96 protein-coding genes and 1 tRNA gene (2 of these 97 only partly in view) are annotated in these 115,343 nt (G+C 32.5%); 39 read left to right on the top strand and 58 right to left on the bottom strand.

Translation table 11 applies throughout. The features are described from left to right. Positions 1-432, top strand: partial view of a hypothetical protein gene (locus IPK88_12555; GenBank protein ID MBK8244250.1) — the 3' end only. It extends 1,149 nt beyond the left edge of the window; only the last 432 of its 1,581 coding nucleotides appear in the window; its start codon lies beyond the left edge, outside the window; the stop codon is at positions 430-432. Positions 433-489: 57 nt separating this feature from the next. On the opposite strand, the gene IPK88_12550 is transcribed toward IPK88_12555, so the two are convergent. The 7 genes from IPK88_12550 to IPK88_12520 form a co-directional block, all read right to left on the bottom strand. Beyond that, positions 490-1,509 (bottom strand): hypothetical protein, encoded by a 1,020-nt coding sequence (locus IPK88_12550; GenBank protein MBK8244249.1) that lies wholly within the window; start codon positions 1,507-1,509, stop codon positions 490-492. Positions 1,510-1,624: 115 nt separating this feature from the next. Further along, positions 1,625-1,918 carry a DUF805 domain-containing protein gene (locus IPK88_12545; protein ID MBK8244248.1) on the bottom strand — a complete coding sequence of 98 codons (294 nt, stop codon included), beginning with the start codon at positions 1,916-1,918 and terminating at the stop codon, positions 1,625-1,627. Between the two features lie 148 nt (positions 1,919-2,066). Then, on the bottom strand, positions 2,067-2,396 hold the full coding sequence (locus IPK88_12540; protein ID MBK8244247.1) for a hypothetical protein: 330 nt from the start codon (positions 2,394-2,396) through the stop codon (positions 2,067-2,069). Positions 2,397-2,487: 91 nt separating this feature from the next. Beyond that, a complete protein-coding gene (locus IPK88_12535) occupies positions 2,488-3,444 on the bottom strand; it encodes a C1 family peptidase (protein MBK8244246.1) in 957 nt (318 codons plus the stop codon). Continuing rightward, positions 3,445-6,600 carry a CHAT domain-containing protein gene (locus IPK88_12530; protein MBK8244245.1) on the bottom strand — a complete coding sequence of 1,052 codons (3,156 nt, stop codon included), beginning with the start codon at positions 6,598-6,600 and terminating at the stop codon, positions 3,445-3,447. Then, positions 6,572-7,285, bottom strand: coding sequence for a hypothetical protein (locus tag IPK88_12525; protein ID MBK8244244.1), 714 nt, complete (start codon positions 7,283-7,285; stop codon positions 6,572-6,574). Before IPK88_12525 ends, IPK88_12530 begins: the two co-directional genes overlap by 29 nt. Then, positions 7,278-7,853, bottom strand: coding sequence for a sigma-70 family RNA polymerase sigma factor (locus IPK88_12520; GenBank protein MBK8244243.1), 576 nt, complete (start codon positions 7,851-7,853; stop codon positions 7,278-7,280). Before IPK88_12520 ends, IPK88_12525 begins: the two co-directional genes overlap by 8 nt. Positions 7,854-8,263: 410 nt before the next feature. Between IPK88_12520 and IPK88_12515 the strand changes: the two genes are divergently transcribed. Continuing rightward, complete coding sequence (locus IPK88_12515) at positions 8,264-8,854, top strand: hypothetical protein (protein MBK8244242.1); 591 nt, start codon at positions 8,264-8,266, stop codon at positions 8,852-8,854. A gap of 95 nt (positions 8,855-8,949) precedes the next feature. Here IPK88_12515 and IPK88_12510 read toward each other — a convergent pair whose 3' ends face one another. Next, the gene (locus IPK88_12510) at positions 8,950-9,243 is read right to left on the bottom strand and encodes a hypothetical protein (GenBank protein MBK8244241.1); all 294 of its coding nucleotides are present in this window, start codon (positions 9,241-9,243) and stop codon (positions 8,950-8,952) included. Positions 9,244-9,970: 727 nt separating this feature from the next. Here IPK88_12510 and IPK88_12505 point away from each other — a divergent pair. The 7 genes from IPK88_12505 (at position 9,971) to IPK88_12475 (ending at position 16,752) form a co-directional block, all read left to right on the top strand. Further along, the gene (locus IPK88_12505) at positions 9,971-10,234 is read left to right on the top strand and encodes a hypothetical protein (GenBank protein ID MBK8244240.1); all 264 of its coding nucleotides are present in this window, start codon (positions 9,971-9,973) and stop codon (positions 10,232-10,234) included. A 62-nt stretch (positions 10,235-10,296) separates the two neighbouring features. Then, positions 10,297-12,435: a hypothetical protein gene (locus IPK88_12500; protein ID MBK8244239.1), complete on the top strand. Its 2,139-nt coding sequence runs from the start codon at positions 10,297-10,299 to the stop codon at positions 12,433-12,435. Positions 12,436-12,437: 2 nt separating this feature from the next. Next, positions 12,438-13,199: a hypothetical protein gene (locus IPK88_12495; GenBank protein MBK8244238.1), complete on the top strand. Its 762-nt coding sequence runs from the start codon at positions 12,438-12,440 to the stop codon at positions 13,197-13,199. A 138-nt stretch (positions 13,200-13,337) separates the two neighbouring features. Further along, positions 13,338-14,180, top strand: a complete 843-nt coding sequence (locus IPK88_12490; protein ID MBK8244237.1) for a trypsin-like peptidase domain-containing protein — start codon at positions 13,338-13,340, stop codon at positions 14,178-14,180. Between the two features lie 13 nt (positions 14,181-14,193). After that, positions 14,194-15,045: a hypothetical protein gene (locus tag IPK88_12485; GenBank protein ID MBK8244236.1), complete on the top strand. Its 852-nt coding sequence runs from the start codon at positions 14,194-14,196 to the stop codon at positions 15,043-15,045. 31 nt (positions 15,046-15,076) lie between these two features. Next, positions 15,077-15,730: a hypothetical protein gene (locus IPK88_12480; protein ID MBK8244235.1), complete on the top strand. Its 654-nt coding sequence runs from the start codon at positions 15,077-15,079 to the stop codon at positions 15,728-15,730. Then, positions 15,727-16,752, top strand: coding sequence for a hypothetical protein (locus IPK88_12475; protein MBK8244234.1), 1,026 nt, complete (start codon positions 15,727-15,729; stop codon positions 16,750-16,752). Before IPK88_12480 ends, IPK88_12475 begins: the two co-directional genes overlap by 4 nt. A 136-nt stretch (positions 16,753-16,888) precedes the next feature. On the opposite strand, the gene IPK88_12470 is transcribed toward IPK88_12475, so the two are convergent. From IPK88_12470 to IPK88_12435, 8 genes are all read right to left on the bottom strand, one after another. Then, positions 16,889-17,119 (bottom strand): hypothetical protein, encoded by a 231-nt coding sequence (locus tag IPK88_12470; protein ID MBK8244233.1) that lies wholly within the window; start codon positions 17,117-17,119, stop codon positions 16,889-16,891. Further along, the gene (locus IPK88_12465) at positions 17,116-17,460 is read right to left on the bottom strand and encodes a hypothetical protein (protein ID MBK8244232.1); all 345 of its coding nucleotides are present in this window, start codon (positions 17,458-17,460) and stop codon (positions 17,116-17,118) included. Before IPK88_12465 ends, IPK88_12470 begins: the two co-directional genes overlap by 4 nt. Before the next feature lie 20 nt (positions 17,461-17,480). After that, on the bottom strand, positions 17,481-17,999 hold the full coding sequence (locus IPK88_12460) for a hypothetical protein (protein ID MBK8244231.1): 519 nt from the start codon (positions 17,997-17,999) through the stop codon (positions 17,481-17,483). A gap of 92 nt (positions 18,000-18,091) precedes the next feature. After that, complete coding sequence (locus IPK88_12455) at positions 18,092-18,553, bottom strand: hypothetical protein (protein ID MBK8244230.1); 462 nt, start codon at positions 18,551-18,553, stop codon at positions 18,092-18,094. Between the two features lie 65 nt (positions 18,554-18,618). Further along, a complete protein-coding gene (locus IPK88_12450; protein MBK8244229.1) occupies positions 18,619-19,209 on the bottom strand; it encodes a hypothetical protein in 591 nt (196 codons plus the stop codon). 23 nt (positions 19,210-19,232) lie between these two features. Continuing rightward, positions 19,233-19,523 (bottom strand): hypothetical protein, encoded by a 291-nt coding sequence (locus tag IPK88_12445; GenBank protein MBK8244228.1) that lies wholly within the window; start codon positions 19,521-19,523, stop codon positions 19,233-19,235. Beyond that, a complete protein-coding gene (locus IPK88_12440; GenBank protein MBK8244227.1) occupies positions 19,523-19,846 on the bottom strand; it encodes a YegP family protein in 324 nt (107 codons plus the stop codon). The genes IPK88_12445 and IPK88_12440 overlap by 1 nt, the downstream gene beginning before the upstream one ends. Before the next feature lie 85 nt (positions 19,847-19,931). Further along, on the bottom strand, positions 19,932-21,920 hold the full coding sequence (locus tag IPK88_12435; GenBank protein ID MBK8244226.1) for a hypothetical protein: 1,989 nt from the start codon (positions 21,918-21,920) through the stop codon (positions 19,932-19,934). A 1,686-nt stretch (positions 21,921-23,606) separates the two neighbouring features. Between IPK88_12435 and IPK88_12430 the strand changes: the two genes are divergently transcribed. After that, a complete protein-coding gene (locus IPK88_12430; protein ID MBK8244225.1) occupies positions 23,607-24,182 on the top strand; it encodes a hypothetical protein in 576 nt (191 codons plus the stop codon). Between the two features lie 17 nt (positions 24,183-24,199). Continuing rightward, positions 24,200-25,240, top strand: coding sequence for a toll/interleukin-1 receptor domain-containing protein (locus tag IPK88_12425; GenBank protein ID MBK8244224.1), 1,041 nt, complete (start codon positions 24,200-24,202; stop codon positions 25,238-25,240). A gap of 247 nt (positions 25,241-25,487) precedes the next feature. On the opposite strand, the gene IPK88_12420 is transcribed toward IPK88_12425, so the two are convergent. After that, positions 25,488-26,174, bottom strand: coding sequence for a fibrobacter succinogenes major paralogous domain-containing protein (locus tag IPK88_12420; protein MBK8244223.1), 687 nt, complete (start codon positions 26,172-26,174; stop codon positions 25,488-25,490). 440 nt (positions 26,175-26,614) lie between these two features. On the opposite strand from IPK88_12420, the gene IPK88_12415 reads away from it, so the two are divergent. The 3 genes from IPK88_12415 to IPK88_12405 all read left to right on the top strand — a co-directional run bounded on the left by IPK88_12415 (position 26,615) and on the right by IPK88_12405 (position 31,554). Then, complete coding sequence (locus IPK88_12415; protein ID MBK8244222.1) at positions 26,615-29,644, top strand: N-6 DNA methylase; 3,030 nt, start codon at positions 26,615-26,617, stop codon at positions 29,642-29,644. Between the two features lie 32 nt (positions 29,645-29,676). After that, the gene (locus IPK88_12410; protein ID MBK8244221.1) at positions 29,677-30,645 is read left to right on the top strand and encodes a hypothetical protein; all 969 of its coding nucleotides are present in this window, start codon (positions 29,677-29,679) and stop codon (positions 30,643-30,645) included. Positions 30,646-30,801: 156 nt separating this feature from the next. Next, a complete protein-coding gene (locus IPK88_12405) occupies positions 30,802-31,554 on the top strand; it encodes a hypothetical protein (GenBank protein ID MBK8244220.1) in 753 nt (250 codons plus the stop codon). 146 nt (positions 31,555-31,700) lie between these two features. On the opposite strand, the gene IPK88_12400 is transcribed toward IPK88_12405, so the two are convergent. From IPK88_12400 to IPK88_12385, 4 genes are all read right to left on the bottom strand, one after another. Beyond that, positions 31,701-32,114 (bottom strand): hypothetical protein, encoded by a 414-nt coding sequence (locus tag IPK88_12400; protein MBK8244219.1) that lies wholly within the window; start codon positions 32,112-32,114, stop codon positions 31,701-31,703. 904 nt (positions 32,115-33,018) lie between these two features. Next, positions 33,019-33,399 (bottom strand): hypothetical protein, encoded by a 381-nt coding sequence (locus IPK88_12395; GenBank protein ID MBK8244218.1) that lies wholly within the window; start codon positions 33,397-33,399, stop codon positions 33,019-33,021. A 296-nt stretch (positions 33,400-33,695) separates the two neighbouring features. Next, positions 33,696-33,768, bottom strand: a tRNA-Lys gene (locus tag IPK88_12390). A 154-nt stretch (positions 33,769-33,922) separates the two neighbouring features. After that, positions 33,923-35,095: a saccharopine dehydrogenase NADP-binding domain-containing protein gene (locus IPK88_12385; GenBank protein ID MBK8244217.1), complete on the bottom strand. Its 1,173-nt coding sequence runs from the start codon at positions 35,093-35,095 to the stop codon at positions 33,923-33,925. 260 nt (positions 35,096-35,355) lie between these two features. Between IPK88_12385 and IPK88_12380 the strand changes: the two genes are divergently transcribed. Both IPK88_12380 and IPK88_12375 read left to right on the top strand, forming a co-directional pair. Further along, complete coding sequence (locus IPK88_12380; protein MBK8244216.1) at positions 35,356-37,815, top strand: DNA translocase FtsK; 2,460 nt, start codon at positions 35,356-35,358, stop codon at positions 37,813-37,815. 127 nt (positions 37,816-37,942) lie between these two features. Then, positions 37,943-39,217 (top strand): replication-associated recombination protein A, encoded by a 1,275-nt coding sequence (locus IPK88_12375; GenBank protein ID MBK8244215.1) that lies wholly within the window; start codon positions 37,943-37,945, stop codon positions 39,215-39,217. A gap of 313 nt (positions 39,218-39,530) precedes the next feature. Here IPK88_12375 and IPK88_12370 read toward each other — a convergent pair whose 3' ends face one another. Genes IPK88_12370 through IPK88_12355 form a run of 4 tightly spaced genes read right to left on the bottom strand, consistent with a single transcriptional unit; the run spans position 39,531 to position 46,588 of the window. Continuing rightward, positions 39,531-41,855, bottom strand: a complete 2,325-nt coding sequence (locus IPK88_12370) for an alpha-amylase (protein ID MBK8244214.1) — start codon at positions 41,853-41,855, stop codon at positions 39,531-39,533. After that, entirely contained in the window at positions 41,848-44,157 is a 2,310-nt protein-coding gene (locus tag IPK88_12365) for a glycoside hydrolase family 65 protein (protein MBK8244213.1), read from the bottom strand. Before IPK88_12365 ends, IPK88_12370 begins: the two co-directional genes overlap by 8 nt. An 8-nt stretch (positions 44,158-44,165) precedes the next feature. After that, positions 44,166-44,855, bottom strand: a complete 690-nt coding sequence (gene pgmB / locus IPK88_12360) for a beta-phosphoglucomutase (protein ID MBK8244212.1) — start codon at positions 44,853-44,855, stop codon at positions 44,166-44,168. 26 nt (positions 44,856-44,881) lie between these two features. Next, the gene (locus tag IPK88_12355) at positions 44,882-46,588 is read right to left on the bottom strand and encodes an amidohydrolase (protein ID MBK8244211.1); all 1,707 of its coding nucleotides are present in this window, start codon (positions 46,586-46,588) and stop codon (positions 44,882-44,884) included. Between the two features lie 9 nt (positions 46,589-46,597). Here IPK88_12355 and IPK88_12350 point away from each other — a divergent pair, with 9 nt between their 5' ends. Both IPK88_12350 and IPK88_12345 read left to right on the top strand, forming a co-directional pair. Then, complete coding sequence (locus IPK88_12350) at positions 46,598-47,587, top strand: polyprenyl synthetase family protein (protein MBK8244210.1); 990 nt, start codon at positions 46,598-46,600, stop codon at positions 47,585-47,587. A gap of 19 nt (positions 47,588-47,606) precedes the next feature. Beyond that, positions 47,607-48,080 carry a hypothetical protein gene (locus IPK88_12345; protein ID MBK8244209.1) on the top strand — a complete coding sequence of 158 codons (474 nt, stop codon included), beginning with the start codon at positions 47,607-47,609 and terminating at the stop codon, positions 48,078-48,080. A gap of 295 nt (positions 48,081-48,375) precedes the next feature. Here IPK88_12345 and IPK88_12340 read toward each other — a convergent pair whose 3' ends face one another. From IPK88_12340 to recR, 5 genes are all read right to left on the bottom strand, one after another. Next, positions 48,376-49,071, bottom strand: coding sequence for a TIGR00730 family Rossman fold protein (locus IPK88_12340; GenBank protein MBK8244208.1), 696 nt, complete (start codon positions 49,069-49,071; stop codon positions 48,376-48,378). Positions 49,072-49,138: 67 nt separating this feature from the next. Next, a complete protein-coding gene (locus IPK88_12335) occupies positions 49,139-50,407 on the bottom strand; it encodes a sigma-54-dependent Fis family transcriptional regulator (protein ID MBK8244207.1) in 1,269 nt (422 codons plus the stop codon). A 91-nt stretch (positions 50,408-50,498) separates the two neighbouring features. After that, positions 50,499-51,689, bottom strand: coding sequence for an amidohydrolase (locus tag IPK88_12330; protein MBK8244206.1), 1,191 nt, complete (start codon positions 51,687-51,689; stop codon positions 50,499-50,501). Further along, on the bottom strand, positions 51,686-53,641 hold the full coding sequence (locus IPK88_12325; GenBank protein ID MBK8244205.1) for a glycosyltransferase: 1,956 nt from the start codon (positions 53,639-53,641) through the stop codon (positions 51,686-51,688). The genes IPK88_12330 and IPK88_12325 overlap by 4 nt, the downstream gene beginning before the upstream one ends. After that, complete coding sequence (gene recR / locus IPK88_12320; GenBank protein MBK8244204.1) at positions 53,638-54,261, bottom strand: recombination protein RecR; 624 nt, start codon at positions 54,259-54,261, stop codon at positions 53,638-53,640. The genes IPK88_12325 and recR overlap by 4 nt, the downstream gene beginning before the upstream one ends. Before the next feature lie 170 nt (positions 54,262-54,431). On the opposite strand from recR, the gene IPK88_12315 reads away from it, so the two are divergent. Continuing rightward, on the top strand, positions 54,432-55,652 hold the full coding sequence (locus IPK88_12315) for a 2-oxo acid dehydrogenase subunit E2 (protein ID MBK8244203.1): 1,221 nt from the start codon (positions 54,432-54,434) through the stop codon (positions 55,650-55,652). 113 nt (positions 55,653-55,765) lie between these two features. Continuing rightward, the gene (locus IPK88_12310) at positions 55,766-56,494 is read left to right on the top strand and encodes a hypothetical protein (protein ID MBK8244202.1); all 729 of its coding nucleotides are present in this window, start codon (positions 55,766-55,768) and stop codon (positions 56,492-56,494) included. 149 nt (positions 56,495-56,643) lie between these two features. Here IPK88_12310 and IPK88_12305 read toward each other — a convergent pair whose 3' ends face one another. The 4 genes from IPK88_12305 to pyrR form a co-directional block, all read right to left on the bottom strand. Continuing rightward, complete coding sequence (locus IPK88_12305; protein MBK8244201.1) at positions 56,644-57,990, bottom strand: hypothetical protein; 1,347 nt, start codon at positions 57,988-57,990, stop codon at positions 56,644-56,646. Between the two features lie 98 nt (positions 57,991-58,088). Beyond that, positions 58,089-59,507, bottom strand: a complete 1,419-nt coding sequence (locus IPK88_12300) for a redoxin family protein (protein ID MBK8244200.1) — start codon at positions 59,505-59,507, stop codon at positions 58,089-58,091. 112 nt (positions 59,508-59,619) lie between these two features. After that, positions 59,620-60,561 carry an aspartate carbamoyltransferase catalytic subunit gene (locus IPK88_12295; protein ID MBK8244199.1) on the bottom strand — a complete coding sequence of 314 codons (942 nt, stop codon included), beginning with the start codon at positions 60,559-60,561 and terminating at the stop codon, positions 59,620-59,622. Then, positions 60,558-61,118 carry a bifunctional pyr operon transcriptional regulator/uracil phosphoribosyltransferase PyrR gene (pyrR, locus tag IPK88_12290; GenBank protein MBK8244198.1) on the bottom strand — a complete coding sequence of 187 codons (561 nt, stop codon included), beginning with the start codon at positions 61,116-61,118 and terminating at the stop codon, positions 60,558-60,560. The genes IPK88_12295 and pyrR overlap by 4 nt, the downstream gene beginning before the upstream one ends. Before the next feature lie 357 nt (positions 61,119-61,475). On the opposite strand from pyrR, the gene IPK88_12285 reads away from it, so the two are divergent. After that, on the top strand, positions 61,476-63,794 hold the full coding sequence (locus IPK88_12285; GenBank protein ID MBK8244197.1) for a lamin tail domain-containing protein: 2,319 nt from the start codon (positions 61,476-61,478) through the stop codon (positions 63,792-63,794). Between the two features lie 4 nt (positions 63,795-63,798). After that, on the top strand, positions 63,799-64,542 hold the full coding sequence (locus IPK88_12280; protein ID MBK8244196.1) for a patatin-like phospholipase family protein: 744 nt from the start codon (positions 63,799-63,801) through the stop codon (positions 64,540-64,542). A 7-nt stretch (positions 64,543-64,549) separates the two neighbouring features. Here IPK88_12280 and IPK88_12275 read toward each other — a convergent pair whose 3' ends face one another. Then, positions 64,550-65,044 carry a phosphoribosyltransferase gene (locus IPK88_12275; GenBank protein MBK8244195.1) on the bottom strand — a complete coding sequence of 165 codons (495 nt, stop codon included), beginning with the start codon at positions 65,042-65,044 and terminating at the stop codon, positions 64,550-64,552. A 78-nt stretch (positions 65,045-65,122) separates the two neighbouring features. Between IPK88_12275 and IPK88_12270 the strand changes: the two genes are divergently transcribed. The 5 genes from IPK88_12270 (at position 65,123) to IPK88_12250 (ending at position 70,640) form a co-directional block, all read left to right on the top strand. Then, complete coding sequence (locus IPK88_12270) at positions 65,123-66,436, top strand: (Fe-S)-binding protein (protein MBK8244194.1); 1,314 nt, start codon at positions 65,123-65,125, stop codon at positions 66,434-66,436. Between the two features lie 185 nt (positions 66,437-66,621). Then, complete coding sequence (locus IPK88_12265; GenBank protein ID MBK8244193.1) at positions 66,622-67,014, top strand: BlaI/MecI/CopY family transcriptional regulator; 393 nt, start codon at positions 66,622-66,624, stop codon at positions 67,012-67,014. A gap of 1 nt (position 67,015) precedes the next feature. Further along, complete coding sequence (locus IPK88_12260) at positions 67,016-68,305, top strand: energy transducer TonB (protein ID MBK8244192.1); 1,290 nt, start codon at positions 67,016-67,018, stop codon at positions 68,303-68,305. A 113-nt stretch (positions 68,306-68,418) separates the two neighbouring features. After that, a complete protein-coding gene (locus IPK88_12255) occupies positions 68,419-69,960 on the top strand; it encodes an acyl-CoA carboxylase subunit beta (GenBank protein MBK8244191.1) in 1,542 nt (513 codons plus the stop codon). Between the two features lie 239 nt (positions 69,961-70,199). Next, positions 70,200-70,640 (top strand): hypothetical protein, encoded by a 441-nt coding sequence (locus IPK88_12250; GenBank protein MBK8244190.1) that lies wholly within the window; start codon positions 70,200-70,202, stop codon positions 70,638-70,640. Positions 70,641-70,842: 202 nt separating this feature from the next. On the opposite strand, the gene IPK88_12245 is transcribed toward IPK88_12250, so the two are convergent. The 7 genes from IPK88_12245 to IPK88_12215 form a co-directional block, all read right to left on the bottom strand. After that, positions 70,843-73,098: a TonB-dependent receptor gene (locus IPK88_12245; GenBank protein ID MBK8244189.1), complete on the bottom strand. Its 2,256-nt coding sequence runs from the start codon at positions 73,096-73,098 to the stop codon at positions 70,843-70,845. 96 nt (positions 73,099-73,194) lie between these two features. After that, positions 73,195-75,264, bottom strand: a complete 2,070-nt coding sequence (locus IPK88_12240; protein MBK8244188.1) for a DUF4331 family protein — start codon at positions 75,262-75,264, stop codon at positions 73,195-73,197. A 33-nt stretch (positions 75,265-75,297) separates the two neighbouring features. Then, positions 75,298-76,992 carry a DUF4331 domain-containing protein gene (locus IPK88_12235; GenBank protein ID MBK8244187.1) on the bottom strand — a complete coding sequence of 565 codons (1,695 nt, stop codon included), beginning with the start codon at positions 76,990-76,992 and terminating at the stop codon, positions 75,298-75,300. 344 nt (positions 76,993-77,336) lie between these two features. Then, positions 77,337-78,104 (bottom strand): anti-sigma factor, encoded by a 768-nt coding sequence (locus tag IPK88_12230; protein ID MBK8244186.1) that lies wholly within the window; start codon positions 78,102-78,104, stop codon positions 77,337-77,339. Beyond that, on the bottom strand, positions 78,104-78,652 hold the full coding sequence (locus IPK88_12225; protein ID MBK8244185.1) for a sigma-70 family RNA polymerase sigma factor: 549 nt from the start codon (positions 78,650-78,652) through the stop codon (positions 78,104-78,106). The genes IPK88_12230 and IPK88_12225 overlap by 1 nt, the downstream gene beginning before the upstream one ends. Before the next feature lie 43 nt (positions 78,653-78,695). After that, positions 78,696-78,956, bottom strand: coding sequence for a hypothetical protein (locus tag IPK88_12220; GenBank protein ID MBK8244184.1), 261 nt, complete (start codon positions 78,954-78,956; stop codon positions 78,696-78,698). A gap of 114 nt (positions 78,957-79,070) precedes the next feature. Continuing rightward, positions 79,071-79,559 carry a hypothetical protein gene (locus IPK88_12215; GenBank protein MBK8244183.1) on the bottom strand — a complete coding sequence of 163 codons (489 nt, stop codon included), beginning with the start codon at positions 79,557-79,559 and terminating at the stop codon, positions 79,071-79,073. A gap of 104 nt (positions 79,560-79,663) precedes the next feature. Here IPK88_12215 and IPK88_12210 point away from each other — a divergent pair, with 104 nt between their 5' ends. The 11 genes from IPK88_12210 to IPK88_12160 all read left to right on the top strand — a co-directional run bounded on the left by IPK88_12210 (position 79,664) and on the right by IPK88_12160 (position 92,500). Next, positions 79,664-80,329 carry a ribulose-phosphate 3-epimerase gene (locus IPK88_12210; GenBank protein ID MBK8244182.1) on the top strand — a complete coding sequence of 222 codons (666 nt, stop codon included), beginning with the start codon at positions 79,664-79,666 and terminating at the stop codon, positions 80,327-80,329. Positions 80,330-80,354: 25 nt separating this feature from the next. After that, a complete protein-coding gene (locus tag IPK88_12205) occupies positions 80,355-82,865 on the top strand; it encodes a TonB-dependent receptor (GenBank protein ID MBK8244181.1) in 2,511 nt (836 codons plus the stop codon). Between the two features lie 89 nt (positions 82,866-82,954). Beyond that, positions 82,955-83,485 (top strand): 30S ribosomal protein S16, encoded by a 531-nt coding sequence (gene rpsP, locus IPK88_12200; GenBank protein MBK8244180.1) that lies wholly within the window; start codon positions 82,955-82,957, stop codon positions 83,483-83,485. A 162-nt stretch (positions 83,486-83,647) separates the two neighbouring features. After that, positions 83,648-85,033 carry a hypothetical protein gene (locus tag IPK88_12195; protein MBK8244179.1) on the top strand — a complete coding sequence of 462 codons (1,386 nt, stop codon included), beginning with the start codon at positions 83,648-83,650 and terminating at the stop codon, positions 85,031-85,033. A 169-nt stretch (positions 85,034-85,202) separates the two neighbouring features. Further along, on the top strand, positions 85,203-86,240 hold the full coding sequence (locus IPK88_12190; GenBank protein ID MBK8244178.1) for a hypothetical protein: 1,038 nt from the start codon (positions 85,203-85,205) through the stop codon (positions 86,238-86,240). Positions 86,241-86,242: 2 nt separating this feature from the next. Continuing rightward, positions 86,243-87,049 (top strand): 3-deoxy-8-phosphooctulonate synthase, encoded by an 807-nt coding sequence (gene kdsA / locus IPK88_12185; protein MBK8244177.1) that lies wholly within the window; start codon positions 86,243-86,245, stop codon positions 87,047-87,049. Continuing rightward, complete coding sequence (locus IPK88_12180) at positions 87,049-88,605, top strand: FAD-binding protein (GenBank protein ID MBK8244176.1); 1,557 nt, start codon at positions 87,049-87,051, stop codon at positions 88,603-88,605. Before kdsA ends, IPK88_12180 begins: the two co-directional genes overlap by 1 nt. Positions 88,606-88,842: 237 nt before the next feature. Next, positions 88,843-89,727, top strand: a complete 885-nt coding sequence (locus IPK88_12175) for a hypothetical protein (GenBank protein MBK8244175.1) — start codon at positions 88,843-88,845, stop codon at positions 89,725-89,727. A gap of 21 nt (positions 89,728-89,748) precedes the next feature. Further along, on the top strand, positions 89,749-90,348 hold the full coding sequence (locus IPK88_12170; protein MBK8244174.1) for a hypothetical protein: 600 nt from the start codon (positions 89,749-89,751) through the stop codon (positions 90,346-90,348). Between the two features lie 339 nt (positions 90,349-90,687). Further along, entirely contained in the window at positions 90,688-92,088 is a 1,401-nt protein-coding gene (locus IPK88_12165) for an MATE family efflux transporter (protein ID MBK8244173.1), read from the top strand. A 16-nt stretch (positions 92,089-92,104) separates the two neighbouring features. Beyond that, positions 92,105-92,500, top strand: a complete 396-nt coding sequence (locus tag IPK88_12160) for a DUF1801 domain-containing protein (protein ID MBK8244172.1) — start codon at positions 92,105-92,107, stop codon at positions 92,498-92,500. A 39-nt stretch (positions 92,501-92,539) separates the two neighbouring features. Here IPK88_12160 and IPK88_12155 read toward each other — a convergent pair whose 3' ends face one another. From IPK88_12155 to IPK88_12115, 9 genes are all read right to left on the bottom strand, one after another. After that, positions 92,540-93,193 carry a HupE/UreJ family protein gene (locus IPK88_12155; GenBank protein ID MBK8244171.1) on the bottom strand — a complete coding sequence of 218 codons (654 nt, stop codon included), beginning with the start codon at positions 93,191-93,193 and terminating at the stop codon, positions 92,540-92,542. Then, positions 93,190-94,518: a tetratricopeptide repeat protein gene (locus tag IPK88_12150; GenBank protein ID MBK8244170.1), complete on the bottom strand. Its 1,329-nt coding sequence runs from the start codon at positions 94,516-94,518 to the stop codon at positions 93,190-93,192. Before IPK88_12150 ends, IPK88_12155 begins: the two co-directional genes overlap by 4 nt. A gap of 195 nt (positions 94,519-94,713) precedes the next feature. Further along, a complete protein-coding gene (locus tag IPK88_12145) occupies positions 94,714-96,504 on the bottom strand; it encodes a CHRD domain-containing protein (protein ID MBK8244169.1) in 1,791 nt (596 codons plus the stop codon). A gap of 152 nt (positions 96,505-96,656) precedes the next feature. Further along, positions 96,657-98,399, bottom strand: coding sequence for a hypothetical protein (locus IPK88_12140; protein MBK8244168.1), 1,743 nt, complete (start codon positions 98,397-98,399; stop codon positions 96,657-96,659). Then, the gene (locus tag IPK88_12135; GenBank protein MBK8244167.1) at positions 98,383-98,943 is read right to left on the bottom strand and encodes a sigma-70 family RNA polymerase sigma factor; all 561 of its coding nucleotides are present in this window, start codon (positions 98,941-98,943) and stop codon (positions 98,383-98,385) included. Before IPK88_12135 ends, IPK88_12140 begins: the two co-directional genes overlap by 17 nt. A gap of 20 nt (positions 98,944-98,963) precedes the next feature. Then, complete coding sequence (locus IPK88_12130; GenBank protein ID MBK8244166.1) at positions 98,964-100,727, bottom strand: hypothetical protein; 1,764 nt, start codon at positions 100,725-100,727, stop codon at positions 98,964-98,966. Between the two features lie 282 nt (positions 100,728-101,009). Continuing rightward, entirely contained in the window at positions 101,010-102,239 is a 1,230-nt protein-coding gene (locus tag IPK88_12125) for an MFS transporter (GenBank protein MBK8244165.1), read from the bottom strand. 130 nt (positions 102,240-102,369) lie between these two features. Then, positions 102,370-103,605: an MFS transporter gene (locus IPK88_12120; GenBank protein ID MBK8244164.1), complete on the bottom strand. Its 1,236-nt coding sequence runs from the start codon at positions 103,603-103,605 to the stop codon at positions 102,370-102,372. A gap of 213 nt (positions 103,606-103,818) precedes the next feature. Then, the gene (locus tag IPK88_12115; GenBank protein ID MBK8244163.1) at positions 103,819-107,112 is read right to left on the bottom strand and encodes a glycosyl hydrolase; all 3,294 of its coding nucleotides are present in this window, start codon (positions 107,110-107,112) and stop codon (positions 103,819-103,821) included. Between the two features lie 482 nt (positions 107,113-107,594). Between IPK88_12115 and IPK88_12110 the strand changes: the two genes are divergently transcribed. Continuing rightward, complete coding sequence (locus IPK88_12110) at positions 107,595-109,031, top strand: hypothetical protein (protein ID MBK8244162.1); 1,437 nt, start codon at positions 107,595-107,597, stop codon at positions 109,029-109,031. Between the two features lie 48 nt (positions 109,032-109,079). Here the strand turns inward: IPK88_12110 and IPK88_12105 are convergent, their stop codons facing one another. The 7 genes from IPK88_12105 to IPK88_12075 form a co-directional block, all read right to left on the bottom strand. Next, on the bottom strand, positions 109,080-110,216 hold the full coding sequence (locus IPK88_12105; GenBank protein MBK8244161.1) for an NAD(P)/FAD-dependent oxidoreductase: 1,137 nt from the start codon (positions 110,214-110,216) through the stop codon (positions 109,080-109,082). 57 nt (positions 110,217-110,273) lie between these two features. After that, the gene (locus tag IPK88_12100) at positions 110,274-110,993 is read right to left on the bottom strand and encodes a methyltransferase domain-containing protein (GenBank protein MBK8244160.1); all 720 of its coding nucleotides are present in this window, start codon (positions 110,991-110,993) and stop codon (positions 110,274-110,276) included. Continuing rightward, the gene (locus IPK88_12095) at positions 110,986-112,086 is read right to left on the bottom strand and encodes a type III polyketide synthase (protein ID MBK8244159.1); all 1,101 of its coding nucleotides are present in this window, start codon (positions 112,084-112,086) and stop codon (positions 110,986-110,988) included. The genes IPK88_12100 and IPK88_12095 overlap by 8 nt, the downstream gene beginning before the upstream one ends. Continuing rightward, positions 112,083-112,970: a UbiA prenyltransferase family protein gene (locus tag IPK88_12090; GenBank protein ID MBK8244158.1), complete on the bottom strand. Its 888-nt coding sequence runs from the start codon at positions 112,968-112,970 to the stop codon at positions 112,083-112,085. Before IPK88_12090 ends, IPK88_12095 begins: the two co-directional genes overlap by 4 nt. 72 nt (positions 112,971-113,042) lie before the next feature. After that, positions 113,043-113,570 (bottom strand): YceI family protein, encoded by a 528-nt coding sequence (locus IPK88_12085; protein MBK8244157.1) that lies wholly within the window; start codon positions 113,568-113,570, stop codon positions 113,043-113,045. 171 nt (positions 113,571-113,741) lie between these two features. Beyond that, a complete protein-coding gene (phaC, locus tag IPK88_12080) occupies positions 113,742-114,797 on the bottom strand; it encodes a class III poly(R)-hydroxyalkanoic acid synthase subunit PhaC (GenBank protein ID MBK8244156.1) in 1,056 nt (351 codons plus the stop codon). 69 nt (positions 114,798-114,866) lie between these two features. Beyond that, positions 114,867-115,343: the final stretch of a hypothetical protein gene (locus IPK88_12075; GenBank protein MBK8244155.1), read on the bottom strand. The gene runs 852 nt beyond the window's last position; the window shows 477 of its 1,329 coding nt (coding positions 853-1,329); the start codon falls outside the window, past its right edge; its stop codon occupies positions 114,867-114,869.

Here is a 115,343-nt window from a genome sequence, read left to right as displayed (position 1 = left end):
GGTAAAACATGGAGTAGAGAAGAAGCAAAAAGGGAAGTATTTAAAGTGTTTTTCAATCCACCTAGATATAAAAATCAACTAGGAAGACAAATTATGGAACTGCACTTTCCTGAAGTAGTAAAATTCTTCTCAATGATAAACTATGGTTTTAAGAAAACTAAAGGTCAGACTAAAAACCTTAACAATTATCAAGGAAATTGTCTTGCTAGAATACTCCAAAAAATGGAGAGCCAAGCTGTTTTAGACTTGATCTGTAAGGACTTAAAGAAGAATAATCCAAACATACCATTAATAACTTTGCATGATGGAATAGCAACTACTCTAGGAAATGAAGAAACTGTTAAAGAGGCAATGGAACGTATACTTGAACAAGAAGTTGGAATCAAGGGAATAGTTGAGATTGAATATGAAAAATGGGGAATTGGAAGATAACCAAATTAGAATAAGGGGCATAAAAGCCCCTTTTCTTTTTAATCAAAAATAAATCATTTAAAACTCCACCCCACCCTTAATCAATTGCAATCTTAGTGATCCATTGAATTCAGATTCTTCATCACTAAGAATTCGTACATCATCTATATAATAAGGTAGATCATTTGGATTATCATACTCAACATAATACATATTTTTCATTTTATGTATATGTTCTTGGAAAGCAAAATGGAAATTAATACAATTTCTAAAATTTTCAACAGCAATATTGATCTCACCCTTTTTCAAGCCATCAATTTCATCATTTCCATTTTTTGAAATGTTAAAAACATCAAATTGGTGAAACTCAGCTCCCAATTTTTCATGATCAACTAACCAACGCAAAATAGATTTTTCATTATCTAGATCAAGCAATAAATATTGCTCATAAGCTAATTTAGCTTCGAGGTTTCTCTTGTAGCTATTAGCCAAAAATCTAAGTCGAATGTAAATACTTTTAAAAGAATCAAATGTATTGAGCAAGATACTGACATTTGAAAGTGAATCAAAAAATTCGCTATACCTATTAACCCAAGTCGCAAGCACATAAAAGGGCATTGCAGTATCATTATATTGATTCAATTCCTCCATAGCAACTATATAAACTTTCTTCTTCTCTTGAAAATCAGAATTCAATAAAAAATAATCTTGGTATTCAGCATCAATTCTATAAGAAATACGTTCTCCTTTTTCTACTTCAGGGTTGTCCAATTCCAGACCAAAGCATTGAAAAATGTCATCAACTTCATTTCTGCTTTCATTAAATATTAGTTCAAAATACTTATTGGAAACATTACCAACAAATCTATATCCAGAACAAAATCTATTATTACAATCATTACTTTTACAGATACCTGGATAGGAGTTTAGCATGGTATCACCACCCTCAATTAATTCATTAAAAACGTCATTAATCTTATTGACAAAAACTGATTTTCTGACATATTGATATGTCTTACCAACATTGAGCAACATTTCAAATAGCTCAGAATCCATTTGCTCTATAGATCTGACAATATTAATTTTTTCTGAATTCATAAGTTAAAAAATTACAAGATAAAATATAAATATGTTACAATAAAATAAAAATATTCAATTAAATAAAAAGAAACAAATATATTCAAATAAATCATAAATAAAATTTCTTGAAATTTTACTTAAAAGATTGAGGATCCTTGCCTTTCCAAAATATCAATGCAAAACAAAAGAATGGAATTAATATACACCAACCACTTAATCCCACATCATGACATCTTTTAGCTCCTTTTGCCAATACAATCCACAATAGTGGAAAATACAATAATATTATTACAATATCAAATAATTCGTCGCCCTGATGTTTAATTACTGCATTAAAAAGAGCAAAATAAAAACAAAACAAAATAAAAAAAAAGGCATAATCCAATCTACCAATTCTACCGTTAAAAGAAAAAAGTTGCTTGATCATAAATTAAATATTTAAAAGTTAAAAAAATTAAAATACACATTTGTAAAAAATCAATAATAAACAAAATATCAGATATAACAAAGCATTAAATGCGTGGTCTAAAAAAATAGAAGAAATAAATTTTTCAGTTAATTTTCAAAAGATTATATCACCTTTTAGGCACATAAAATTTATTTCCTTTGGAGTTTATATAGTATCGACCACCTTTAGGACCAATATAAATTGTTTGATTTTGACTAGTATTATAAGTACCAATGCTATAATCTCTTAACCCAGTTCCAGAAGCACCATTATAAGGATTAATATTGCCTTGTGTTGAATAATTATCCCAATTGGAATTATTAGGTGTAGTTCTATAATAGCCTTCAACATAAGTACCGTTAGCTTTATAATAGCCATTTACATAGGTACTGCCACTTTGACCAATGCAAAATGTAACAAAAAATGAAATTACTAATAAAAATACTAAGTTTTTCATGACTAAAATTTAAGTTTTATAAAATTAATAACACTTATAAATACTTAAATTGACAAAATGTCGCCACAAAAATTAAAAAATCACAATATATTTATTTGACTGAAGGTTCAAAGTCCTTTAAATGCTTAGAATACAAGCTCTTGCTTTTTAGATCAATTGATTTTGAAAGCTTAAGATCTTTAGAATAAGAAGTATCTTTTGCAATAATATGATTACTCCCCAAACTAAACTGTTCAAAAAAACCATATGCCCCTAATGTAAACTTTAAGAAGTCAGAATATTTAATTCTAATAAAACCATGATCCCCCCAGTTAACACCCCAGGAGTTCATTATCTCAACAGATCCTCCATAAGCATTATCATCATAACCCACAATTACCATAGAATGACCAAATGAATTTTCAAGATTATCATTAGCAGTAGGTATCCAAAGCTTACTATTGGATTTAGTAAAAGAATCTGGAATCAACATACCAACTACAATAGGCATCCCCTTGGATAATGCAAGTTTAATTCCATCTAAATCATTTATTCTGTAAACTTCATCAATTTTATACTTTAAAGCTTCATTAGTATCATTATTATAAGAATCTGGATAATAATTACATAAAACAGTTTTCGTAAAAGGATAATATTCCTTATATTCAACCGATACAAGCCTTGGTATACCATGTACAATCAGATCATTTATAGCATTTTCTAAATTTAAGCCTTTAGAACAATTATCATCACCCAATTGCTTATTTCTAAAATAAACCCAATGTGGTGAAAAAACATTAGCAGAAACCACTTTAATATCTGTAAGTTTTCTATTATAAGCAAAAGCAATAGTTCTAGCAACAGCAATAGCGTGTGCAACGCAGGTAGAATTTTGTTGTGCAAAAACATAAGGAGCATATGCCTTTAATGAAAATGATTTTGGATATTTATCAGACCTATCCCTTTTTAATAATATGCGTTTTTGATATAAATCATTATCAAAAACCAAACCTTGACTATAAATATTAGTTGTAACCAGAACAAATAAAATCAAAAATAATAATCTCATCTATTTAAAGTTTTGGATTACGATAAAAGAACCCCAATCTTTTGGAGATTTATACAAAAAACGCATTTCAACTAAAGTACTTTTCATAGCATCTGTTGGATTACTAGTAACAGAATAATAACTATAGAATTTATTCATAAAATTTGAAGTAGCAAAATCATCAACTTTAGAGGTTGAGTAAATAACATTACTAGCACCAGCCTGAATAAATGCATCACAAATGCTAGTAAAAGGTTTAATATTAATTAATCCAGCATCACACAAACTTAAAGTAACTATATTTGTATTTGCAAAATCCATATTAACAATATCACTATAATAAACATAACCATCATTATAAGAATCTTGAGATTCAAAATTAGCATTAGCTAATACCAAACCATTCTCACCGTATTTATCTTTAGAAACAAAGCCGTGTGTTGCAATATGCACAATTCTAGCACCATTAAGTTTTCTAAAATTTTGTTCTGAAGCATCTTGTTCTGAAAAAATATTTACAATTTCTTTATTAAAAATTTTCAAAATAGGCTTAGTTTCATTCATAGTAAAAGGTAGCAGAGGCCAATTATAATCAGAACCAGTCCTAGATGAAAGAAATTTACTAGCAAGAAATTCATTTGATTTAATATTTCCAAATGCAGGATTCACAAATGCAAAAACACCTTTATTGATATCCAAAATTGGATTAACAGATAAAGAGTAAATTGAATTCAAATAAGTTATATAGCCAAAATGGTCTATGACAAAATTTTTACCATCTTTAAAAGGAAGTGAATTAACATTAATTTCTCTATAAATGCCCAATGGAATTAAAAAAACTTTTTTATTAATTAGTTTATTAGCAACTTTACTTAATAAAGTATTATACAATAAATATCCAATGTCAACATTATTGCTTGATAAATAATCCAGATAATTTTTTCTAATTTCACTTTCATTTAAAATACCAATTTTAATTATATCCATCTTCTCAAGTTGGTTATTTAAAACTAATGCAAAATATTCGTTTAGAACTTTAGTGATTACCATTACAACTTCATCATCATAAAGGTTATATGAAATAAATTTGTCTAAGTCATTCCATACTACATAATTTAAATTCAAAATATCTTTATTCAAATAGGTATAATCATGTAAAGTATCTTTTCTATTGAGAAGGTTCTTTGTTAAATTTACAAACTTTTTTTCCTCTTTAGTTTTGCTATCCTTAGAAATTAAATATTCAAATATTAATTTATTATCAGAAATACCCATAGAGCTGTTATTAGTTAAATAAATATTGATAAATTTTTCTAAAGATTCACTATAAAAAGAACTTAGCATGTCTGTTTTATATAGAAGTGAAATATGATTAGTTATTGCATTAACAAACGCATCAGTAAAGATTTGTTTATTCCCCTCTAGTAAATTGTATAACCATAAAGATTCCAATGAACTTATAAGAGCAATATTATTTAAACTTGATTCAATATCTTTATAACAGTAGCTAAATCTAGCATTAGCAACATTACACCCTTTTAAGTAAAATCCCAAAATATTAATACTACCTTTGGTGCCATTATTAAAGCACTCGTCACCCAATTTAATTCTATAATTTTCTAAACTATTAAATAAGTGAAGTGCCAATGATTTTTGGCCTAACATGCAATAAGCAATAATAGCATACAATTGATTCTGCAGATCTCTTGAAAGATCTGAACAGTTCAAGATTTGAATTTCTCTACTTTTAAAAGTGCTTATTACGGAATCCAATTGATTACTATGCATGAAAAAATTTAATTTGGCAGATGCATATTGATATTTAAACTTAGAATCTCCAACATATGATCTAGATTGATTTGAAATTGTATCTAATACAATTTTTGCATTATTCAAATCTCCAGATTTCACGTAAATATTAACTAATTCTAAATAATTGTCAATACATACTAAGTTAAACATTAATTTCAATTTAATTTCCCTTAACTTAAGCTCAGCAGACCTACTGTAATTATGATTCCAATATGCAATATAAGAATCAGCAGAATAAACATCAGACAAACTGTATACACTACTTATATCATCTATTTTGAATTTCAAATTTCTACTAATTTTAATATTAAAATAATTAGCAGAATCCAATTCAATATTATCTAATTTAGTTTCTCTTTTAAGAATATCATTATTAACTCTATTTGTATTGTCACGTAAAAAATCAAGATTAGACTTATAACCAACATCAGATAATCTATTTAATATATGCCACTTCTCCATTAATTTTTCAAGAAAAACTAATTTGCTGCCATTATAAAACCTAATATAATGATACAATAACGTTTGAAGAATAATGGCGTACTTAAACTTAACACTATTGAATTCCAATTTATCAAATAGTTGAACACTATCAGAATAATTTAAAATTTGCACATCATTTAAACGTTCTATTGTGTCATTTAAAAACTTTTCCAAATAAGCAATTTCCAAATTTATAGATAAGCCTTGTAGATTATTTAACATGTATTTGTAAGCAATTAAAATATCATTTTCATTTTGATTCTTAATTGTCCATTTATCAATTTTATCACGAGCCTCAGTGAACTTACCAAGTGCAATTAACTCGTTTATAGAAATGATATCATCTTTATTTTTTAAAATTAATCTAGTACTATCAACCATGTCATATGAAATCCCTAATTTAGAATAAATTAATCTTAAGTCAAAAGTAAGATTCTCTTTCAGACCAAAAGAATCAATAGGTTCCAAATTATAACTTGTATATAAAAATATAGCACTATCCAATAATACTTTAGCTTCAATAAGTTTATTTTCATTAGATTTAAAATTAGCTAAATTTTGTAACCAAAAAACATAATCAAAATTTAATCCAAAATACTTAGACACAGACAACCCTTCATTGATTGTAAGTATCAAATTTTCAAAATTATTTAACTTATTAAACTCAACAAAGATATTTGCAAGCCCACTTGAAATATTAAGAGCATTATTCTGGTTTACGATAATATCTTTACAAGATTGATAGTTTAAATTAAATCTCAATGAATTAGAGTCTATACTAAAAATTCTGCAAAATTCTTCAGAACATTTATACTCTTGTGAATAAGAGGAAATTGAATTAAGTAAAAGAATATTAACGATAAATATGGTATATTTTTTCATTAGTGTAAATTATTAAGCTATCAGATTTTGTTTTTACTATTTTATTAACATTGTTAACATTTTTATTATTGAGGTAAATACACAAGGTATCGTCTATAACTTTATAAAAAGACTTAGCATTATAAAACACCTTTACAAATGAAGTAGAATGTGTATAATCAGATTCAAGGAATCTGTTTCCAATTGTATCAAGAGTGTTACCATTATTTTTAAATGTTTTTATTCTATTAGGCTCTGAATTAATCTTAGAACTAATTGAATCTACGTAATCTACTTGTGAATTAAGTAAAGAATCAGAATTTAGAGATTTAGAAAACAGTATTGTGTTTAACTTCCTAATGTTATAATCAATGTATACAACATTATCACTAAATAACAATTTGTTGTCTAGTTTGCTAACGTTTAGAAAATAAATAGTTATAACTATAGCAAACATTGCAGCTATAGACAATACTTTAATAAAATAAATTCTGTGTGAATTTTGTTTTTTAGCATTTTCCATTTTTAACACCAGATTCCTTCTATTAAACAGAATAACGCTGTTTTTAATAGAAACCTCCATTTCAAATTCAGCTTTATAAGTAGCATTATTATTTATAGCATTAAAAAATTCCTCCAATTCCTCATTCTGGATTGTATTGTCAAAGTACTTATTCAATAATTCATTAAATCTTAAGCTATCCATAAACCATTATTTTTTGGTTGTACAATTCCTTAAGCTTTTGAATACATTTATATTTTCTTTTGCGTAGGTTCTCTTCAGTAATAGTAGCTATTTCCAAAGCTATTTCTCTCATGGCCTTTTCTTCATAATAATACTTTGTAAGTATAGATTGGCAATCATTGTTTAATAATTCCAAACAATCAATAATAGTTGTTTCTTTAGGCCCTTCAGGAATAAAAAGATTTTCAATATCAACATCTATCTGTCCTTTATCAACAAATTTATCAAAATTTTCAGTAGGTAGTTTGCCCTTTAAATCTAACTTTTTAAGCCAAATATTTTTAGCAACAGCAAACAAATATGAACTCAATTTGACCCCTTCATTTAGCTCAAATTTGCCTTGTATGAGCTTTTCATATAAATGTATAATAACTGATTGCTCAACATCTTTAGCATCCTCAGCGTCACCTGAATTAGCTAAAACAAGCTTGTGTACAAATACAGTATGATATAGGTATAGCTGAGCAAATGCATTATTGTTTTGCTCCTTTAACAAGATTAAAAGGTCTTTATCTGATAATTTAGCCATTAATATATAATATCAACCTGAAGCTCAAAATACTCAATAAACTGAATATAAAGTAAAAATACAAAAAAAAGTCAATAGACATTATAAATTTTAAAATCAAGACAATTTAAGTATGTTAAACTACATCTATATATTAAATATGAACCTAAAGCACTCAAAATCAATTAAAAAGGAAATACGGAGTGAGAGGTCAAAGAATATAGAAATGAACTAAAAAGAGATAAAACAAAGAAAATAAGTAAAAACTAGCGACATTTTAGCATCTAAGGTATTAATTGATGTAAACAATATTCAATCACTTAAACCAAAACATATGAATTATATTTGGATATATGTATCAGACAGCTAGATAACAAACAAATAACATTGGAATAGCCCTATAATATTAATAAAAATAAAAAGAAAAAAAAATGAATTTCAGAAATTTTAAAACAATTTCCCCAATTTCAGGATCTATGAGTACTTCATTAAATAAATACATAGAAGATGTCAAAAATGGCACAAATAAAGTGCTTGTAAAATCCATAAGAAAAGCCAATAAGGCAAAAGATTTAAACCAAATGAAAATGGAAATGGATAAATTACCATTGTTTGGAAAAAATTATGATTTAATGTCTACTAGGTTTTATTTTAATTGGCGTGATGAGCATATAATTCAAATTGAAATATTAGATAGTGATTGTGGGCCAAACTCAGGCATGCAAATGGATAGACATACTATGATACAACATAGAAATGTACTTGATAATGGCTATATTTTATGGTTCTACTACACAGGTCCTAAAAATACTTATATAGCACATAATGAAGCTATAGACACATTGGTTCAATACATAGAAGATGAGACAGAGATTAAAATAGATTCAGAAAAATACAAAGATTCTGAATATCTATTTGAAATAGGTTATGATCCAAATATCTATACTAATATACATGCTGAAGCCTTCAACTTTAAATATTGGAAAAAAAAGTATGAATCCAGAAAGCAGAAAGTAGCTTAAGTCAAAGTGGCAATAATTAGAATAAAGGGGTTCTTAAAGCCCCTTTATTTTTTTAATTACTTATATAACATTGAAATTAAAACTACTGAAACCACCTAATAATCACTTGGATAAAGCACTGTAGTAATGCTTCTATCCCATTCAGTAATGATCCAGATCTTAGGTTCAGAGTCTTCATGAGCAGCTGGATTTTTATACACAGATAAGATTCTGCCTCCAGACTCAAAAGAAAGATCATTCTGATGAGAATCTTCAGGGTCACAATCTCCCCAATTACAAGTTTTATGTTTCTCAATACTTTGACATACAAAAGCAGAGAAATCTTTGGAATTACTAACAGCATCAGCTATAGCAGCAGTAAATAGAATTTTACCTAGTTCTAGGTTCATAATAATAAGGTTTAGGTTTAAAAAATAATCCTTAAGCAACAATACCATGGGAGGGGAAATCTCCAAGGTGGATCGTTATTATATTTAAGGGGTGAGCTTGCTTAGAAGCTCATAGGGTGCTTAAGGGTGGAGATAAGAGAACTGTTGACACATATATAATAATGCTTGTGAAGGTACTGGGAGGCAGACCTTGGAGATTTATGGAAGGGGTAACTTTGCTTTGGGATTATTTGGGTATCCTGGAAAGGAAAGTTAACGTAAATACTGAGAAATAATGCTAAATGTAAAATTCAAGATTAAAAAAAAGCCTTAAAATGCTTTTATAATTAGAGAATAGATTAAGGAGAACCAATTAAGTAAGAAGCTCAGTTCTGATACCAATATGTTAGTAGAATTATGAAGTAGCCCATATTTTCAATCTTGTATACCAAAAAGATCCTGCGTTTAAGGTCTTAAAAGGCATCATAGCTAGTTTTCATAAATTGAACTAATAGAACAACTTAAAGGCAAATGAAGGGTGTTTTTCACATAATATGAAGGAGTGATTTAGAGATTCTTGACTTTGATTAAGAGCCAATACTTAGCTAGCTGCATACTTAATTAATGGATTATCAAGAACCTAATCTTCAAAATTGGCATTAGAATGGAATATTTAGAGAATTCTATAAAAAAAGAACTTCATTTGGCTTAAATTAATTAAATTCGTGGATTCAAATCAAGTTTAGGTATGATCCAATTGAGAACTATAGGTATTTTATTGGTTTTATTAACCTCCTACCTTATTGTCAATGCTGATAAGCGTCAGGTTCAACAGTCAAATTTTAACTTAATCTGCAATGGAAAGTATTCAAAATCCTATCATAAGGATTATGGATCTACTAGTCAATATTGCAGCGGATTAAAAGCCTGTAAAGCAGATAAATTAAGATTGCCACATAATGAAGCATTGGCACATAGAAGTGATCCTTGTGATTTTTGTTATGGTCAATAAAGCATTAGATATTATGGATTTACGAGAATTTTTTATTAGAGTATTTCAAAGCTAGAATTATTATGAGGTATTTACCAGTCTTTGAATTTCTTTTTTTACTAGTTGTTATAACTTCATGTACAAAGGAGAAATTTCCAAGGATTTCAAAATGTAAAATAGAGATTAATGCAATAAACAATTGTAAAGTAGATTTTACAATTGTTGACTTAAGTGATAAAAATCAAACTGAATATGGAATATTATTTGATACTTTTGCGAATTCCAATTCAAGCTCTAATTCTAAGAACAAATTACTTGGTATAAAGAAAATTTCAAAAGGCAATATTGAAAGCATTAATTTGAATGCTTTAGATTGTACAAAAAAGTATTTTTTAATACCATATATTAAAGAAGAAAACATTGATATTTTTGGAGACAAAATAGAATTTCAAAAATCTAATTCGAATACAATTGCAGTTAATATAACATCTTCTGCGCAGAAAGGAGATTCAATACTAATATGTTATACTGTACCGATTCAAGATTGTATATCTTTAGACGCAATATCATTGTGTTATTTATTTAATAATAATAAAGAACCAGCAATAACCGATCATCCTATTAATTTAAAGAAGTCCTATGGCAAAAGTATGTATGCATTTCCAATCCCTAATAATGGCAATGGTACTTATAGATTTAAAATATTTACTACTTATTGCAATAAGCTATCCGGATCAAACGTATTTCCACAACCATACGTTAAAATTAATCCACCAAAAGATTGTATTGTTCAGTTTAATCCAATAATTTTTCAACAAAAAAGTAAAAATAAATTTTACATTAAGAGTAGTATTGTCACAAATGATGTTTTAGATGATTATGGGTTTATAGTTAATGGCAATCAAGTACTTCCTGCAATAGGCCAACCATTAAATGATTTAGAAATTATTTATACTGGAACAATTGGCTCCTCTTATGGCATTAAATCATATTATAAGTGTAATAATACTTTAGGCCTTGGAAATGAAATAAATTTTACGTTACCATTAAGAGAAATTTTAATATACAAGCCCACTTTTTTAAATAATTATATTCAGGCAACAGGAACATTTTCTTCATCACCTACTGAATTCAAAAGTATGGAGTATGGAATGGTCTACAGCATTTCTGAAAAGAAGCCAACAATTAATGATTCAAAAACAAATTTAAAAACCTCAGTTGTAACTAATCCATTAACTGCTACAATACTATCTCCTCTTCAAGGGAATAGATATTATATGAGGTTTTATATTACAGATTGTGATGAAACATTTTATAGTGATTCAACATCAATATATATTCCAATTGCTTCTAGCGGAACATGTAACTTTAAGAATGAGGTTTTGCCAAATAATAATATTTCTGGTTATATAAACCCTGCAACTTTTGTCTTAAACGGAACTATTTATGTAGGTGGAGGAAACACTGGTACATTGACAATTGATATATTGTCTTATTTAGATAAATCTACTAATAAATGGCAAAATACAGTAAATAGAATACCAATTAGTAGTGGCTCTTCAGGAGGTGTTGCTGCATCTTTTGCAATTGGTAATATTGGTTATATTCTTGAAAGAGGCGCTACTTATTTATATCCATACGATGCAACTAATGATCAATGGCTTACAAGGGTCAGCTATCCAGGTAGTAAAATTGAATATGCAATTGGTGAAAGTGTAAATAACAAAGGTTATATTATTGGAGGCCAGAATCATGGAGGCACAAAACCTCCAAGTCATGATGCATTTGAATTTGACCCTGCAACAAATAAATTTAAAGCAATAAACTATGATTCTCAATTAGGCGATAGAATTAGTGCTAATTCCTTTGTTATTAATGGATTAATTTATGTTTTTGGTGGAGACAAAAATGTAAATAATGATTTATGGGTTTATAATCCAATAAATAATCAGTGGTCGACAACACAAAATATTAATTTTCCAAAAGACTTAATTGGCTCTAAAAATTGCATCACATCTGTATTAAATGGAAAAGCATATGTTATTAATGTTGAGAGTAACTTTCAAATTTCTTGGGAGTATGATCCTGCAAAAAGTATTTGGACACAATGCAGTTCAGGTCTAAGTAAAAATGGGACATATGGATTTGGAGCATATTCATTGAGTAATTCATACATAGGCTATTATAATTCAAATAAAATTGAATTATATAAAATTTATTAGCAATGAAACTAGAGTTCTTATACATTTTACTAATACTATTATTTAATAGTGAAATTGGAGCTTGTCAAAAGGTAGGGTTTTCAGTGACTAAGATCAACAGTATTGGCAAAGATCGAAAAATTGAAATAAGTTATGACTTAATTCTACCTCAAAATATAAAGTTTGTTGATGTTAATGTAATTGCTGATATTTCTGGTACTCAGTATAATTTGAATGATTTATCTGGAGAAACTATTAATGGTGATATTGGCATACAGAAAGCTTCTAATGCTGTAAAGAATATTACCATTAAGACAAGTCAGTTAATTTCCGAAGACACTAGGACTTTATTGCTTAAATTGAATGCAATACCCTATGAAAGATTCTCTACTAAAAGCTATTATTTAAAATCATTCCTAGTTCCTGGTTGGGGAACTGGTGATCTAAGAAAAGGAGAAATGAATAAATTTATTGCTATAGGATCTTACCTATTACTAGGTGCAGGTTTAGGTTTTTATCTTAAAGCTAAATCAGATTACAATTCTTATTTGCCAGAAAAAAATTTACACGAAAGTGACCAAAAGTATTCAAAAGCCTTAAATGAACTAAATATTGCTAATTATTTATTTGCAGGTTTTGGCGTTGCTTGGACAGCAGATCTTATAAGATTAACAATAAATCTTAATCAAAAGAAAAAGACTTTAGAGCACATAGATAATAATTATTATTATTTGAAAGATAAAAAGGACGGAGTTACAGCAGGATGCAAAGTATGGTTAAATTAAAAAATACATGTTTTATATATTATTTTATTGAGAATCACTATATTTGACGCGAGACTAAAATCAAATTTAATATTTTCAGAATCAACTTAATCCAGCATGAATATCTATTTCAAATTTAACCATTTACACAAGGTTGTGATGGCAATTTTTAGCTTTCTACTTGTAAATATTGTAATCGCTCAATCAGGGAATTCTCTCGAATTAAGATATCTCAGAAATAGTGTATATTTCATTAGAATAACCAATGTTCAAGTATACTTTCAACAAACTCAGGAGATTATAGATATTTCTAAATATGGCATATCTTGGTCAGGAACTGGATTTTTACTTAATAATGGAGATTTTATTACTGCAAGACATGTTATACAGCCTTGGAGGTTTATAGATGAATGCAGTTCCTGGAATCTGGACAATGAAAAAGGTGAGGCAATTCTTGCATACGTAAATAATGCTGAGATTGCAGGAGGTAGTGTTGAAATTATATATGAAGCCCGTTCAGCAGATGGAGATCTATTTACATTTAGCAATAAAGACTTAGTTTTTGATCAATCCGGAGACAAACTATTTGATTGTGATAAAGAAGGATCAAACAAACAGCTTAAAATTTGTCCTATAACTAATAATGCCTCAGATTGGGCCAAACTTACTCTTAATAATAAAAAAGGTTTATTAAAATTGAACCGTGATATTTCTAGGTCCTTGAGCCAGGAGACACCTATATATGGGTATGGCTACTCTTATGGACAGTTCTTACAAGCTTTTAATCAGGATAGAATAGCTCCAATTCTTATTAAAGGAGAACTTGTACAAGACCGTACGATGAATGGTATGATAAATATCACCGCGAATGCTTTAGCACCTGGATCATCTGGTGGACCTATGATGATCAAAAATGCTAATGGAGAATATGAGGTTATTGGTATAATAAGTCGTGGATTTATCCAAGTTCAACAATTAGTTCCTGCTTACGAAATAAGGTAATAAATAAATCTATATGAAGCGATATTCCCATTTAATTCTAATACTATTATTTTATCAGATTTCTGATGCACAAGACACAATTAGAATTGAAGATATTCTCAAAAAACACACTAAAGAAAAACAATCTAATAAGCCATCTAAACAAGCTAAACAGTCTAGTGATGAAAAAGAAGTGTCGTTAAATGTCTTTAGGCAAGCAGTACAATCAAGTATTTATATGATTGAGGTGCAGTATCATCTGCTTAAAGATAAAAAGGTTTTTGGAAAAGGTGATGATGATTTCTTTGGATCTACAAAAGCTGTTGCAATTAGTAATGGGAAGCAATTACTTATTGATCCTACTTCTCTTGAACCATGGAATTTAGATCCTGATTTTAAGGACTACAAAAATGAATACACACCTGAATTGTATAAAATTAAAGTCAGTGAGTTTGAAAAAGCCACCAATGTTGAATACTCACCCAATCAATTTACCTATAAAGTCCAAAATGGAATTGGCTCATTAGATTTTAATATCAAATCTTTTAAAGGTTTAGATGCAACAACCATTGAAGATCAGCCTGGATTTGTTATTCTTTACTATGAAGCCAAGAAAGGTAATGACCCTGATGTATTAATTAATTTTCATGATGGAATCCAGAATAATAATTCATACGATCAGGAATCTTTATTAGGTGGTTTTTATATTCAAATAATACCTTCTCATGGATTAGTGGAATGTAAACTTTCTGGAATTGTTGTAAGGACCAATAAAGGAAATGCTGAACTCAAACATCTTAATACTGTTAATAAATCCTCTTCCACCAAGGAAACTAAATCATCAAAGGCAAAATCACCTTTAAAAGAGGTAAAACAAAAGAAATGAATTCTTAAACCATCCTATAATCAAAAGAATTATGATTAATAAATTAGATAATTGGATCATCATAAATCCTAAACTATATAAGATAATTGTATTGAAAACTTGCTTTTTGCTAACAACTTTTAATGGTAATACTCAAAATCTTCCTGAACTTGGTTCAAAAATATATGAAAATACTAGAATACTTGAAAATCTAATCAGAACAATTGCAGATAAAAATGTTGACAAAAAAATTCGTCAAAATGCAAAAGATCAAGTATTAGAATTATTTATTTCTGATCAATGTAAAATTCAGGTAATGTCCAAAAGAATGAAGAAACCAGAGACTTATTCAATAAGGGATTACTTAACTAGAATTTACACATATGGATATACAGATGTAAATATTGAGTGGAAATATATTAATATTATTGAGGACGTTAAGCAAAAGGATGATGGGTTTTATTATGGAAAATTAAGGATCTATCAATTGTTTGAAGGAACAGGAAGCAGGCCTTATAAAGATATTACAGAAAAAGATATTGAGATTAAATTGGAGAAAAAATATATTGAAAGTGGAAAAAAAATAAATGACAGTTATTTTGAAGTAAGGTTTGGTGATATTTCTGTTCATAGATTATTGGATGATAAAGAAATTAAAGAAATACCCAAACCCAAAAATAATGATATGAAGTTGGTTAAACCATGAAAAGGTTCAGCTTAAGTATATTATTTTTAACTCTAGCCTTTACAGCTAATACTCAAAACATCAAACAATATTTACATAAAGCAGATGAATTTATTAAAGACTTTGTTTCCCAAATAAATCTGATTTTAGATCCCAAAATAACTTATGATGAAAGAGTTCTGGCGAAGAACACAGTCTTGGATGATATGATTAATTCCAGGGAATTAACTATGCTTTATGATAATATTTCTGATAAAGAGGTTATAAGCAATAGTTTAACAGCACAGAATTATCTGGATAGACTTTTTACTCAATTTAATAATCAGATGCCTTTAAAAAATCCAAATGGAAATTATATTAAATTTCAATTTGGCAATTTTCAATCTGATACCTTTTACATTTCTGAAAATAAAGTAGATAAGATTTGTATTATTAACAGAATTATTAATCTAGACAGCATTCCCATTGGTAAGCAATACAGAAGTGATACAATTTCTTTTGTAGTTGCATTTAAAAAAGGTGATTTAGATGACAGGAGGATATTGTCATCTTTTAAGTACGTTCCTCATAACATAATTGAACCAACGCAAGGATCTGATGGCAAACTGGTAGAGACTATACTGGATACGCAACAAAATATTGGAGAGGCGTATAAAAAAAAACTTGATGAAAAACAAATTAAATTGGTTGAGAAAGTTGATGAGCCAAAATCAACTATAGAACTATCAGTAGATTTTAATTTACACGAGCTTCAAGCAATGGAAGCTAAATCATTTGAATTGAGTTATTCTAACATGAAATTTCCTTCAAATCCTGAGTTGGTTAATTTAGAAACCATTGTATTTCAAGTTAATTTTAATCCTTCTAAGGCAGCAGTCGTTACTCTTAAGAAATTTATTTTTAAGGATGAGACAAAAATTAATTTAGTAGATCTTAAAAAGGAACTTGTAATTGATGAAAGAGTAGAAATTATCACAAAATATATAATTAGGCTAAGTGAACAAAATGAATTACAATCCTATCTTCAACCTAATGGCAAATGATTATATGAAGATTGGCCAACTCAATGTATCCTTACAACCAAATTAAAAGTCATACAAAATAATGTAACTGTCAGATGAAGGAATGTATGTTTAATATAATTGAATTCAATAAAATAATAACAAAAATTAAAAAAATCTAAAACTTAATTTTTCTATAATTCAGATCATATGCTTTTTCATTACCCCAGGTTTTATCTAAATAGGCTTTATCAGCAATTATAATTGCATCAAGTTTAAGCTTACTTGAAATATTGTCTTTTGGAACATGTTCCTTTATAGGCATTTTAGTTATAGTTACAAGTACTTCATTATTATTAGAATCAAATTCAAAACAATTAAACTCAATCAAATCAGTATCTGTTGTCAAAGTTCCTTACTTCTATATGTAAAGCCATTAGTAGAAAATTTATTTCTAATATCTTTTAAAGTTGTTTGTCCAAAATAAAAGTCAGAAAACAAAGGCTTGTTACTTTTAATATCTTGCAACCAATCATTCTCCATATAAACAACTTTACCTTTATCAAAAGTAATTGAAAAATCATTTCCATTGTCTGTTTTATACATTGCCATATTATTCTCATTAGCAACAAGCTTAAGTTTCAAATTACTAAGTGAAGTTTTGGAGTCATTAATTTTGATGCCAGCCATAGAAATATCACCATTAGGAATAAAAAATATAAAAAATAAAAAGAAAGTCAATAATTTCATATGATAAATTTATGATCAAATTAAAAATGTTTCAAAGAATTTGTAACTCTAAAAATATAAGGCAAATAATTTGTTTTCAATTTTAATTCACAAGTATAGGTTAAGTTAAGATTGATGCCATTTTTCCATTGAGTAATTGAATGATGATATAATACCCCATCAGTAAAATAAATAAAATACGAATAAATATTATTGATAGTAATAAAACCTCTTTTTATGATAGAAATATTTTCCAACCCAGAAGCTGCATACTGGTCAATTAATAGTTGATCAGAAACATCACTGAAAGCATTAATAGAATTTTCTGAAAGACCATCAGGTAATTTTTTTACAACAGTAATAATTGAAGCACCTTCAGGATTAACAAATTTCAAATCAATATTAGCTCCAATACTTTCTTTTAAATAATAATTCGGAGGTATATCCAAAGTATAATTACCTTTATTTCCACTTACTGAATGAAATTTAATCTGTGCTGTCACACAATCATGCAGCAAAATAATACATGAAAAATAAAATATAAAAATCATTGACTTCATAAAAAAAATAGAATTTAGTATACTAACATACAAATAAAAGTACAAAAATAATTATTACAATATAAATAAAATTAAAAATATTATGGTCAAAACTATTTACATACTTTACTAATAATTCTTTTAGCGTAACCACTAGAATATGAATACAACCAATCATCTTGACCTGCAATACTTTTATCAGTAATAGGATCAATTATAAAGGCAATTTTAACTTTATTATTATTGCAATCACATAAAATTCCAATTTGAGAGATATCAACAGGTTCAATTTTTTCGTTGTCTTTTAGCATTCTCCAATGGTACAAATTTAATTCATACAACTTACCAATTAAAGAAATACTGGATTTATCAAAAAGCATAACAATAGTAACTCCTTTATTATCAGAAATGCCAAGATATTCAAAGTTAGCTGGATAGTCAGCCATAAGTAAATCTATAAATTCTTGATTTTGATCCCAATATTTATCCCATCCATCTTCATTATTTTGAGCAGAAATACCGAATAAAATAGTAAAGTAAAAAAAGTTAATAATCCAAATTGTAGTATATTTCATAAAAAATAAAAATTTAAAAAAAGGATTAAAAAAAACAGATTATTTACGATACTTTAATAAATAAGTTATTTTGGACAATATTTTTCAAGTGTCTTAAACTGGTCAACATAACCCAATTGTTTAGCTTTAAATAAATATTTACATCCTTCATCAATAATTCTATTATTAAGAAGTATAAAACCCTTCCAAAATAGAGCACTATTATTGCTAGAATCTAAAATTAAAATTCTATCATAGTCATTTAAGGCTAACTTATCTTCATGTAATTTTAAATAACATAACGCTCGAGAATCTAAATGATTTAAATCATTTGGGAACTCCTTTAAATAAACATTATAATCAGAAATAGCATCTTTCCATATTCCCAATTTTTCTTTTGAAAATCCTCTAATTGAAAAATATTTAGAAAAATCATTAAGCTGTATGGCCCTATTTAAATCACTTATTGCACCATAAAAATCTCCAGTATTAGCTTTACAGTAACCTCTCCAATATAAAATTTCATCATTACTAGGACTAACTAACAAAATTTTATCACATTCAAATATTGCAGCTTGGTACTTACCTTCTTGAAATAATTTAAAAGCATAATCAATATCTTGACAAAAAATTTTAGAATGTAATAATAAAAAAGTAAAATAAAAAATAAATTTCATAAATAAAATATTAAACAATAAAACTAACGACCATAGCAAAAATCACAAGGATCACTTCTCTTATCTTTAGCTTCCTCTTCAGGTAGTCTGATAACTTCATAGCCTCTCTGCATGCACCGCTTTAATCCATTACAATAACTGTCACTACTTGAATAATCCTTATGAAATGAATGTGCTATAGGATCTGTACAAATTAAAAAAAATACTTCATTGGATGATACGGTACTGGAAGCTTCACTCCTATAAGTATCAATCTTACAGCTTAAAGTAGCAACTAAAACCAAACAGATGGCAAAACACTTTAAGTGAACCATTATAATTCAATATCAGCTCCAGGTGCATTCTTCTTAACAGAAGCTATACCATTCTTTCTACTTGATTCCTCGTTATACATCTCACTTGTGCCAATTATCTGACCATTTGAAGCCTTTAGATTAAAGTAAAGCCTACCATTCTTAGCTGCTTTAAGATCAAATCTAGCCTCTAATTGAGAGTTTTTCCTTACAGATTCAATGCCATTCAAACAGCTCTTTTTAGCTTTATAGCCTTCACTGGTAAGGATTACTTCACCATTGCCAGCCTTTAAATTGAACTGATATTCACCATTTTTACGTACTGAAATAACAAATTTTCCCATGATAGATTAGTTTAGAATCCAAATATAAGTCAATCTTTAAATATTGACAAAAAAATTTAAAAATAAATAAAAGTCACTTATAAAATCAATCGGTCCATGAGAAAAAATTCATTTGCCTAGCTCTAAAATTCATAGGATTCTCACCAACTACCTTGTATACATAGATTCTTTGATTATTAGGTAATCTCTTTTGTACACGTTCAATTTCTAAAAATTCACCCAAAAGCTGGGTGGCTTTAGTTTTAGTACTAACCTTACCAATAGATTTATCAAAAGTGCCATAATTTGATTGTATGGTTTGAATTTTGTTAAAAATATCATCAGGTGTATACTCTGATCCAATAACAAAATCCTTAGTAACAGAAGATTTCCAGTCAGAAGAAACGTCAGAAACAAAATATTTGAAACTTCGAGTAACTTTTTGCAATTTCTTATTATTATTAGCGTTTAAAAAATTTTCTTCCAAATATACAGCAATATCATTAACACTAATAGTGTTTGATAAAGTTGAATAAAAAGCAAATGAATCATTTCCAGTTTTACTACTAGTATGCTTTAAAAGATCTTGATAACATTTATTAGAATATAAATCACTTATGAACTCAGACTTTAATTTTTCAATATTTTGTTTCTTTTCAAGATGATAATTATAAATAAACACCTTGTCAATGTTACTCTTATTTAAAGTATGTGATTTAATTTTAGTTATATTATAACTATTTTGAATCGCAGAAAGTGAAAAATCCTGAAGTGAACTATATGTATCATTAAATAATTTATCCTTTAATAATTCATTATCAATTGCTAAATATGAGACATCAATTGTATCAGTACTAGTTACTTTACATAAAACTTGTGGATTAAAGCAATCAATTAATGGCTCAACTTTATTCTTAAATGATACACCTGTTAAATTAACAATATTACCAGCTATCAACATATTAGAAATAGCAGAAACTTGTTTAGATGCATTCACAAGCAAAGTGGATTTAGAAGTAGGGTTACAATCTGACTTGGCTCTAGAAAATAATACGTTGACAGATTTCAAATCAAGCCTGCATCTACCTTGAATTTGTTTTATCTTTTCTAAACTTAGAAAACTATGTGGAATTTTAGAATCGTTAATTAGTAAAGGACAAAATAACTCATTAATATCTACACCAACAAAATAAGCAGAAGTTATAAAGTTAATTTGACCTGGTAACAAATTATTGGTAAGCTCACTATAATATTCACTGTTATTGAGTATTGTTTTTTCTTTACTTTTTTCAGAACATAATACCTTACATTTAATTCTCAATTCTATAGGAAGCAAAGCAATAACCTCCATTATTGACTCAACACTATTATAAGCCACAAGCAATTTAGCATTAGAATCAGTTTTACAAGCAGACCAATACTGTCTCTTAAAATAATAGTCTTTAATCAATTCAGATACAGTCTTAACTGCTTGTCTAGATCCATAAAATATATTTAATTCCTTTTTCACCTTATCCATATAGTCAATAGTTATACGAGGCAATGCATTGACTTTTGGATCTGAAAAATCAATTAAAGTAGCAGATACAAGACAACCTTCTTTAAACCTAAAAAAATATTCTATCGATAACTCCATTTTAGGTCTGTATCCAACTTCAGATTGAAAACTATCAATTTCATCAATCATAATAAAAAAATCTTTATAGACATCATCTCCTATAACCTTAATCAATCTTGGTAAACTGTCGGCAACAACAAGAAGCTTCTTAAATTCAATATCAGAACTTAAGTAATTCCTAATTTCTTCATCATTAATTTTAGATTTAATGTCCCCATATGGACTACCAAGATAAAAGCTATCTTGTTGGCTTTGAGCTTTACTATAAGCTAATGCTCTTGTAGGCACTACAATGATACTATTCCTTGGAGAGGTTAATTCACATGTTGTAGCACCAATGCCAGTAGCTCTCTTATCAATTAAACCAGAAGGTAGTCTATCAATAACTTCACCAAGTTTTTTACTATTGTCAATGATTAATTCATTACCATTGATTGTGTATAATTGTTCATCTGCGTTCACTATATTAAATGTCATCACTTTAAGATTTAAATTAGCTATAAAGATAAAATGAAAGTGATGACAAAACAAATGATTAATCATTTGTATAAAATAAATATACGCTCAAATATAAGTATATAAAAACTGAAGATCAAATTGAACGTTTCAAAAATAAATTGCTAAAAATTTTATCTACAGGGAAGGAATGCAAACTGGATTTATGACAATTACACCCAATCTTATATATGCCACAAGTTAAGATTTTTGACATGCTCAAAACAATCCCACTAGTTAAATAACCTGTAACCAATTCATAAACTCTTTGAAATCTTTAAAGACTCTCAAGAGCTTTAAAATGCTTAAATAGCTATACAAACTTATAAATTATGTAATTTTAGCTTACGCGAACACCCAAAATGGTGCATTCACTTATAGGTCTTCAATTTTAGCTTCAGAATTGAAAATTTTCACATCTAGATTGGAGTTACCCAAACAATAAAGTAAAAATGAACTTCAAAATATAACTAACATTATGTTATAATAAAGTATACTTACTTATAAAGTTGCTCTTGAAACACAAGAGTGCTTAAATCCAGATTAAATCACTTTTGAGCCTAAGTCCAATTTTATTTCAAGTTTTCATCTCAAGAAAAAACCTCAATTCAATTTGTCACCACTTTCAACTCTTAAATTCCCTATAAAGAGTGTTCCAAAGTGGTGACAAAATCAATAAATCCATTAATTCCTAGATATCAAACCAGAAAAAGTTACCGCAAACGCAATTAACCTATATATGAACTTGCGCTTGCGCTCACTGATTAAAAGAATTGTATTTGTTCTGAAGATATATTTTAAGCATAAGAAGCAATCTTTGATTAATCCATCATTATAAATTGTATCTAGAGAAGATAACATCTAAAGTTGTACTTTGATTGTATAGATGTCTTATCTAAAAATACTGCCTGAATTCTCAAATAGAAACAGATCATATCTACAGAACCAAATATGCAACAGAGCATAATAAATTGGAAGGGCCTTCTTCTTCAGAAGTAAAAGAGAACAAAACAATCAGCTTTAAATGGCGCTGAAAGGCCTATAGGAGACTTCTGGTGAGTTTAAAATCACCTTAAGAATCTGAAAGAAACATATATTAGCTCTCTAGATATGCCACTATAGTCATCTTGATATACTCATTTAAAGAAGCTAAATTGCAGCTCAAATAAAGGCTACTGCAAAATATTACTAACATTAAGTATAGTACAGTAAACCTGTACACTCCTACTCTAAACCTACCTAAATCTATATTTTGAGTCTCAATTTCAGAATATCAAAATAAGGCTTAAACCTATAAATTTTGAATTTTTTACCTCCAGATACTCCCAATCCAAAATCTGTCACCACTTTCAACTCTTAAATTCCCTATAAAGATGTTCCCAAATTGAGGACAAATTGAATTATTGCTCTAGATTATTGTAAAATGGAAAATGTCACCACTTTCAGATTTAAATTCCATAATAAAACACTCTCAAAGTGATGACAAATCCCTAAAATACTGATTTTCCAATATGTACAGTTAGTATTTATCTGCCAATACAGTTAATAGCTCATTGTCATTGAGTAGGACTATTTTCAATTATTGCCTCTCTTGACTTTATTAAAGTGACTCAGATGACTAAAATTAAATAACTTTGGGTTATAAATTAATTGCTAAATTATAGAAACATGAGAATGGTCTTTGGGTTACTATTAATACTTGGATTTCTAGGTTGCAATAAGGAAGTTGAAAATAATACCAAATTGGAATTAACTGTGTTAGACCAAAATGGGAGACCTGCTGAAGGCATTAATGTAAAATTATTTAAATATTTTGTTCAATACATTGATAATGTTTCAGAGATGAGCAAAGGGATAACAAATGAAAAAGGAATTGTGACATTTTCTAATTTAGATACTATAATGTATTATTTTAGCCCTATTAATGGATGCCTAAACAATTATTTGGAAGAAATACGGTCAATAGTTTTGAAAGAAGGAATAACAAATACAATTACAACACGTTTGCATCAAACTGCAAAGGTATCTATAATAAATAATACAACTAATACTTATATAATATCCTTTAATGGTATTTCAATATTATACATAGGAAGCAAGGAAAAATCTGTAACAAGAAATATCATGCCTACTGGCAAAGTCAATGTTCGGGTAGAACAACAGAACTTTAGCATGTTCCCTATTGACACTACCTTTATTATAGAGGCAGAATGTAATTCTAATGAAAGTATAGTGATACCATAAAATAAAAAATAAGAATTGTGAAAAAAAACATATTTATATCACATATTTCAGAAGAAGAATTTGTTGCAACCTCCATACTTGAAATATTAAAAGAAAGATTTAAAGACAGAATCAATTTTTTTTCATCAACACATAAGGAATGTATTGAACTTGGGGATAAATGGTTAGAAAATATAAAAGAATCAATGGAAACAGCAGATCTAATATTATTAATTTGCAGCCCCATTTCAATAACAAGACATTGGATTAATTTTGAAGCTGGTGCAGGATGGATTAGAGGAATTCCAGTGATTCCATTGTGCCATTCAGGGTTAAAACCAGGTCAATTGCCTTCACCAATCAGTTTTTATCAAGGAGCAGAAATAAATAGTACAGAAGGTTTTGAGAAATTATGTATGCGTATTTCAAAATTATGTGGGACGAATCTACCAAATTTGGAGGCAGAAGATTTTTTAACAAAAATAACAGAATTTGAAAAAAAAATAAAAAATGAGCTATTATATAAAGATACATTATTTATAAAAACGTTATTATTTGGCGACCTAAAATTTTTAAAATATTGTATATATGCTTCCACTATGAGTGTACCTGAGATAATTGAATTTGAAAAGGAAAAATTACGGATTAATAATTATACCATAAATTATAACAAGTTATTCAATTTATTTAATCCTTCTATACTCAATGTAATAAGTGGAGAAAAGGTTTATGTGCAATATTATAAAACTATAATTTCTTTATCAAATAATATAAAATTTATTTTGAGTCGAAATAATATGTCAATAGCTCCAGATATATTAAAAGGATTAGAAAATTTTATATTTCTGGGAAATAATATAGATTGGTATAGTTCTATAGATAATATATGTAGAAATATGAAACAATTTGATTTTGTATATAGTATGATTAAGGATGAACCAACTCCATTAAGGAAAGCTAATGGAACGAGTCTTCCTTTCTTTAAATACTATTTTAGTTTAGAAGCTTCAAAACAATTATTAAATATATTAAGTTATGAATTTGACTCCATATTAGGTAATGATGAAACAATTCTATGATTGGTATGATGTCTATCAAACATAAAAAAATTACTTCCAAGAAAAGGAATAGGAGAATAGATTGATTGCTTCATAAATAATATCATTAACAGCATCAAAACAAGAAAACATGACCGCAAGAGCAAATACCCTATATATATATGTTTGCGCTTGCGCTCACTTAAAAACTTTATATCATCAATAAATGATTATTATCCATGTCCATAATCCAATGTCTGCCTCAGCATTCAAACAATCCTTAAGTTGACTAATCTTTTATGCATCTAATATAATAACCATGGCGACGTAGGCTTTTAAGATTCCATACATTAACAAAAAAACCACTACTAAAAGAAGCTTCAAACCTAATACCTTCAATAGTAGTCCACCAATATGAAATATTACCAGAAAATTTAGATTCACCAAGCATATTGCAAAAACCACCTGGAAGAGCATTGAAACCACTTTCATTTGTCCCATTACCATACTCTTTAAAAGGACCTTCAAAATTAGGTGCCACAATTGCTTCATAGTTGATTACATCTGTCCAGCCATTTGTGCTTTTAATCTTTCTAAGTGCTATTGATTCACCTCCTAAATAATCAGTAAGTTCTTTGGTATCAGCATAACTTGGAATCTTCCAGCCTAATGGGGCTAAGCCTCTAGAATCAATAACAGCAAACCAATTATATAATTTTCCATATTTAAACTCATTAGCATTATCAAATTTATAAAAACAACAAGCAGGTTTTTTCTTTTTACCAGCTTCAATCCAATCACCATGACAACTAATTAATGGAATTGAATCACCATTTCTAAATTTACTAACATTCAAATTTTTTGATGCCCAAATTTGCTTTCCAATTTGAACCTCTTGTGCCTTTGAATTAGTACTACAGGATAAGAAAAGTACTGTAGCAAATAAAAGGATGAAGAATGATGCTGGTTGTTTCATTTAAACTAATTTAATAAATCAAATGTAATTAATATTTACTGAACTAATAAATAACTTAAAGCTCACTATTAGAATAGACAGATCAAAGCATAGAAAGTCAAATAAAGCCAACTGAGAGCCTAAAATAGATATAAGGTATATTTAGCTTGCTGTATACAGATATAATTTGAGTCCTATAGAACTGATAAAATTTAACGGAGCTTAAACAAATCCAAAATGAAAGCTACTTCAAAATATTACTAACATAATGGTATCGTACAGGATGAATTTCAATCCCAGGCTATGATAAAGTCATCGATTGGATTTTAAGTTTTCTTTCTCTAGATATTTCCTATAACAAGCTTTTGGCCAATACAATTTAAAACTCACCATAATTCCACTGAAACATCTAAATTAGTGCCTGATTACAAAAAAACAATCAAGCCTTAATATCAATAAAGATGGGATTCTTCCAAGACACCGTTGTAAATAAGTATCTAAAGACAAATGACTCCAATTTTATAAACCAAGCCTATATAAGATATAAGGAGCATTTCCACAATCTTAGAATACAGGAAAACATTAGGAATAGCAAAGAAGAACAGTATCAAGGGGAGTTTCTAATAGATCTCTTTGTAAAGGTACTGGGCTACACCAAAAACCCTACTGACAACTTTAACCTTACAACAGAATACAAGAACGTCAAAGACAGTAAAAAGGCAGATGGAGCTATTCTGATAAATGGGATTGTAAAAGCTGTTATAGAGCTAAAAGGGACCAATACAACTGACTTAGGTAAGATAGAAGAACAAGCCTTTGGTTATAAGAATAATCAACCAGAATGCATTTATGTGATAACTTCCAACTTTGAGAAGTTAAGGCTATATATAGATAATGCAATAGAGCATATAGAGTTTAATCTGTTCACACTTAACTTTAAGGATTTTGAATTGCTATATCTATGTTTAGCCTATGAGAACCTTGAGAAGAATATACCTAAGAAGATAAAGGATGAATCTCTAAGTGAAGAAGATGTCATCACCAAAAAGCTCTACAAAGACTACTCTATCTTTAAGAGTGAGTTATTCCATAATATAGTATCACTGAATCCAGATATTGATTCTATAGATCTTTTTCAAAAGAGTCAAAAACTCATTGACAGGTTTCTATTCCTGTTTTTTGCTGAAGATAGATCTTTGCTGCCACCTAATTCAGTAAGGCTTATATTAAGTGACTGGAGAGATCTACAAGATAGGGATGAAGATATAGGTCTGTATGATAGGTTTAAAAAGTACTTTGAATATCTAAACACTGGTTATAAAGGTAAAAGGTATGAGGTTTTTGCATACAACGGTGGATTGTTTAAACTTGATGATATCTTAGATGTGCTTAAAATAGATGATGAATTACTTTATAAGCACACTTTAAAACTATCTGAATATAATTTCAACAGTGAAGTTGATGTAAACATACTTGGGCATATATTTGAAAATTCATTAAACGAGCTAGATGAATTAAAAGCTCAATCTGAAGGTGAAGCTATTGATAGAAAGAAAACAAGAAGAAAAAAAGATGGAGTTTTCTATACTCCAAAGTACATAACCAAATATATTGTAGACAACACCGTAGGCAAACTGTGCATAGAAAAGAAACAAGAAATTGACATTAGAGATGAAGATTATATCTATGATAAAAAAAGACCAAAGAAGACTACTCTTTCTTCTATAGATAAATTAAATCAATATAAAGCATGGTTATTGCAGTTAACTATCTGTGACCCTGCTTGTGGTTCTGGAGCATTTCTGAATCAAGCTTTAGACTTCTTAATAAAAGAACATAAATACATTGATGAGCTGCAAGCTAAGCTATTAGGAGAAGCACTAGTCTTTAGTGATATAGAAAAAAGTATATTGGAAAACAATCTATATGGTGTAGATATAAATGAAGAAAGTGTTGAGATAGCTAAACTATCATTATGGTTAAGAACTGCTCAGCCTAATAGAAAATTAAATGATCTGAACAATAATATTAAGTGCGGTAATTCATTAATTGATGATCCAGATGTTGCTGGTGACAAAGCTTTTAATTGGCACAATGAGTTTCCAGAAATATTTTCTAAAGGTGGGTTTGATGTTGTAATTGGGAATCCACCATATGTAGATATAAAAGCATTAGACAAGAAAATTTCAAATGAACTCTTTAAAAAATATCAAACCGCTGAAAACAGAATAAATTTGTATTCAATTTTTTTAGAAAAAGGATTTCAAATACTAAAAGACTATGGAATTTTATCTTATATTAATCCAAATTCTATTCTTGTAAATTCCTCCTACACCTTAATAAGAAAATTGTTGATTGATGATATGACTAGAATAGTTAAATTGCCTGATGCAGTATTTGAAGATGCAACAGTTGAAACAATAATATTTGAATTTCGTAAAAAATCAAACCAAAATAATCTTGAAACAATAATCTATAATAAAGAAGAAAAAATAAATTCAATTGATATTCAGAGGACAAGAAATATCAATAAAGAAAAATGGAAACAAAATTCAGATTATAATTATAATATTTATTTATCAAAAGAACAATTAGATATATTAATCAAATTGCAACAGGATTCAATCAATCTTGGAGAAATATCTGACTTTACGTTAGGAATAACACCATATGATAAATACAGAGGACATAGTTCTGAAACAATAACAAACAGATCATTTCATTCAAAAACAAAAATTTCTGATAAATACAAACCGTTAATTACAGGTGAAAATATAACAAGGTATAATGTGTCAAACAAAATAAAAGAATATATACATTATGGTGATTGGTTAGGTGCTTCACGAGAAGAAAGATTTTTTACAACTGAAAGAATATTGGTAAGACAAATAGTATCTGGAAATCCACCAAGAATATATGCAGGCTTAACAAATGAATCATTATATTTTACACAAATTGGATTTGGAATAATACCAAAAACGATAAATATAAAGTATATATTGGGCTTACTAAATTCAAAGTTAATAAATTTTTATCACAAATATAGATTTTTGGATTTAGAAAAAGAACTTTTTCAGAAAATATTGATTGCAAATTGCAAATCTATTCCAATAAAAAAAAGCCCTAATAATCAAGAAAATAATATCATATCAAAGGTTACAGAAATAATAAAGTTAAATCAAGAAATTCATAAACTAATTAATAAAATAACGACAAGGATAAAAACAGATTACAATTTACAAGAATTATCAACAAAATTGGAAAATTGTTACAAATTAAGCGTTAATGAATATTTTACTGAAATAATGAAACTAAAAGTACAATTAAAACCTTTTGAAAAAGACGATATGCAAGATTATTTTGAAAACAATAAAAAAAATATTGAAGATCTGTTAAAACAAATAGAAAAGACTGATTCAGAAATTGACCAAATGGTTTATAAACTTTATGAGTTAACAGAAGAAGAAATAAGAATAGTTGAAGAAAGTTAAAATTGTAAAATAAAAATTAAATTAAAAAGAAAATGCTAAGATACAATACTAATATAAAGTCCTTTGAGCCTTTGAGCAAAGCAGAATTGAAAACAGAGAATATTCTTGAGCGGTATGATTTTCAACAAAGTATAGTTAATTCATGGGATACTGTAAAAAATGAATTAGGACTTCCATCTGCCTATCTTATTGGACAAGAAATAAAGCCTCATTCATCAGTTGGTAATTCTATAGACTTATTAGCTTTTGATTCTTCAGACAGTTCATTAATAGTCATTGAACTGAAAAGAGACAAGGACAAATTCCAATTGCTCCAATCACTATCATATGCTTCAATGGTGGCAAACTGGGATAATGAAAAATTAATATCCACAGTTCAAAGAGACATCAATCCTGAACCATCAGAATTAATTGATTTAATAAATAACAACCAATTAAATGAACATATAAAAATCATCCTAATATCAGAATTTTATGATCCTGAAGTTATTATAGCATCAGAATGGTTAATTAATAAATATGGGCTGGACATAACTTGTTTTGCAGTTCAAGTCCTAAAATTGGAAGATCAAATATTTTTTAATTTTGAACAGAGACTTCCCTTAAAAGAATTAAGTGAAGTTTATGAAGAACGTACAAGAAAGAGCAAACCAAGTAAGTTGAATCAAAATATTACGTGGGAAGAAGTACTTCCAAAGTTAAAATATTCTTTTGCAAAAAGGGCTTTGGATTTTTGTTTGAAGTATAAAGAAGGTGATCCTTCAAGAAGGAGATTTGGAGGCATAAGAAGAAATTATGATGGCTTTGAAGCTATAAGTACAATGTTTAGAGAAAAATTTATTAATGTTTATATAACTGGAAGATTTGAGGGTGCAGAAAATTTAATTCAAGAGAAAATGAAAAGGCAGCTTGAAATAGGTAATTGGCAAAATGGTTATTCATTCTATATAGATAATGAAAAAGATTTTAATAGTTTTGTAAATTGGATTGAAGCTAAATAATTCATGGGGTATTAAATTTATTAAATGAAGACCGAGGCAAATACAAATTCAATTTTAAAAGTATATGGAGTAAAAACTGTTTATTAAACAACACATGCCCACAAGATATTTCATTTTCAATTTATTTTAAAGTAAATATTTAATAATATATAAATTATGCCAATCAGTTCAAATACTTTATTTCATTTTACAAATAAAAAGGAAAATTTAATCGGGATACTTAATAACAATTTTAATATATATTATTGTATTGAATCCTTAGATCTTGGTGGAAATAGAATATTAGATTACGCAGCGCCAATGGTTTGCTTTTGCGATATTCCTTTGGGAAAAATTAAAAAACATCTAGTTGCTTATGGAAATTATGGATTAGGCTTAACCAAAGAATGGGGAATAAGAAATCAATTAAATCCGGTATTGTATTTAGAAGCTAATTCAATTTTATCAAGCAGTATAAAAGTAATTTATGATAATTTTATTTTAAAAAAGGCTGGCTTGTTTTGGGATTTTAACTCTAAAATTGATCAAGCAATCTTAAATCAACTTAGATATTGCAAAAATTATGAAAGGAAAAAAGATAATTTAATAGAGAACAGCTCAGTTTCAAAATATTACGATGAAAGGGAATGGAGATATTGTCCTTCATATTCTACTAATTATCAAACGATATTGGGTGGAGCATATTTGCCTACAAAAACTAATCTAAAATCCATTAATAGTTCAGTTAAGCATTTGAAACTTGAATTTACACCTGACGATATAAAGTATATATTTATTAATAATGATGAAGAAATATTAGAGTTTATAAACTTGCTTAAAACCACCAAAAGTAAAAAATATTCAAAACAAGAAGTAGAAAAATTGAGTACAAGAATAATAACAATTAAACAATTGAAAGAAGATTTCTAAAATGCGAATTTTATACAATTTCTTCTTAATCTGTTTGTCAACTTATTTTAGAAAAAATAATTCAATTCCTTAGATATACGAAATAAGATATAAATTCTTTTTAGTCGATGCAAGCATTGAATTTAACCTTATAAAATTTATTTAATTCAACTTAATACACCTATTAAAATAAGTTTATTAGATGAAATACTTCCTGAAATCCATGCGCTACTTTGAACATGACAATGATACCCTTGGGCTTTTGAATTTACTACAATTAATCTGTCCCAATTATTATTGAGATAATTAATTTTAGGTGTAAAGCCAATCTTATAACTAAGAACTGGATTAGGGATAATTTCATAGTAGTAATTCTGGTAAGATGTATTTACAAACATTAAAACATCATAATTTTGGGAATCTATAAAAACTGAAAGACTACTAGACATTTGAAGAGTCAATGCAGTATAGAACCCTGTGAATTCAGTATTAAAACAAAAATTTGGATCATGCTTTTTAGATAGAAATGTCCCTTGATTATTTGCATTTTTTATTTTCGAAATAAATTTCTCTTTATTCATAAATATCCTTGTTTATTATAAGTATGTTTTGTTATTTAGTAAAGCTTACTTAAATCCAACATTAACATATAATTAATAATATATATTTTGCAAACTACCTTGAGCATAATGTCCCAATAACAAATTCTTAAAAGGTATCAAACTGCAATTTAAAGAAAGTTTAAAATATCCATAAGATTTCTAAAAAAGTTACAAATTGCCTAATAATTGTACGGAGCAAAATATCAGCAATAATTATTAAAAATAAAATAAACGCTATAGTAGCAAAACTCCTTATCCTGCTGCATAGAGCTGGCTACAGAGCTGGTGGAGCCTTCTGTCAAGGCTGAGAATCCCGAAGGGATGAAAGCATTGGCCACTGTGATCAGCAAGCATACCTTTAAAAAATACCACCAGAGGTGGTTAAATAGATAAGCTTATGTGCAGCGGAAGGCTCCCAGCTGCCAGCTCAAAAACAAGTAAGCAGCGGTGGATTTATAAGTGTTTGAAATGAAAGAGAGAATGAGGCTAGATAAAATGGGTAGGCATGTGTATAGCTTATCTAGACCATGAAAGAAAGAATGAAAACTCTTATAAAGACAGGAAAGCTGTGGATGACGAAACAAGCTTACCTACAAAAATCTGTGACAAATGTTCTATAAGTGCATAGGCTTAGGTGAGGCTTATAGATCATGATAAACCCAAAGGGTTTTGGCACACGTTTTTGTGTAAGTGAAGTTGAGGAATGCCATATAACAGCTGTGCTATGAGTGGAAACAAAAGCTACCTAAAGGGAAAGAGCACACAAGAAACATGGAGATACAAAAATCCGTTCTATCAAAATAAACATATCTGTATAAATAAATTAAACATAAAAAAGGAAGGTGTACATCAACGACATACACCCTCCAAATAATGGTAACAGTTAAGCTTCTACTAAGTTACCATTTGTACTAAATAAATTGACATCTGCTCTCACAGCGTTGGAAATAACAGTGTTCTCATCTTGCCTGTTATCTGGGACATAAACCCACCTGTAATTAAGCTCTAGGATCTTACCTGTTTCTGGAACCACATAATCATAAGGTTCACATTCCTTCTTGTCTATTGACCCAGGAAGTTGCTTACCGATCATAGTTTTAGCTACATCTTCAGAAAACGTAGAAGCTATGTTAGCTTTTTTGACCGTAGCATAAAGTCTACCTTCTTGTGATTGAATAAATTCTAAATCTCCAGTAAGAACCAAAACAATAAAATCTTCTCCATCAGAATTTTTCTTGATGGAATAACTCGAAACTGTTACCATTTTAAAATAAATTAAGAAATTAAAAGATCACCTTTAGAATAAAGGGGCAGGGAAACTTTCACTGCAAGGATAACAAGGGGGTGTAGGGTTGGAGAGTAGCAAGGGGGAGGTTCTCAAAAGAAATTGAAAAGAGGGGTAAAAAAAGGTGTTGGAAAAATATAAAAAAAAATAAAAAACCAATGATTACCTTTGAAATACAGTTTATTATAGTTCATTAAAGTTCTTCAAAAGTGAGACCCTAATGAGACCCAAAAACAAAAAACCCTTGAAAATCAACGACTTACAAGGGTTTAAAGTGATCTGTTTGGGATTCGAACCCAAGGCCCACGGCTTAAAAGGCCGATGCTCTACCAGCTGAGCTAACAGATCAGAGGAATACGTTTTTTTGTAAAACGAGTGCAAAAATATATTGCTCTAAGCTCTTTTCCAAACCATTATGGTATTATTCACAAATAAATATTTTTTTTAATATAAAAATCCATCGAAAGGCCTTATTTATGGGCATTTTGTTCCAATTTATAGACTACTGTTCTAATTTCATTTTTTCCTTAGACCGATTGGAACCGTATGCTAATTGGACAAATGGCCCCTTGAGAAATTCTTCTGTATTGATTTGTGACTGTAGGATTGGACCTTTGTAATGGCCTGTAAGCAACATTCGGGCACATTCCAACATAGGTGCGGCAGTGGTCAATTGGATGGCTTTAAGCTTGTGGCTGCCGATCATCATGGGCTCTATTCGCTTACTTTTCTCTATGATTCTTAGATTACCCTGCTTGTCCTTTCCTTTGACAGACGCGTATAATATAATAAGGTCATCATCAACAAGCGGAATGTCATTCAACATACGCTTAAGCAGCACCTGATCTTTGTCCGGGACATTTCCCATTTCTTTCAGTTGCTCCCTCACCCATTGGTAATGACCTGGATATCGGATGGTTTTATAATCGAGCGACTTGACTTTATTCTTAAAAAATTCAGGCATATCGGCAGCACCTCCGGAAGTAAAATCATCCTCATAGTGAATACCATCTATAATTAGTTGGGTAGTTTCAGACAAGGCAGGCATCATTTGAGAATTTCCATTCCTGAGCACAATGGCGTCCTTTACATATTCAGTGGCAACACCAATGGGACTCCAGGTAAAGCCATAATAGTGCGGACCTGTAGTCATCCGGGTTAAAGCGCCAACTTTCATCGATACATGATCCACCTCCTGATCTCCATATTTAGAAACAAACTCCTTATATAGGTGATGCGTTAAGATGTTGATGTACCCTGGAGCTAGTCCTGCTTGCAACACAAAACCAGTCTGTGCGCCCTGACTCATCTGTAGGATTTGATCAGATTCTTTTACATATTCTGTTAGATTCACATAATGTAGTCCATACTTTAATGCTATTGCCGCCATTCTAGGAGCCTCTCCTCCAGGCAGGCAATCCAGAATAATCTCACCGGACTTGAATACATAATCCATTTGATCCGTCGTCTCGGTAGGATGCACTACAAAAGGCTCTATTTGTGCAAGAGAAGAGGATCCTTCTTTAATCCAATCCACTACATCGGAAGCAATACGATGTTCTAAGTCTCCGATGAAGATGTCTGCATCAATTTCAGGCATGTCAGCCAAAATAAGGCCAACCGCCCTACCAATTCCCCCCGCCCCGACAATAATGACCTTGTGTGGATGATACATTTTAATTTTTTTTTTGAGATGCAAAACTACGATTTAATTATTTCAAGGCTAAGTAATATCATAAAAAATGATTATATAAGATATTATTTTAATATGTTTTACACATTAATATTTTTTTATATGTAATAATAAATATACATATTAAATATTTAAATAATATGTATTTATCACATTTATAATTAAAAATAGGTTATTTATTTTTTTAATATGTTGAATTGAACATATATTTGTGCTCCTATTATATATTAATCTCTATCAATATGTCTCGGTCAAAGACTAAAAAAACAACAGCGTGGGAGCAGTGGACCCAGTGGCGGAAAGATGAACGGATCTCCAAGATTCTTGGAATGAGTTGTTTTATGTTCGCCCTTTACCTCATGATCTCCTTCCTCTCCTATCTCGTTTCCTGGAAATCAGATCAGGATAAAGTGCTCAGCTACTCCTGGCATATTCTCTTCAAATCCAATGTTGAAGTATCCAATTGGTTGGGACGCCTCGGCGCCTTTTCTTCACACGCCTTCTTCTATTATGGATTTGGAATCGCAAGCTTCCTATTCATCCCAGTATTGGTCCATTTAGGATTTAGATTTCTAAGAAAGAGTGGCTGGTTGGCTTTCCTCCGATTTTTATCCCATACTTTCATTTTTATGGCGTTGCTCGCCATGATATTTGATTTCATATTTAAAGATGCACCATTCCCTTATGGCGGTACCTTCGGTGGTCGAACCAACTTCTGGTTTAGCTCCATGGTTGGTGAAATTGGACTGGGCGTAGCCTTAATATTCGCAATGTTCGCCCTTATCATCTGGTTTTTCAATCCCAATCTCCAATCCCTTCAATTGGCTACAACAGGTGATTCTTCTATAAATAACCTTTGGAATTGGGGTTCCAAATCGTCTTCCCCAGATCAAGATGATTTTAAAGCACCCGAATCTTTTTTGAAATCATCCAAAAAATCATCCTCTAGTATAGATGTGGATTTTGGTGACTTTTCTGAACGTGATGGCCTGGCTGCCACGATTGGAATGAAAGCAACAGAACCCATTTCAACTTTTGGACCTAGTCTTGAAATAAATGTTCCGGATACTGAATCAGAGCTTCCAGCTCTTCCTTTAGATCCGGCTTACGATATAGAACTTAGCGAATCCCGTTCAAACCAGTCCGTCCTCGAAGACGAGGACGGCTGGGTCGATGGGAGTGGCGAGTTATATGATCACAAAGCTGATTTGAGTGGTTATACACCACCTTCTTTAGACATGCTGAATGATTATAATGACCAAAAATTCGAAATCGATCGCTCTGATTTAGAAGCCAATAAAAATCAAATCATCGCTACCCTACTCAATTATAAAATTGAGATCCAAAAAATTAAAGCAACCATAGGTCCAACCGTTACCCTATATGAAATCGTACCGGCACCCGGTGTTAGAATCTCTCGAATTAAAAGTTTGGAAGATGATATAGCGCTTAGTCTTTCTGCACAAGGCATTCGGATTATAGCCCCAATCCCCGGGAGAGGAACCATCGGTATTGAAGTTGCCAATAAAAACAAACAAATCGTAGCTCTTAAGGACTTATTGAAATCCGAACGATTCAATGATCCAAAAATGGAAATTCCGATCGCCCTTGGAAAAAACATTTCGAATGAAGTTGTCGTAGCTGATCTCACCAAAATGCCCCACTTACTGATTGCCGGTGCAACTGGTCAGGGTAAATCTGTCGGTATCAATACCATATTGATGTCTATACTTTATCGCAAACATCCATCTGAAGTCAAGCTGGTTTTGATCGATCCGAAGAAAGTAGAGCTTCCTATTTACTCCATGATTGAAAAACATTTTCTAGCGCAATTGCCAAATCAGGACGAAGCAATTATTACCGATACTTCAAAAGTTATTTATACCCTAAATTCATTGTGCATCGAAATGGATCAGCGATATGAGCTTCTTAAAATGGCCCGTGTTCGTAATCTTTTGGAATACAACGATAAATTCACTCGTCGCAGATTAAATCCGGAAAAAGGTCACAGATATCTTCCATACATCGTATTGATTATAGATGAGTTTGCAGATCTTATTATGACTGCCGGCAAAGAAGTTGAAATGCCTATAGGTCGATTAGCTCAATTGGCAAGGGCCGTAGGGATTCACTTGATCATTGCAACTCAAAGACCATCCGTTAAAATCATTACCGGTCTGATTAAAGCGAATTTCCCGGGTAGAATAGCCTTCAAAGTATCCTCCAACATAGATTCAAGAACCATCCTCGATTGTGGTGGTGCTGAACGACTTATCGGTAGAGGTGATATGCTCTACAGTGTAGGCAGTGATATGATTCGTCTCCAATGTGCTTTTGTCGATACGCCTGAAGTAGAGCGAATTATCAACCATATTGGCAAACAAAAAAGCTATGGTGCTCCTTATTTCTTACCAGAATACAAGGGTGATGATGCTGAAGGAGGTGGTAATTCCATCAATGCAGATGATTTGGATGAAATGTTCGATGAAGCAGCCCGTCTGGTGGTGCAAAGTCAACATGGAAGTACCAGTATGATCCAACGCCGTCTTAAGCTGGGCTACAATCGCGCCGGCAGAATCATGGACCAGATGGAAAGCCTTGGTATAGTGAGCGCTGGAGAAGGCAGCAAACCGCGTGAAGTCAATATATTCAACGAAGTAGAACTAGAAAATCTACTGGCTAAATTCAAACGTAGAACCTAACATTTTTTTTCGATAGTTGATCAATTGAGATTGATAGTAGATTTGCTCCGACTGACCATCGGGGCTTTTTTTTTTGTTTAAAATAAAATTCATTCCATCCACTAATAATTATCGAATTTTGTGACCTATGATTCCATTAGCAGAACGAATGCGCCCCAAAACTCTAGACCAATTAACCGGTCAGGAACATTTGGTCGGACCCGATAGTATACTCCGCAAAGCCTTAGAATCCGGACATCTTCCTTCTATGATTTTATGGGGTCCCCCGGGTGTTGGAAAGACTACCCTTGCAAAAATTTTAGCCACATTAAGCAATAGACCCTATTTTACCTTAAGCGCCATTTCAGCGGGCGTTAAAGATGTCAGAGAGGTTATTTCACAAGCTGCAGCCAAAAGATTTTTTAATTCGCCCTCCCCCATTTTATTTATCGATGAAATCCATCGTTTTAATAAAGGTCAGCAAGATGCACTCCTTGGAGCTATAGAAAATGGAACCATAACTTTAATCGGAGCTACCACCGAAAATCCTTCCTTTGAAATTAATTCTGCCCTTTTAAGTCGTGCCCAGGTTTATATTCTAAAATCATTGGAATCAGGTGCACTCCTTAGTTTAGCTAACAGGATCGTTGCAGAAGATGAATTATTTAAAAGTAAAAAAGTAATCTTCGAAGAAACAGAACAACTCATCAACTTATCCAATGGTGATGCCCGTAAATTGTGCAATATCATGGAAATCATCGGCAGCCAATCCATCGAACAAATCACGATCACCAATGAAATGGTTTCTGAATTGGTTCAACAACACATCACCCGATATGACAAAGCAGGTGAAATGCATTACGACATCATCTCCGCATTTATTAAATCCATTCGAGGTAGTGATCCCAATGCCGCTTTATACTGGATGGCCGTCATGATTGAAGGCGGTGAGGAAGTCCGCTTCATAGCCAGACGAATGATTATTCTTGCTGCTGAAGATATCGGCTTAGCCAATCCCACTGCACTATTAATTGCCAACGCTGCCCAACAAGCCGTAGAGTTTGTTGGATGGCCGGAATCCAGAATCATCTTATCCGAAGCCGTCATTTACTTAGCTTGTTCTCCAAAATCTAATTCTGCTTATCTCGCCATAGATGCCGCTTTGGCTATGGTCAGAAATAATCCCAATCTCAGTGTGCCCTTATCCCTAAGAAATGCACCGACTCAATTCATGAAAAATTTAGATTACGGAAAAGGATATCAATATTCACACGATTCAAAACATCATTTCATTCCACAAGAATTTTTGCCTGAAGAAATTTCCGGTACAACATTTTATCATCCTGCGCAAAATCCTAATGAAGAAAAATACCAACAGGTACTTGCGCAACTTTGGAAGGAGAAGTATGATGTGAATCGGTAAACTGTTTGAATGGTTATCTGGTTTGAATGGTGATCTGGTTTGAATGGTGAGCGGGTTGAATGGTTATCAGCTTGAATGGTTATCGGACTTAACCATTACATTTTAATATAATTTAAAAAATAATATTTTAAAAATAAGTGTAAGTATTCAGATCAAAGCCCTGTAGGGGCGATCAATTTTTTGCGACGGATAAAATCCGTCGTAAGAAATAAATACATTGCATTTTTGGCGACATTTTTGCCTGATTTTGCAACAATGATGACAAAAATATACCGTACTTATTGTGACCTGTATAGTTACTAATAAAATTCAATTATTCTACCTTTAAATATTCGTACCCGTTTGGTGCAAGCTGAATTTGTGTTTTAGCATTTTGAATTGTATATATTTTTTTTGAAATCAATCCAGTTGCGTTTTTACTATTAGCCACATCCAAATCAGTAGTAATTAGCCTATTTGATTTATTAAATAAACAATAAATAGACTCCCCAAAATAAGTCCGCTTTAGAATAATAAAATCCTTTTCAGCTTTTAGTATTTCAGTCTCCCCGTAAATGAGTGCCATACTGTTTTTGCGAAGATTTCCTAATTGTTGTGCGCGTTGTAAAGTATTCAATTCATTATAACTTAGTGAATCGAATTTCATCATTTTGCGATTGTCAGGATCACCAGCTCCGGGTAATCCTATCTCATCACCGTATAAAAAAACAGGGACTCCAGGTAATGAAAACTGTATAGCTGTTAATAAACTGAGTTTGTTATAAGCCATAGTATCGGGCATTCCAATGGTTCGATTAAATCCAGCCTCTACACCACTCTCACTGAGTGATACATCTTTATTGGCTAACGAAATGTAACGAACTTGATCGTGATTACCTGTAATATTTCCCATCGTAGAATGGTGACCAAAATAAGTTAACGATTGATTAATGATTGGAACAAATGATGCAAAAGACGATTGCTCATCAAGCAACAAAGACCTTAAATCAAAATATAAATTAAAATCAAATTGTGAATCCAACAACGAATTTCCAATGTAAGAAGCGATCAATTCATTCGATCCATAAGTTTCTCCTATTTGATAAATGGACCGGCCTTTAGATATAAATTCATTTTTTATTTTTTTTGTTAAGGCCAACCAATATTCAGTAGGTACATGTTTAGTTGCATCATGCCTAAAACCATCGAATGGAAATGTTTGTAACCAATACATGGCAGAATCGGATTGCATGGCTATCGCTTTGGGTTTTGATAAATCTATAGTAGGTAAAAAATCATCAAACCATGTCGTTAATCTTTGGTCATCCCAAATACGAATATTTTTTTGACCATTCGGCAATATAAATGGCGTAAATAAATCAGGGCGTTGCTTATACATCGGATGATCCTGATGTACATGATTGGTTACGAAATCCAACAACACATTAATTCCATTATGATGTGCTAAGGATATGAGTTCATTCAATTCCTGATCTGTCCCAAATCGCGAATCAATAACACAGGATTGAATGGGCCAATATCCATGATACCCTGAATACCATCTCCGAGGATTGACATATTCCTGAAATGCTAAATCTGGATTTTGACTAATGGGTGAAAGCCAAATGGTATTAATACCTAATCGATTAAAATAACCTGATGCAATCTTATCTCTTATCCCTTGTAAATCACCACCCTGAAAATTTGTTTTAGCGATTAAATGTGTATCTACAACAGGACGATCATTACTTGGATTACCATTACTAAATCGATCGACTAATGTAAAATACATAATCTGAGATTCCCAATCCGTTCTATTCAGACTGGCAGTATTATTAATAACTTCACCATGTTGCAAAGGAATTAAAACATCATTGCTTTGATTGAATCCTATTGACGAATAGAGTCTCACAAATGATCGGCCTAATAATTTTGCTTCATCAGGAATTCTACACATGATATGCTTTCCACTTTGCCAATAGGGTAATTTTTTGTTATTCCAAAGCACTATAGATTGACCTGCTATCTGGGAAGTATTTATATATATTTTTTGATCTGAAGTTATTGAAGGAATCAATTGAATGTTTTCTTTACTCGTTTCTACTTCAAGCAAGGAATTAACGCCACCACTTCCGTTGGGTGCTGTTTTAAGATTTAATGGATCCAACATTTCCTTACCATCAGCTACAAATAAATATTGATATCGACCCGGATTTAACATAGTATGATAACTCCATTGACCATTTTCTAAGGTCAGTTCTTGGGACTTCCAAGCATTCATTTGTCCTTTGATGACAACTGATGTATAATTATTATTATTTAATGAAAGTGTGATAGATTGTTTTATTGGATGAATAAATATCCAACATGTTGGGTCACCTTTATAATTAAATTCAATGGTTCCGTAAGGTCCGTGATGTATCTTGGATTTAATTAAAAGTTGTCCTGGATCAGCGATGAATTGGACGTCTAATGTTGAATCAGCATGCACGCCAGTTATTAGATTTACATTTTCAAAATATTGATCCAGCAAAATTTTATTCCATCCTGTGTCCAATTTAATGGGTTTTAGCAATCCCACACTATTGAGTTCTTGGGCATATATATTTTGTAAAAGTAAATTTACAATAAAGAAAAAAAACAAACTCATGTTACGCATATGGAATAGATTTTTGCTCACGTGGATGGAGCATTATTGAAGTATTTTTTATATTAATCGGGATGTCTTGACTACCTTGATTCGTAAGTGTGCATAATTCCTTTTGTATATTGATGTGAACGATGGATCCTTTAAAGCGCATGAAAAAAGTAAGATCCGTCCAATGCTTGGGTAATCTTGGATTGATCACAATTTGATGATTCACAATTCGTATTCCACCAAAACCCTTAATTACACTCATCCATGTACCTGCCATACTGGTGATGTGTAATCCATCACAAGTATCATGATTATAATCATCCAAATCCAGTCTGGAAGTTCTTAAATAAAGTTCTTCAGCTTTCTCCATATAACCTAGTTTTGTAGCCAATATGGAATGAATGCAAGGGGACAATGAAGATTCATGAACGGTCATGGGTTCATAAAAATCAAAATTGGATTTAATTTGATCCATAGTAAAGTCATCTTCAAAAAAATAAATACCCTGCAATACATCAGCTTGTTTAATATAACAAGATCTCAATATCCGATCCCAGGACCAATGTTGATGTAAGGGTATTTGACCTTCCGGAATGGACACAATCGGTTGCAAATCTTTTTCTAAATAATCTTCTTGTTGTAAAAAAATATTGAGCTCCTTGTTTTCAGGTAAATATATTTGATGAGCAACCGTTCTCCATGTATACATCTCAGTATCATCCAAATGAATTCTTCGTTTCACATGTTCAAATTGCTCGGGTTGATGGTCTGCTAATTTTTGAAGCACATCATGTCCATAATTTAAACACCATTGTGCTAAATACAATGTGTACCAATTGTTGTTGACATTATTTTCATATTCATTTGGACCTGTCACGCCATGCATTACATATTTATTTTTTGGCTTGCTGTAATGTACACGTTGAATCCAAAAGCGATTGATCGCAGTGATTACATCTATTCCATAATTCCAAAGATAATCTTCATCACCTGTGTATTTGATATAATCATAAATAGCATAAACGATGGCTCCATTCCTATGAATTTCTTCAAATGTAATTTCCCATTCATTGTGACACTCTTCGCCATTCATCGTTACCATCGGATACAATGCTGCACCATGATCGAAACCCAACATTTGTGCATTGATGATTGCTTTGTTGAGTTGATGATAACGATACATCAATAGATTACGACTCACTTCCGGTGCTGCAGTTCCCAAATAAAATGGAATACAATAAGCCTCTGTATCCCAGTACGTGCATCCACCGTATTTCTCACCTGTGAATCCTTTAGGCCCAATATTTAATCGAGGGTCCTTACCTGTATAAGTGCAAAATAATTGATAAATATTAAACCGAATGCCTTGTTGCGCACTTATATCACCACCAATTTTGATATCAGCTGTTTTCCAAATGTCATACCATGAATCTCTCTGATCAGATAATTTTTGTTCGAATGAAATGTGTTTCCATGAATTTATTTTTTCAAGACAAACGGATGCAATTTCTCCAGCAGAATAATCCAATGATGACACCTGAACCATTGATTTTTCAATCGTAATGCTATCTCCTTGCTGCAGTACGAAACTATTTTCGTGTAAGGCCTTTCGGGAAAGCCTTTCATGAATCAATCCATCATCAATGAGTTTTCCATTCAAGAAAAATTTTGTTTCGAATCCAACACAAACCTGGAAAGCTGTAATTTTAGTTTGTGAATGTATGTATAAAAGATTGGAAGCATTATAGGATTCTACGGATTCCCAAAAGTCTTCCTGATAATTCGCGTCTTCATTTCTGATGTCATAATCCAAAATACTTTGAACTCGTATTTGCGTGGCGTCCTGTAAAGCGGTTATTGTATACTGACAAGCACCACATTCATCCCAAGCCATACTTAAAAATCGGATGGCATGAATTTCTATGATGGCTCCTGATGGTAATTCACAAGTACAACTTCTCTCCAAATAACCATCATCCATATGCAGGGTCCTCTTAAAATGATGAACTTTAGATTGATTCAGATCAAATCGTTCGCCATTTACATAAATATCAATTGCGGACCAATTGGCAGCATTTAATACTTTAGCATAGTATTGAGGATAACCATTTTTCCACCACCCTACTCTGGTTTTATCCGGGTAATAAATACCACCTACATAATTCCCTATTAATGATGGACCTGAATAATATTCTTCAAAATGACCTCGGCCACCCATACGGGCATTGCCTTGACTAAAAATACTTTCAGCAATTTTTTGATATTCCGGACGATATTGATCTTCTATAATTTTCCAAGGATCTAATTGAAATATTTGTTTCATTTTTAAGATTAGAATGAAGTATTTGTAAGTTGCTTATTTAAATTAAACCATTGTACAATATCCAATGGTTTTGTGGATAAAAAATCAGGAATTACGAGATCAGCCAAACCAATATCCTTAGGACTACCTATACCAACAGTATGCATATGAGCCCTTTGAGCAGCTTGAATTCCTTTTACAGAATCTTCGAAAACGATACAATGATTAGGTTGAATGGAGATCAATTCAGAACCTAGTAAAAATACTTCAGGATCAGGTTTACTTTCTTTAACTTGATTGCCATCTACAATTGCTGTAAAATAATCTAATAACTGCAATTTTTCAAGTATATATAGTGCATTCTTACTTGCTGATCCCAAAGCTATAGGTATATTCAAGTTTTTTGTTTCTAAAATAAAATCCAATACACCGGGTAAGATATCAGTTTGATTTAAGTGTTCAATACTTTTTAAATAATAAACATTTTTTTCAGTAGCCAGATTTATTTTATCCTCTTCATTCATTTGTGCAGAAGCCGCCCTTAAAATAATTTGAAGGGAATTCATTCTGTCCACACCCTTAAGCCTTTCGTTAAATTCAGGTGTTAATTCAAATCCAAATTTAGCAGCTAAAGCTTTCCATGCTAAATAATGATGTCTAGCCGTATCAACAATTACTCCATCTAGATCAAAAATAAAACCCCACTGTTCATTATCCATCAACTCTACGCGCATTAAATAATTAATTATTCATTTATCTGTATTTTTTTACCACCTATGTAAACTTGAAGAACTTTGGTTTGTAATAATTCTTCCGGTTTGCAAGTCATAAGATCATGATCCAACACAATAAAATCGGCTAACTTATTTACTGAAATACTTCCTTTAATCTTTTCTTCTTTAGCCGCATAAGCGTTCCATATGGTGTACGATTTCAATGCTTCATCACGAGTCATTTTTTGTTCTGAATAGAATTCAAAACCAGTCGAACTATTTTTACGTGTTACTGCTGCATAAATACACTCAAAAGGATTTACTTTTTCAACAGGCGTATCTGTACCATTGGCTAAATGTGTGTTTAAATCCAGCAGCGAACGCCAGATGTAAGACGTATTTTTTGCCCTGTCATCTCCTAGTCTTTTGGCAACGAATGGCGCATCGCTGGTACAATGTACTGCTTGCATAGATGCTATAACACCTAATTCATGAAATCTTGGAGCATCGCTTGGGTCAATGTGTTGGGCATGTTCAATTCGCCACCGCCGATCCTCATTTTTTGCAGAAGTACCTAACACATTTTGAAATAAATTCAATACTTCTCTATTCCCTTTATCACCAATGGCATGGACACACATTTGAAGATTTTTTGAAGCCGCTTTTTGAGCGATTTGCGTTAATTCATCAGTACTGGTAATTTGTTGACCAAGAGCACCCGGGTTATCTGCATACTCTTTTAATAACATGGCTCCATATGATCCTAAGGCTCCATCCATATATGCTTTAACTGCTAATGTTGAAAATTTTTCTTTATCGCTATTCAATACTTGAAGTGAATCCATTTCATTCATTACCTGTTCTGTGCTGCCACCAAGCATGACATACAATCTTATTTTCAAAATATCATCAATACATAATTTTTGTAAAATTCTCATATCGGCGAGATTCGTACCAGCATCCTGAAAACTAGTAATACCGAATTTTAATGCATGATCTGAAGCCTTGATCGCTTTACTTATTATATTAGCCTGCTGCGTTGATAATGGCAATTTATTATGGTCTTCCTCTATTGCTTTAGTCAGCAAATCCATTGCATTTTCTTCAAAAACTCCTAAAATCTTATTGTTTTTATCTTTTACTATTCTTCCCCCTGCGGGTGATTGAGATTCAGTTGAAATTCCTGCAAGCTCCATGGCTTTTTTATTGGCTATCAATGCATGTCCACTTGCATGATATAGGACAACAGGATTCAATGGGCTGATTTGAGATAAGGCATCATGGTATGGATAACCATTAAAGGTCAATTCAGAATTACCCTTCCATTTATCCTGATGCCAGCCTCTGCCTTCAATCCATTGTCCTGGGCTGGCCGTTTGAACTTGTTCCTCAACCAAATGGACTATTTCATCCCAACTTTTTGTGTCCAATAGGTTAAGATTGATCAAGCTTTCTCCCAAACCTAAAAAATGTCCGTGTCCTTCAATGAGGCCGGGCATTACAAACCGACCTTCCATATCAAGCATCTGTGTAGAATCACCCTTGAGGCTTGAAATTTGGTCTAAAGTGCCTTTGGCTATAAAATATCCATTCTTTATTGCGAAGGCTTCAATCCCTTGATTTATAGTGTCTGCGGTGTAAATATTCGCATTATATACGATCAAATCTGCTTTTTCCTTTACCTTGCAGGCGGAAAAAATAAGAACCAATAAGAAATATATTTTGATTGCTCTATACATAAAACAGCTATGGTTGAGGCAAAAATAAGACCCTTTGATGATCTTATTGCAGCTTATCAGGAATATTCTGCCCGATATGACTTTATTAAGGATCCAGTGCACTTGTATGAACCTGTGGGATACATAATGAGGCAAGGTGGAAAAAAAATCAGACCTCTGGCCTTGTTGATGGTACAGAATACCTTTAATGGCAATATTGATTCTGGATTACCTGTAGCCTTAGCTTTAGAAATGTTTCATAATTTCACCTTGATGCATGATGATATTATGGATAATGCAGAAACCAGAAGAGGTCAACCCACAGTTTTTCACAAGTATGGTATTAATGCAGCGATTTTGTCCGGGGATGTAATGCTCGTCGAGGCAACACAATTAATTAATAAATGTAGTAGAGAAAATCAAACAGAACAAATTTTAGAATTATTTTTGCAAACCGCAAAAGAAGTTTGTGAGGGTCAGCGTTTTGATATGGATTTTGAACAACGAGAAACCGTTTCCCTATCAGAATATTTGGAAATGATTCGATTAAAAACTTCTGTATTACTTGCTGCATCTTTAAAAATGGGAGCTTTGTTATCTAAATGTAATGCAACATTGTGTGAAACATTATATGAATTGGGAATCAACCTTGGTCTTGGATTTCAGATTCATGATGATTGGTTGGATTTCTATGGGGATAGCGAACAAACTGGAAAAAAAATCGGTGGTGATATTCTCCAAGGAAAAAAATCCATTTTAATTTTAACAGCACTCCAGGATCTTGATTCTGTGAACCAACACAAATTATTAAATGATTATAAACTCAAACTAAATGATGAAGACAAATTGGCAAAAATCGGAAAATGGTTTGAACAATTAGACATAAAAAACAAAGTCAGCAAACGCTATTTGTCTTATCAAGAAAAATGTGAAGCCATCATTCAGCAAATGGAATGTGAATCATGGCAAAAAAATAAATTGCGGGAATTCGTAACGCTCATTTTAGATCGAAAATATTAACCTTATTTAAATTAAATTCATGTATAAAAATCTACTCCTCATTTGTTTCATCGCATTGAATTGCACCTCCAAAAACAGATATGCCCCGGAAGCTCAAACGCCCAGTGGACCAGTAAATAAACCGGACTATCCGAAAGGTAATATTACGGAAATTGAAAGCGATGCTATACCCTTTTTTGTTGGCAAGGGTGATCACCCCAATTGGAAACTCAAAGTTGGACAAATTCAAAATGCTATTTTTGAAGTTCAGTTAACCTTGGAAGATGAAAAACAAACCTGGATCGGACTTATGCAAGAAGTAGAAGCCTCCAATGAAGGACAAACAGGTCAATTCTTATTAGGACAATTGGAGTTTAATAATGAGAAAAAAGAAATTGAATTCTACCTAGACAGAAAACCTTGTGAAGACATGAATAAAAAAAGTTATAATGCCAGGGTCATCATGTTAAAAGATACTAAGGAGTTTTACGGTTGTGGTGATTTCATGAAATAAATAGAACAAGCTACTGTTATTAGAAGTGGATTAAACATAAATATTAGAAAGAAAGGAACTATTGAAAATTTTGTGTTTAAGAGAAAGAATAGGAACCATGATTTTTTAATAATTCGATTTTCACAGTAAATATACAATTGATTATAAATAATTGATCAACATAAAAATATCAGTATATTTCTCCCTTCCCTTTCTAAATGAAGGGTCGTGGATGGGTTCCCGCAAATTTAAATTTTAATTATAACTTTTCTTAATGATATATAATGTCACCATTTTAATTAAAAAATACTGACAACTATAATTCAAACGTAGGACGAAGTCCTAATGAATCATCCCGACCATAGAATTCATTAATAATTCTAACGACTTCATCCGGTTCATCTACGATGGGCATGAAATTTAAATCGGATGCTCCAATATAATGAAATTGGTCACGCATGGTATTCCCAATCCATTCACGCAAGGGTTTCCAAAAATCGGATCCTACCAATATAATAGGAACCTTATTTATTTTACCTGTTTGAGTTAAGGTCAAGACTTCAAATAATTCATCCAGTGTCCCAAATCCTCCCGGTAGCGCAATGAAGGCTTGCGAATATTTGACAAACATTACCTTTCGGATAAAAAAATATCTGTGGTGTAAATTTTTATCGGTATCGATATACGGATTTGTAAATTGCTCAAAAGGCAATTGGATATTAAGTCCTACTGAGATTCCATTATTATCATGTGCCCCTTTATTAGCGGCTTCCATAACACCAGGTCCCCCACCCGTGATAATTCCAAATCCTTCCTCTGTCAAACGAGCTGCAATCCTGAATGCTAGGTCATAATGTGGGTGTTCTGATTTAACTCTGGCTGATCCAAAAATAGAAACACAAGGACCAAATTTGTGCATGGTTTCAAAACCGTCAACAAGCTCAGCAATAACCTTGAACATAGTCCAACTATTCTCAGCTTTTAGCTCGGCCCATTGTTTTTTTGTTTTCATAATTTAAGAAAATGAACAAACGAATTCATCAATAATGAGGAAATAAATACGATGAATAACTTGTTGATTATACTGATTTATACGCGTTAAATTCCTTTTTAATAAATTCATTTAACTCTTGTACGCTGTCAAATTGCTCAAACAATTCTTTAAATTTATTATGCCTTTGACTAGCTGGTATAACATAATCTAAAACTTCTTTTCTTGAAATTTTTTGCTTCGATAATATAATCAATCGTTCAACGACATTTCTTAGTTCACGAATATTTCCAGTCCAATTGTATTTCTGTAACTCTTCAATAGCTGAATCGTCTATTCGTTTCAATGGCATTCCATATTCATGACAAATGTGTTCCATAAAATGCTCAGTTAATACCGGAATATCTTCAATTCTTTCATTGAGTGAAGGAACTTCAATAATGATAACAGCTAATCGATGATACAAGTCTTCCCTAAAATTTCCTTTACTGATCTCCTCGCGCAAATCTTTATTGGTAGCAGCAATGATCCGGACATCTACGGGTATTTCTTTATCTCCGCCTACTCTTGTTATTCTATTTTCTTGCAAGGCTCTTAATACTTTGGCTTGGGCTGATAAGCTCATATCCCCAATTTCATCAAGAAATAGTGTACCACCATTCGCCAATTCAAATTTTCCCAATCTTTGTTTTATGGCTGAGGTAAATGAACCTTTCTCATGACCAAATAATTCACTTTCGATTAATTCTGAAGGAATGGCTGCACAATTGACTTCTACAATGGCCCCATTATTTCTGAGACTCTTTTCATGGATCCACCGAGCAACTAACTCCTTTCCAGTTCCATTCTGTCCTGTAATCAAAACTCTTGCCTCTGTTGGGGCTACCAAATCTATGGTTGCTCTAACTTTTAGTATGATTTTAGATTCACCTACAATTTCCTGGGTTTTAAACTTTGATACCTTGCGCTGTAAAATTTTCTTTTCAGAAATCAAGGAAGATTTATCAATAGCATTTCTTAGGGTGATCAGCAATCGATTTAAATCCGGTGGTTTGGAAATAAAATCATAGGCACCTTTTTTGACCGCTTCGACTGCTGTATCAATGGTGGCATGACCGCTGATCATTACTATGGGTGTATCGGTGGACAATAACTGAATCTTATCCAAAGCCTCCATGCCATCCATTTTGGGCATTTTGATGTCCAAAATGATAGCATCATATTCATTTTGCTTCAGTTTCACCAAACAATCTAAACCATCAGTAGCCTCATCTACCTGATATTTTTCCAATTCCAAAATATCGCGTAGTGCCCTTCTGATGGCGGATTCATCATCTACAATTAAAATTCTTGCCATTTGCCTAAAATTGATCTTTATTAATGCAACTAATTCTGAGCTACAAAGATAATGAATTGAATTATATTTAATTACAAATAACAAAAATATTTTATGTGTTTCCTAAAAAACGCAAGGCAAGCCAGGTTAATAATCCCGCACCTTCAGCAATAGCACCCTCATCAGGGTTAAAGCTTGAGGTATGTACTTGTGTTGTTTCACCGACACCTAATCGATAAAAACAAGCTGGAATGTGCTGGCTATAATACGAAAAATCTTCAGAGGTCATACGAGGTGGAACCTTTGCAACATTTTGAATTCCAATATATTCAGACGCATATTCATTCCATTTTATACTGGCACTGGTGTCATTGATTAAGCAAGGATAACCCTTATCCAAAGTAATTTCTGCAGTACCTTTATAGGCTTCACAAATTTCGTTGACTATTGCATGGATCCTTTGATGGGCATAATTCCTAAATTCTTCATCCATAGCTCTAAAAGTTCCTTCCAATCTAACTTCATCCGGAATTATATTGGTTGCCCCTCCTGTTGTATTCATTTTACCAAAACTCAATAATGCATTGACTATAGGTGGCTTTTCTCTGGTGATTAAAGTTTGTAATCCCAGTACGACCTGGGCGGCGATTTGAATGGGATCAACCGCCAGATGTGGAAGGGCTGCATGACCTCCTTTGCCTTTGATAGTAATGTATAATTCATCGCAAGAAGCCATCGATAATCCCGAACAAATTCCGGCTGAACCAACTGGCATTTTGGGTTGGACATGTTGTCCTATAATTACACTTGGTCTTGGCTCCAGTAGCACGCCTTCTTTAATCATGATTGATGCACCACCCGGGAGTTTCTCCTCAGCCGGCTGGAAAATAAATTTTACAGTCCCTCCCCAATCAGATTGACATGTTTTCAAAACTTTTAATGCAGCCAAAAGACATGTAGTATGAATATCATGACCACAAGCATGCATTATCCCTTTGTTTTGAGAAGAAAATACTTCATTAGTCGTCTCTTGAATTGGAAGCGCATCCATATCAGCTCGCAGGGCAATAATTTCACTTGAGGTTTTTTCACCAACCAAAGTTCCTACTATTCCATATCCAGCCCAACCAGCTGTAAAATCTATATTCCATTGAGACAATAATGACTGAATTTTTAAACTTGTATTTTTTTCATCAAATGACAACTCAGGATACTGGTGCAAGTCTCGTCTAATTTGAATAAATTCTCGCTCATGAGTGGCTATTAATGATTTAATAAAAGACACATTTAATACTTTACTCATTGGTCTAATTGATTAATTGCTCTTAAACAAATATCTAAATCCATCCATACAGAATAATTCCAGGCATAATTCCTGATCATCGGTTCATTCAACTCCTCTAATTGGTGTTCCATCAAGCCGATACTTGGAATGATGACACTCGATTTAATGATTGGCAATTGATATTTTTTAGCTATCTCCTTAGAATATCCCACCCAGGTTTTTTTACCGATCATGACTTCATATAAATTCGATAAAAATTTTAATTTATTGTGTTGGATTAAAATAATAAGCCATGAAAAAACGAATACACTTATTGAAAAGAAAAGATCAAAAATTCTTTTTTGTCTCAAGTAAATTTTTTGCAATAGATTATACTGTACTTCAAATGTATATAATTCACCAGGATTATTTTTAGAAGGACTTCCGATTATACCTTGACCACTTTCTGTAATCATTTTAAATTCAACAGGAGCAGGAATGAGATTGATAAATGACAAAACCTGATTCATACTCAAACCAAATGTGTCCTGCAATTCATTGGGACTTCCAAAAATGATTTGATCAACCTGATAAACTGCTACCAATTCTTTCCAGTAATTGGGATCAGATGTAATTTGCGTTGGGGAAATGATTTTAGAAATTTGATGTTCTATTTTTGAAGCATTTAGAATCAAGCTCACTTTTTCAGCTGTTGAAGGTGAACCTATAACTACAATTTGTTTCCTTTTATCAACGCCTATCACCCATCTATTCCAAGCTATTTTATTATACACCATCCGACTCAGAATAGCATAAATTAATGTCCACAAAAAGGACAGTAATAAGATCATCCGTGATGCTCTATAATGTTCAGGTAATAATGAATAGATTACCAAATTTATAAATAAACCAAAAATGGTACTTAAAAGCAAGGAAGCCGTTTTGAATTTTGTTTCATATACACCTTGTATAAAAAAAGCAAAAATCCAAACACAGGTATATAACACAGCATTGAACCAAATGATCGGCGAAGGATAATAATATTCTGTTTGAAAATACCATATGGACCAAAATCGCTTTGCTAAATATACCCCGGTGAGTATAGCTAATGAATCAATTATGATAAAACTAAAAGCCCTAAACCATGTTTTGATTAATGCCAGTAAGCCTTTGAGCATTATAGCAAATTTTAAAAACATAATGGTTCCAGATTTTTTAGAACCACTAAAATGTTTCTTAGCAAAAATAATCATGGCATTATAAAAAGTCGATACATAATTCAAACTGACTTTTTTTGTGCTTTCTCCTTTATAATGGATTATTTGTGTGTCTGCCAGGTAATATATTTTATGACCACTTTTTTGAACCCTATAAGACAAATCAACATCTTCGCCATACATAAAAAAAGATTCATCCAACAATCCAATCTCATCCAAAATACTTCGCCTAACTAAAAAAAAAGCACCTGTAAGTATATCGATTTCCTGATTTTGGTTTGAATCGAGATGCCCTAGGTAATAGTAGTTGAATAATTTGGAATGTGGAAATACATAATGCAATCCTAACATTTTACAAAAAGAAACCCAAGGTGATGGAAATCCTCTTTTGGACTCCGGCAACATTTTTCCCGAGCCATCGAGCATTTTTACGCCCAGTGCGCCGACATCATTGTTTTTTTCGATAAAATCAATACAGGTCTTGAAGCAATTTTCCGGTACCAAAGTGTCCGGATTCAATAACAATATATACTTTCCTTTGGCTGCTTGAATTCCAATATTATTGGCTTTTGAAAACCCCAAATTCGTTTTAGATTCAATCAATTGAACTTGCGAAAATAGGTGTTGCATCATTTCAACTGAATCATCTACCGATGCATTATCTACAACAATAATTTCTCCGGACAATCCTTTGAGTGCAGAAAGGGCAGAAGAAACTGCTTGCTCCAGGAAATGTCTAACATTATAATTAACGATGATAATACTTAAGGTCACACGACGGATTTATCGTGAAGAACATATGGACTTCGTGTTGCAATAGAGCGACTAATGGTCATTTCATCGGCGAATTCCAATTCTGCACCAAACGAAACGCCCCGGGCTATTAAACTAATTTTTACATCATTCGGATCTACAAGTTTGGAGACATAATAAATGGTTGTATCGCCTTCAATGCAAGGGCGCAAAGCCATAATTAATTCTTTAATTGGATTGTTTTTAATTCTTTGTACCAGCCCTGAGATGGTTAAATGTTCAGGTCCAATACCGTCTAATGGAGATATTAATCCACCTAAAACATGATAAAGCCCTTTGAATTGCATGGTTTCTTCTATAGCCAATAAATCCCTGATGGATTCTACAACGCAGATGGTCGTCTGATCTCGGGTCGGATTCGCACAAATCTCACAAATCACATCATCAGAATAAGCAGAACATTGTTTGCATTGCTTTAAATGTTCGACCATTTGTATGAGCGATTTGCCTATTTGCTTTGCCTTTTGTGGATCTTGCTGAGCCAGGAAAAGGGCTAACCTCAATGCCGACTTTCGACCTATTCCAGGCAACAAACTCAATGATTCTACAGCTTCTTCAATCAATTTCGATGTGTATTTCATAAGCCTAAAATTAGGACTTTTTTTAATATATAAATCGAAAAAATCCCGGACCGAACCATGCCGTTAAAAAACAGCCATGATAATTTATACAAATTCCATTAGTTTTGTTCCGATTTAGCTCAATCCATGCATCACTTTCGACATGGATTAATCAACTAAATTAGATATATATGGCCGATATAATCCGAATGCCGAGACTAAGTGATACCATGCAAATTGGTGTTATTAGAAGTTGGTTAAAAAAAGTTGGTGATACCGTAAAACCAGGAGATATTCTAGCCGAAGTGGAAACGGATAAGGCAACCATGGATCTTGAAGCTTTTCAGGATGGGACTTTATTACATATTGCAGTTCCTAGTGGAAATGTAGCAGTAGATGGGATCATTGCCATCATTGGTAAAAAAGGAGAAGACATCAGTGCTTTATTAAGTAATTCAGCTGAAACGCCTAAGCCAGTAAGTCCTTCAATAACAGCAGATAAAAGCAGCTCTCCGACAACTGAACCGATACAAGCTGCGACTTCAGGACCAACTGAATCGAGAATTAAAGCCTCTCCATTGGCTAAATCTATAGCTAAAGAAGCTGGCATTGATTTAAACAAAGTTCAAGGAACAGGAGATCAAGGCCGGATCACCAAAAAAGATATAGAAAACAATTTAGCTTCATCAAAATCAGGAGCAGTTAAGGCATCCACAATAGCAGCACCAAGTCAAGGGGATACTGTCGTTGCGGTCAGTCAAATGCGAAAAATTATAGCATCCCGGCTTGCTGAAAGCAAATTTTCTGCACCACACTTCTATTTAACCACAGAAATAGATATGGATGCTTGTGTAGCAGCTCGTGCACAAATCAATGCCATTTCGAGTTCTAAAATATCATTCAACGATATCATAGTTAAAGCAAGCGCCGCTGCTATAAGACAAAATTTAGGAATGAATGTATCCTGGATGGGCGATACCATGGTCTACCATAATGATATTCATATAGGTGTTGCTGTTGCGATAGAAGATGGCTTAGTGGTCCCTGTGATTCGGAATACAGACCAAAAATCATTACAGCAAATCAATACTGAAGTTCAGGATAAAGCTACCAGAGCTAAGGACCGAAAACTAAATTTAGATGAAATGCAAGGCAATACTTTTACCATATCTAATTTAGGAATGTTTGATATTGAAGATTTTACAGCCATCATTAATCCTCCCGATGCTTGTATACTTGCAGTTGGTTCCATTTCTAAAAAGCCTGCAGTAAAAAATGATCAAATAGTTATTTCATCCCGTATGAAGGTGACTTTATCTTGTGATCATAGAGCTGTGGATGGAGCCACTGGAGCTAAGTTCCTCCAAAGCTTAAAAGGATTTTTGGAAAATCCACTGAGCATGTTGTTATAATGGACTTGAATGAGTCTACTATAACATGAGCCCTTTTAAATTTATTTTTAATGACTTGATTGTATTTCCAATATACTTTTAGGGAATTCTTTACATTTACAAAAAGTTGTATAATGCGCATTGAGAATTTACCCGTTTTATTTTGTTTGCTCATTTCAAATCTTGCCTATTCGCAAACACAAGATTCTTTAAAATTTAATAACCGAAAATATAAATGGGAAGTAGGTTTAGATGTGAAAGGTATATTGAGAGGAAGTCCCAGTAGTGGTTTGGTTTTTAAAACCAGAAAAACGATTGGAAAGTTGGTGCCCATAAGTTATAGCAATAATTTGCGGTATCTGATTTCATTGTCTGGAACACAAGCAACGCAATCTGATTTTAAATTTGACGAAAATTCACCAATTAAAGTTGCAAATACTGATCAAGGTAAAATATTCCATTTCATAGAATGTGGAATCGGCTATGAACATATCGATTTTTATGGACGATTTAATTTTTATTACGGTTTAGATTTCGGTCTTAAGTATTCGTATAATATACCTTTAACATATTATTACTATTCTTCCAATGGGGACGGTAGAATTTACCAAAAAACGAGAAATTTTGGACCTATTGCCAATCCCTTTTTTGGAATTAAATATCGAATTACAGAACGTTTCAGTGTTTCCATTGAGACCGGATTCCGCTTAGGATATTTCTTCAACAAAATAAAACATATTGATTACAATTTATCAAATGATCCACAATCAAATACTTTTGCAACTGAAAAATATCAAACCATTGAGTATAATTTTCAATACCTAAGATTTCTGACTTTTAATTATCATATCAAACAATTCTAATAAAAAAATTTACATAAGCAAGATTTGGCTTTTATCAAATTCTGCTTTTAAAAAATATGTATCTGCGTACAGAAAAGTAAATTTAAAAAAAAATCCCGATGCAAACTATTGCACCGGGACTACTCAGGTTAATATAATTTAAAATAATCCTATTTTGAAGCTAAAGGGAACTTGATCAGTTGTTGTGCAATATCAAAACCCAAATCATATCCTGCATCTATACTGGATCTAAAATGAACTCCGGCATAAATGTCAGAGTATGCAGCTTCTTTAGACATTTGTTCGAAAGACTCAAAATATCTTTGTTTAGATCTTAAGTCTTTTCTATCTTTTTGGGTGTAATCCATATAAGGAAAACGATGTCCAAATGTTGCTGCTAAAATTTCTGATGACAGGCTATAGATCACTGCAGATTCTGATACAAATTCAGGAACTGGCATGGAGGCCATTTCCGGTATATAGAATCGACTAATGTTTTGTTTAATATAAGTAGAAACTCTTAAGAGGTTCATTTTATACTTCACATTCCATGTTGCCACATAGGCGTCATGCATAGCAAATGACATTCTAACCATAAGTTCAAGGGTCTTCGGCAGATCCAATTGTTGTTCCTTTACTAATTGTATGGTCAAAAGCATATTGTGGCACAATGCAGTAGCATGTGAATCCATATAACGGTTCCAATATTCAAGGCTCTCCTTTTGGTCGTTTGTTAAATTCTGACTTAAATTATACACTTCCAAAGCTTCAGCATAAATTGTTGAATTCGGTGAAGTGGAATATTGTAAATCTTTACTTAAAGAAATTTGAATATTATCATTTATAGTAGGTCTTACATTTCCCCAATAAGGCAACATTGGTTTTGGCTCATAGTCTGGCGAAGAAGGAATCCATTGTCCGGGGCCTGAAGTTAAGACATAGTCATCTGGGTAATTATATAAGAAGGCTTCATTCTGTCCATCAGTCAGTGAATATTTATAAATAGCCCGACCTATACTTTTACCCAATTCAACAGAATTCGAAACCACTTCAGTAGTTAATCCACTAGAATATTTTAGGTTGAAATTATTTTTTAACTCATCAACTTTTAATATGTTATTTCCCGAAGGTAAATACATGTTATACACAACAAAAGCAGTTGCCTCATTTGCAACTATCGCCCAGTTATACTCCTTCTGATGATCAGGTTGGGGCAAAGTAGTTTTTAGCCCATCCGCTCTTAATTGTAGCGAATTATAAGAAGGAAGACCAAGGATCAAAGACTCATACATTGCATAAGATACATAAGTCAAGGATCTAGCGGCAATAGGTTCGGAATAACCATTGCATTTAGGTATGAGCTGAAGACTTAGGTCATACCATTCTCTTACTAGAGCATTGTCTGCAAGGTCAAGTGATGAAGAGTTTACCGTGGGCACTTCCTTTGAACAAGAGGCCATTAATAATACTCCAAATAGGACGTAAAGTCCTGAGACGTAGGTTTTAAAACATTTCATTGGTCGTATTTTAAATACTAAATAATCAAAATCAGATACAAATATATTACGTTTTTTTGTAATATGTTAGTATTTGAATAAAAATTATTTTTGTAGCCCTACTTTTCTTTGGTTTCGTTTGCTTTAATTCTAAATAACTTTTCCATGACTTCCGGCAATTGTTCAGCTCCAATCTTCTTGGTCAGGATTCTTTTGTCTTTGTCTAAAATATATACTTGTGGTGTTGTTTTTACGTCATAAATGATCCTAAATCGTGATTTATGTTCAGGATCAGTAGTGTTAATCCAATCTTTCATTCCAAGGGTTTCAACTCCATCCCAACATGCTTTAACATCCCCGGTCTTGGAGCATAATGCAAAAATTTCTACCCCTTTAGATTTATACTCACTATAAAATTTTTTAATTGCTGGCATGGATTCTTTACAATGTCCACAATCTGGAGCCCAAATGAGCAATAAGGTATATTCTGACTTGATATCATGCAAACTAATAGGCGTAGAATCCTGTTTATAAACCGTGATATTGGGAGCTATTTTGTCAATAAGTAATGGTTTTAAGGACTTGGCATCCTGTACCATTTTTGCTAAAGGCTCTTCCAGAATCCATGGCGCTTTGCCTTGAGCATAATATTGCTCCACTAAATGGACATAAACTCCATCCATTCCTACATATTTGGAATTGGCATAGGTATTCAAACTATTGGACAATACATATTTATAAATTTCAGAACCTTCTTTACACTTTGATAAAATAAAATCCAATGCAGCATTAATGGAATCAGGCACCTGAATGGTTAGTTTTTCAAGGTATCGATTCACTTTAGAAGCAAATAATGGCAATCGCAATGACCTATCATCCAAAAAATCTCCCCCGTCAAAAAAATGGGTTTTGTAAAATAAAAAGGACTTTTCATTGATTTCATCTGCTGTACCTTCATATTTAGGTATTTCAACATCTTTGCTCCAATTAATGAGCAGACCGAGGAGGCTTTTATCTTTTCTGTTAATGATGGACTCCTGTTTATCTTTTACAGCCTGATCAATTTTAGTTAATGCCTGCTCCAACTTAGCCTTTTCCTTAGGATCTTTCTCTAATTTCGACAAATCACCTAAACTGTCAGCCTTGTTCTTTTGGATACCTATGTAATTAATATAATCATAGAACTCATCATTCAGCTTTGATCCTTTAAATTTCAAGGATTCGTTAAGCGTTTTAACGTCCGATGAGATGCTGAATTTCTGTTTATCAGAATCAACTAAAATCTGGAAGTAATCATGTGTGGGTTGCAGTACAATCAAATACATGCCGGACTCTAGAGCAGTATCGCCTTGAAATACGAATTCACCTTTTTTAATGAGCGCTGTATCCTTAATATATTGTTTATCACCATATTGATACCCAAGTAACAAGGTATCATTAGTATAGCCTTCAATCTTGACATGTATCTCATATTTTTGAGCTGTCAGAAAGCTATAATAGCCAAATAGACCAATTAAGGTAATGAATAGTTTGTTCATGGACATGGTACAAATTACAACACAAATTTATACAGAAGTATCATATTAAAAACGTTGTACATCTATTATTAGTATAACCTTAACGTTTCCAAAAAAGTGCCCGGACCGAAAGTTAAGACACGTTTTTGCCTTGATTTGCCAATAAATACAATACTGCCATTCTCACTGCAACACCATTTTCAACTTGATCCAGAATAATAGATTGTTCGCTATCTGCGGCATCTGTGCTTAATTCAACACCTCTATTTATGGGCCCCGGGTGCATGAGTATTATCTTTTTATTCAACTGGTCTAATCTGGCTTTATTTATTCCAAAAAACTGAGCGTATTCATTGGCGGAGGGGAAATACTGTAAATCCATACGCTCTGTTTGGATTCTTAATACATTCGCTACATCACAATGGTTGAGAACCCGATCTAAATCATAATCCACATGTACTCCAAGGGATTGAATAAATTTAGGAATGAGTGTTGGTGGCCCGCATACGGTAACTTTAGCACCCAATTTATTTAAACAAATGATATTAGACAATGCAACTCTTGAGTGGAGTATATCTCCGATTATGGCCACGTTGGCCCCTTTAATGTATCCTAAAGCTTCTTGTATCGAGTAGGCATCTAACAGAGCTTGTGTAGGGTGTTCATGGGTTCCGTCACCAGCATTGACTACCTGAGCCTTAACCCGATCTGCTATGAATTTTGCAGCGCCTACGGATGAATGCCTGAGAACTATAATGTCCACCTTCATGGCCAAAATATTTTGCACGGTATCCAGCAGCGTTTCACCTTTACTCACTGATGATCCTGAAGAAGAAAAATTAATGATATCCGCAGAAAGTCGTTTCTCAGCAAGTTCAAAAGATAATTTGGTTCGGGTAGAATTTTCGAAAAACATATTAGCTATAGTCACATCTCGAAGTGATGGAACTTTCTTAATAGGTCTTTGGAGTACTTCTTTGAATTGAGCTGATGTTTGTAAAATCGTTTGAATATCTTCAACCGTTAAATTTTTTATACCAATTAGATGTCGTGTAGATAATTTTTGTTCTGTCATACCGCTACTTGTCCTGCATCATAAATCAATACCCTATCTTGTCCTTCTTCTTCTTCAAATTCCAATCTGACGTAAGCTTCGTCTAAAGCATCCACTCTGAGACCAACATAATCAGCCTGAATGGGCAAATGACGATTAAATCTGCGATCTACCAAAACGACCAATTCCACTGACTTTGGCCTTCCAAAATGGTTCAATGCTTGCAATGCAGCCTGTATCGTCCTACCGGTATACAATACATCATCTACTAAAATGACACGTTTATTTTCAACTAAGAAATTAATTTCTGTGCTGGAAGGATTTGGAATTTTATCAGAAGTTTTGAAGTCATCTCTAAAAAAAGTTATATCCAATTTACCATATGGAATGTTGTCGATGTTTTCAATTTCTTCTATTCTATTTTGGATTCGTTTGGCCAATAAAACCCCTTTGTTTTGAATTCCAATAATACATGAATCTGAAAAGTGGTTATGATGTTCTATTAATTGATAACATAGGCGATCAATAGTACGAGATAGTTGTTCTTTATTCAATAATATTTTAAGCTTTTTCTTCATATTTATAAGCCTGCCAGATTCATGGAACTACCTTACTTCCATGGCAAAGATAAACATTAACCAATCAATCACAAGGCATCCTTCTCAATATTCCAAAATTAGCTTTTTAAGAATAGGACAAGAATAAAAAAAATCAATCGATATATTTCTTGTGACTATTAATTCGTAAATAAATTCTTGAAAATAAAAATTTACTTTGGAATCAACCTATGATCTTATCCTTGGATTTAATGTGAATGAACTAAATTTTAATTAAACCATGGTAAATTGAATTGAAATTGAACTTTAAAAAACCAAAGCCTTAATATTGAAAAATCGGCTAATTTAAATTACCTTTGCTTCATTAAACTACTGAAAATGAGAAAATTAGTTCACATTATTTGTTTTTTTAATTTGTTCCTTTTAAATGTAAATGGTCAAATTATAATTAATGAAATCATGTACAATCCTCCAGAAGCTGGAAATGACAGACTTGAATATATTGAATTGTATAATACGTCAAACAGCGTTCTAAGTTTAAAGGATTATATTATAGATGATGCGGTCAATATCATTTTCCCAGATACCTTCATTAATCCCAAATCCTATTTTCTTATTTGTGGAAATGCAGCTGCTTTTGACTCGGTTTTTGGATTCAAGGCATTAGAATGGACTTCAGGTGCTTTGCGCAATGACAACGAAGTGATCACTCTCAAAGATCAAAATGGAATACCTATAGATAGCGTACATTATTATGATGTTAATGGCTGGCCTGCATTAGCTGACGGAAATGGCTCTTCGTTGGAATTATGCAGAACTACAGCTGATAATTCAAGATCAGAATATTGGAAAGGATCAACCACCAATACCAACAAAACCATAGATGGACTCAAAATATTTGCTACACCCGGCAAAGCAAATAATGTAGAATGTGCCAATTATACTATAGAATCATCGGATTTTGCATTTACGCCTAACAATTTAGAAATCTTTGTAGGTGAACATGTGGAATGGAAAAATGTGAGTGGAACTCATAATGTAAATGCAAGCAATGCAACTTTTCCCAATAACCCTGAAGGATTTATAAATGGCCCACCTACGATCGGTAATTGGACATTTATTAAACGATTTGACCTTCTAGGAGAATATAATTATCAATGCGATCAACATCCAAACCAAATGAAAGGTAAGATCATCGTAAAACCCAGAAATTCTCAATATCCAAGTTATCCGGTCGGTCTGATCAGTTCTGTAAACAATAACGGCGAAGTGGATTCATTAAATGTTCAATGCCAACTGGAAGGGGTTGTTCATGGTATAAACTTTAGACCAGCAGGACTGCAGTTTGTTTTAATTGACAAATTTGATGATGGTATTGTCGTATTCAATGCTAATGCCAGTTTCTCATACACTGTTAAGGAAGGTGACCGAATTGCAGTGAGAGGCACCGTCATCCAATTCAATGGACTTATTGAAATTCAGGCTGATACAATCATTAAAATCGCAACCAACAATACATTAAGTACTGCACAACCCATCCTGGCTTTAAGCGAAAACACAGAAGCACAATTGGTAAAAATTCGAAATGCACAATTGGTCAATCCGGTACAATGGACCAATAATCCGTTAGGATTTACAGTGAAAGTAACCAATGGCATTGCCAATTTTGATGTCAGAATAGACAATGATTGTGATTTATTAACAAAAGAGCCACCATCAGGAACTTTTGATATCACAGGATTGGGTTGGCAAAATGACCCCAGTTCGCCTTATAATGAAGGGTATCAATTAATGCCCCGGTATACCACTGACATCAGCCCATACATTCCTGCAAGTAAATTTTATCCTAAATATGGTATCTCTAAAGTTACAGGTATAAATCCAAGTTCAGGTGTGGCAGATTCAATTGGGACAAAGTGCGAATTAAAGGGTGTAGTCTATGGAATCGACTATTTAGGGACATCTGGTTTACAATTCACCATTATAGATCCATCTGATGGAATTGGTGTTTTTTCTACTACCAAAAACTTCGGATATACTGTTAAGGAGGGTGATGAAGTTACAGTACAAGGAAAAATAGAACAATTTAGAGGTCTAACTCAAATTAACCTGGATACCATTTGGGTAAATTCAAGTAATAATACACTCAAGACACCCACAATCACTACTGTATTGGATGAGAATACGGAATCGAATCTGGTGAAAATGAATAATATGATCATTGTAAATCCTTCAGACTGGATAGGTGGTGGCGCCGGATTTAATGTTAGAATTTCGAATGGGACTAAAGAGTTTGTTATGAGAATCGATGACAACACTGATATTGCTAATACTGCCTTGGGAGGTAATCGAGTTAATGTAACCGGTATAGGAAGTCAATTCGATGCTACAAATCCATTTACCGAAGATTATCAAATCATTCCACGATATTTGAGGGATCTTAGTTTTAGTACGTCAAATCAAGATTTAAATCCGGGTGCTGATGTCCAATTATCACCTCAACCTTGTGCAGATTACGTATACTTTATTGGTAAAATCAATGATTATTCTACTGTTCATATTTTAAGTTTAGATGGCAAACTGTTAGAAAGTAAAACTATTGATTCTAAATTGGATATTCAATTGCAATCTGGTATTTATGCACTTCAGTTAATTGGTGATCATAAACAAAAAACATTAAAATTAATGGTTAAATAAAACCATGAAAATTGGACTTGTACTTTCCGGAGGAGGCGCTCGAGGAGCATTTCACATAGGTGTATTGCAAGCCCTAGAAGAAGCTAACATTAAACCAGACATTATTTCAGGAACCAGTGTAGGTGCAATCATTGGGTGTTTGTATTCAGCAGGAGTTAGCCCCGCGACTATGTTGGATACTTTATTGAAAACGAAATGGTATGATTTTTTTTCAATTAAATATCCAAAAAATGGAATTTCAGATTTGAAATATGTTCATGAAATGTTGGAACAATTTATACCCATAAATGATTTTTCTTCATTGCACATTCCATTATATATTACTGCGACCAATTTGAATTCAGGAAAACTTGAAATCTTTTCTTCAGGTGAAATTTACAAAAGGGTTGTAGCCTCATGCGCCGTACCATTGGTTTTCAGACCTGTAGAAATGAATGAATCCTTTTATTTAGACGGGGGCATTTTGCTCAATCTTCCTGTACAGCCTATCCGCGAATTTTGTGATCAAATTATCGCGGTAAATCTTATGCCTATTGGTGTCTCTACGAATGACAAGCTTAATGGCTATTTTAATTTAATCAGCCGGGTCTTAGAATTATCAGTAGACAATCATACTACAGCACAGAAAAAATTGACGGATATACTCATCGAAACAGTAGAAATAGCTAAATACAGTCGTTTTGATCTTAAACCTACTCAGGAATTGTATGATCTGGGATACGCTACTGCAAAGCTAGCTTTAAATTAATGCTAGTTTAAGTGAGTTGCACTTCCAATGCAACAGACTGATCAAAATAAACCTCAATGTTTTGCTTAATGGTGGTGGCTAATTTCATTCCTACATAATCCGCCCGGATTGGAAATGACTTATGCATTCGTTCTATAAGAACACAGATTTCTACTTTTTTAGGAATGACATCCATAATAGGTTTAAAACCAAAAAACATAGTACGTCCTGTATTTAAAACATCATCGACTAAAATCATAACCTTGTTTTTTAACAATTTATGTTCCAGACTCAAGCTTATGGGATGTTTTAAAGGTTCTGCTGGATTGATGCTTAGATTACAAATAGTAGCTTTCAGTGAACTTAATTGTTCAATTTCTTGTGCTATCAAATGAGCCAAAACAAGGCCTTTGCTATTAATTCCGGCCAAAACAATAGTCGATTCATCAGCATGGGCCTCAAAAATTTCAATGGCCATACGCTTAATTTTTTGTTGGATTTGACGCTGATTCAGAATTATCATGTTACTTTGAGGACTAATTTATGAATAATTGGTTCAAAGTTGCAAAAATAATACCTTAACTGAAATTAATCTTTGAATATGATTCAGCAGATCTGCTTTAGCATAATTTGTATACTGGTGTTTAACAAAGCCATTCGGAAATTTTACCAAATCTATACGAATATACAATTAGGTAAGGATGAGCCATTAGAGGGCACTTCTTCCTCGCGAACTAGAAATATGATTCTGTTTGCATTAGGCCAAAAGAAAATGTTTACCAGACCCATTGCAGGAATATTCCATTTCTTTATTTATGTGGCCTTTTTGCTTACCCAGGTAGAATTGATTGAGATTTTTATCGATGGTTTTTCCGGTCATCACAGAGCCATTTCGAATCATATAGGTATCCTCTACCCTATTGCGATTAACGCCATTGAGATGCTTTCTTTTCTTGCTTTGGTGGCAACTTTCATCTTTTTGTATCGAAGAAATATTTTAAAATTAATAAGATTCCAAAAACCAGAACTTAAGGGGTGGCCTTCCCTGGATGCTAATTTGATATTAATGGGAGAAATTGTACTCGTGATTAGTATCTTTTTGATGAATGGAGCTGACCAAGTGTTACAATCATTAGGTACGGATCATTACCCGGCTACTGGAACCTTTTATTTATCCTCTTATTTTGGTCAACATATTTTAAGTCCATTATCTTCAGATTGGCTCATTATATTGGAACGTATGGGATGGTGGTTGCATATATTTATTGTATTTGGTTTTATGCTTTATTTACCTCACTCTAAACACTTACATATATTTTTAGCCTTTCCAAATAGTTATTATAGTCGGCTTAATCCCAGAGGTGTTATGTCCAATATGCCAAGCATAGAAAATGAAGTTAGAGGCATGATTGGATTGGAACAAAAAGCAGATGTTGCTGAAGAAGAAATCTTTGGGGCAAAAGACATACAACAATTGGGATGGCGAACTTTATTAGAAGCTTATACTTGTACCGAATGTGGACGATGTACAGACGTTTGTCCAGCTAATTTGACCGGCAAAAAATTAAGCCCTCGTAAAGTGATGATGGATATCAGGGATCGAACAGAAGAAGTCGGTCATTTAATACTGGCAAGACAGCATATATCAAATGGAGACCCAAAATCGTTTGATGATGGTAAATCTCTATTTGACTTAATTACCAAAGAAGAAATTTATGCATGTACTTCCTGCAATGCTTGCGTAGAAGCCTGCCCAGTGCTCATTAATCCATTGAATCCTATTCTTCAATTAAGACGTTACGATATTCTCATGAATTCGGGTGGACCTGCTGAATGGCTGCCCATGTTCAACAGCCTGGAGAATAATCAATCGGTGTGGCAAGTGCCAGAGGCCAGAGATGCATGGGCGAAATAAAAATTAGACAACTTGAGAGGCTTAAAGTCAAAATCTGAATCCAGTAACTATCTAGACATCATATTAAATAATATTTACAATTATAAATAATTAATTTATAAGAAAATATAAATATATAATATAAATATTTATTTTTATAAACTAAATTTTTAGTTCATAGATTAATTTTATAGTATATTTGAATTATGAAATCAATCAATATGCTCACGCCGGGTGAAGAAAACATTATTCAAATCATTTGGAAAATTGGTCCGTGTACTATGAGTCAGATCATGGAGTACTTTCGGAATCATCAATTAGATGATAATATGCCAGCACCAACTACTGTCTCCACGTTCTTGCGGATCCTGGTTGACAAAAAATATTTGAATTTCAAAGCTTATGGAAAAACGTATGAATACTTTGCTATAGTTTCTAAAAATCAATATGCCGCAATGAAAATCAAATCTATGATTAGACATTATTTCAGCAATAAACCTGAAGAACTCGTTTCCTTCCTGGTTACAGAAGAGAAGCTTACGGAAGTTGAAATCAATAAACTATTAAGTCAATTGAAAGACAAATCGAAAAAAAAGTAGTATGTTACATTACATCATTTGGACAGGATTGATTTGGGGAATATTGTTAATCCCCTATGTGATTTTTTATCACAATCAAAGTTATTTTGTCATCAATCGGATCTATTTATTGACTTCATTAATATTGGGATTAATCATTCCATTTATACCTCAAGGGGACCTGACAATACCAGCAATCAAAGATACACCTATACAATTCATTGCCGTTCAATTGCAAGAAATAACTATTAAATCAAACAGCGTTGGAACACATATTCATGTCCATTTATTTTATATATTGTATACCATTTACATAATTGCTGTGCTTATTTCGTTGATTCAATTAATGAAATCGTTACAACAAATTAGACAGCTTATTCCCAATCTTAATTTGTTTAAAAAAGAAGTTCAAATTCATTATTCAGATACCATAGCGATGCCCTTTTCTTTTTTAAACACTATAGTGCTTCCAGAACAATTTAAATTCAATGAACATGAACGAGCAGTTATCATAAACCATGAAAAAGCTCATATTATCAATAAGCATTATTTAGATTTATTTTTCATTCAATTGCTACTTCTTATTTTTCCATTTCATCCACTTATCTATTTGTACCGTAAGGAACTCAAACTGGTACATGAATTTCAAGCGGATCGAAAAGTATTATTACAGTATCCAGCCGATCAATATGCAAGATTATTAATTCAATTATCCAATACAACACATTTGAATCCACCCATTATTCACTCTTTTGCTTCTTCACATTTAAAAATACGAATTATGATGTTTACTAAAAGATATTCCATCCAACAAAGTATGATTTACTTTTTAATTCCATTCTTTTTTCTCTTTTGCTATTCTTGTTTTTCACAGCATGAAAAAAATAATCCAAAAGATGAAATTAAAACCATTACTTCCATTGATACAATGTCCATATTTGATCCTAAAACAAATATTGAACAATTAAAAATTGTTCAAGAAAGTATAGACTATCATACTGTTCCAGAAATCATGCCTGAATTTCCCGGTGGAACTACTGAACTTATGAAATATATAAGTTCCAAACTCGTTTATCCAGAACAGATGAAAAAAAACAATAAGGAGGGAACCACCATATTGACATTCATCATAAATGAATTTGGACAACTAAAGCATCCTACAATTATTAAATCTGTTACTCCAGAATTTGATCAGGCTGCCCGAGATTGTTTGTTTAATTTAGCCCAAGATATAACCTGGAAACCAGGAATGATCAATGGTAAACCTGTAAATGTCATTTATACATTACCCATCAAATTCAAATTAGAATAAAGCAGTTAAACCTTACTTCAAATCCTTCTAAATCAAAAAAAATTAAATTTCAATCCCTAAAACAAGGGACAATCCTGCATTTCTTCTTTTTTGCATAACTTCGCCGTATTATGATGCAGAAAAGGATAGACGAACTTAAGATCAAAATAAGTGAAGCTCAAATTGGCGGCGGCCAAAAACGGATTGATTCTCAGCATAGTAAATCAAAATTAACGGCACGCGAGCGAATCCAACTTTTACTAGATAATGGTAGTTTCGAGGAACTAGGCATGCTCGTTATTCATCGAACAACAGACTTTGGGATGGATGAACAATTATTTTATGGGGATGGTGTTGTGACTGGATATGGGGCTATACATAGCCGTTTGGTTTATGTTTATGCTCAAGATTTCACTGTTTTTGGCGGTTCCCTTTCAGAAACCCATGCCGAAAAAATCTGTAAAATCATGGACCTGGCTCTAAAAAATGGGGCTCCTATAATAGGCTTGAATGACTCCGGTGGGGCTCGGATTCAAGAAGGCGTAAGATCATTAGGTGGGTATGCTGATATATTTTATAGAAATGTAAAAGCATCAGGTGTTGTGCCACAATTGTCTGCTATTATGGGTCCTTGTGCCGGTGGTGCCGTGTATTCACCTGCCATGACTGATTTTATCTTAATGGTGGAGCATTCGTCCTACATGTTTGTAACAGGCCCGAATGTTGTTAAAACAGTAACCAACGAAGAAGTTTCTGCTGAAGACCTTGGAGGAGCTCATGCACACGCCAGTAAATCAGGTGTTACACAACTGACTGCAAAAAACGATGTGGATGCTCTCATCCAATTACGCAAATTATTAGCTTATCTTCCACAAAATTGTGAAGAAAAAGCACCCAACCTTCCATATACTTTAAAAGATGAAACCATATTAAATCTTGGTGATCATATTCCGAATAGCCCCAATCAACCTTATGAAATCAAGGATATTATTTCGAAAATATGTGACCCAGATTCCTTTTATGAAATCCATTCAGAATATGCTGAAAACATAGTAGTAGGTTTCGCAAGATTAGCCGGTAAAAGCATCGGTATCGTTGCCAATCAACCTATGGTTTTGGCAGGTTGCCTTGATGTCAATGCATCAAAAAAAGGTGCGCGTTTTGTTCGATTTTGTGATTGCTTCAATATTCCACTTTTAGTCATAGAAGATGTTCCAGGATTCTTGCCAGGCACAGATCAGGAATGGAATGCTATCATCAGCAATGGAGCCAAACTACTCTATGCATTTAGTGAAGCCACTGTTCCAAGAATTACCGTAATCACACGTAAAGCATATGGAGGCGCTTATGATGTGATGAACTCTAAACACATAGGTGCAGACTTTAATTTCGCTTGGCCAAGTGCAGAAATCGCTGTGATGGGTGCAAAAGGCGCCAGCGAAATTATCTTTAAAAAAGATATAGATCACGCTACTGACCAAGAGAAAGCATTACTCGAAAAAGAAGCTGAATATGCTGAAAAATTTGCCAATCCGTATCATGCTGCTTATCGAGGATTTATTGATGAAGTGATACTTCCAGAAATGACCCGAATCAAATTGATTAGAGCATTTGCATCTTTAGAAAATAAAGCCGAGCCTAGATCCAGAAGAAAACATGGAAATATTCCTTTGTAATGGTTTTCGTTGGGGCACAAGTTGAACTTGTTTCGAACTAAGTATTGAGAAAATTGATGCCAGCAAGGGGAAATATTTATAAACTTTCGTTGGGCACAAGTTAGAAACTTGACGCCAGCAGGGAAACTTGACGACAGCCGTGACGAGAAAATTAATGCCAGCAAGAGATTAAATGATATAACAAAATATTTATTTTCAATTGTCCCTAAAATTTGAAAGAATAGACAACGAAAAGAAAAATGAAAAGTACAGATAAAAATTTAATTGAATTATTTGATGATAAAAAAATATATTTTGACATTATTATAAGCAATATTTTTCTTGGAATATTGTTTGCAGTTATACTATGGAATAGTTTAAATTTATTAACTTCAGTATTTATTATATTTTCTATTATTGTAGTATTTAAAATCTATTCAAATTTCGCTTATAAATCGTGGGTTAAAGATGAGGAAATAGTTGAGTTTACATATATTTTTGGCAAGCAAAAGTCAATTGACTTGAATATTGTCAAATCTATAAAAATTCATTATGGTTGGGGTGGATTTAATAGGAACTGGATTAGGTTTAATCAAAATGAAAAAACAATAGATCAAATTTACTTTATAGCTACAGACAAGGAGATTGATAATATTAAAAATTATTTTATCGAAAAAGGATTTGATGTTTCTGAATCTTGAATAACTGTAAAAAAAAATGAGCGTTTCTCATTTTGAAGGTGTTTAAATGAGTGGATTAAACATATCTCACAAAAGCAGTTTACAAAGCCTTATCTCAATTGCTTAAAGGTTCTATCAAGTGCCGAGGACACTTTTTAAATTAGATTTATTTCATTAAATTATTTCGTCGGGCCCAAGTGGCAAACTTGATACCAGCAAAAGGCTAAAAATAAATAGTTAAATGTGATTTTAAAAACAAGGGAGTACCAGGTGTAAAATGAATTTCTGTAACTGATTCAGTTTCATTTTGCAATCGACTTTCTGTTTCAAATTGAGCTTCCTTCCAATCGGTATTCAATAAATTTTGAACAGAGATCCCAATCTCCCATTTATCTTTAGTATAGTTTAAAAGTGCGTCGAACACAACATATCCTTTTGCAATTATTGAATGATCTTCATTTGCTGATCGGTCACCCAAATAACGGTATCTCAAACTTCCATTAAATCCCTTTTTATTTTCAAGTGTAATCCCACCAATGCTAGACCATTTAGCCGCAAGAGGAATATAGTCTTGACCCTTTGCTTCACCGATTGCTCTAGCCTTTGTATAATTTATATCTGTATCAAAATATAATGCGCGAGCTATTTGATATCGCAATGAAACTTCAACACCGTGTCGCGTTGTTTTTCCACTAGGTTCTACAATTGCTGCATCTCCTACGTAAACAAATTCCTGATCCAAATCTAATTGCCACAATGTAGCTGTCAATAATAAATTTTTTATTGGTTTTATATTAAATCCAAAATCAAAGCCTATTGCTTTTGGAAGTATGTCTCGATTTGTTTGACTGACATTAACTCTTGTGTCATTAGAATGAAAACCATATCCTGCATGTCCATTAAAACTAATCATTGAATTTAATTTATAATTGAGATTTAATTTAGGACTTACGATATGTTTGTTGACTAATAATTTATCATATTCTGCTGTTAATTTATTTCTATATATAAAATTAAAATGATCATAACGGAGGCCAATATTACCAGACCATTGAGTTCCAAAATGAAATGATTGATCCGTATATAATCCATAATTGGATTCTTCAATATCTCCGTACGCTAATTGGTTCAAGGTTTCAATTCTATCTTTGGTGTGAGACAATTCACTATTGTTGGTTGCATCAAGTCGCCATTGTACACCGATAGTAGCATTCCAAGTTAACGAACCAAATGAATAAGTTCTTGAATATTCGGACTTGTATCCAAAAAGATCTCTGTTTTCCTTTTGTTTAATTTGATCCCCATTTAATGAATCTTCTAGGAAAAAAGCAAAATTAGAATATAGTTCAAAACGGTATTTGGAATAATAAAATTGATTTTTAAAAAAATCATTATTTGATAAATTGGAGTTTAACTGAATAGATGCATTATACCTAGATGTTAAGCCACCTTCTGTATCATCAATAGATCCAAATCGATCAATGATACCTGATTGTACAGCGCGTTCTGGAATTTGTCCTGAAGCATCCCATCTGCTTGTAAATCCCGATATTGATCCTGTTACATAATGATTCTCAGAAACCTTAGCATTATATTTTAATAATCCATTGAATCTACGATAGTCCTGAGGTGATTTAAAATATCCATCTGAGTGATTAAAATCCAAGGCAGCATAAATGTGTTGATCTTTTGAGTTTAGTAATTTAAATAATGATGTAACTCTTTGAGAATTAAATTTTCCCAGTTCTAGTGAAACTAAATTTTTATCCAATCTGGATTTTGTTTTAAATTCTACTTGTCCTGCCGTTGCAAAATTTCCAATTTTTGGATCAAAAGGTCCTTTACTAAATGATACCTTATCAATTGTTTCTGGTATTAAAAAGTGTAGATCAGCATAACCTTGCCCATGAGCATGAGAGACCATATTGACAGGAATTCCATCTACAAATAATGCAATATCTGTACCATGATCAATATCAAAACCACGCAAGAATATTTGTTCCGCCTTTCCACCGCCTGCATGTTGTGCAATAAATAATCCAGGAACCATTTTTAAAACATCCTGAGATGTATTGATAGGTCTTAATTGCAAATCAATAGCGGACAAGAGACTTTTATTTTCAAGAGCATTTGCAGAAATGGTCACTTCTGCTAAAGCTAAGTTTTTTTGTTTTAAGTCTATTCTAATTGGACTTGTTTGGTGATCAATTATAGCTACCATTGAAGTATTATTCTCATAACCTAAATATGAAACTTCAATGGTGTAATCGCCTGCTTCAATATCATCAAATTGAAAAAAACCAAGCTCATCGGTATAGGTCATTTTATTTAAAGATATAATTATTACCCTTGCATTATAAATGGGTGCATTGGATTTTTCGTCATACACTATACCTTTAACAGTACCATTGTGTAAACTATTCGATGCAAAAGAAAAAGAAACAAAATTTAATACAATAAATAGATAAACGTATTTCATAAGCAATAATTTTTTTAAAAAAGCTGCACCAATATATTTAAAAGTCAAACACATGATGCAGCTGTTATGAGATGTTCTTAAAAAGAACTTGATGAATTAAATTTTATTCAATTTAATAGTTTGCAATATTTGACCCTTGAAACGGATCGTTGCATAATAAGTTCCAGGAATTAAATCTGCGATATTAGCATTATATTCAAAATTGCCAGAGCCTTGATTTGTATTCATGAGCTGACGAACTAATGTTCCATCTTGATGATATAAATGTATACTTACATTACCAGATTCACGTACATGATATTTAAATGTTGTACTCGTTGTAAATGGATTTGGTGTATTAAACATAAATGCTTGAGGTCCATTCAAATCAGTAATACCTGTAGTCCATGATGGTTTCAGAATTTCCGGTTGGGTATAATTTCTTTCTTCACCGGAACAAATTCCTGTACCAGACCAGGGAGCTTGTACATATGGAAATGTACTTGTAAACGAAGTATCATTCTTTTCAATTCCTGTGGTATATGATAATACTTTAATTAAATTTGGTGTCACCGGACTTGCACTAGGATCCAAAGGATTATAATCATCATACCACAATCCTATTGCCGCAAGTGCAACACCTGCCACAGCTTGTAATTCGATACGCGTCACATCATCCTCTAATCTTCTACCATTTGGAAATCCATCCATATTGGGAATAAACTCAAGATTTTTATTAGCATATTTTGGATCGGTTAATCCAGCAACTGCTGCTGCAATAATTCCTAAAGAACTAAATGCAGGATCATTTCTTTGTGTTACCGGAACAGCCATGTTTAATCTTAGCATATCTCCACCATTGGGTAAGAAATTATGGATAAACGGCTTTCCTGCTGCTAATGGATTTCCACCTTTGCCAGTCGCTAAGTGATACGGAATTACATTAGGAACTCCCGTATGAAATATAGGCCACAAATCTACTGATCTTGGCGCTCCAGCTCTTGGCAGTAATAAAGTACCAAAAACAGCATCATCTAAAGCAGTACCATTAAGCGCTGGATTTCCTTTTAATCCAAACAAACCATTTTTTCCATTTCCAAAATCAAATGCACCTAAAGACTTACGTTGAATTCTTAAGCCACTCATCGCAGGAACTGCACCACCAAATAATGAATCATCCATGTATAATCCTAATTCAGGATTATAAAAGAAATTTCCAAATTTATTGATATTAGCTAAATCTTCATAAGGTGAAAGATTATTCCACAAATCTTTATAACCAATTGGAATGACCACTTCATTCGTTAAAGGCATTCCTAATCGGGATACTTGGATCCATTCACCAGTATGTGTTTCTGAAGCAGGGCCAAGTGTTCTGATTTTGGGTCTACTTGCTGAAGCCCATACTCCAATCACAAAATCAGGATCTAAAATTGAAGTAGCCTGTGTTACAGATTTTTTATCCTTTTGTAATAATGAAATCGGCACTTGTATAGCAATGGTAGAAACATTAAAACATGCAACACCATCACGTCCTTGTCCGTCCTTACGAGGCAAATCACCTAAATCAAAAACACCTCCCAGATCTACAAAAAATGGATCATCAGAAGGTCCGCAAAATACTTTTTCTCCAGCACTTGTAGTTGCAATTGAATTGGTCATTAAGACTTGATAATTGGTATTAAGTCCTACCCCCGAAGTAATAGAACGTGGGCCAATATTATTTGGAGGGACCACACCATTTGTAATAACTGATAAAAATGTTAATCCACCATCTATACTTTTTTCTAAACGGTAAGTTGTTTTTTGATTTTGTTTACCTAAACGAATATTAAAAAAAGTAGTAGGATCTTCGTTGGTAATTTTGAAAGTAAATCGATAAACAATATCATCTCCAGGGGTCATAATATTATTATCAATATGAATTTCATAACGCACATTCTCACCGAATGTAAAATAGTTAGGACCACCATGTGCCAATTGCATTGGAACGTAACTCGCGATAATGGTAATCATATTTGGATTATCTGGACTACGGAATGCATAAAGATCCGTATTGTCTGTCAAAGGATCACCAAGTAGCAGCGGTGCTTCACGATGACTTGAAGCAAGCAATACACTATGTGAAAAAATCAACATACAAATCACTCCCAGAAGATTGTTTCGAAGTAAAAAAGATATCTTCATAAATTTATTTTTTAATTATATTTTTAATTAATATTATAAAGTCCCACTCCAAGGTTCAGCCAAGTATGGAAAGCTATTTGTAAACTTAGCATCGTTACTTTCTACACCAGTCGAATATTGCAACACATTAAGTAAATAATTGGATACTGGAGATGCAGTTGCATCTTTAGCATTATAATCATCATACCACAAACCAATAGCAGCTAAAGCGATACCAGAAACTGCTTGTAATTCAATACGTGTCACATCATCTTCAAGTCGTCTTCCATTCGGAAATCCATCCATATTCGGAATAAATTCCAAATTAGTGTTGGCATATTTAGGATTGGTTAAACCAGCTACTGCTGCTGCAATAATGCCAAGTGAACTAAATGCAGGATCATTTCTAGGTGTCACAGGAACTGCCATATTCAATCGCAACATATCTCCTCCATTGGGTAAGAAATTATGGATGAAAGGTTTTCCAGCTGCAAGTGGATTTCCAGCTTTTCCAGTGGCTAATTGATAAGGTATCATATTTGGAACACCTGTATGAAATATAGGCCATAAATCAACAGAACGTGGACTTCCTGCTGCAGGTAATAATAATTTTCCAAAAATATTATCATCTAGTGCAGTACCGTTTAATGCTGGATTTCCTTTTAATACGTATAACCCATCCTTACCATTTCTAAAATCTACACCAAGTTGTAAGGTATTTGATTGGATTCTTAGTCCTCTAAATGCAGGAACAGCACCACCAAATTTGGAATCATCCATGTACAAAGCCAACTCAGGATTGTAAAAGAAATTTCCATAAGCGGCTAATTGAGTTAAATCTTCATAAGGAGTAATTGAATTCCAAAGATCTTTATATCCTATCGGAACCACAACTTCATTGGTCAAAGGCATACCCAAGCGGGATACTTGAATCCAATCTCCATTTTCAGTAGGTGATAAACCACCATTATTAATGGTGCGCAACACTTTACGACTTGCTGATGCCCATACACCAATTACGAAATCGGGATCTAAAATATTTGCTGCATCAATAATTGCTTTGTGATCTTTTTGTAATAATTCAATTGGAATTTGAATCGCGATAGCATGAGTATTATACTTAGCTAATCCATCCCGGGTTTTACTATTCTGACGTGGAAGATCACCTAAATCAAAAACACCTCCTAAGTCAACAAAAAATGGATCATCAACCGGACCACAAAAAACTGTTTCGTTCTGCGCTGTTTTCAATATCGCTTTGCCCATCAAATCCGCATAAGAAGGTGCGTTAAGACCAACCGGACTCATAATGGACCTAGGGCCTATATTAGGTGGTGGAACAACACCATTGGTAATCACAGCTATAAAAGTTTTACCGCCATCTATACTGCGTTCCATTAAATAAGTCGTTTTCAAATTTTGTGCACCTAGACGAATATTGAAAAACGTAGATGAATCTTGAATGACTTTGTGAAAAGTAAATCGATAAATAATGTCATCTCCCGGTGTTGCTGTGTTATTATCAATGTGAATTTCATACCGGATGTTCTCGCCGAATGAATGATAATTAGGTCCACCGAAAGGTAATTCTGCCGGAATATAACATGCTATTATAGTTATCATGTTAGGATTATCCGGACTTCTAAATGCATAAAGATCTGTGTTGTCGGCCAAAGGATCATTGGAGATTAATGGCGCTTCACGATGACTAGAAGCAAAAGCCTGACCGATACTTAATAAAATAAACATCGAACAGGCAAATCGCTTCAAGCCAAAAAGAATACTTTTTTGATTGGTCTTAACAATTTTCATAAATTAAATTTTAGATAATGATAAATAAGACTTAAGTGTCTGTCAAGAAGATATACGATGGAAAGAAAGGTTTGGATTTTTGATAGAACAATTCAATTTCTAACCCTTCAAATCATTATGCTAAGAAGTTAATATAAAATATGATCCATTCTCTATTAACCAAATATAATTTCGATAAATAATGTTTGCGTTCGTATTCGAAAATTCAAAACCTTTACTAATGCACTGTGGCATTATAAATCTTTGAATTTGAATGTATGAATAAATTAAAAATAGAAATTTTACAATTTGCCCAAAACTACCATACTCGTTAAAGTTGGCGTAGGACTTCCACCTCTTTTTTCGACTGTTATTGCAAAGGCTTGTGGATTCATTGCTTTAGCCATTTTAAGGAGTTTGGATTTTTGATCAAAAATTCCTGAATCGATGGGTTTCCCATCTTTAATAAACCAAAGTTGATATTGAAGATCAGCGGTCAATTCAGGAAGACTTTGGGTATTTAAATAAACATCATTTGAAGCCTGATTCCAATAAATAATGGCACTTACAGTCTTTAATGTGTCCAGACTATTCATTATTATTTTTCTAAATTCAGCTCCTGAAGCAATGGAGTAATCTTCCTTGATAGCTTCCAGTTGTGTTATGACAGATGTTAAATTTTCCTGAGAAGAATTAAGTGATTTCTGAGAATCAACCAATTTATTATGAAGTTGCGTATTGTCAATATACAAATAAGAAATGGCTACCATAGCTAACAAGAATGAAGCTGCTATGCTGTATCGAACCCATATCGAAATGGGTTTTTGATTGTGAACTGTAGTATTTAATTGATTGATTTTATTTAAAACATTCGATTTGAGTTTTTCTGATATTGGTTTTGAATGAAGGTTAGCATACTGAAATAAGGTTTCTTCAATTCGATTAATTTCCACATCAACTTCAGGATGCATCGCACGAATCCGTTCAACTTCCAACTGCTCAACAGGTGTAAGTTGTTGCAGAACATATTGTTCTAAAATACCGGATTCTATGTATTCTTGTACATTCATTACTTGTCAATAAAATATTTCCTCAATTCTATAATAGCTGTTCTAATTTTAGTTTTAACGGTTCCCAAAGGTATCTTTAATTCATCTGATAATTCTTGTTGAGTATACCCTTCAAAATAAACCTTTTGAATTAAATTCAATTGATCACCTTGTAATTTATTCATTAAATGTTGAACTCCAATATGATCTACAGACATTTGCTGTTTGTGTTCCATATCAACTTGATTTACGACATTATCAATGGAATGGATTTTAGATTGATTTTTATTGTGTTTAGATTTCAAACGATCTATTGCCTGATTCCTTGCAATATTCAACATCCAGGTAAATAATCTTCCTTTAGCTGGATCGTAAGTTAAACTATGATTCCAAATCTTCACAAAACTATCCTGCATGACTTCCTCTACTTCTTCAGGATTTGTTAAAATTCTTTGTACTACCCCATTCAGTGCTGCTCCGTATAGATCCATCAATTCAGCTAAAGCACTACTATCCTTCGCTTGAATGCGTTGGATGAGTGTTATTTCAGCTACTTGATTATTAAACATAGGATTATAAAAATCGAATAGCAAAGTTAATTCATTTTTTAACTTATTTAATACCAATAACCGATCTAAACAATACACAAGTATCACATTTATCGACAGAAGTGTTAGTAACTATACCATCAAGGGATAACCAATCTGATATGAAATCTACATAGTCTGATATTTTTATTGACAAGACAACTTGGTAGACTTTGACCTTACTTGGTATCAAACCTACCCATCCTTGTGGGATACTTGTGGGATACTTGTGGGATACTTGTGGGATACTTGTGGGATACTTGTGAGGGAGTTCATGGGAGTTCATAGGAGTTCATGGGAGTTCAAGTAGAAACAGTATTATTATTAAATATTGCACATGAAATGGAATGGTTGACACACACCTCAGAATAACAAATGACTTTAGCTTATTGTTTTTAAACTACTTTTTCTTCCAAAACTTCAAATGCTTTTTTTTCTTTTTTTCTTTAATAAAAACATATCTCAGGGTTAGTGCAGTTGATGGATTAAATGGTTCTTTACCATACCAAAAACTAAATGAAGGCAAAAAATCCCACGAGACATTGAATCGGTCAGATGTGAATTCAATCCCTCCAATTAAAGAAATTCCACTCGGATATATTCGAGCTGAATCTCCAATATAATTCCAATGAACTCCGGCTCCATAATACACATTGAATCGACGGGTGATTAAAGGATTATGTTGCTCCAACATAAGTTTAAGTCCAAGATCATCATTTCGATAGCTTGAATTCAAAACGCCTTCAATTGTTAGATGTTTTGCAATTCGTTGTTGAATACTTATACCTATGTCTTCGCAAAGTCTAGCACCCCCGGCTGTAATATATTTTTGGGCATCTAAATCAATCAATAATGCATACGAAATGAGACAAAATAATATTCTTACCATCCGTTAAAAAACGCAAACAGGGGTTTTGATATTGTTTGGACTAATTACCATTATATAGAAATAAACAGAACTTGTTTTTATACCTTTGCTCATATTTTAATTATATGCCAAAACATCTTATTGCGCCTTCTCTATTGTCCTGTGATTTTTTTAATCTTACTAAGGACATTGAACTTATCAATACCAGCGAGGCAGATTGGCTTCATATTGATATTATGGATGGCAGATTTGTGCCCAATATTTCATTTGGTTTTCCAATCATGGATGCCATAAAAGACCATTGCAATAAAGTAAAAGACGTACACCTAATGATTGTGGAACCTGAAAAATATTTAGCCAGGTTTCGTAGTTCAGGAGCTGATGTCATAACAGTTCATTACGAAGCATGCACACATCTCCATCGAACAATTCAACAAATCAAGGAACTGGGTGCTATGGCCGGGGTTGCTCTAAATCCACATACGCCGGTAAGCTTTTTATATGATGTATTAGAAGATATCGATTTGGTATTGTTGATGTCTGTGAATCCTGGTTTTGGCGGTCAAAAATTTATATATCGTACGCTTGACAAAATTGAAACATTAAAATCTGAAATCATATCTAGAAATCTGAATGTAAAAATCGAAGTGGATGGTGGTGTTGGATTACAGAATGCAGAACGCATTCTTCAAGCGGGTGCAGATGTCCTTGTGGCTGGTAACGCTGTGTTTGGAGATCCAAATCCCACGAAGGTCATTTCTCAATTAAAACAAATTGGCCTTAACATTTAATTTGCAAAATAAAGATTAGCAGACTATGAGGCGATTTATTATCCCAATATTTCTATTTCTTTTATATGATAATGCATTTACCCAACAATCGTCCAAATTCTATGGTCAGGCTACAGATGCTCAAAATGGATTGCCTTTAGAATTAGTTATAGTTTATGTACCTGAGACTAATGTATACTTTGAGACCAAAGAAAACGGACGTTTCAGTCTTGAAATCAGTGCAACAAAAAATTTAATCATAAAATGTAGTCGTTTAGGTTACCAAACTCAAACCATTACCTTGGGAAATTGGTCTGGCACGAAGGATCAAGGACTTAATATTAGTTTAATTCCCATTACCAATCAAGAAATCATCATCAAAGAAAATGTAAATACTAGCAACTCGAATATTAAAGAAAATGTAAAATCATTTGAACTGATTCCTACAACTACCGGGAATATAGAAAGTATACTTCCCAGTATAGCCTTAGGTGTTAGGAGTAGTAGCGGTGGTGAATTGTCTTCTCAATACAGCGTAAGAGGCGGCAGCTATGATGAAAATTTAGTAATTATCAATGATTTTGAAGTCTTTCGACCCCAATTAATTAGAAACGGTCAACAAGAAGGACTAACTTTTCCAAATGCTGATTTGATAAGGGAATTAAATTTTTCCTCGGGTGGATTCGAATCAAAATATGGGGACAAATCTTCTTCTGTTCTTGATATCAAATACAAGGTTCCTGATTCGTTGAGATTTAGCATAATGGGCAGTTTACTTGGAGCTAGTGGACATCTTGAAGGTTCAAAAAAGTACAGAAAAAACAGTCCTTCAAAAATCAATTATTTGCTTGGTGCACGATATAAAACAAGTAAATATTTATTGGCTTCTCAAGATTTAAAAGGTGAATATCAACCCAATTTTTTAGATCTACAATCGTTTATTACAGTTGATTTAAATGCTGCTTTCCAATTAGCTTTTATTGGAAATATAAATCGCAGTCAATTTAAATTAATACCTGAAGAAAGCACACAAGCTAAAGGCTCTATAAGCTTTGTTCTTAAATTAAACGCCTATTACGAAGGACAGGAATTGGATTATTTCAATCAATCTATGGGTGGACTAAGTCTGACCTATTTACCTAAAAATAAAAAGCACCCGCATTTTTTAAAATATATGTCAGCTGTTTATACTGGAATTGAAGCGGAGCAATTCGATATACTGGGTTATTATCGGCTTTCAGAAATTGAAACGACCAACGATGAAAATGCAGGTAAGGAAATCAAGCTATGGGGAACCGGTACTCAACATTTATACACCAGAAATTATTTAGAAAGCTTAATATTTCACAATGAAATTCGAGGAGGGCTGGAATTGAGAAACAAAGGCATGGGTGGACATTTTATACAATATGGTTTATCATTTAGACATGAAGATTTACAAGATCGCATTAATGAATGGGAACGCATAGATTCTGCAGGTTATTCGATACCTAATTCAGATACTTTAGTGCTTTTAAATTCAGTACTTAAAACAAAAAATCAATTTACGAATACCAAATCAGCTTTCTGGTTACAAGATGAAATCAGCCTATTTGAGCAGTCCAAAATAGCTTTGAAAATAACTCCTGGAGTCCGACTACAATACACGGAATTAAATCAGGAAATGATTTTCAATCCACGGTGCAAATTCGAATGGGTTCCAAAAAACAGTACTAGGAATGTCCGATATTGGTTTTCTACAGGCTTGTATCACCAACCGCCATTTTATAGAGAGTTAAGAACTCCAAATGGATCTATAAATGAAGACTTGAAGTCTCAAAAATCAGCGCATTTTGTTGCCGGTATGGTTGCTAATTTGAAATTAAAAAAAGTTGGACCAACACCTTTCAAATGGATATCTGAAATTTACTATAAGAAACTTTGGGATGTAGTCAGTTATGACTTAGATAATGTCAGAATCCTATATTCTGGTCAAAACGATGCAGAGGCCTATGCAATCGGTTGGGATAATCGGATTAATGGAGAATTTGCCCCTGGAGCTGAATCTTGGGTAAACCTTTCATTCCTGAGAACATACGAACATTTGTATGACGTACAACATAAAGTTAGGGAATCTGGAAACCCTAATGGCAAAGAGGTCAATAACGTTCCCCGACCCACAGACCAATTCTTTTCTATCAGTATGTTTTTCCAGGATTACCTTCCTAGAAATCCCAATTTCAAAGCTCATTTACAAGCTACAGTCGCAAGTGGATTGCCCTATGGATTCAAAGGAGATAATATCGTATACCGCAATGAATACAGGCATAAACCCTATCATAGGGTAGATATTGGATTCTCTACTTTGCTTTGGGATAGCCATAAAAAATCTGCAAAACCTTACAATCCACTTCGTTTTTGTAGACAGTCATGGATCAGCTTGGAAGTATTTAACTTGTTGAAAGTCAAGAATGAAGCATCGGTTAGATGGATCAAATCGGTATACAACTATCAATTTGCAATACCCAATTATTTAAGTTCCAGAAGAATAAATCTTAGATTGAGATTTGATTTTTAATGAATTAATGTTACCTTTGCGGTGTTAAAGCCCGTCATGTTGGATTTTCCAAGTAAATGGGTATTGGTCTAACTAAAAAACATAAACAAATGGCCGTTAAAATCAGATTACAGCGTAAAGGACGTAAAAAAGCACCGTTTTACCACATTGTTATAGCAGATTCAAGATCTCCAAGAGATGGTAAATTCATACAAAACATTGGGATGTATAATCCTATTTCTAAGCCAGCGATTATAGAATTGGATCGCGATGCAGCGTTCAAATGGTTGATGCAAGGAGCAGAACCTACGGATACGGTTAAAGCGATTTTAAAATACAAAGGTGTAATGTACCGCAAGCACTTATCTCGAGGTGTTGCTAAGGGTTCGTTTACTCAAGAGAAAGCAGATGAAATGTACTTAGCTTGGGTTGATCAAAAAGAAGGCAAGATCCTAGACAAAGTAAGTGCCCGTAAAGCTGAACTTGAAGCTATTAATAAAAAGTTGGTTGGAACTAAGAAAGAGAAGGCAGCACCAGTAGTAGTGGAAGAAGCAGTTTCTCCTGACGCCGAAACGGAAAACGTTGCAGAAACACCATCAGAAGATGTAAGTTCAACTGAAGAAACAAAAGCAGAAGAATAATATTTCGAAATTCTTTAAATAACCAAATAATAATTTACATATTATTGTTATTAAAAGATTTAAGAATTACTATTTGTCAAATTTAAAAATAATATTAGGCCTGATAGGAAGTGATTTCTTATCAGGTCTTGTTTTATAGACATTCAAATAAAAACATAAGCCATGCAAGAACTCGAATTAGATTACAAGGAACGACTCCAGGCAGTTGCAGAAATTATCCAAAGCTCGGACGAATTAAGTGCCTATTTGGAAGAAGAAACACCAGAACTTTATAAAGTCCTGCAAGATACCTACGAACCTTTACTTGCTGAAATCTACAATGAAGTAGCAGAATTGCACCCACTTCAATTACTTCAGGCTGAAAAAGTGATGATGAATCCATTTTTTGAAGGTCTGTTTCTTCCACGATTTTTGGGCTATAGTGTATTACGAGGTGACATTAATGAAGACATTAAATACACACGACCTCAAGAACATTTTAAAGAAGTCTTGATCGCAATTGCGAATTCTGCCAATTTCGATGCCATTAAGCAACGTATAGGTCAAACTGTTCAAGTAGGCTTTGCATTAAGTAGTGATATCTGGATTGCTAATCTTTTAGATCGAATCGAAAATAAAAAGGTAAAACTATTTTTACAATCCATGAAATTAGATCGCTTTAGAGATAAACAAGAGCGAATTAATTTACTTCAACGTTATAAAAAACAATTCACCCACTATAATTTTTTAACCGCAAAATTCCCAACCACTGTAAGTGAATTAAAGGTTGAAACAGATACACTGGTTAATTTCTTATTGAGTCGGATAGCTTTTAGATCCAAACACAATAATTACATCCAGGCCATACATGAGTTAATCTCAAGAAAAGAATTTTATAAAGAACCTGAATTTTTGGAATTACTTGCAATCATTGCGAATTTCATTACTTTAAATGAAGCTGAAGAAACTCATTTATCAAAAGCGTTTAATGATTGCAGATCTGAGAATCCTCAATTTGTAAATCAATATTTTAATTTCTTAAAAAAGAATTACAAACAAGATACCAAGTTTGGTGCAGCTGCCGATCAACGCGTCTATCAATTATTAGACAAAACAAAAACAGATGATCTGGTCAAGTATTATTTATTGATGGACACGATTCACAATAAAGGTTTTGTGCATGAGGATGCATTGGATGCTACCAATGGATTTTATTCACAATACGAGGGTATGTCCATAAATAATGAGGTATTGAGATTGGCTATCCTGCAACAATTCAAACAGGTAGTGGAGCATTTGACAGAACCGGAACATCAATCCTTTTATGAAATAACAAGGACGTTTGCTTCCTACATGAATATTTTCGATAATTCTGCATTCAATCAAGATGTTGAATCCATGTGTATGGAATATATCCAAAAATTAATGACTTTCTATCCAGATAAGCGAAGTCGGGAATACCAAGATGTGAAAAAATTTGTGAACTCATTTTTTGTGGAATGGGAATTAATGACTGAAAAGGAAGTCATGGAATTTTTTAAAATCAAGCGCAAAAAGAAAGACGAATAAAATAATTGATCTTTTTTCAATAATTATTTTTGATATTGTTATTATCTATAATATATATACGGTTATTGATAAATAACTTACAATAATATTTTGGATTAATTTTCTATTCAGGCCATGAATCCTTAATTTTGGGATCGTTATTTGCTAGTATATTCCAAAATAAGGCCTTTTGCACATAGAACCTGAGATCAATTACCTGCTACTTTGGCATTTAAACCAATACAAATGGATTGAATTGCCTGGTTTCGGTATTTGGAGAGCTCAAGAACAAAAGGCTTATATAGACCATAGAACACAACATGTTTTTCCATCTGCTTTAAGCGTTCAATTTGATCCCATACCAGCAGATCAGACCGCTAACATGATTGACCACATGGAACTGGAAACCGGATATGCTAAATCTGATTTAGAAAACAAGTTAGCCGACTTGTGTTTGTATCTGTCAGAATCCATTCGAAAAAAAGGCACTGTGTTTTTTGAACCTTATGGCAACTTGTCGAAAAAAAATGATGAGATGTACTTTGAGGCGCAGCAAATAAATCTGCACGATCGATTCTTTGGATTAAAAGAATTGGCATTACAACCACTTGTTTTAAATTACAACGCTCCAGAAACTTATAAGACACCTATCATTCCTATCACCAATAAAAAATCCAGAAGTAAAGAATTTAGATATCTCTTTATAGCATTGGGGATCTTTTGGCTCATTTTTATTTTATTGTTGATGTGTCCCTCAGGTGAAAGAAAATTCCCGGAAGTGGAACAAAATCCAATCAAACCATTAACTCAGGAAACCATAATCAAAGAACCCGTCATTCAGGGTCAGAAAACACCTTTGGCGAATCAAGATACTCAGGTAATGGCATCAAGAATTCCAGAAAACAAATTAACAAACGTTGATACTTCATTTACAAACCAAAAAGAATTTCAAAAAGAAATTTCAGTAAATGAAAAAAATATAAATGAAATCAACCAACTCATTCAAAATAAACCCTGCGTAATCATAGTTGGTTCCTTTAAAAAAATAAACAATGCAAATCGTTTAGCAAAAACATTAACCCGAAAAAAATACAAAGTCTACCGTGAACCCTATTTAGATTTTCATCGGGTGGGTGTACAATTTGATTGTCTGAAAAAAGATTTACAAACTGTCTTAAGCGAATTAAAAACAACATTTAATTCAGATTGTTGGATACTAAAATATTAACTATGGATTGGACTCGTTTTACAAAACCGGAATCAAAGCAGTTTTTTTTAATTGCTGGGCCTTGTGCTGTTGAATCTGAAGAAATCTGTATGGAAATTGCCGAACGCGTGTCAGTTATCTGTAAACGTTTAGACATACCCTATATTTTTAAAGCTTCATTCAAAAAAGCCAATCGATCGAAAATAGATTCTTTTACAGGAATAGGAGATGCAACTGGATTAGACATTATCCAAAAAGTAGGTCTTAAATTTCAAATTCCAACAACAACGGATATACATACCGATGATGATGCTCAAACTGCAGCTCAATTTGTTGACATTCTCCAAATCCCGGCTTTTCTATGCAGGCAGACATCACTATTGCTTGCTGCTGCAGAAACGATGAAAGTAGTCAATGTTAAAAAAGGGCAATTCATGAGTCCTGAAGGCATGAAACATGCAGTAGATAAAATTCATAAATCAGGAAATCCTAATGTTTGGCTTACAGAACGTGGAACAACATTTGGATATCAAGATTTAATCGTAGACTATAGAGGGATTCCCACAATGAAGTCTTTTGATGTTCCAGTCATCATGGATTGCACGCATTCATTGCAACAACCCAATCAACCTTCAGGTGTAACGGGTGGACGTCCTGATCTGATCGAAACTATAGCTAAAGCAGCGATCGCAGTCGGCACAGATGGTTTATTTATCGAAACACATCCCAATCCAAAAGAAGCTAAATCTGATGGTGCTAATATGTTACCCTTAGATCAGTTAGAATCTTTATTGGAAAAATTAATTAAAATAAGAGCTGCTATCATCTAATGTTAATTGGAACCGTTGATTTTACTTTAGATCCAAATGATCTAAATAATGAGCTCGTTATTAGAGAACGGATTCATCAAACAGCAATGTTTGATTTACCATTGCATTTCTCTTACAAAATCATTCGACGAAATATTGACGCACGGAATAAAAGTGTGTTCTATGTTATGCGTGCTGACATTTATGAGCATGAAGACCTAAGTCAATCTCTCCATGTTTCATCGACTTATAAGGAAGCAGATTCTCAAAAAAAAATTATCATTATTGGAGCAGGACCATGTGGCTATTTTGCAGCTCTACAATGTTTGCGACATGGTATGAAACCTATCGTATTAGATCGGGGTAAAGATGTTCGTTCCAGAAGAGTTGACTTAAGAGCCATACAACAACAAGGCATTGTCAATCCTAATTCAAACTACTGCTTTGGAGAAGGCGGAGCAGGAACTTATTCAGATGGCAAATTATATACAAGGGCTGATAAACGAGGAAACATTAAGTATGTTCTAAACATGCTCGTAGATCATGGTGCAAATCCGGACATACTTGTAGATGTGCATCCACATATCGGCAGTAATAAACTACCTGAAATCGTAAGTCAAATCAGAAAAACGATCACCCAACATGGTGGTGAAGTTCATTTTAATACTTGCGTGAATGACTTCGTCATAAAAAACAATAAATTAGTTGAAATCCATACCAATCAAAATTCGTTTTTGTGTGAGCATGTAATATTAGCAACTGGACATTCTGCACGAGACATATACAGCTTACTCGATAGAAAAAATATTGAAATATTTGCAAAACCATTTGCATTGGGTGTCAGAGTAGAACATCCTCAATCTATGATTGACCAAGTTCAGTATAAACAAAAAATCCGGCATCCCAATTTACCAGCTGCGAGTTATAGTCTTGCGTGTCAAATTGAAGAAAAGGGTGTATTCTCCTTCTGTATGTGTCCTGGTGGATTGATCGTTCCTGCATCGACTGCACCTGGAGAAATTGTTGTCAATGGAATGTCATTATCTCGTAGAGATTCACCCTATGCGAATAGTGGACTTGTAACTTCTGTAGATGAAATTGATTTTCAAGAATTTTCCCATTATAAGGCTTTGAGTGGCATGTATTACCAAGCTCATATTGAAAAAAATGTCTTTAGTCACAGTGATGGAACCCAACGTGTACCTGCTCAAAGATTAACAGATTTTATCCACCATAAATTAAGTGGTACTTTACCAAATTCATCCTATATACCTGGAACCATTTCTTCCAGAGTTGATCAAATTTTACCTAAACCTGTCTATGAAAGACTTCAACGTGGTTTACTTCAATTTGGCAAAAAATTTAAACACTATCTAACCCAAGAAGCGATTGTTGTTGCAACAGAATCACGTACCAGTGCTCCTGTTAAAATACCACGTGATCCGATCAGCTTGATGCATCCCCAAATTATTGGATTATATCCTGCAGGCGAAGGTGCAGGTTATGCAGGTGGAATTTTGTCTGCAGCAATGGATGGAATCAAAGTGGCCGATGCCATTTGTCAAAGGTTGACGTGAAAGATTTTACTTGGTGCAATAAATGCATTTAAATTGAAAACAAAATATCAATTTGACATTTTATCTATTGCATAGAGATCAAATATAGCTCAATATTAATTTTTGGTTAAATACGATATTAATCCTCATTTTGATACAAAAATGACCAATAAATAAAAATAATGTCTTTAAAATTAGGAATTATATGCTAAACAGCATATTTTTATTCTCAAATATTGGAAACTTAATTAATTGGGAATGAAAAAATTAATTCTTAAACTCCTATTTGCACCATGTTTCGTTTTTAGTATCCTACAAGCTCAAGTCATTGAAGAAGATGCAGCTAGATCCTACTTGCGTCATGGTAACGCTGAACCCTATTTTAGCCCGCTAGTTGATGTATTATCCTCTACTTTACACACGAGTTCATTATATTACAAACATCCGGATTCTAATCGTAGTTTCCATATTTATATCGGGGCAACTGTAGTAGGGGCATTTATTCCATCAAATATGAAAAGTTTTGATGGTCATACTGAGGCACCATATAGTCCTACGACAACCATTCATGCCCCAACAATATTTGGCGACAATAACTCCAATACCTATTACGATCAATATGGCAATGCTTATAATTTCCCAGGAGGCTTTGACATCAGACAAATAAATATGGCCGTTCCTAATATCCATGTAGGCACTCTTCTTCACACTAATTTTAGTGGTAAATTTTTTGCATTAAATGTTGGTGGGGACTTAAAAAAAATTGAAATATTTGGCTTTGGTATTAACCATTTCATTAGTGATTATTGGAATGCCAAAAACTATTTTGTGAGTGCAGGTGTTTCTTTCGATCAAATTAAATTAGGCGGATACATGAAAGGCAAGCAATTTTTAGCTCAGATTACAGGAGGTCAACAATTGGGGATATTCAATTATTGGGTTTTTACTCAATATCAAAAATCACCCTATGAATTCTATTATGAAGATGAAATAGAAGGCAATGGCACAGTTAAAATAAATGGACAATCTAATATCAGAGCAGGAGTAGGATTAGGATTACAACTTTGGAAATTTTATCTGCATGCTGAAGGTTCAGGCTTTAAACCTTTCATTGGTGCATTAGGAATTGGGTTACAATTTTAAATGATGATAAATAAAATTAATATGAAAAGGATAATTTATTTTTTTATTTTAATAATTACAATGACAAGTTGTGCCAAAGACCTTGTAAAATGGGAGTTTTCGAGAAAACCAATTATAAACGAAGCTGGTGATTTTTCAAACTCAGGTTTAATTATTCACAAGACAATATCCAAAAATGATATTATTGCTAAACTAGATTTACAAGATGCGGAATTAAAAACCTTAAAAATAACCTATGCTGATGTTATTTTAAATTTATTAGATGTTCCACAGGCTGACAGTATCAAATTTGAACTTTTTTGTGATGCGATACCTTTCAAACCTTCACATACAGGGGTAGTGGCTATTAAGCCAGGTTCTACTACAAAAATACTTAATGAAGAAAAAATTAAATTAGGATCAGTATCCCTTCAAGCCATTAATTTAGTTAATAATATTTTAGATAATGTCATCAATAACGGCCAAGTGATTAAATTTGATCTTGTTGCGAGAACTGTTCCCGGTGGTGCATTGATCGAAGGTAAGGCAGAAGTTTCAATTTATTTTGATGCCACTATTTGGAAATGTATTCAAAAACCAACGTATGCCGTTTTTGAAAAAGATAAGGGCCCCTGCAATTAGGATTAAAATCTGACACAACTTAATAAATTCTTGATATTCTCTTGCACCGTTTTGATATTTAAATACGTTCATGCTATTAATTTAATGAGCGGAGCAAATAAATTATATTCCTCCACTTTTTAATAAATTTTAAATTACGTATGACTTCTCTGATGACAAGGGTTGTTTGGTTGTATTCGTCTTTATGTATTCTTGACCAAAATATAACTCATAAAATAATAGGCCTTAGCCACATTAATAAATAAAATGTGTCCATATTTAGCTGGCCGTTTCAACCAATTGGATTAAATGGCACAAAAGATTTACGTACTTTCGTTCTTTAAAACTAATTAACCTAACATTGTGACTCCCTTTCCAAAGAAAACTTTTCTAGCTAAATCAATTTCCATAATTAAGCAATCATTAGATGGCAAAGAACAAGATTACACTTCAGGAAGTATTCGAACTGCAGTATTTCTATTAGCTATACCAATGATATTGGAATTAAGTTTAGAAAGTGTATTTGCAGTAGTAGACATTTTTTTTGTAAGTAAGTTGGGTCAAGATGCCATTGCAACTGTTGGCTTAACGGAGTCTATGATCATGATCATTTATTCTATTGCTATTGGCTTAAGTACTGGTGCAACCGCAATTGTGGCACGTCGCGTAGGCGAAAAAGATCCTTACTCCGCAGCAACTGCCGGAATCCAATCCCTTTTTATTGCATTTGGGATTACACTTGTATTAAGTATTATTGGAATAATCTATGCTGAAACATTTTTATCTTGGATGGGAGCTAGTGATTCTGTAATTAAAAACGGTAGCATTTTCACCCGTATCATGTTAGGTGGAAGTGGCGCCATTATTTTCATATTTTTAATCAATGGAATTTTTAGAGGTGCTGGAAATGCAGCTATGGCTATGAAAAGTTTATGGATAGCAAGTATCATCAATATTATTCTTTGTCCAATTTTTATTCATTATTTAGGTTTGAAGGGTGCGGCTATAGCGACCGTGATTGGAAGAAGCACAGGAGTTATTTATCAATGTTATCATTTATTTAAAGGAAGTGGCATGTTGCAATTTCATAGACATCAATTTAAACTAAATTTTAACATCATCAAATCATTGATTCATATATCATGGCCAGCTACCTTACAATTTTTAATTGCAAGTGGGAGTTGGATTGTCATTGCAAAAATAGTTGCTGAAACTGGAGGTACCACTGCATCAGCAGGATTTCAAATTGCACTTAGAAATGTAGTATTTTTTATTATGCCGGCTTGGGGATTAAGCAACGCTGCAGCAACATTGGTAGGACAAAATTTGGGAGCAAAGCAAATTCAAAGAGCAGAAAAAAGTGTGCAGATTACCTTGAAATACAATGCTATATTCATGAGTTTGGTGATGTTGCTTTTTATATTTTTTGCTGATTCAATCATCAGAATATTTACCCACGACGAACCCGTAATCGGATACGCAGTACAATCTCTACAAATTATTGGTGCCGGATATATTTTTTATGGTATTGGAATGGTTATGATCCAAGCATTAAATGGAGCAGGTGATACTCGAACGCCGACGATTATTAATTTTGTTTGTTTCTGGTTATTTCAAATTCCATTGGCCTATCTACTTGCCTATACATTCAATTTAAAAGCCTTAGGTGCATTTATTGCCATTCCTATTGCTGAGACGTTGATAGCACTTATCGCATGGTATTATTTCAATAAAGGATATTGGAAGCAAATTAAAGTATAATCAACAATTCCAATTTATGGCATTCCAAAATGGCATTCAATTCAAATCCTTAGTGGAATTTTGGGAATATCTTCCACCAGAAGAATCTTTAATTGCCGAAATATTGAGGCAAATTATAATTGAAAAATTGCCATTAACACACAAAGAAAAATTATGTTATAATGTACCCTACTTTTATCTAAAACGCCGTGTATGTTTTATATGGCCTGCATCTATTCCATGGGGAGGATTCAAACATGGTGTTATGTTGGGATTTTGTTACGGCAACCGACTTCATGATAAACATCAATATTTAACCCATGGAACGAACAAACAAGTATTTTATAAAATTTATAAATCTGCAGAAGAAATAGACGAAAGTGCAATTCAGCAATTAATCAATGAAGCCATTGCAATAGATGAAACCTGGTGAGTGATCTATAAATTTTATTTGTAATATGAATATAACATATCAAATCATTCTTTCATAAATCCAATACATTGATATTATAGCAATAATACATGATATTGGGACAATGATTCTTTGTCGATACCATGTTTTTTGATAAAACCATTTTCCAATAATCAACCAACATATTAGTATAATGGCAAGTTGACCTAATTCAACACCCAAATTGAAACTAAACAAACTCAAAAAATAGTCTTTTTGGGGCAAGCCCAAATCAACCAAAACATTAGCAAAACCCATACCATGAACCAAGCCAAATAGAAATACAATAACAATTCGACTTGGTTTAATCTCTTTAACTATAATATTTTCAATGGCAACAAAAAATATGGATAAAGCGATAATAGGTTCAATAATTTCAGGTAATGGTTTTATATAACCATACATTGCCAATCCCAATGTAATCGAATGTGCTACCGTAAATGCGGTAGCTTGCCAAATTATATTAGATAATTTATTCCCTAATAAAAACAAACTGATCACAAACAAAATATGATCTAAGCCCAAGGGAATAATATGCGTAAATCCTAAACTCAAATATTGGCCAACTATATCTTCACTTGAAAGATTGACCAATTCATAATCAATGGTGTGTGCATTAACAATTATTGGCAAACCAAAAAAAAGAATCATCAAAGACCCAATTAATTTATTCATAACATCCAAATAACAGCTTCTAATTCAGTGTCCAAGTAAGGTTTTTTGGCAAATGCTGATTTTATGAGTTCAAGTCCCAAAGACTGATTACCTATTGCTTTCTGCATAATTCCTATTCGGGCTAAAAATTCAGGGTTTTTATAATTTGTTCGCATAGCCTTTTCGATTAAAGGTTTCAATTCTGCTAGTTGACCCAAATTATAATAGGACCATGCTAATAATTCACAAGATTCAATATTCATCGGTCTACGTTCATAATCTCGTTTACTATACTCAAGAGCATTTTTAAAATCTTTAATGCTCAAATAAAGTTTCGCTAATTCACGATCAGAGAAGTGTCCCATTTTCTGATCTTTATATGCAATGTCATTATCTTTTTTTAGTGAATTTATTGTTAGTTGGGCATATTCATTCATTGTATCAAGTTGTTGATTTAGACCATACAATTCAACTAATTCCTCAAAAAATGAAGCATCTGCCATAATCTTGATGGCATCAAGTTGATATTGAATAGCTTGATTTAATATTCCATTTGCTTTAGCAATTTTACCAAGTCCTGATAATGCAAAAGGATAATTAGGACGTTCTTCCAAAGCCATTCGATACTGTTCCTCAGCACGAACTAAATCACCTGAATTTTCATACAGATGAGCCAATACCATTCTGGCCCATTCTGTTTCTTCACCCCCCGGATAACCAGCAGTAATAGCTAACTGAATAGCCTCTATTGCACCTGGCACATCGCCATGCAATTCTCTTAAATAAGAAATTCTCGAATAAGATCTAAGATCAGGTCTCAATCCAACCATTTTGTCTGCCATCAATATGGCTTCACTATAATTTCCCAATTCCAGATGAGCATCAGTTAATAATCCAAATACATAAGCATTATAACTATTTTCCAGAGCAACTCCTTCCATCAATTGTTTGCACTCTTCAAATCTATGTTGAGACATGAGAACGGTTCCTTTTAGGCATAAGGCATCTAAATTTTTTGGTTCCTTTTTAAGCACATGGTCTATGAGTTCAAGACAAGCTTCATTATAATATGAAAAATTTCCACTAACCCTACCCTCCTGCAAATATTCTTTAGCCAATGCCAGATAAAATTTATTTTGCCCTGGTTTTTTCTTTATTTCAGTCAATAGCTGAGCAGTAGTTTTTTGTACAATGGGCCAATCAGCAGCAAGTGATAATTCAGCATTACGGTCTTTCAATTGGGGTAATTGAACAGTATTTTTTCCCTTATTATAAATATAAAAAGCAAAACTGGAACAAGAGATAATCAAGACCAGATAAGTATAACGGTAAATTCCTTTTTTCATATTGTTTCGTTTAGATTACATTTAACATTATATACGAAACAAAGGCAAATTCAGATTTAATGAACTAAGAAAAAATGAAATTCATTCACTTTAGTCATAAGAAATTAAAAAATGCGCTATAACTAACCACCAGCTTAACTTATAAAACGAATCTATTTGAACTAATCTTTAACACCAAAAATTTATGGATTAATGCTATGGCTTTACTATTTTAAGATTAGTGTACGTAGCACCATTATAAGTGGCATTGAGAATATAGAATCCACCTGGTATTTGGTCTATATTTTTATAGATTCGATTCGTACCAGCTTGTAATTTTTGAACCCATGAATTCATTTTTCTTCCTGAATGATCAAGCATTGAAAAATGGATATCTGAGTTTTGATCACTAAAAATATCCAAAACCAACTGATCCTCATTTAAAAAACTAGTCATAAAAAAATCATTGATTTTGGGTGTTGATGTAGATACATTAAAATCACAGGTTAATAATTTACGCACCTGTCCTCTGATCTCACCAATAACTCTAGATTTGGTTTTGATATTTACATAAGCTAAGTCATTCAAGATATTAGCTGCTATTGGAGCGTCTATATTTACAAACTCAAATAAATATGGATCCGGAACCGGCATATCAAAAAATGCTGGACCTTGAGTTCCAACCAATCCCCGATACATCTTAACAGAAGTAACATCTGCGGCCTTCAAACTGTCCACCAACATACTATAGATCATTTCTGTTTTGGACTTATTGACTGCTAAAAATGCAGCTCCATAGGCTTTTGAAGTTGTGAACGAAACTTCTTGCTGACTACACATATCAAACGCAAAGGAATGATACAAATTATTGATTAATTGCCCTCTGATTTCACCATTTGGGTTAGTCGCAGATGTCATCTCAAAATACAATTCATCTTTTAAAAAAGCAGTTAATTGACTTTTATTTAAAGGGATTTTACCCGTATACTTGCCTGAAGAAGTTTCTTTTAATGTTGCCATTTTAATACCATTAAATCCGACTTCACCATTACTAATTCTTGCTTCAATAGGGCCAAATCCCGTGTACTGTAATTCAAAAGTCAAGGTATCTTGCCTTGGAAAATTCAAATAAGCATAGGCATAGGCTTTGCCAAAGGCATTCACAGGAGGTACAACTTGTTCTCCCTGTAACAATGCAGAGGCTTCAATAAAATCACTAAACTTCAATTTGCCTCGAATTTCACCATTTGGATTATTTGCTGTAACGATAATGATATAAGCCTGATCCAAGAAGGCAGCATCGAATATTTGCTGAACGAGTTCAATACTATCTGTTTTACCTTTCAAGATATCGTCAGCTCCTAATTCAACCAATAATGGGCCATTTTCAGTTTCTGACCCTATATGGATAGAAGCACTTTTAACCCTTCCTGATAAACTGAATGCAGAAATTTCATATTCCAAGGAACTCAGAGGTAAAGATATTCGGACAGTACCAATTCCTACACCACCAGAATTTACTTTAGGTACTACCTGATCTCCTGAGGCAACCACTGAAAACATATATTCACTAAATAAATAAAACAGCCCTCTGATTTCACCATTTGGATTCGACTTGGTATCAACTTGAATATAAATTTGAAAAAGATTCGCTAACTCATAAAAATCTTTAGGCACATCGGCATTTCCAGTTAATTTATTCCCATGTACAAAAGGTGTGAAATCTAACAGAACGGTCCCATTTTCATCAGGATTACCCACAAACAGCTTGACACTAGTTATTGAATCGGAAAGATCTTTAAATAGTCCATGAATCAACATCCGTTTTTGATCTTCAGCAAACATAATGGTAACCAGTCCCTGTGCTACACTTGAAGCGGGAGGTACAACTTCGTCAGGAGTTAATGTACACACAAACATCATTTGCCCATTGCCTGATTTAGCAATAGTAGGCACTAAGAAAACTATAAAAAGCGTATAAATAAAGCTTAGGAATAATTTTTTCATCATCATTTTTTTGGTCGCTAAATACTCATTTGTAAGGGAACAAATATAGCTATTTGTGTTGATTAATTGAAAATAATTGAAATTTTCAATGGTTCCAATGGAATCTTTAAAGTAAAGTCGGCTATTTACAATTCTTATTTTATAATTAAACTTTAGCGATTCAAGCTTATGGTCAATCCAGTTCTACCCATAATTGATAAATATCGTAAACTCAGGGGCCCTGATAAATAATTTTTTGGGAAAGACTGTATGCGAATACTTGTTGAAATCGCCATTCTTCTATTTAAACGATATCCGCAACCCATATCTCCATACCAGCCCACACCTAAATTCTTTTTGTAAGATAAATCGGTAGATTGATTCCATTTCGCAACATTCAAATGAGAATCTATAGATTTACCATATATTTCATTACTTAGTGAGATCAATCCACCAAAACCAAGATGTATATTAATTGAATTAATGGTTGTTTGATAAAATATACCCATTGGAATGTTCCATTGTCGAATCTTGTTATAGTTTATAATATTCCTAATTCCATTAGATCCATACCATCCGATTCCTGATATGGTATCAATAATTTCCAAAGTATCTTGGACAATTTCTCTACGAATACTGGTTAATCCAAATGTATTGAGGTCTTGTTGAATATGATATTCAAATTTCTCATTTCGCTCTAGGTAATTTAGGCCTGTCAATACACCAAATTTTTTATAGCTTAAATTAAGATCAAAACCAAAATTCCATTCTTCTAGGTTTGACTCAGCCTGATTTCTCACCCAAACATAATTTTGGAGGGTATCATTAGGTACAGAGTTCTTTAAATGTTTATCAAAACCACCAAAACCGATATATGGCATTAATGAAACATGAAAGTTATCCTTATGAACGCGATCTATAACTGAGCTCAATTCAGTGTTTATTATTGGTAAAACAAACAGATCCAACTTAGGGTCTTCAATTGGAAATAAATGTAAAATAATCGGTAACAATTCTAATGAAGTTGGTTTTACATTAGGATTGATTTCAGGTACATAATTTTGTTGGTTACTGTATAAAATTTGGTCCTGTAAATTGGTACTATCACTTACTGGAATTTTATTTGAATTTAAATTTACATTATTCTCCACCACATTTCTACTTTGTATTCCATGATTGACTTCCTCAAATGAAACTGCATTTTTTGTTAAATTATTTTCATCTTGAGATTCAATGACACCAACTGAATGTTGAATTTTATGAGGTACTTTTGAATGACTGTTAATAGACGGATTTTTGTTTAATGAAATGTATTTGGGACCGGCTAATGCGTTTTGAATTTTAATGCTTTTTTGTAATGGTGAATTCAATTCCGAATGTACTTTCTTTAATTGTTTAACATTGCTAATTTTATTAATATTTTCCAAAACATCCATCTTTTTTTCATCATCTCGACTTTCACCGTTATGTTGTTGAATTCCTTGGTTTATGTTGGATCTATTAACATCAGAAGTAATTAAATTAGATGACAAATCATGAGAACCTGATTGAATCTGATCCAACTTGTTTTTAGTCAAAGTAGAATTTGAATAATCTGTTTGAACTACATTATTTGCATTTAATACACCTTCAATTTGATTTAAAATATGTTGTGGTTGTTGAATTATTGTGGTTGTTTCCTTTATCTCAAGTGTTGATAAGAGGGTTTGATGAAACTTTTGGTTTAAGAATAAATGCCATGCAAATAAAGCTGCACATAGGCAACCGATAAAGAATATAAAAAAAATAATAAACTTAGGTCGTGATCTATCACGTGGTAATTTAGGTTCTAACCGATCCCAAAAAGCATCCACATCCATATTTGAAGTATGCTTTAATAATTTATGTTGGAGATTTCGATCAAATTCGCTTTCCATGTTCTAATTGTTTATTTTGTTGGATCATAGATAATAATAATTTTCTCGCACGATGTAAATAAGATCTTGAAGTTACCACTTCGATATTCAAAAGCTTAGCGATTTCTTCGTGCGAATAACCATCTATTGCAGCTAAATTAAATATTTGACGATATGGTTGAGGTAATTTATTAATCCATTCGATCCAATGTTCTGCGTCAATAGTATCAGAAAAATCAGACTCAGAACCATGTGCATTTTCGTGGAGGTCTTCAATCATTACCGTACCATTGATTTTATTTTTTTCAGACCTAAAATGTTTTAATGCGGTGTTGATTACGATCTGTCTCATCCATGTGAATATTTTACCGCGTTGCGCATCGAATTGATTTAAGTGTGTAAAAATTTGAATGAAACTATCTTGAAGAATATCTTCAGGTTCAATGGCCGAATAACTATACCTGCGGGCTACAGTAAGAAGAACTGGTGCATAGTTTTGCACCAGTTCTTTCTGCGCCTTGCGATCATTCCGCAAGCATAATTCGATCAATTGTTGTTGTTCCAAAATAACTAGTATCAGTCTTGCTAATATTCTCGTTTAACCTTAAAAGATCCATCTATATTCACGAGCTTTGAATTTTTATTATTCACAATTTGCCCTAAAAAATTACCTTTTATAGACTGGCCAATATTTCCAAATTCAGTAATTGTAGCATTGATGCTTTGACAATTTGCTTTGCAATAAAATATATTACCATTTTTCCCTCCAAAATAATGAAATATTGTCGGGCTTGCTGCACCAGTTGAAAACAAAGGAATGTCGATCAACAAAGTATCATTAAATGTTGAATCTGGACTTTCTCCTATTATTACAATTCTTTTATTAGAATCATAATTCTTTTGAATGACATAATAACGTTGATCATCCAATTTACCGTCAACATTCAAAATAAAATAGGATTCTAATTCATTACATGCTAATACATTTCCTAAATCATTCTCATTTGGACCTTGAGACAAAATAATTCCATTTGGAGATTCTTTTTGATGATCTATATCTACAACTTTATAATTAAGATCGTCTAGAGAGCAATTTGCAACATTAAAATCAAAAGTTCCCGTAGCATCAATAGGAAAAAAAAGATTGTACTTTGAATTAACAAACCAAATTTGAACATAACCATTGGCAATAAACATTTTATTACAATCTACTATTTTACCAAAGATATGCTTTGAGGTAATATTTAGGTTTATATCTCCTAGATTTATGTCTGAAGTACCTGAAGAAAACTTATATGTTAAAGGTATAAAACAATTTGGATCACTTACTGTCAAAGTAAAATTACTTGAAACTGGAATTTTTCCTTCAAAAGTTCCATCGAGATTGGTCGCTCCACTTCCGTGTTGTCCTGTGAGATCATCCACAACATTTAAATTAACTTGCCCAATAGGCTTATTCAATAAATCAACTATTCTAAATTTTAGACTGACTGAAGGAAAACTAAAATCCCAATTCCAAAATGTAAAATGGGCTACATTCGCTACATAAAACTGTCCTACTCTTGTAGAAATTCCTTCTTCGATCCATCCTCCTTTTGTGGCATCATAATACCACATCGGAATGGTAGTTTTAGCTTTTGAATCGAGGCTAGCGGGAATGGGTATTTTTAGTTCTGCAGTTTTGTCTTTAGCAATGTTTAATTGATTTCCTGCTGGATCTTCAAGTTCCACTGCCATCATGCCCAAAGTTTGCAAAATCACTTCTTTGCCTTTAAGATCTCTGCCCGTAAGATTTCCTGGCATTTCCATAAAAGTACTTTCTTTAGAAGGATCCATCCAATAAGCATATACATTAACAATACCATTGTAAATATTTCCCGCAGCATCAATAATACTACTCGGTTGAAAGCTCACTTGGGCTGTACCATTTGTAGCAACAATCCCTCCTGTATTAGAATTGATAACTTTGATTACTTTTCTAGGTACTAGCTGGACTCTTGTTGACACCAATTTATCCTTAATTGGAATAACACTTTTATTAATGATGTAATATCCTTTTTTCTCGAATTTGATTTGTGCACCAGCTTTGTTTAACAATTGGTCTTTGAGTATAAAGATCCCGTTTTTATCTGATTTTATGGTTGTTCCATTGTGACTTACAGAGACTTCCGATTCTGGAACTCCTAATTCATTGGTGACAACACCATATACACCTCCAGAAACCAATAGTGGAATAGACGTATTTTGATCAGTGGTATCAATGTCTTTGCGACATTGAATTAAGACCATAGAGGCTGATATTATGAAATATACATATATATTAATTATATTATTTGATAAGAATTTCATTTTTTTAGATTTTAATAGTTAAGTAATTAATGGAATCACGCATATCCGGATGCTCGTTGATTTAACTATTATATCCCATAAAATGACTCGGCGTTGCAAAAGTGGGGAAAAATAGTGAAGGAAAATTAAATGAAACAGAACTTGGAAGTAGATAAGGTTTAATTACTTGGAAATGACAGTAAAAATTAAATTGTCTGTTTAATTGAATACACTATTTATTTATCAAATTTTACTTCATTTAAAGTAACCTCACCTTAAAAACAATTATATACACTTTGAAAACTACTCCACATAATCGAGATCCTTACCAAATGACTCTTCAGTAAAATAAATTGCGACTAACGAAATAAATAAACAAAGAACGCCTAAAATCAATCCGGACAACCATATTCCATAAAATTGTTTTAAATACACAATTCCAAAACTAATGATAACAGTTGTCCCTCTAACAAAATTAGGTGCCGTTGTTGTCACTGTTGCTCTTAGATTGGTTCCAAATTGTTCCGATGCATTTACCATAAAGATGGCCCAAAGTCCGCCCATTGCAAGACCCAATCCACAAGTAATAGCGTAGAATAATACAGGATCTATTCCGGTTAGGAAAAAATATAAGCCAATAAATACAGCTAATGTAATAAGTGAAGAAAACAAACCGATTCTTCTCGATTTGTAACGTTCGCTAATCATTCCAAATAATATAGCACCTATAGAAGCCCCAACATAATGCCAGGTCACAGCTTTTGCATTGGATATCATTCCATCCACAATACCTTCTTTAGCATAAACACTAGCGTTAATGGCTAATTGACTAATGGAATACCAAACAGGAATTCCAATTAAAATAGCTAGCATATATTTTTTAAATTGTTTTAGATTGGTAAATAATGATAAAAAGTCTCCACGTTTGATATCATTGGATTTTGATTTTTCAAACAGTCCTGATTCATAAACGCTAATTCTTAACACAAGCAGCAATAATCCCAAACCACCTCCTACAAAATAAGCCATCCTCCAATCGAACCAATCGGCAATTAAAAAACCCAAAACAGCTCCGGCAATTCCAATACCCGATACAATACTTGTACCTACCCCTCTGGATTCTTTGGTCATAATTTCAGAAACCAGGGTAATACCAACGCCTAACTCCCCTGCTAGTCCCACTCCGGCTATAAATCGCATCCATTCATATTGAGTTACATTTTGAACAAATCCATTGGCAATATTGGCCAATGAATAAAGTAAGATGGTTAAAAATAAGGTAGACAATCTGCCTCTTTTATCTCCTAAAATACCCCAAATAATTCCGCCTGTCAACATTCCAATCATTTGCATATTCAACAAGTGAGAGCCCACAGTGAATAGTTCTGATTCCGGCACCCCAAGAGCCCTAAGACTAGGATCCTTTACTATTCCAAAGAGGATTAAATCGTATATATCAACAAAGTAGCCTAGTGCAGCTACAATGACGACCATATTCAATGGATTTGTGTTACTTGCAGATTGATGGTTCATTTGCCAAAAGTAGGAAAAAATATTAGATTTTATAAATCGAATATATTGTTATAAAAAGCAGGAAATTTTATCAACATTTTAATGCAAAGCTATTCATTTGACTTTAATTAAAAGTTTGAAGATAAGATATCTACAATTCCAATTTACGCAATGATTTAGCCTTAATACTGGTTACAATCACTACGATTAATGTCATCACTCCACCAAAAATTACTGAAGGCACTAAACCCATTAATTTTGCTGCAGCACCACTTTCTGCCATCCCGATTTCATTACTACTCCCAATAAAAATATTATTCACTGAAGCAACACGACCACGCATATGATCTGGCGTTTTTAATTGCAAGATGATAGATCTTACCATGACACTAACAGCATCTAAAGCCCCTGTCATAAACAAACAAAACATACTCCAGTAATAGTGTTTTGAAATGGCAAATAAAATAGTAAAAATGCCAAATCCGGCCACTGCCCATAATAATTTAGGCCCATGTTTAGATTGCATGGGTCGGATAGATAAAAAACTCAATGTAAGAATCGCACCTATACCTGGTGCTGCCCTCAGCCAACCTAATCCTTCAGGACCAACCATTAATATTTGATCAGCATATAAGGGCAACATGGCAACCGCCCCTCCAAATAATACAGCAAATAAATCTAAACTTAATGCACCCAAGATAATCTGATGTTTAAACACAAAATGCAAACCGTCTTTTAAACTCTGAAATATGGTCTCATCTTTAGGAACAAATGAAACGGACTTCGGTGCTATTCCGAACAATTGAATAAATCCAATAAAAATAAAAATGAAGGTAAATAAAAATGAAAAAAATGGACCTGAATATGCATAAAAAATACCAGCTAAAATAGGCCCCAAAATAGCCCCAGCTTGCCAGACACTACTAACCCATGTAGTTGCAGATTTCAACAAATGTCCAGGAACCATTTGGTGAATGATTGAAAAGGAAGTAGCACCAGAAAAACTTCGCAAGACACCACCTATTCCAACAAAAAAGTATATACTAAAAATAATAGATCCTTGAGGCATATTTTGTTCTGCCCAGGTTGAACATAAAAACATATAAGCCAAAGAACACACTAAAAAACCTATTAGACAATAAATCAGTATTTTTCTTTTATCACTTCGATCTGCATAATATCCTCCAAACAAACTAAATAAAATCATTGGAATAGCTTCACTTAATCCTAATGCACCAATAGCCCATGGATCTTTTGATAAAACATAAACATGCCAAGACAATAATACAGATTGCATCAATAGGCCTATCGTTACAAAAAAACGAAGTAAGGTATAGTGTCTGAATTCTTTAAGATGAAAAACTTCAAGTGAAGGGTGTAATCCCATAAATAAAATATTAAGTAAAATTCAAACACACGAACAAGACCATAATTCAACTATTTAGCGAAACCATAAAATTCTTAAATATCAAACATCCCTATGATATTTGAATAATTTCATAAAAGATATATCAATTTTGTAAATTATTTACAAAATGTAAATAGCTATTAAAAATTTGTGTCAATCCAAATTAGCTTACATGATCAATGAACAATATACCTATTTCCATTCCGGCCATCTTCCTTGCGTATATGGTGCTTGATTCATTTCAAGTTCTTTTTCTAAATCGTCAATGCTTTTATTTAGTTTTTTCATATCTGACAATACTGAAGAAAATTCTCTAGAAACCTGATCATAAACGCGCAAATTGGTTTTTGTAATTGGAGATGTAGTATTCCAAATGGAACCTTCAATGATACCAACTTTTCCATCAATGGAAGGTAATGATTCAAATTCTCTTTTCGCACGGGTTGCATCCCCATTTAATTTCAAACTAATAGCTTGATATTCTTTATTCAGTTTGGATATCTTGCTTATAATGGATTGTGGCGAAGCAAGCATGTCGTGTGAAGCTTTTTCAATATTCTTTAACCGACTATCCATACTACCCAATAAATCTCCAGCTGCACTTGTGGCTTTACGAAGTTTAGCAACTTTCTTACAAAAAGCAACATTGGCATTCATGTCTCTTGGAATTGAACTATTGTTCAATAATTTGCAATTAAAGGAAGTAGGCCCAACCAATTCCGTAAATGTTCCATCTTCATATTTAGATAGACTGACAGTATATGTTCCCGGCATGGCAAGATGACCTAATTCTTCTTCACCAAAAAGTTGATCTGGAGCAGGTACAGAACGCCCTTCAACAGGCGCTGGTGTAGGATATCTAAAATCCCAAACTATTTTTTGAAGTCCTTTAGATCCGGCAGTTTTAATATTTCGTACTACTTGGCCCTCTTGATCTTTGATCGTAAATAACAAATAGGGATCTTCCTGATTGTCTTCCAATCTCAAACTATCTAAACTCGGATAATAAATCGTTTCTTTTTTAGCAAGCATTTTTTCTTCCCGATCCTTTCTTATATCTTTTATTTTTTTCAAATCGTCTTTAACATAATACGTGATAACAGCTCCAACTTTTGGATTTGGAGTACTAAAATAACTACTACCCAAATGTCCTTTATCCCTCAATCCTAAAGCTAAATTTTCAATAAACATCCAACTGTCTTTGATAGGTAATATGACTGCTGCTTTTTTTAAATCATCATTCTTAAATTGACGCAACAATGAATAATCATCAAGGATATAAAATCCTCTACCAAATGTTCCAAGTACTAAGTCATTCTCTCTGCGCTGAATTTCAATATCACGAACAGCTATAGTCGGCAACCCTGATTTCAATTGTATCCAGGCTTGGCCCCCATTGTTTGAAAAAAAACATCCAAATTCAGTACCTACAAATAAAAGATTAGCATCAATGTGATCTTCAGCTATTGAATATACACTGCCTCTTTCCGGCAAATTGGATTGAATCGTTTTCCATGTTTTACCGGCATCTGTAGTTTTAACAATGTATGGTTTAAAATCTCCGTAACGATGATGATTAAAACAAGCATAAGCCGTGTTTTTATCATGTAATGAACTAATGATTTGATGCACATAGGATTGGGCAGGGATTCCAGGAATATTATCTATTCTAAGCCAATTTTTACCACCGTCTGTTGTCATTTGTATCAATCCGTCATCAGTTCCTACCCAAATTAAATTTGGATCGAATTTAGATTCTGCAATTGTAGTTAATTGTCCATAAATGTCAGTACTACCATTTTTAGCAATGGCATCTACAGACCACACCCTTCCCATGATTTCTAACTTGTTGCGATCTAATTGTCTGGTTAAATCCGGACTTATGACATTCCATGAATTACCTTGATCATCTGTCCGAAACAAACGGTTTGCTCCAAAATAAAGTTTCTTATTATCAAATTGACTGATCAATAAAGGTGCGTCCCAATTCCATCTATATGCTGCCTCACCCTCCTGTTCTACAGGTTTAATATATAAATACTCATTACATTTTCGATCGTATCGAACCAATCCTCCATATTGACTCTGAGCATAAATGATATCAGGATTGGATTGATCAACTTGCGTTTCAAAACCATCTCCAGTAGATGTTACAAACCAATCGGAATTTACAATTCCATTGGCAGAAGTTGTTCGACTTGGCCCTCCTAAACTTAAGTTATCTTGTGTACCACCATGTACATTGTAAAATGGAAATGCATTGTCTGTAGATACTTTATAAAATTGAGTTACAGGAAAATTTGATTTGAAGTCCCAAGATTTTGCATAATCATAAGTTTCATAAATGCCACCATCACACCCCACCAATAAATGATTTCCATCATTTGGATCTACCCAAATAGCATGGTTATCTATGTGTTTATTGATTTCTCCTAAATTGCCAATGGTTTTTCCACCATCATAACTTACTTTATAATATGTGTCAGTTATATATATTCTATTTACGTCTTTAGGATCACAAGCTATTTCATTATAATAATTTCCTGAAGTATAAAAACCGTTTCGTTTTTCCCAACTTGCACCTTTATCCATAGATCGATATACACCACCTTTATCATCTTTAGCCTCAATTACCGTATAAAGTACATTCGGGTTAACTGGACTAATAGCCAGACCGATTCTACCCAAATCACCGCTTGGCAACCCTCCTTCTACTTTTGACCATGTGGCTCCACCGTCGGTTGTTTTAAACAGCGCTGTTTCCGGACCACCACCAATGTAAGTAAATACTTTACGCATTCTCTGGTGAAATGCTGCATATAAAACATTAGAATTCCTTGGATCCATAACAATATCATTACAACCCGTATAAGAACTTACAGATTTTACACAGGTCCAATTGGCACCACCATCGGTAGATTTGTAAACACCGCGGTCTCCGCCTTCACTCCACACCGGGCCATATGCTGCTACATAAATAATGTTCGAATTATTCGGATCAACTATTATTTCTGCAATGTGTTCCGATTTCTTTAAGCCAATATTTTTCCAGGTCTTCCCGGCGTCCTCACTTTTATAAATACCATCGCCATAAGCCACAGATCTTTGGTTATTGTTCTCTCCGGAACCAACATAAACATTAGATGGATTGGATGGGTCCAGACTTACACAACCAATAGAATAAGAACCTTGTCCATCAAAAATGGGTTTAAAAGTTGTCCCTTTATTGGTAGTTTTCCATACACCTCCTGAAGCACTGGCTACATAATATTCGCTTGGATTATTAGGATTAACTGCAAAATCAGCTATCCGTCCAGACGTTACAGCAGGGCCTATGGATCTGAATTTTAAAGCAGAAAAGGTCTCCGTAGTCAATACCGGAACTTCTGGTGATTTTGCCTCTACTTTAGCTTTAGATTGTGCATTAGAACCCAATGTTGAACATAAACAAATTGAAGTTATAATCCCAAAATATAGATATTTCATGTTTTGTTTGTTTTTGAAATGAATAACAAAAGTAACCAATTTCTGGAAGTGGCAAAATATATTTGCCCTGAAAATTAATTCCAATTAGGTCAAATTTTCTTTATCTACATAAGGTCAAATGCAAAGTATATTAAGAATAGGAACTAAAGGATTTTATACGGCATCTAGAGCAAAAAATGTAAATAAAATTAAGATGTTAAATTTTTAAAAATGGCAATTACAAAAGCTAAAATTTGCCTCTATTATATCACCAGTATGATTCATAACTTAAAGTAGTCAATTTTTTAAAAAAAAAATTAAACATATCTTTAGGATCATTATTTACAATAAAAAAAAAGATAACAGTTCAATCAGCTAAAGACCTAAATAAATAGATTCATCAAATAAAATCAACTGTAGTATCAAAATATGTATTTAATCTAGTATAAAAACATTAAGTTTACAAGCTATTTAAAACTACTATTTAAGATCATGATACCAATATGAAAGGACTCAATATTAGTTTAATTATCCTTCTTATAATCGATCTAGTTTTTTCATTCTACCAATATTATTACATCCCATTAGACGGTGATATGGCAGCCATTATTGTACCCTCACCACAATTCCAAAAAATGATGCAAGATCCATTCGGAATGCACGCTTTAAACAATCATGAAATGTATATGGGATCCAATCGATTTTTTGCTCATTGGACTATGAAATTATACTTTGAAACAATCCCAATTCTCCTTCAACATTTTACTGATCCAATAACGAGTATCTATCTTTCATGCGCTTTTGCAAAAATAATCACTCATCTACTTCTAGTAATTCTTGTTTGGTTTTATTGCCTCGAAAAACCAATCATCAAAAGCCTCCACTTTATACTATTTACATTAATAATCAGTAGCTTTTTCCAGACTTATGGCTTCCACAATACGATGGGTATCATTGATACTTCTATTACATATCAGTTCTTTTATGCCTGGCCCATGTGTTTATTAATGGTATTCTACTTGCCATTTATTATTCGCTTTTACCATAATAAACATTTTCAATTCAGCCCTATCCAACAAATTTTCAGTTATCTTTTGGCATTGATCATGGCATTTAATGGACCACTACTCCCAGCCATAGTTACAATTATTTCATTTATAATTGCTACGTCCTTAATTTGCTCATGTCTTAAAAAACATGAAGGAATTACTTTCATAAACTACATCAAGCAACAAATAAGTTTAATTCCAAAGCCCTTTATCTTCTTATATTTCTTTACACTTATAACCAGTATTTATTCACTTTATATCGGAACTTTTAATGTTGAAAACTTAAATACCAAAGCATCTATATTGGAGCGATATCAAAAACTTCCATTTGGCCTATTTAAAATTCTAAGTGAAAATTTAGGATGGAGCCTAATCATAGTGTTTACATGTACAAATATATATTTAGCACGTAAAATAAATGCTTTATCCACCTATAAAATGAATAGAACCATTAAATACATTGGACTTTTTATTTTATTATATATTGCACTACTTCCATTAGGTGGCTTCAGAGAATATAGACCTTTTATATTAAGATATGATACTTTAATACCTGTTACTTTAATTATTCTAATGCTTAATGGCACACTCATCATAAACAATTTACACCATATCAATCAACAGTATAAAAAATACTACATAGGATTTTTAGTATTCATCGTGGCCGCGTTCAATATTAGTGATTCGAAAATACCAAAAAATAATCTATGTGAAAAAAATGCACTATTAAATATTTCCAATTCGAATAATGATACATTAAGGTTAACAAACGATTGCACCGTCATGTCGTGGAACAAAATAAAAAAATCTGAAGCACTTCATTTGAATTCTATATTCCTCAAAAATGTGAATGTCATTCAAAAGAACGTAATCTTTTATCATTATGAATAAATATATATAGCAAAATTATGATGAACTTAATTTATACTGGATCCTCCACTAAACAATATCATCTCCAATGGCTTGATTGGCTAGAATATTCATCAAGCCAGGCACTATAGTTAAGCCATACATCAATGCATTACTTAGAATAGGGTTTTCAACAAACAATAGTTTCTGTAGAAATATACCCTTTTGAATTCGGGATGAAAGATAATTAGAGATATACTTATTTTGTTTGATAATAATGGTTTCAAGATTCAAACTTCCATCAAAAAAATCTCTAATCAAGGGTTGCAATTGATGGGCTGATCTAAAAGCAAGGCTCATACCATTCCCAGTCAATGGCGGAATAAAACCAGCCGCGTCTCCAGACAATAAAACTTGATTATAAGTCAAATCCTGTATACTAAAATGAAACTGAGAAGTCACTATAGGCCCTTCTAAAATTCTATGATTAAGTCGCTTCATTAAAAATCGATTCTGCATCAATACTTGAGATTCTAACATTGAAATGTCACCTTGAAACTTCTTCAAATCTTCAGCCCTTGCTAAATAACAAATACAATATTTATGATCTTCAATTCTAGAAATACCACAATATCCATTTTTAAAACTATGAATTTCTATAGTATCAGGTTTTAAATCACTTTCGATGTGATATTTAATTCCAACAAAACTTGTCAGACTCCTAGGCTTAGGCTGAGGTAATAAAGGATTCATTCTTCCAAATGCTCCAATTACCAAAGTAGCACTGAACACCGTTTGTTTATGTGTAGTCAACTCGTATTGCTTCAAATCGGCATTATACTGTAGTTCTATTACTTTATGTTGTTGAAGGACTACAACACCATTTGCTTGAGCTATTTGCATTAATAAATGGTCCAAAAGAAATCTACTTATTCCGAAACCTCCCTTTTTCAAAGTACAACTAGCGGTAGGTCCTAAATAAGATGTCAATGTAAATTGTTTAATAATCGGAAGGTTTAAATCCGGAATGGGCAAACCTAATTTTAATAAAAAACCAAATGACTCCATACTGATGAATTCACCACAAACTTTATGTCTTGGATAGGAACCTTTTTCAATAACCAATACTTTGAGTCCTTGACGACTAGATAAAATGGCCGAGGACAAACCAGCAAGTCCTCCACCAATAATAATAAGATCCCAATGACTACTTAGATTTTCAGGCATTGAATTGATTATCTAATTTCTTTTAAAATAACTTCAAACTATTATTTTGATTAGCACTTATGAACACTTGATTATGATTAAATGTCGGAATGCCCATTTCCATTTCAATGAAAAATTCAAAATTGCATTTTTCAACATCAAGCCCTTCCATTCCAATGATGTAAAACCCCTTAATACAGATAATGGAGCATCGTTCTTGGTAAACCTTGACTTAGAAAATAAACGGGTTAATATCATGATTCCATAATATGCAATTCTGGATCGTTCAAGATCATTAATTACCGCACCTATCTTAACATGAGTTCTTATGAAGCTTAAAAAATCATCCATTTCATTCATATCCAAATGGTGACAAAATAAACCAGCAACCACGATATCTGGTCGATTGCCTTGAGCAAACCAATCTTTATAATCAGCTCGAACAAAATTTACCTTATTAATCAAATCAGGATATTGTTGCTTCACAAAATCAAATGCTTCTGGCATTATATCTATTCCTGTTAGTTTAATTCGCGCAGGAAATTTATCTATATGTTCACTTAAGTAATTCAACATATCACCGGCACCAAATCCGATATCCACAATGTGTATTTCATGATGATCAGTTCTATGATGTTTTAATAATTGTTTAATACCATAGAATCCTAAAGATGGACCCCCAGTCATTTTATTTATTTGGATTAATTCTTTCAAATTAGTAAATAACTCTTCCTTTTTGACAATAGGCAAGTCCATTAATTCCAAATCTGAAGAACGGTGTTTAAATTGATCAACCATGATTTGAATTCATATGTTTAAACAAAGCACTCTCAACGGTTATGCCAGGTCCAAAAGCTGCGGCATAAACCATTTGAGAACCAATAGACTTGATACTCCTTTCCAAAACTTGTTGTAACGCAAATAATATAGTCGCAGAAGACATATTCCCAAAATTTTTTAATATATTAAAACTAATATCTAATTCATCGTGATCCAAATGTAAAGCTTTACAAAAACTATTCAATATATTCTTACCACCCGGATGAATGGCATAGGTGTTTACTTGAGAATTCAGTAATTTATTTTTTAATAATAATTGATCAAAACAATATTTGATATTTCGCTCAATAAAATCTGGTATGGTCCTTTTTAAAATCATTTCAAACCCCTGATCTCCTATATCCCATCCCATTTCAGAAGAACTATCCGGAATCCAATCTGAATTAAAATCTACACATTCTAAATAGGGTCCGGCAATGGCTTCACCCTGCATAATGCAAGCTGATCCGCCATCAGAAAACAAAGTTAACGATAAAAGATTATCATCACTCTTGTCATTTCTCAAATGCAAGGAACACAATTCAATACATACAATTAATACCTTGCTTTCTGGATTATCTTTCACTATTAAATCTCCTAATCTTAAACCATGGAATGCAGCATAGCAACCCATAAAATTAATTGCATGTTTTTTAACTTTTGAATCCAATTGCAATTCATGAGCTAGTAATAATTCCAATCCCGGTGCACACATGCCGGTACAAGAAACTGTAATCAAATGAGATATTTCGTTGACGTTAATATTTGCTTTCTTAATACTGTCGTGGGCTACAAGAAGGCCTAGTTTAACAGCTTCCGATTTGTAAACTTGCATCCGTAAAGATGTGGTGGGTAAAACATCTGTTTTTTTGTATAATAATGGTTCATTGCAATCCAAATCAAAATCAGGTATCACTGAATATTTATTAGTAATTCCTGATTCATTCCAAATAAATTGAAATTTTCGAAATATATTTTTGTCACTAAACATTTCATTTAAAAAATGAAATATCCGATCTCGACTAAATTGAAATTGTCCAGTCCGACATGAAATAGCAGTAATGTTACTCAAATCATAATGTTAAAATATTTAAACAAAAACACGGATCCAAAAAACAAATTTGTAGACCATGCTCCCAAATGACTCATAAGCATGGTGTTTTCAAAATTCGCTTCCAAATCATCTCTCCATACTTTTCGAAACCAATTTGTAAAATAAATACTAACCGGAAAAGTACAAAATATTAATAAAGGAATCATTAACAAAGGTTCATATGAATATAAAAAAAATATCATCAGAATAACAAAAACAAGCAACATGATTCCTGAAAAAATAAAAGTCCCTCTTACACCCAGTACCATACTTAAGGTGAGAACACCATCTTCCCTATCTTGTTTGTGTTGATACACTTGAGTCAAAGGATAACTGGAGCCCATCATAAAAAAAGAAATCAGCATTCCCCAATATAACTTTAATTCAAAAATCACACTTCCTTGGAAACTCCATAAACTAATTAAATAAATAATGGAACCTTGAAATAATGCTACTATTAAAAATCCAACCCAAGGATATTTTTTTAATCGAATACCTCTATAACTATAGGTTCTTGATGCGATAATATAACTCGCAATTAAAGCAAAAACTGCAAATCCTAAAAACATATAACTGATACATAGGGCTAAAACATCAAACACTAACGACACCATATAAATAGATTGCGGTACTGCAGGTGGATTTTTGAGCCCACCTATGCTTCCTGTATCCCGATCCATAAAACTATTATAAGCATTACTGGAAGGGTAAACTAATACATGTAATACAACAAAACAAATAAACGCATGAATCCAATTAACAGAAGATGCTTGACTCATTGCAAATAAAAATACAGGTAGTAATAATATTGAAAAAGAAAACCGTAAATGTGTAACAATATTTCTAAAAAGACTAATTTCCATTTTTATTCATTAAAAACAGAACCATAAAGTACAGTCCTTAATGTAAATATAACTAAAAGAATTAAGATATTATTATTTATTTTCTTGAGTATACCTCAAATTCAAACTAACTACATCAGATAAAGTCCAACTACTCTTACCAATTCCAAAATCCAATCGATTCAATACCAATGTAGCATTCAACACATCTTTATTAATACCACTGGATACTTTAACATTAAAGTTTACCTTTTTTGAAATGCCTTTAATATTAAGAGTTCCTGATACATTCAATTCATTTGAAGAAATCACATTTATATTACTAGAAATAAAAATGATCTCAGGAAATTCTAAAACATTAAAATATTCCTTTGATCGCAAGTGATTATCACGCATGGTTACTCCAGTATTTATACTTGATGCACGCAGTGTTCCATTGAATTTACTTTGTTGCGGATTGGCCTTATTGTAATACAAATCAAAGTTATATTGGGAAAAATATCCATTGGTATATAGACCTGCATTTTTAATTTTAAACTTAATAAAAGATGACTCACTTTGTCCAAAACCGGAATAACATATAACCAAAAAAAACAATCCTATATAAGTATTTCTTAACATCATTTTCATTTAGTATTTAACGTATTAAAATATTAGATTATTCTAATAAATTACAATTTGATCAAACTGATTTACTTGGGTTATAAAACCATGATAGACAAGTCAATTACTTCAGTGAATCGTTACTAAAATAATAGAATGAATTCCTTTATATTCTATAGAATCGATCCTTTATGATCGTTCAGATACCCATTGAGCTACTTTTGGGGCCAATTCCTTCTGTGATTTAGCACCTACAAAAACACCAATATGTCCACCTGGAAATGCATATAATTGTTTATCTTTAGATCCTGTCAAATGATCCATAATAGCAATTGTAGATTTATTTGGAATGATATTGTCTTCTGTTGCATATACATTCAAATAAGGCACAGTCATATTCTTAAGATTGACAACTTTACCGTCCAATTCGAAGGTTCCTTTTATAAGTTTATTATCTCGGAAAAAATCTTTAATGTATTTTCTATACATTTCCCCGCTTAGGTCAGGGCAATCATTCTTCCATTTCTCCATTCTTAAGAAATTGATCAGTTTATCCTGATCCTCCATCATATCCATTACACCAAAATATTTGGCTATGTCCATACTTGGTTTAAGCATTCCAAAGGCACTATTCATAACATCAGCCCTAATAATACCCTGCGTATCTACCATGGTATCTACATCAATATATTTAGACCATTTATACAGCATGTTACAATTGGTATCTGTAAAATCAAATGGAGCTACATAAGTTACCAAACTTTGTAATTTCTCTGGAAATATTGATGCGTAAACCATACTAAATAAACCACTTTGACATATACCCATTTTATTAATTTTTGGGACCTTATGTTTAGCTCTAATAAAATCAACAGCATCATTCATATAACCCAAAATATAATCTTCGATCGTTAAATAACGGTCTGCTCTGGTGGGATATCCCCAATCCATGATGTAAATATCAAGACCTTCATCGAGTAATTTTTTCATCAATGAACGATCTGGTTGTAGATCTAAGACATCATGTCTATTCATTAATGCAAAAGAAACCAATACAGGAATTTTACATGTAGCTGGTGTTTCTCTAATGTAGTGAAACATTTTCACTTTATCACATTGCCACACCAATTCTTTTGGTGTTGTGGCTACTTCAACAGCATCAATGTTTTTAAGTGTCTGATATACTTTTCTGAATTTATCATTGACCGTTATCATTTCATTAAAAACGCTATTTGAATTGATCATATATTTTGAATTAAATGGTTAATTTATTGGGTTTAAGAATTAAAGTTGAGCATCACCTTTAAATCCTATTTATTTTTTCCGTTTTGAAGGAGATTTAGAATTTGATTTACTGGCTTGAGGTTTTTTAATTTCCGATGGTGTAATCGGAGACTTTACCTCAACTTGAATTTGTTTTTCTTCCTTTTTAATTTCGTTATTTGGTGGAGTATTCTTTTCGGATAGTGCGCGTTCTAAATTTCTTACTGTCTTTTTTAATTCATAAATAGTTTTGTACACCTCATCCATTTCTGTTCGGGTGGCAACTGGCATATTAACAAAAAAAGTTTTTTCCATTTCGATATCAACGGCCGCTTTGATTCTTTGTTTCAGACTGCTGACTTCTGTCATAATCTTACTGTATTCATCACTTTCAAATAATTCTGTAAACACGGTATCTCCGGACATTAAATAGTACTGATACAATCCTACCATACTTTCAACCTTCTCTCCTTTTTGAACTTTTTCTGCAACATGTTTAGCTACACGTTCCATGGCTTGTGCACTTGC

The organism is Candidatus Defluviibacterium haderslevense, assembly GCA_016712225.1.
In the GTDB taxonomy this organism is placed as follows: domain Bacteria; phylum Bacteroidota; class Bacteroidia; order Chitinophagales; family Saprospiraceae; genus Vicinibacter; species Vicinibacter haderslevensis.
This window is presented reverse-complemented; position numbering and strand designations above follow the sequence as displayed.

Bases quoted from the DNA above. Each gene is read 5' to 3' on its own strand.
- IPK88_12550 (MBK8244249.1), bottom strand. From the start codon at position 1,509: ATGAATTCAGAAAAAATTAATATTGTCAGATCTATAGAGCAAATGGAT.
- IPK88_12545 (MBK8244248.1), bottom strand. From the start codon at position 1,918: ATGATCAAGCAACTTTTTTCTTTTAACGGTAGAATTGGTAGATTGGAT.
- IPK88_12540 (MBK8244247.1), bottom strand. From the start codon at position 2,396: ATGAAAAACTTAGTATTTTTATTAGTAATTTCATTTTTTGTTACATTT.
- IPK88_12535 (MBK8244246.1), bottom strand. From the start codon at position 3,444: ATGAGATTATTATTTTTGATTTTATTTGTTCTGGTTACAACTAATATT.
- IPK88_12530 (MBK8244245.1), bottom strand. From the start codon at position 6,600: ATGAAAAAATATACCATATTTATCGTTAATATTCTTTTACTTAATTCA.
- IPK88_12525 (MBK8244244.1), bottom strand. From the start codon at position 7,285: ATGGATAGCTTAAGATTTAATGAATTATTGAATAAGTACTTTGACAAT.
- IPK88_12520 (MBK8244243.1), bottom strand. From the start codon at position 7,853: ATGGCTAAATTATCAGATAAAGACCTTTTAATCTTGTTAAAGGAGCAA.
- IPK88_12515 (MBK8244242.1), top strand. From the start codon at position 8,264: ATGAATTTCAGAAATTTTAAAACAATTTCCCCAATTTCAGGATCTATG.
- IPK88_12510 (MBK8244241.1), bottom strand. From the start codon at position 9,243: ATGAACCTAGAACTAGGTAAAATTCTATTTACTGCTGCTATAGCTGAT.
- IPK88_12505 (MBK8244240.1), top strand. From the start codon at position 9,971: ATGATCCAATTGAGAACTATAGGTATTTTATTGGTTTTATTAACCTCC.
- IPK88_12500 (MBK8244239.1), top strand. From the start codon at position 10,297: ATGAGGTATTTACCAGTCTTTGAATTTCTTTTTTTACTAGTTGTTATA.
- IPK88_12495 (MBK8244238.1), top strand. From the start codon at position 12,438: ATGAAACTAGAGTTCTTATACATTTTACTAATACTATTATTTAATAGT.
- IPK88_12490 (MBK8244237.1), top strand. From the start codon at position 13,338: ATGGCAATTTTTAGCTTTCTACTTGTAAATATTGTAATCGCTCAATCA.
- IPK88_12485 (MBK8244236.1), top strand. From the start codon at position 14,194: ATGAAGCGATATTCCCATTTAATTCTAATACTATTATTTTATCAGATT.
- IPK88_12480 (MBK8244235.1), top strand. From the start codon at position 15,077: ATGATTAATAAATTAGATAATTGGATCATCATAAATCCTAAACTATAT.
- IPK88_12475 (MBK8244234.1), top strand. From the start codon at position 15,727: ATGAAAAGGTTCAGCTTAAGTATATTATTTTTAACTCTAGCCTTTACA.
- IPK88_12465 (MBK8244232.1), bottom strand. From the start codon at position 17,460: ATGAAATTATTGACTTTCTTTTTATTTTTTATATTTTTTATTCCTAAT.
- IPK88_12460 (MBK8244231.1), bottom strand. From the start codon at position 17,999: ATGAAGTCAATGATTTTTATATTTTATTTTTCATGTATTATTTTGCTG.
- IPK88_12455 (MBK8244230.1), bottom strand. From the start codon at position 18,553: ATGAAATATACTACAATTTGGATTATTAACTTTTTTTACTTTACTATT.
- IPK88_12450 (MBK8244229.1), bottom strand. From the start codon at position 19,209: ATGAAATTTATTTTTTATTTTACTTTTTTATTATTACATTCTAAAATT.
- IPK88_12445 (MBK8244228.1), bottom strand. From the start codon at position 19,523: ATGGTTCACTTAAAGTGTTTTGCCATCTGTTTGGTTTTAGTTGCTACT.
- IPK88_12440 (MBK8244227.1), bottom strand. From the start codon at position 19,846: ATGGGAAAATTTGTTATTTCAGTACGTAAAAATGGTGAATATCAGTTC.
- IPK88_12435 (MBK8244226.1), bottom strand. From the start codon at position 21,920: ATGACATTTAATATAGTGAACGCAGATGAACAATTATACACAATCAAT.
- IPK88_12430 (MBK8244225.1), top strand. From the start codon at position 23,607: ATGAGAATGGTCTTTGGGTTACTATTAATACTTGGATTTCTAGGTTGC.
- IPK88_12420 (MBK8244223.1), bottom strand. From the start codon at position 26,174: ATGAAACAACCAGCATCATTCTTCATCCTTTTATTTGCTACAGTACTT.
- IPK88_12415 (MBK8244222.1), top strand. From the start codon at position 26,615: ATGGGATTCTTCCAAGACACCGTTGTAAATAAGTATCTAAAGACAAAT.
- IPK88_12410 (MBK8244221.1), top strand. From the start codon at position 29,677: ATGCTAAGATACAATACTAATATAAAGTCCTTTGAGCCTTTGAGCAAA.
- IPK88_12405 (MBK8244220.1), top strand. From the start codon at position 30,802: ATGCCAATCAGTTCAAATACTTTATTTCATTTTACAAATAAAAAGGAA.
- IPK88_12400 (MBK8244219.1), bottom strand. From the start codon at position 32,114: ATGAATAAAGAGAAATTTATTTCGAAAATAAAAAATGCAAATAATCAA.
- IPK88_12395 (MBK8244218.1), bottom strand. From the start codon at position 33,399: ATGGTAACAGTTTCGAGTTATTCCATCAAGAAAAATTCTGATGGAGAA.
- IPK88_12385 (MBK8244217.1), bottom strand. From the start codon at position 35,095: ATGTATCATCCACACAAGGTCATTATTGTCGGGGCGGGGGGAATTGGT.
- IPK88_12380 (MBK8244216.1), top strand. From the start codon at position 35,356: ATGTCTCGGTCAAAGACTAAAAAAACAACAGCGTGGGAGCAGTGGACC.
- IPK88_12375 (MBK8244215.1), top strand. From the start codon at position 37,943: ATGATTCCATTAGCAGAACGAATGCGCCCCAAAACTCTAGACCAATTA.
- IPK88_12370 (MBK8244214.1), bottom strand. From the start codon at position 41,855: ATGCGTAACATGAGTTTGTTTTTTTTCTTTATTGTAAATTTACTTTTA.
- IPK88_12365 (MBK8244213.1), bottom strand. From the start codon at position 44,157: ATGAAACAAATATTTCAATTAGATCCTTGGAAAATTATAGAAGATCAA.
- pgmB (MBK8244212.1), bottom strand. From the start codon at position 44,855: ATGGATAATGAACAGTGGGGTTTTATTTTTGATCTAGATGGAGTAATT.
- IPK88_12355 (MBK8244211.1), bottom strand. From the start codon at position 46,588: ATGTATAGAGCAATCAAAATATATTTCTTATTGGTTCTTATTTTTTCC.
- IPK88_12350 (MBK8244210.1), top strand. From the start codon at position 46,598: ATGGTTGAGGCAAAAATAAGACCCTTTGATGATCTTATTGCAGCTTAT.
- IPK88_12345 (MBK8244209.1), top strand. From the start codon at position 47,607: ATGTATAAAAATCTACTCCTCATTTGTTTCATCGCATTGAATTGCACC.
- IPK88_12340 (MBK8244208.1), bottom strand. From the start codon at position 49,071: ATGAAAACAAAAAAACAATGGGCCGAGCTAAAAGCTGAGAATAGTTGG.
- IPK88_12335 (MBK8244207.1), bottom strand. From the start codon at position 50,407: ATGGCAAGAATTTTAATTGTAGATGATGAATCCGCCATCAGAAGGGCA.
- IPK88_12330 (MBK8244206.1), bottom strand. From the start codon at position 51,689: ATGAGTAAAGTATTAAATGTGTCTTTTATTAAATCATTAATAGCCACT.
- recR (MBK8244204.1), bottom strand. From the start codon at position 54,261: ATGAAATACACATCGAAATTGATTGAAGAAGCTGTAGAATCATTGAGT.
- IPK88_12315 (MBK8244203.1), top strand. From the start codon at position 54,432: ATGGCCGATATAATCCGAATGCCGAGACTAAGTGATACCATGCAAATT.
- IPK88_12310 (MBK8244202.1), top strand. From the start codon at position 55,766: ATGCGCATTGAGAATTTACCCGTTTTATTTTGTTTGCTCATTTCAAAT.
- IPK88_12305 (MBK8244201.1), bottom strand. From the start codon at position 57,990: ATGAAATGTTTTAAAACCTACGTCTCAGGACTTTACGTCCTATTTGGA.
- IPK88_12300 (MBK8244200.1), bottom strand. From the start codon at position 59,507: ATGAACAAACTATTCATTACCTTAATTGGTCTATTTGGCTATTATAGC.
- IPK88_12295 (MBK8244199.1), bottom strand. From the start codon at position 60,561: ATGACAGAACAAAAATTATCTACACGACATCTAATTGGTATAAAAAAT.
- pyrR (MBK8244198.1), bottom strand. From the start codon at position 61,118: ATGAAGAAAAAGCTTAAAATATTATTGAATAAAGAACAACTATCTCGT.
- IPK88_12285 (MBK8244197.1), top strand. From the start codon at position 61,476: ATGAGAAAATTAGTTCACATTATTTGTTTTTTTAATTTGTTCCTTTTA.
- IPK88_12280 (MBK8244196.1), top strand. From the start codon at position 63,799: ATGAAAATTGGACTTGTACTTTCCGGAGGAGGCGCTCGAGGAGCATTT.
- IPK88_12275 (MBK8244195.1), bottom strand. From the start codon at position 65,044: ATGATAATTCTGAATCAGCGTCAAATCCAACAAAAAATTAAGCGTATG.
- IPK88_12270 (MBK8244194.1), top strand. From the start codon at position 65,123: ATGATTCAGCAGATCTGCTTTAGCATAATTTGTATACTGGTGTTTAAC.
- IPK88_12265 (MBK8244193.1), top strand. From the start codon at position 66,622: ATGAAATCAATCAATATGCTCACGCCGGGTGAAGAAAACATTATTCAA.
- IPK88_12260 (MBK8244192.1), top strand. From the start codon at position 67,016: ATGTTACATTACATCATTTGGACAGGATTGATTTGGGGAATATTGTTA.
- IPK88_12255 (MBK8244191.1), top strand. From the start codon at position 68,419: ATGCAGAAAAGGATAGACGAACTTAAGATCAAAATAAGTGAAGCTCAA.
- IPK88_12250 (MBK8244190.1), top strand. From the start codon at position 70,200: ATGAAAAGTACAGATAAAAATTTAATTGAATTATTTGATGATAAAAAA.
- IPK88_12245 (MBK8244189.1), bottom strand. From the start codon at position 73,098: ATGAAATACGTTTATCTATTTATTGTATTAAATTTTGTTTCTTTTTCT.
- IPK88_12240 (MBK8244188.1), bottom strand. From the start codon at position 75,264: ATGAAGATATCTTTTTTACTTCGAAACAATCTTCTGGGAGTGATTTGT.
- IPK88_12235 (MBK8244187.1), bottom strand. From the start codon at position 76,992: ATGTTTATTTTATTAAGTATCGGTCAGGCTTTTGCTTCTAGTCATCGT.
- IPK88_12230 (MBK8244186.1), bottom strand. From the start codon at position 78,104: ATGAATGTACAAGAATACATAGAATCCGGTATTTTAGAACAATATGTT.
- IPK88_12225 (MBK8244185.1), bottom strand. From the start codon at position 78,652: ATGTTTAATAATCAAGTAGCTGAAATAACACTCATCCAACGCATTCAA.
- IPK88_12220 (MBK8244184.1), bottom strand. From the start codon at position 78,956: ATGAACTCCCATGAACTCCCTCACAAGTATCCCACAAGTATCCCACAA.
- IPK88_12215 (MBK8244183.1), bottom strand. From the start codon at position 79,559: ATGGTAAGAATATTATTTTGTCTCATTTCGTATGCATTATTGATTGAT.
- IPK88_12210 (MBK8244182.1), top strand. From the start codon at position 79,664: ATGCCAAAACATCTTATTGCGCCTTCTCTATTGTCCTGTGATTTTTTT.
- IPK88_12205 (MBK8244181.1), top strand. From the start codon at position 80,355: ATGAGGCGATTTATTATCCCAATATTTCTATTTCTTTTATATGATAAT.
- rpsP (MBK8244180.1), top strand. From the start codon at position 82,955: ATGGCCGTTAAAATCAGATTACAGCGTAAAGGACGTAAAAAAGCACCG.
- IPK88_12195 (MBK8244179.1), top strand. From the start codon at position 83,648: ATGCAAGAACTCGAATTAGATTACAAGGAACGACTCCAGGCAGTTGCA.
- kdsA (MBK8244177.1), top strand. From the start codon at position 86,243: ATGGATTGGACTCGTTTTACAAAACCGGAATCAAAGCAGTTTTTTTTA.
- IPK88_12180 (MBK8244176.1), top strand. From the start codon at position 87,049: ATGTTAATTGGAACCGTTGATTTTACTTTAGATCCAAATGATCTAAAT.
- IPK88_12175 (MBK8244175.1), top strand. From the start codon at position 88,843: ATGAAAAAATTAATTCTTAAACTCCTATTTGCACCATGTTTCGTTTTT.
- IPK88_12170 (MBK8244174.1), top strand. From the start codon at position 89,749: ATGAAAAGGATAATTTATTTTTTTATTTTAATAATTACAATGACAAGT.
- IPK88_12160 (MBK8244172.1), top strand. From the start codon at position 92,105: ATGGCATTCCAAAATGGCATTCAATTCAAATCCTTAGTGGAATTTTGG.
- IPK88_12155 (MBK8244171.1), bottom strand. From the start codon at position 93,193: ATGAATAAATTAATTGGGTCTTTGATGATTCTTTTTTTTGGTTTGCCA.
- IPK88_12150 (MBK8244170.1), bottom strand. From the start codon at position 94,518: ATGAAAAAAGGAATTTACCGTTATACTTATCTGGTCTTGATTATCTCT.
- IPK88_12145 (MBK8244169.1), bottom strand. From the start codon at position 96,504: ATGAAAAAATTATTCCTAAGCTTTATTTATACGCTTTTTATAGTTTTC.
- IPK88_12140 (MBK8244168.1), bottom strand. From the start codon at position 98,399: ATGGAAAGCGAATTTGATCGAAATCTCCAACATAAATTATTAAAGCAT.
- IPK88_12130 (MBK8244166.1), bottom strand. From the start codon at position 100,727: ATGAAATTCTTATCAAATAATATAATTAATATATATGTATATTTCATA.
- IPK88_12125 (MBK8244165.1), bottom strand. From the start codon at position 102,239: ATGAACCATCAATCTGCAAGTAACACAAATCCATTGAATATGGTCGTC.
- IPK88_12120 (MBK8244164.1), bottom strand. From the start codon at position 103,605: ATGGGATTACACCCTTCACTTGAAGTTTTTCATCTTAAAGAATTCAGA.
- IPK88_12115 (MBK8244163.1), bottom strand. From the start codon at position 107,112: ATGAAATATCTATATTTTGGGATTATAACTTCAATTTGTTTATGTTCA.
- IPK88_12110 (MBK8244162.1), top strand. From the start codon at position 107,595: ATGAAAGGACTCAATATTAGTTTAATTATCCTTCTTATAATCGATCTA.
- IPK88_12105 (MBK8244161.1), bottom strand. From the start codon at position 110,216: ATGCCTGAAAATCTAAGTAGTCATTGGGATCTTATTATTATTGGTGGA.
- IPK88_12100 (MBK8244160.1), bottom strand. From the start codon at position 110,993: ATGGTTGATCAATTTAAACACCGTTCTTCAGATTTGGAATTAATGGAC.
- IPK88_12090 (MBK8244158.1), bottom strand. From the start codon at position 112,970: ATGGAAATTAGTCTTTTTAGAAATATTGTTACACATTTACGGTTTTCT.
- IPK88_12085 (MBK8244157.1), bottom strand. From the start codon at position 113,570: ATGTTAAGAAATACTTATATAGGATTGTTTTTTTTGGTTATATGTTAT.
- phaC (MBK8244156.1), bottom strand. From the start codon at position 114,797: ATGATCAATTCAAATAGCGTTTTTAATGAAATGATAACGGTCAATGAT.